The following is a 91,620-nucleotide window of genomic DNA, read 5'->3' on the forward strand; positions in this document are numbered from 1 at the left end:
TGGGTGATGCGCTCCCTGCGTTCTGTATAAAATAAATTTTACAAGTATTTCTTTCTATTGTAAGATATTTATAGATTGACAATTGATGACTTCTGGTACAAAATAAAAACAAATCCAAAAAGGAACATGGCCATGGAGAGTAAAGTTATTCTTATTGTAGATGACGAAGAAATTAATCTCGAGTTTTTTGACATAATGCTTTCTAAACTTGGTTTTAGAGTGGAGAAGGCAAAAGACGGTCAGGAAGCTCTAGAAAAGATTAAAGAAACGATACCGGATCTTGTTCTTCTAGACAACATTATGCCCAAGCTCTCCGGATGGGAGGTTACACGGATTCTCAAGACAGACCCTGATTATGCGGCATATTCTAACATACCTATCGTAATGTTTTCTGCGATGGACGATGTGCGCGATAAGATAGAGGGATTTGAGCTTGGAGTTGAGGACTATATAACCAAGCCCTTTAATTTCTCCGAGGTTCTTTCAAGAATAAATTCTGTGCTAAAACATCAGGAAATGTCGGCACAGCTAATACAGAGGCAGAGACGTCTTGCGGTACTGGAGTCTCTCAATAAATCTTTTTCCTTTTTTGCAAGTCATATAAAAGAACCACTGGAAAAGATAGATTCAAAGATAGATAATATAAATATAGAAGATAAAAACGAGGTTAATGGCTTTCTTGCAGAGGTAAAGGAATTATCCAGGATGATGCTTGCCAGCCTTGAAGGACTGGAAGAAGAAATAGATGAGCTTTCCAGACAGGATAGCAATCTTAAGAATGCAGAGCTTACTTTGGATGAGCTTGAGGCCAAGTATCAGAAGCACTTCAAACTCTGGAAAGAGCGGGAGGCTGTTAAGGAGGAGAGATGATCTCCAAAGAAAAACAGAAGGTGCTTGATTATTTTGCAAAAGGCAGAAACTTCTATAAACTTATGGAGTTTGAAAAAGCCAAAGAAGAATTTGCAAAAGCACTTGCAATAGATCCTGAGGACGGACCTTCCAAGGTTTATTATGCCAGATGTCTTCATTATATAAAAAATCCACCCCCTGATGACTGGGATGGCGTCTTTGTTATGACTACAAAATAACGGGAGAACTTAATACATGCAGACTGTTCTTGCAAATGTGGGGATAGAGCATACGCCCCATAAAATAGGTAGAAACGTATCTGTAAAAGGAAAATTAAAGCTAGAAGAGCCCATATCCATAGAAGGCTTTTTTAAGGGGACTATAAAGAGCACCAGTATTGTGGCAATAGCTGAGTCGGCAGAGGTCACTGCGAATATAGAGGCAGATATCGTGATAGTTGCAGGAAAGCTTGAGGGGGATATACTGGCGGATAACCAGGTTTTTCTGCTTGATACTTGCAGGATGAAAGGTTCCATAAGGACATCAAGAATAAGCATAGCTGACAATGCTGTTTTTGAAGGGGAGTGCCAGATGTTAAGCTCGCCGGAAGAAGTGGATATTTTTTCCTACACAGTAGAGCAGCTGTCCAATAATCTCAAGCGTCTTTAAGATATGAAAGCAACGATAATAATAGTAGGGACCGAGTTAACCCGTGGAAGAATCTCAGATAGCCATGTTTCTTTTATTTCTTCTTCTCTCTTCTCCATTGGTATAGAAACGGAAAAAGCAGTCATAATACCAGATAAACCCGATGTCATAATACGGGAACTTTCTGAATCCTGCAAATCTGCGGATATAATTTTTATATCCGGAGGGCTGGGACCTACCTCTGATGACCATACAAGGGATGTCCTATCGGCTGTATCCGGGAAGAAACTTGTCTTCAGAACGGATTTGTGGGATACCCTGACAGAGAGATATCCTCACCTTGGTAGCAGTATGTCCAATAAAAAGCAGGCCATGCTGCCAGAGGGCTTTACTCCCATAGATAACACCAACGGCACGGCTCCTGGTATATATGGCAGGATAGGGAATGCTATAGTATTTGCACTTCCGGGCCCCCCCGGAGAGCTTATTCCAATGTACAATAATCATGTACTTCCTATGCTCAGAGGCCTCACTTCTGACAGAATATACCCCTCCCATGAAAAGATGTATACATGTTTTCTTATTCCTGAGTCCAGGTTGGAGGATGCTCTGCTGGACTTGGGAATCCCTGGTCTTAGTTGGGCTACCCAAGCCCAGACGGGAAGAGTATTGTTGATTCTCACAGCTTCCTCAAAAAAACCGGTGGAAGATGCCGTTGTTTATCTTAGAAAAAAATTCTTGTCCTATTTTATTTTGGAAGGAAATGTTAATATATACGAACTTTTACTCAATGAGTTAAAAAAACAGAGTCTGCTTATTGCTGCCGCGGAGTCCTGTACCGGAGGAGCTTTTTCTTATGGCCTTACTTCTGTCCCCGGTGCTTCTTCTGCCCTTTGGGGGGCTTTTGTGGTATACAGCAATGAAGCAAAGAGAAAAATCCTCGGAGTGAGTGAAGATATATTTTATTCTTACGGAGCGGTTTCTTCACAATGTGTTTCTGCTATGCTTAAAGGGCTTTTTTCCATAAGCACTGCTTCTGTTGGAATAGCTATATCCGGGATTGCAGGACCTTCTGGAGGAAGTGAGGAGAAGCCTGTAGGGACTGTTTATATTGCCGTAGGCAGAAGAGAATCAGAAGAGCTTGTGGTAAAACTTTCTCTCAGAGGCAGCAGAGAAAAAATAATGCATAGGGCAGCTCTTGTTGCGGCTGTACTTGCTTATACAATAATCAGGTATCCGGACCTTGACATGGGAGGGGTAAAAGAATATATTGAAAATAAATTGGTCTGATTTATTGCTATCCTGCTTTTGGAGATTATCTTTTGATAATTACTTTGCCTTTTTATAGTTATAATATATTAGAAAATTAACTGTAATGATAAAGCCAGTGTGCTTATATTGTCCAATTTGTATGTAGAATATCAATTATATGGAGTTTTTTGATGGCCATATTGCGCAAAAACAAAAAGAATTCTGCAGAGGATTCTAACACTCTGCCCTTGGAACTTGAAGAATCCAAGACCGGCCTCCAGGAAGAAGATAACATCTCGGAGAGTAAAACTATTATTCCTTCTAATTCTGATATCCAACATGAAACATCCGAGGACCAGGGCGATGCCAGCAATGAAACATCTAATGTCCATAGTGCTGAGACGACCGCAGCTTTGGAGAATGGAAAAAAAGAAGAAAAGACTGAGGATAATTCGGAAAAAGTTACAAAGAAAAGAAGCAGAAAAAAACAAGTTGTTGTTGTAAAAAACAATGGCAGCAAATCTGATAAAGAAAAACCCATAGCGGAGACCCTTTTATCCGATATATCGGAGACTGTAGGGGAAGAGGTTTCCGAGCCTTCCTCTGTGCAAGGGGAAGTTGATATAAACAGCCTTGCAGAGTGGATACACAAGCTTGCAAAACCTTACAGACCGTACAGGATGATTATGCCTACGGTTCCGGGAGGGATAACCATCAACGAGGTTGTTCTCCTGGACATGAAAGATTTGCGCAGGCTTGCAGAGCTTTTAGGTATAAAACATGATGAACTTGTTTCTTATAGAAAACAAGAGCTTGTCTATGAGATTCTCAAGAGCTATATGAAAAGTAACGGCTCAATATATGCTTATGGTTCTCTTGAGATTCTCCCAGATGGCTACGGATTTTTACGCTCTCCTCAAAACAATTATCTCAACGGAGCTGACGACATATATATGTCTCCTTCTCAAATAAGACTCTTTAACCTAAAAACAGGAGATACTGTATATGGTCAGATAAGACTACCCAACAAGGAAGGAGAGCGCTATTTTGCCATGCTGAGGGTAGAGAGTGTGAACTTTACAGACCCCTCTGTTGCCCAGCAGCGCATACCGTTTGAAAACCTTACCCCTGTTTATCCTGATTGTAGACTAGAACTGGAAACAAAAAATCCCAGCATATCTATGCGCATGATAAACCTCTTCTGTCCTATAGGTAAGGGACAGCGAGGCCTTATAGTTTCTCCTCCTAGGACAGGTAAGACAATACTCCTGCAGCAGATTGCCAATGCCATAACAGAAAATCATCCGGAAGTTTATCTGATTGTCCTGCTCATAGACGAGCGACCAGAAGAAGTTACGGACATGCAGCGCAATGTAGAGGCAGAAGTAGTTTCTTCTACCTTTGACGAGCAGGCAAAAAATCACGTACAGGTTGCGGAGATGGTGCTTGAGAAATCCAAGCGCCTTGTAGAACACGGCCATGACGTCGTTATCCTCCTAGACTCTATAACCAGACTTGCCAGAGCATATAACCAGACAGTTCCTACATCAGGAAAGATACTCTCCGGTGGTGTGGACTCCAACGCTCTTCACAGACCCAAGCGTTTTTTTGGTGCCGCCCGTAACATAGAAAACGGAGGGAGCCTTACCATTGTAGCCACAGCCCTTATAGACACAGGCAGCAGAATGGATGAGGTTATCTTTGAGGAATTCAAAGGCACAGGCAACATGGAAGTTCATCTTGACAGACGCCTCTCTGATAGACGTATCTTTCCTGCAATAAATATCAAAAAATCAGGCACAAGACGCGAGGACCTGTTGCTTACTCCAGAGGAGATGAGTAAAATGATTCTTCTCAGGAACGTCATAAGTCCGCTTGAAGACGTAGATACTACAGAATTCATTATTGACAAAATGGTAAAAACCAAGAATAATGAAGCATTCTTAAAATCCATGAATACACCACTTGCCACAACAGATGGCATGTAAGAAAGACGGAGTAATATTATGAAACAAGGCATTCATCCGGAATATCGACCTGTTGCATTTAGAGACACTTCTACGGGTACGGTGTTTATCGCTCATTCTACCATTAAAACAAAAGAAACAATCAAGCATGAGGGCAAGGAGTATCCACTCTATGAGTTGGAAATCTCCAGTGCTTCCCATCCCTTTTTTACGGGAACACAGAAGCTTGTTGACACTGCCGGTCGTATTGAGCGCTTTAGAAAAAAGTACAATATCAAAGAATAGCTCTTATTGTATCTTTTTTAGAAGGTCTGTCCCAGACAGACCTTTTTTTATTTTATACCGAACGCGTGATGACGCTTTGCATCATCACGCTGCCTTTGGCAAAAAAGTTTCCCAAATCCACAAGAGACTTACATAGAATATCTAATATATATGGAAGAAAGTTTATTTCTGATAACCTAGATACTCAAAAAGCCCTTTATCAGAATTTACCCACATCCCTGACTCAATCTCATTTTGCCACATGGATGCAATATACTCATCCACCTGTATACGAGAATCCCCCCAGTACCCGTTTCTGTAAGGATGCGCCCACATAGGCTGCTTATTCCAGTCTGCATTGATATAAACAACAGCCTTTATGATATCCCTGTTCCTTTTAATAAAATTGAGAAAAGGGACAAACCATTCTTGCCATATATCTTCCGATGATTTTTTTTCTATGACATCCCCCGGATTATAATGCCTTCCCTTATAATAAACAGGAACAATAGCAGAACGTGTTTTCCCTTCTATATCATAGCCCTGAGGAGTTGCTTCGCAAATCATCACAGGTTTAGCATGAGCCCTGGCAAAGTCAAGAATGGCTTCTCTTTGTCTCTCTGCAATATCAAGAGACACAAGCTCTGGAAAAGCCCTGCTGTTTACTGCAAACACGGAAAATCCGCACCAATCCACATAAGCATCTCCCGGATAATAAGCCTCAAGAAGCTTGTAATAAGAAGAATATCTCTCATAAGTTCCCCAAGGAGAAGCGGCAGCCTGCCAGACCATTGCAAAATTATCCGTTATCTTGGCAAGTCTGTTTCTAGTATATCTAAAAGCTTGTACATAAGATGCAGAATCATAAGCATTCCACGGCCCCTCAAACTCATATCCAAAACGCAAAAAAACAGGCCTGTCTGCTTCTTCTATAAAACGTCCAAGCTCATCCAGTTTTCTATCAAGCTTGCCGGAAACAATATCATCGAGAGCCCCTACCACATAGAGACCAATGACAAGAACGCTGTTTTGATATTTTGATAGAAGTTCCGATGCATTGAGTCTGCCTGCTCCGTAATTCTCGTCATTGTAAAGCCCTCTTAGAGCTGAACTCATAGTAAGAGAAGTATAGAACACCACACCAGCAGGTTCTGGAAACGACCCCTCATTAACATATCCTGCAATGCTGTCGTTATCCTGACCTATTATCAATAATATTCTATCATGACCGGGATGAAATTTTGAGGCTTCATAAGAAGAAAGCGATGAACAAGAAAAAATAACAGAAAAAATAAAAAAAAGCTGGAAAAATCTATCATGTCGTTTTAGCATATAAATAGCACCTCTCATTTTGAAGACATTGATAAAATATAATATAAAAAAGGAGTTTTAAAAAGCAGATAAAAAATATAAAAAAAACTTGCGCGTTTTTTGTTTGCATATTATAATGCACCTGTCTATACAAACAAACAACAGGTTGTGTATACAACCTGAAAATCCCTTAGAGGAGGTAAGGATGAAGCTTACTTTCAAAACAATTATTGCAGCACTTGCGATTCTTCTTATTGCAGGTGTTGTCTTTGCTCAGGGCGGCAAGGATAGTGGCGCAACTCTTACATCAAGTGGTGAGCCGCTTCAGGTCTGGTCATTTACAGATGAGCTCCAGAAGCCACTTGATCACTTTAAAGAGGCTTCCGGAGTGGAGTATGAGTACACAATCGTTCCTCACGAGCAGTACATGACTAAGCTCCGTCAGGTTCTTGCAGCTGGAACCAATGTTCCTGATGTGTTCACAGGTGAGGCTCAGTTTGTAAGAGAGCTTGTTGATGGCGGATTCTGGGACAATCTCTCTGATGCTCCTTATAATGCAGATCTTTCTGACATGTATAAGTATGCTGTCGACCTTGCTCGCGATGAGGACGGTAAGGCTCGCGGTCTTACATGGCAGACAACACCTGGTGCTGTATTCTACAGAAGAAGCCTTGCCAAGAAGTACCTCGGGACAGATGATCCTAACGAAGTAGCTAAGTACTTCAAGGATATGGATACATTCCTCAACACCGCTCGCATGGTTAAGGAGAAAAGCGGCGGCCAGGTTAAGATCATTCCTGGTATTGGCGAGCTCATGTGGATACCTTATGCTGCAAGAAAGCATGCTTTCATAGAGAATGGCAAGTTTATTCTTGACGATGTGTATCTTTCTTACTTTGACCTTGTTAAGACTCTCAGAGATGAAGAACTTACTGCAGAAGCAGGCCAGTGGTCCCCCGCATGGTTTGACGGCATGAAGAAGGACAGCAACATAATGTCTTACTTTGGCTGCACATGGTTCCTCCATTATGTTCTTAAGCCCAATGCTCCTGATTCCAAAGGCGATTGGGGTATGACATCTCCTCCCTCCTTCTACTTCTGGGGTGGTACTTGGCTTGGTATTTATACAAAGAGTAATAATAAGGCTCCTGCATGGGAGTTTATCAAGCACTTTACTCTAGATCCAGAAACCATGACATGGTGGGCAAAAGAGACAGGTGACTTTATCAGCAACAAAACAGTTGTAATGAAGATAAAGGATACTTTCTCTGATCCTTATCTCGCAGGGCAGAACCACTATGAGTACTTTGCAAAGCTCGCTGACAAGGTTGACGGCTCTCTTGTAACTGGTAAGGACCAGGAGATTCTCAACTTCATAGGTCAGGCTGTTGGTGACTACATTGATGGTAACCTCACCAAGGAAGAGGCTATCAAGTCTATCAAGGATAACGTTAAGAATGCTTATCCTGACCTTATAGTAGAATAAGTTTTATGGCGGCTGCTGCTTTCTGCGGCAGTCGCTCTTTTATTATCCCGGGAGGAAGATGTGAGAGAGAGAAGAACGGAGAGGATGGGGTATCTGTTTATATTACCCTTTTTTCTTTTTCTGGTGTTGTTTAGTTTCTATCCGCTTATAAATACGCTTGTTTTGAGTTTTCACAGGTATGACGGCCTTTTGACCTTCAAGCCTGTGGGAATTAAACACTATGCAGGGCTGATTACGGATTCCAAATTTTGGACAGCCTTTATAAGTACTTGGCAGATATGGCTTCCCAATATATTGATGCAGCTGGCACTTGCATTTCTTGTTTCTGTTTTGTTTACGGAGGTTAGACTCAAGGTTAAGGGCGTGGGGTTTTTTAGAGCAGTGTTCTTTTTCCCCAACCTTGTTACAGCGGCATCTATTGCTCTTTTGGTAAATGTTATGCTTGACTGGAAACACGGTGCGTTAAACCAGATGCTCTTTGGCGATAATATAGAAGCATATATAAACTGGTGGAAGGAGCCTGCAAGAGCACAGTTTATAGTCTCTATTATACAAACTTGGCTGTGGTTTGGATATACTGCGATTATTCTCACGACAGGTATACAGGGTATACCTCGTACATATTACGAGGCAGCCTATGTGGATGGAGCAAGTTCATGGCAGATCTTCTGGAAAATAACAATGCCCCTGCTTGCTCCCATAGTTACATACGTTGTTATAACAAGTCTTATAGGGGGAATGCAGATTTTTGATATTCCGTATATATTGCGTGCAGGGTTAAGCGGTGCAACGGGTACTGCTCTTACAACTATGGTTGTTTATCTGTATGATATGGGATTTAGGTTCCATAGAATGGGATATGCGGCTGCAGTTTCTTATATGTTGTTTTTCCTCATCGTTGCATTATCGCTTATATACTTTTTCCTTACACGTGAGAGAAAAAGCGGGGAGAATAAAAAATGACAGTAGATATGGCAATAGATAATAATAAACGCTCTTATATAATTCAGAGAGTCGTAGTATATACCGTTCTTATTGTGTTGGCTATTCTATGTGCAATACCATTTTATCTTATGTTTATTAACTCAACACGTGCCAGTGCGGATATCAACCATGGATTGAGTTTTATACCGGGAACTTATCTCTTAAAGAATTTTAAGAAACTTGTGGAGCTTGGTTCCGGACAGGTTAATGTTTTTAGAGGTTTGCTTAACAGTGCTTTTATAGCCAGTACCAGTACGGTTCTTGGTTTATATGTGGCATCTCTTGCTGCATATGGCTTTGCTTTTTATAACTTTAAAGGTAAGAATGCATTGTTTGCTATAATCCTTGCCGTGCTTATGGTTCCTGTTCAGCTTGGTCTTATAGGATATTTCCAGCTTGCTCAGGTGTATAAGTTGCTTGATACGTATTGGGCACTTATCTTGCCGGCTGGAGCTAATGTGTTCTCGGTATTTTTTCTAAGGCAGTATGCCGGTTCTGTTATAGACTATGAGATGATACAGGCGGCAAGAATAGAGGGTGCGGGCGAGGTTAGGATATTCCATACAATAGGGTTACCTCTTTTAAAATCCGGTATAGCTACAATGGCTATCTTTGCCTTTGTTGGAAACTGGAACAACTATCTTGGGCCTCTTGTTCTTCTTTTCTCAACAGAGAAGTTCCCTATTCCTGTTATAATAGGTCAGCTAAATACAAGCACTTATAAAACAGATTTTGGTGTCCTGTATCTTGCAATTGCTCTCTCTCTTACACCCATTTTAATAATCTTTGTTATTTTTCAGAGATTTATCATAGAGGGTATAAGCCTTGGTGCACTCAAGGAGTAGAGCAGATGCGGAAGATAAAGAATCCTGTTCTCAGAGGATTTCACCCTGATCCGTCCATTGTACGGGTCGGGGATGATTTTTATATAGCTACTTCTACTTTTGAGTGGTTTCCTGGGGTGTGTATTTATCACAGCCGTGATCTTGTAAACTGGAACCTTGTAGCAAGGCCTCTGGATAGTGTAAAAAAGCTCCCACTCGCTGGTATACGTGCATCAGGTGGTGTCTGGGCTCCCTGTCTTAGTCACGATGGCAAAAAATTTTATCTGATATATTCTATAGTAAGAACATGGGCTGGTAGAGGACGTTCTGTAGAAGATCCTAAGGATGTTGATAACTTCCTCATCACTTCTAAGAAAATAGATGGTAAATGGTCTAATCCGGTTTATCTCAATTCCAGTGGTTTTGATCCTTCTCTTTTTCATGATGATGATGGTAGAAAATGGCTTGTAAATATGGAATGGGATGACAGACCTGGCAGGAACCATTTTTCTGGTATTCTTCTGCAGGAATATGATCCTCGCAAAAAAATGCTTGTAGGAAATATCAAGAAGATTTATACGGGAACTGATATCGGACTAACGGAGGGTCCCCATATTTACAAGAGAAATGGTTGGTACTATTTGCTTGTTGCGGAGGGTGGTACTTCTTATGCTCATGCTGTTACTCTTGCACGTTCTCGCAATCTGGAAGGGCCCTATGAGACACATCCTGCTAATCCTATTCTTACAAGTGTTTCTGACAGGGAGGCTTTTAACAGGGCAATAGAAAAAGGGGAAGATTTTCTTTCTTATGTTGTTCCTGGCCTACAGAAGGCAGGTCATGCAAGTATAGCTCCTCTCACCAATAACAAATGGATAATGGCACATCTTTGTGGTAGACCTCTCAAAGATACTCCGTATTGTCCGCTAGGAAGGGAGACTGCCTTACAGCTTTGTGAGTGGAGAGATGATGATTGGCTTTATGTTCTTGATGACAATCACCCTAGGCAAGAGATTGTTCTGGACCTCCCACCTGTGGATAAGAAAGAAGATAGAGAATTCTTTGATAGCTTTGAGAATAGTACTTTGGATAAGGTCTATCAGTTTCCACGCATTCCTCTTGATAAATATGTTTCTCTCAAGGATAGGCCAGGTTTTTTGCGTCTTTATGGTCGAGAGTCAATTGTTTCCGAGTTTGAACAAGTTCTTGTTGCAAGGCGCGTACAGGCTTTTTCCTGGATGGCTGAGACGTGTATAGAGTTTGAGCCGGAAAATCATCAACAAAGAGCAGGTCTCGTAGTAAAATATGATGAGGCAAATCAGTATTATCTAAGAATAACAAGGGAGGATGACGGTAATATTGTTTTGGCTGTTGTAGCTTATGATCATGGTGCTTCGTCTGTTCTCCCTTCTTCCGAGATAGTGCTTTCTTCTTCCAGGGTATATCTTAGAGCTGAGATGAACTATAAGGATATATATTTCAGCTATTCGGAAGACGGATTAAAATGGCAAAGAATAGAGCATTCGTTTGAGTCATGGAAGTTGTCAGACGATTATGTGGAGCCTATGGGATTTACAGGTATGTTTGTAGGTATGGCCTGTCAGGACCTTACAGGCAGGAAAAGATATGCTGATTTTGAATATTTCTTGTACAGAGAATTGGAATAAGCGATATTCTCTTGTTATATTAATGAGCGGGAGAACCAATGGAATCATTATCTGTGCCTAAATATGTACAGATAAAGAATAATCTCATTAAAATTATAGAAGAGGATGGTCTTAAGGAGGGGGATATCCTCCCCTCTGAGACTTTTCTTGCCACAAGCTATGGGGTTAGTAGAGTCACTGTGAGACAGGCTATAGATCTTCTCGTAAGAGAAGGGCTTGTATATAAGATTCAGGGAAAGGGTACCTTCTATAGGGGAAAGCCTAAGAAGTCAAAAGATGCCAGAACCCATCTGATAGGTGTTATTTCTCCCATAACAAGATGGTACATATATCCGCATATCCTTGATGGTATAGAACAGAAGGTTCAGGAGTATAAGTATGGGGTTATGATTGGCAATTCCCGTGGAGATGTGGATAAGGAGTATGCCATTATACAGGATATGATAAGGAAGGGTGTGGAAGGGATTCTTCTGGAGCCTGCTGCAAGTTCTTTTTTTATGACCAGACAGGCGAGGACTCTTCTCCCTTCTCTTAAGATTCCTGTTGTTCTTATTGATTCTTTTTACGAAGAGGCAAGATCTTATCTCTCTATGATAAGTCCAGATGATGTGGAAGGTGGAAAACGTGCTGCAGACTATCTTGTAAAGATGGGACATAAAAAAATAGGGATTCTATATAAGCGTGATGTAATGGCAGGTCGTTTGCGTTATCTTGCATTTAAACAGAGACTTGAGGAACTAGGCTGTCCTCTTGATCCTTCCTGTGTATGGACTTTTTCCAGCGATGAGGGTGTCAACGATGTCGAACCTACAAAGAGGCTTGTTAGAAAGTTCCTTATGATGGATAGCCGGGTACGGCCCACGGCGATGTTCTTTTTTAACGATGAGACAGCTTTGCATGGTTTTCAGATGATAAGAGCAGCGGGCCTTTCTGTTCCCGATGATGTTTCTATTCTTAGTTATGATGATTCTGAGTTTGCAAGATTCTGTGAGGTCCCTCTCACTTCTATTTCTCATCCAAAAGAGGAGCTAGGTCGTCGTGCTGTGGAGGTTCTTGTAGGTATAATAGAAGGGGACATTATGCCTCCCCAGCAGATTCTTTTTGCTCCACATATAGTGGAGAGACATTCTGTTATTTGTCGTTCTTGATTTATTATTTAGCTATATTGCTTTTATATCTTGCTAGAAACAGTTAATTCTTCTTTTGTCTGTTTGTTTAATACAGTTAAATTAAAAAGTTATATCTGTATAGTGCAAAAAGATAGGAGAATTCCAAAGTCCCATCAAAATGATTGTATCCTTGTACCATCTGATAACAATGGTCAGAAATTTAAACCAGTCGAGCACAAAGATATGCCCGACTGGCCTGTTTTAAAGCTGCAATTATCAGCAAATTATGCGTTATAGGCTCCTGATGTGGTATTGCCCCCTTCTCCTGTCCAGTTAGTGTGAAAAAACTGCCCACGGGGTTTGTCTGTTCTCTCATATGTATGAGCTCCAAAGTAGTCGCGTTGTGCTTGGATGAGATTTGCCGGCAGCCTGTTGCTTTTGTAAGAGTCCAAGAAGGAAAGTGCGGATGAAAGTGCGGGTACAGGGATTGCGTGTTGGACTGCAGTTGCTATTACCTCTCTCCATTGGTCTTGTTTTTTTGTTATAAGGTTTGCAAAGTAGGGTGCAAGAAGCATGTTGGGTATGTCAGGACTTTCTTTGTACGCTTCTATGATTGAATCTAAGAAAGAACTTCGTATTATGCATCCCGCACGCCAGAGGGTCGCAATATTTGCAAAGTCCAGCTGCCAGTCGTATGCTTTTGCAGCTTCTCTAAGAAGCATGAACCCTTGTGCGTATGATGTTGCTTTTGCAGCTATTAGTGCTGCTTCCAATGAGTCCAAAAGATGTTGTTTGTCTCCCCTGTAGATTTGTCTATTTGTGCTGAGCTTTGTTGATGCCAATTCTCTTTCTTCTTTAAAAGAAGATATTGCTCTGGCAAATACTGCTTCTACAATCAGACTTACAGGGACGCCTTTATCCAAGGCTTCTATACCTGTCCACTTACCTGTTCCCTTTTGCCCTGCTGCGTCCAATATTTTCTCTACAAGCGGATTCCCATCCGTGTCTTTGTGTCTCAAAATGTCAGCTGTTATTTCTATGAGATACGAGTTCAATATGCCTTTGTTCCATTTCTCAAAAGTATCTGCCATTTCCTCATAAGACAGAGCTAGGATATCTTTCATGATATGATAGGTTTCTGCTATGAGCTGCATGTCGCCGTATTCTATGCCATTGTGTACCATCTTTACGTAGTGGCCTGCGCCGTCATTTCCTACCCAGTTGCAGCACGCTGTTCCGTCAGGAGTTTTTGCTGCTATTTTTGTAAGGATATTTTTTACTTGAGGCCACGCCTGTGGGTTTCCTCCTGGCATAAGAGAAGGGCCTTTTCTTGCTCCTTCTTCTCCTCCTGAAACTCCCATGCCTATAAAAAGTATGGATTTTTTCTCCAGCTCTTTAGTCCTTCTTATTGTATCTTTAAAATATGAGTTTCCTCCGTCTATTATGATATCTCCTTCTTCCAAATGAGGTAAAAGTTTTTCTATAAATATGTCTACTACTTCCCCTGCCTTTACCATGAGGATTATCTTTCTTGGTTTTTCAAGTGAAGCTACAAAGTCTTCTATACTGTATGTTGCCAAAAGATTTTCTCTTTTATTGGCTGGACCTGATATAAATTCTCGTGTTTTGCTATCTGAGCGGTTGTATACGCTTATGGAATATCCTTTGTCATTTATATTGAGAGCAAGATTCTGTCCCATTACTGCTAGGCCTATCAGACCAACATCTGATTTTTGCATTTTTTCCTCCCGTTGATATATGGATTAATAAGATAGAGTATAATCAGATAGCCAGGATAAGCAAAGCCCTTGCATATTTGTTTTTTTCTATAATAGTGGATTGATTGTTGGATGTAGTATGCTAGTTCTTTGTTTTTCTTATATTAAGTAAACTTTTTTATTTTTATATAAAAATAACTTTTTGTTTTATTTCTTTTTTAAATCAAATAATATTTGTGTTTATATAATATAAAAAATAACTTGCGTATTAAGCAAACCAATGTTAATATATTTTAACGATAAAATTATCAGGGAGGAGTTTATGAAAAAGACGATTTTTGTTTTATTGCTTCTTGTTTTCTTTGTTTCGTGTTCCGGTAAAGGTCCGGAGAAGACTGTTCTAAGTTTTACAAGCTGGAGAACTGAGGATATAGAGAGGATGGAAAGAATTCTTTCTGTGTTTAATTCTAAACACAGTGATCTAGAAGTCAAATTTACTCCTATCAAGGATACCGAGTATGATGCTCAGCTTAGGACCTCTCTGGCATCTGGAGTGGGGGCTGATATTATATTTTTGCGCTCTTTTACTAGTGTTGATATGTATAAGAGTGGATATCTGCTTGACCTAAATGATGTCATCCCCGGAATAGAAAACTTCCCAACTGCTGCAAAATCGGCATGGTCATGGGAGAAGTATGTTTATGGTATTCCTTTTGTGGGTGTTACACATGGTGTTTACTATAATAAGGATATTTTTACAAAGTATGGTTTAAATCCTCCGCAAACATGGAATGAGTTTATAAATATTGCAAAAAAACTTAAGGAAAGTGGAGAGCTGGTTTTTGCTCAGGGCACTGTGGATGCCTGGACATTGTATGAGGTTGTATTTAGCGGTTTGGGGCTAATTTCTATGGTGGAGAAGAATCCAGGCAAAAGCTTATAAAAGGAGAAATGCGCTTTACAGACGAAGCTTTTATCAGAGCACTAAAGAAAATATACGAATTGAAAGAGTTTTTTCCTGAGGGGTATCAAGGTATAGATTATGTTGCAATGCAGCAAATGTTTGGAGCAGGTCAGGCAGCTATGTTTATTGGTGGTTCCTGGGAGATTGGTATTTTTACGGATAAGGGTGTTAATTTTGATTGGTTTGCTCCTCCTCTTCCTTCTTCTGATTCTAAACTCCAGTATTGTTTCCATGTTGATGCCGGTATAGGGGGTAATAAGAATTCCAAAAATCTTGAGGCTGCTAAAACATTTATAAGATGGGCTGCTACACCAGAGTTTGCTCAGCTCTTTATGAATGAGCTCCCGGGTTTCTTTGCGTATACCCCGTCAGATGAGCCTTACAAGCTTACCAATTCTGTGGCAAACAAGATGATGGCTGCTGCAAGAGGTTCTGTACCTACTATAAGAACTGTATGGGAGCGTCTTTCCGATGATTATTCTGCAAATGATCTTGTAGGAGAAGCTCTTGTCAGAATGTACAACGGAGAGCTTACTCCAGAGGAAACTGCCAAATATATCCAGGATAAGCTCGATGTTTGGTATCCTCAGATTTTTACAAAATAAATATCATCTCGCGGCATGCATGCTCTGCATGCCGCTTTTTTTAGGAGACTGTGATGCAAAAAAAATGGGTTATACCCTGTTTCCTCTTTCCGGCTTTAATGGTTTATTCTGTTTTTTTTATATTACCTATTATAGGGTCCGTTAGGCTGGCTTTTTTTGATTTTAATGGACTTGAGCCTGTTACGTTTGTAGGCTTTGATAACTTTGTTGCTTTATTTACACGTTCTCCTTATAGCGAACATTTTTGGAATGCCTTTGGAAATAATATTGTTTTTTTCCTTATTGTGACTGTTTTTCAGAATTTTTTTGGTTTTGTTATTGCTGTAATGGTTACGAGAAAGAAATGGGGTGCGAATTTCTTCAGAACCATAAGCTTTTTGCCTACAACAATATCTGTAATAGTCGTGGGATTTTTGTTTAAACTCATGCTCAATCCTCAATGGGGGCTTGTGAATATGATTCTGGAGAGGATCGGACTTATTTCTCAAGGCTTTCCATGGCTGGGTAAGCCGGGTATTGCTCTGTTTATGGTTGCTTTTGCTGTAAGCTGGCAATGGATGGGCGAGTCTGTTATTTTTTATTCCGCAGGGATAGATGGTATCAATCCGGAGCTTTTTGAAGCTGCAAGAATAGATGGGGCGTCATTATGGCATGAAATCAGATATATTCTTTTGCCTGCTGTTGTACCGGTTATTGCTATTGTTACAATTTTGATTTTTGTAGGAGATTTTACTCAGTTTGATATTGTTTATGCCATGACCGGCTCCAAGGGGAATCCTTCCTATTCTACTGATATCTTTGGTTCTCTCTTTTATAGGGTCGCTTTTCAGGTGCCTGCACGTGGAGGTTGGGGGTTTGGTATGGGTGCGGCTGTGTCCACTACTATTTCTTTGATAATCAGTATAGGTGTTTTTCTATGGGTGCTTTTATTTAATAGGGCCGGTAAAAAAAAGCAGGGAGGTGTGGCATGAGGGCGCTTAATGTGTTGCCTTCTCTTGGGAGATTTGTAAATAAAAAAAGAGTTGTTGTTTCTTTCTTTTATTATTCTGCATTGGTTGTATATGCTTTTTTTGTTCTGATACCTATATTGTATATGCTTTTTTCTTCTTTTAAGCCGGAGTCTGAGATTTTTTCCAAGTCCTTCGGTTTACCGAAAAACTGGACTCTTGGTAATTATGAGAGGCTTTTCTCTCGTTCTCATTATGGTTTGTATTTTTTTAATAGTATTCTTTCTGCTTTGGTTTCTCTTTTTCTTATAGCTGTTTTTTCTTCTACTGCTGCCTATGTGCTTGCTAAATATAAGTTTAAATTATCCGGATATGTTTATGCATATTTTTTGATAGGGCTTATATTTCCTTTGCAGCTTGGAACCATTGTTTTGTTAAAGATGATGCTGAGCATAGGGGCTTATGACAGTCTTATTGCTCTGATTCTTGTAAATGTAGCAAGAGGGATACCTCTGGGTATATTTATACTAACTGATTTTATAAGAATGATTCCTGAAGAGCTTAGTAATGCAGCAAGAATAGACGGAGCCAGCGAGAGTGGTATTTTTGTGAGAATTATCTTGCCACTTATACGTCCGGCTCTCGCTTCTGTTTTGCTGGTCAATCTCATTCCTGTCTGGAATGATTTCTGGTTTCCTCTTGTGTTTATAAAGTCCGATTTTATAAAGACTATTCCTCTTGCCACTGCTTTGCTTTTTGGACAGTTTGAGACTAATTATGGTTTTGTTGTAACTGTTCTTGCTGTTGCTTCTCTTCCAGTTATGGTTTTTTATCTGATTGCTTCTAAGAGTTTTGTTAAGAGTATTACGGGAGGGGCTTTAAAAGGATGACAGATAATACACTCCCTTCTTCCTGTGTTCAGCTGGTATGTTTTCCGGATGTAGACTTCTCACTTATAGAGAAAAAACTGGGTCTTGCATTTGAAAATGGTATTGATACTCTTATTGCTTGGCTACCTTATGACTTTTTTGTTTATGGAGAAAGATTAAGAAACATTTGTAACAAGTTGGGTATGATGCTGTACTGGTGGTTTCCTGTTTTGTCCGATAATCCTGTGCATGATACTTCTTCTGGTATTGTTCCGGCTCATGTTTCTTTTTATGAGTCAAGGGGTGATTTTTATTCCAATGAGGAGTTTGTTTTTATATGTCCCAATGATAGCAAAAATATGGCTGCTCTTTTTTCTTATTATGAACGTGTTCTTGAGAGTGGTTTTTTTGACGGGGTTTTTCTGGACAGGATAAGGTTTCCTTCCCCTGCCAATGGGTTTGATATGCTTTTTTCCTGTTTTTGCTCCTATTGTATGAGAAAATATCCTTTTCTTGAGAATTATAAGGAACTGGAGCATCCTGTTATTTCTTTTTTATCTTCTGGGAACAGGGATTATTATGATTTTTTGCTAGTCAATGGCTATGGAGATTGGCTCAAATATAGGTTTTCTTCTATTTATGATGTTGTCTCTACGTTGTCTTTAAAAGCAAAAGAGAGAAATCTTACAGTTGCTCTTGATCTTTTTTCTCCTTCTCTTTCTCTTTTTGTAGGTCAGGATTATAGAAAACTATCTTTTTGTGCGGATTGGATAAAGCCTATGGTCTATATTTCCACACGAGGGCCTGCCACTCTGCCATATGAGCTTGAGTTTTTGATGTGTTCTTCATCTGCAGCTGGTTGCGATAATTCTTTTGTTCTTTCTGATTTGCAAAGACTTTGCGGTATCCTAGCTGTTTATTCAGGCTGTAAAATTTCTGTTCCTTTTTCTGTTTTTACTTCCGAGCTTGTTATGGCTTCTGCTCTGTCTTCTTGTCCTGTATATGCCGGTGTTGAGCTTGTAAGGGTAGATAATCCCAATTTTTCTGTTGACAGGAATCTGGTTGGGGTTTATGCCGATGCCCTCTTGAGTATGGATATGCCTTTTGTTGCAAGTTGGGATTTATTGTCTATTCCAGATGAGTATTTTTTTCTTATGTCAAGAGAAAAAAATAAAGGGTTGCAACTGTAGCTGTTTTGTTTATGCCGGAGGCAGCACGGATCGCTGTTGCGTGCCGTGCGTTCGGTATAAAAAATGCCGGGCATTGCCCGGCTTTGTTTTACATTCCTGTTTGTTCTTTTTCTGTTATTTTTGTTAGTATTGTATCTGCTTTTGTTCCGTAGTCTTCCGGCGAAAGCTCTTTTGCGGTATTAAGGTATTCTTTTGCTTTGTCGTAGTCCTGTGAGGCGTATGCATTGACTCCAAGTGCATAGCTTGTTATGGCTTTGTCCGCGCCTTTTTCCAGTGCTGTTGAGTAGTAATATTCTGCGAGCGAGTAGTCGGACTGTGCATAGGCTGCAAGTCCTAGGTAGTAGTAAGGCGCAAAGTGGTCTGGGTTTAGCTTGGAGGCTTTTACAAAGGTTTCCTGGGCTTCCTTGAGTTTTCCTTCTTTGTAGAGGCTTATTCCGTCTTCCAAGAGGTTTCGGAATGATTTTTTGTTCTTGATATAAGATTTAAAATCCGTTTCCATTTGTTCTGATTTTAGCCAGGCAAAAACTCGCTTTTTGAGTATTGTCTGGTTTTCCTGATATGTTGCATCTGGAGAGAGCACCTTAAATGTATCCCAGAGCGCGCGGTTGTAGTCCTTGTTCCATTCATAGGTGAGGAAGGATACAAATCCCCAGGCCTCCGGATAGTATGTTTCTAGTTTTTGGCTTGCCTCGTCCATCTCCATATCCAGGAGCTCTGAGAGTGGTATAAGCGAATACGTGCTGTTTCCTTCAACAATGTTTTTGAGACTTTCTAGCCACATAAGGTTTTCTTTATAATTTATAGTGCCGTCTTGGGGGCTGTACTCGCTGGCTTCAAAGAACACTGCCATGCCTTCCTGTAGCCAGAGTGGTGGATTGCTGATAAATGCTCTCAGGAACTGGATTGTACCCTGATGCATAAGCTGTCTGTAGAACTCTTCTGTATCTTCTTTCTGATAAGCAACCAATTCTCTTTTGGACGGTGTGGAGTAATGCAGGTAGATGAAACTGTCTCTGGTTGTTCCTGTAAGGCGTTTTATATATGTGTCATAGTCGTCCTGAGAAGTAAAAATACGCACATTGAGGGTTTCTGTCAGGGACTCTGTATCAAATCGGAATGTTTTGTTTGCAAGACTAAAAAGAGCTTCCATAAATGTTGCAATCTTGTTTGCAAAATCTTCGGATATATCTGTTTTTACATAATAATGCGTGCTTGTTGCAGTATACAGTTTGGCAACAGCTTTATTACTTTCTTCCTGTGTATCAGCTGTCTGTGTGTCTGTGCTTGTTGTAGGACTTGTCTCTCCTGTCTGTATCTCTTTGCTTGTTGTAGGAGTATCGGCCTGTGTATCTGGACTTACCTCCTGAGAAAATGCTGATAGAGTCAGCATTAGAGTAATAAGCAGAGCTATATATTTTTTCATGGCATTACTCCTTCTCTATAAATAGTACGGTGCAGACGGTAGGCTGTCAAATCTTTTTCTTTTTATCAGCCTTTTTCCCCCTTATCTTATCGACAATTATGTGCAATTCCTCCACTACTATACCGGTAAATCTTTCTAATTTTTCTACGATATATTGCTGCAATTCGTGCATTGTGGATGCAAGCTCCTTTCCAAAGGGGACGCTCAAAAACAAAGTAATTCTGTATGCTCCTTTTTCTTCCACGATATTGGCTCTGGACAGTTCCAGATCCTCATCGTACTCCGCGAGGCAATGCAGAATCATCTCTGTAATAGCGCTCTCCGATATGGTCACAGTTCCCTTATCCGCAAACTCCGGCCTTACTACACTCTTTTCTATCATCTTTTCCCTTTTAAAAAAGGCAAAACCCTTCTTAAAAAACAATTTTACAGAGTCAGACAGAATCTGCGGATAAGTTCTCTTAATCTCAAGTGCAGGAACAGGTATTACATGCTTGCCATGGGTTTTTCTGTAATGCATCGCAGTCTCTATTTCCTCCTGGGATGCAACATCCTCTATCATTATAAACTTGCTTATTGCAGGAAGCTCCAACCTTCTTGCAATCTTTTCTGCCATCTTTTTTGACGTAGCCAGAATCAAAATCTTGTTAAACTTTTCTGCTCTCAGCGCCTCGACTGCCTGCTTCTTATGAGACTCCTTCTGAAACAGCGCAGTCTTGACAGCTCCTAGATAAGTATTCTCCTTCTTGGCAGACTCACCTGCAATGATATTCTTGCCTTTTATGATAAGCCCGTCATCTACTATGATAGGAATACCGTACTTCTCGGCGACCAGTTTTGCCCTAAAACTCTTTCCTGTCCCGCTTTTACCTATAAGCGCAAAAACCTTAACACCCTTAAACAGCCACTTGATATTGGTAAAAAAAAGCTTCATGTAACTGATTGTATTTTACTTGTCATTTATAGGCAAGCATATAAAACAAAATAGATCGAACGCGCCGTGACGCCTTGCGTCACAGCGCTGCCTCCGGCGGAAGAAAAGTGAATATCTGCGTGCTTTGCCTACTATCTGCCGAAGGCAGGAGACCCTGCGGCATTCTCTGACTGTCTTTCCGGATATGTCGCAGGGACGACGTTCGGTTTTATTAAATTACGAATATTTTAAAGTACTTGTAAAATTATTGAGAGATAGAAGACAAAAAATCGTAAAAAGCCTTTTCCCAGTCCGGTAAAAACTTGTCCAAAATACTGCGGGACTCCGTATGAGGCTGTGCTGTAATTCCCTCTGCAGGTAAGAAAGAGCTGTCTTCCTGAGGTTTTAAAAAAAACGCATGTAAAAACGGTTTAATCTCAAGCCGGCTTCCGTATCTTTTGTCGCCAGCAAGTACGTGTGAGTGCAATGCAGCCTGTACGCGTATCTGATGGGTGAGCCCTGTCTCTATCCTGCATACAACAAGGGACAAATCCTTGCCATTTACAATTGGAGTGACATGGGTTATGGCCTTTTTTCCAGTCTCTTTTTTTCTCACACCCTTAAAGTCCTTCTCCAGATTATCCGTCCATGTTTCTACTTTCTTGGCACAACCCTCCATAAGAGCAAGATAGTACTTGAGAAAGCGTCTTTCTCTCATCATCCGGGTAAACCATCTTGCACCGTCTATGGATGAAGAGAAGACCACGATGCCAGAACTTATCTTGTCTAGCCTGTGAAGAGGAGAAGGAGAAAAGGCAAGAGAATCAGAGAGCTTACCAGATAGATAAGATCTGACACTATCTGTGAGTGAACCTTTCCCATGTGTTGGTATGCCTGGGTGCTTGTTTATTGCAAGAAGATGCCTGTTTTCCATAAGAATATCATCAGGTTTTATTACATATTGTGTTCTGAGGTTTTCTGTTTTTTTCTTTATAGTATCCTTTAGATTCCTTTTGATGCTTATAACATTGCCTGTATGCACCCTTGTATTCTGGGGAACCTTTTTCCCGTCAAGTCGTATATGACCTTTTCTGATAGCAGAATACACAAGAGAAAGAGAGGCATCTTTTAACAGTGTTCTGAGAAGCCTGTCTAGCCTTTTGCCCTCATCATCCTCTCCCGCTGTAAATTCCATAAAAATATCTTTATCCATAGCTTTCCGATGCAGCCCTTTAGCCCATTATATCCTTGACAAATTATGAATCACAGAAGAAACTATCCTCAAACAATAAAAAAAGGTCAATGATGAAAGAAAAGATTTCCGCACTGTTTGTAAGCCCTGTATTTCTTTCTGCTTTTTTCAGCTGGTTTGGTGCCCAGCTGTTAAAAGTTATAATAGATACCTTAAAACGGCGTGCCAGAAAAAAGGAAGATGTAGTCTCCACGCTGTTATGGAAGACAGGAGGAATGCCATCCAGCCATTCCTCACTTGTAACAGCCCTTACAACATCAATAGGTTTTGTAGAAGGTATAACATCTCCACTTTTTATAATGAGCTTTTTCTATGCCGCAATAATAATACGGGATGCCATGGGGGTAAGAAAAGCCGCAGGGCTGCAGGCACAGAAGATAAACGAGATGGGTGAATATCTAAAAAAGAATCATAATATGGACTTCTCTCCTGTAAAGGTTGTACATGGCCATAAAGTAGAAGAAGTAATAGTGGGAATGGTTCTAGGCTTTTTTATTGCTCTTGCCTTCTGTCTGTTATAGTTTTTTGGAGATTTTACTTATGGCAAAAAAAAAGAGCAAAGCATTGTTTTTTGCTATATCGTTTTTTTTACTTCTCTCTGTTTTGCTGCTTCTTTTTGCTGTTGCTATTCCCTCATTTTTTTCTGATGTTTCTTCTAATGTTTGGAAATCCTACCGTGTTTTGGCCTATCGCTATGATACGGATGAAGAAGCTCTGCTAGCTTCTCTAGAAAAACTTGGCTTTACCAATATAATAACTAAAAAAAGGCAAAAAATAGAAATTTCTACTTTTTCTGGGAAAAAAGAATATCCTCTGGACTATATAGAAGAGAAGTTTGACTCGGATGATCCTAGACTGGATGCATATATAAAATGGCTTCCTGACATGTTTTCTGCAAAACAGGGAGATGTAGACTATAAATTGATGTATGTAAATACCAATCTTTCTGTTCCTTCTTTTTTTATAAAGATATATCCTGTATTGAGAAAATACAGAGACAGGGTGATTCTTCCTTTTTTTAACAGAATATCCAGATTGGCAATGGCATTTTTTTATTTTCTGCTATCTCTTCCTCTTATTGTAAGGGCAAAAGGTATAAGGATATGGGCCTTTATAAGCTTGGGACTTTGGACGATTACTATATGGACAGCCGGTTCTTTTGTTTTTTCATTTGCTGTTGTTTTTCTTGTGGGATTTGTTATCTTACTTGACGAGTTAAAACCTTTTATGGAAACAACTATAATGTGGAAAAAGGACAAGAGACTTCTTTTACCTCTCTTGGTTAAAGGCTTTATTCCTGTTTTTATATTGTCAGTTATGCCTTTTGTAAAAGGCATGCTTTTACCATCTATTATCTTGTTGTTTGCTCATGTATTGATTATAGCTCTTATTTTTGTGAGATTGCGTATCAAGAGACTTGCTAGTTCCCACAGAATATTTCTGCCTCTTGGCATAAAAAAGACAGGATTAAAAGATATTTTTGATACAAAATACTCTTCCCCAATAAGTATTTTATTTTTTGCCAGTCTTCTGGGATTTTTTGTTTCCTACATTGATATATCGGGAAACAGTATTGTCATGCCTGTACCTGTTGTCTCTGAAATGATGTGGAATGATGATAATATAAAGCCATATGAACTTTATATTGCACACATGGCTTATCAGGATGGTTTTTTGTATAATTTCCCTTTTAAAGTTCCTAAAGAGGGTGAGAGTATAAGGCTTCCTTTTTATAAAATACAGGGAGCAAACGTAAAGAAAGAAGAAAGAATCATGTTTTCCTATGATGGAGATTGGTTTGACGAGGTCTTGACTGTATCTTTGGATAACATTGCGAGACTTTTTATAGAAAATCCTTCCTGTGCTGTTCAAAAATCTCGTCCCTCTGCTATAATAAGCACAAAAAGTCCCAAGACAGTAGCAATTATTCTATTGCTTCTGCCTTTTTGCTGGAGAAGCATAAAGTCTTATTTGACTTTTGATTTTAGGTATGTTATGAGAGCAGAAGTCGAAAAAGAAAGAAGGCAGGCAGCTGCATGAATATACTTACAAAGAAAAAAAAGGGTGTTGAGTTTATAGATTACAGGAGCAGATTTTGTGATGATGTTCTTACCACAGCTCTTCCAAGGATTGTGGTTCTGCCTCTGGGATACGGAAAGATAAAGCCAGCCAATCCTCTTGTGCATGAGGGTGCTGCTGTAAAAGAGGGGCAGCTTATTGCAAAGCCGGATAATAGAGAGAGTATACCTCTGTTTTCTCCTGTGCCAGGTGTTGTAAAGGATATAAGAAAGATTACCCTGCCTGACGGTGATAAGCAGAGCGCCATAATAATAGAATTGTCCGGGACGTTTAACAGAAAGTCTGCAAGTCCTGATCTTTCTTCTTACATAAACGTTTCTCCAGAAGAATTATGGAAACTCTTATACGCAAGAGGTCTTGCAAGGCATTCTCAACCTGCTCTTCCTCCGTATCTTTTTATGCCGCTTCCGGGTAAGAAGGCTAAGACTCTCATTGTAAGGTGTTTCCCTAACCAGCCATGGGATAATACGGAAAGTATCATCTTCAGAAATATGTATCGTGAGATGATGATTGGGCTTCATGCCCTTGTCAGAACAACTATGCCGCAACGGCTTGTTTTGTTTCTAGAAAAAGATGCGGATTATCAGAATAACAGTGAGAAGATATTTGCAGACAGCAGGGAATGGGGAGTTCCCACAGCGATAATGCCTGCTGATGATTTTTATCCTTCTGCCCATGACTTTATGCTTATAGAAAAGACAGATGGAACTCGTCTTAAGTATGGAGATATCCCCGCCATGATGGGCTATGTGATAGTAGAACCTTCTACTCTGATAGATGTTTATAATATCATTGCTTTTGATAGGCCTGTTCTTGAGCAGCTTGTGAGTGTAGGAGGAGATGCCATAGGGCAGCCTACGGTCTGTAAGATAAAAAAAGGTATGCCTGTTTTTGAACTTGTAAATATTAAGGAGCTTTCTCTTAAGACAGAAGATGTCGATGTCTTCTGGGGAGGTCCTATGACAGGGTATTCTTCTGACTGGCTCGGTTCTCCTGTCCTGCCTGGTATTTCTGCCATAACTGTAAACAAAAGAGTAAGAAAACCCTGTCCTTCTGTGTGTATAAAGTGTGCTTCCTGTAGTGCTGTTTGTCCGCGCAATCTTGAGCCGATGCTCCTCTATGATTTTATAGAGTCTTCTGAGGTGGAAAAAGCATTTAAAGCTGGGCTTGGCTATTGCATAGAGTGCGGATTGTGTTCTTTTGTCTGTCAGTCTTCTCTGCCACTGAGTCCTGTTTTTTCTCAAGCTTTAAAAGAGGTGAATCAGCATGAGTAATGCTTTTTTTAACAGGGGAGGATATGCGGGTACGCGTCATGCAGCTCGTGATTATAAGCTTTTGTTTTCTTTTTTACCTGTTATCCTCATGTCTGTTTTACTAAGAGGTCCTGCAACGCTTGTTGTATGGGCGCTGTCCGGTATGTTTTCTGTCCTTTTGGATTTTTTGCTTTCTGTTCTTGATAGAAGGCAATATTGTTTTTCGCCTTATTCATTGCTTCTTGGATTTTTTATTGCAGCTTATCTTCCTGATGGAGTTTCTTTATATCATCTTTTTGTTGCTATTGGTTTTGCTCATGTTGTTGTACTATGGCCTTTTGGGGGCAGGGGATATGCATGGCTCAATCCTGTTGCTGCAGGGGTTGTTTTTATAATGCTTGCAGTCCCTTCTCTTTTGTCTTCTTTTTCTGCAACTCTCTATTCTCAGTCTGATACTTTGCCTTTTTTTCTTATAAAACAATCGGCCGCTTCCACTCCTGTTATGGCTTCTGTCTCTTTTTCTGCCAGTAGTTTTGATTCTGCCATATCCTCTTATCTCAATGACAGTATTCTTTCTTCTTTTGCAGCTTATATTCCTTCCGGTTATGTTGATCTTTTTCTGGGTAATGTTCCGGGTCCGCTAGCAGCTATTTCTACTGCTCCTGTTATCTTGATAGGAGCATATTTACTGTGGGATTATGTTGTTGATGCTGTGAGTGTGATTTCTTTTCTTGCTGTATATGCCTGTTTTGTCTGGTTTTTTGGCAGCTTTGCAGATACCGGTGTCTTTGCCCAGGGAGATGTTCTTTTTTATCTTTTTTCTACTGATGTTTTCTTTGCTGCATTTTTCTTACTGTCAGACCCCATATCCACTCCTTTTTCTATGCTCTTGTCGCGATTGTGGTCTGCCTTTTTAGGCTTGTTGGCTGCTCTTTTTTCTGTTATGGGTTTTTCTCCTTTTCCTGCTCTGCTTGCCATAGGTGTGGGCTGTGTTTTTGTGCCTCTTACGAATTATATAAAAACACGCTTTGTTCTCTTACAGGGGGCTAAAGATGAAGAAAACTGAGAAGAATCTGGATTTAGCTCTTATTGTACTTTTTTTCCTTGCCGCTTTAGCTCTCATGTTGTCTGCTTTCTGGATTTTAAATCCGTATTTTGCTTCTGATGATTCCGATGCTAAGGCTTTTGACAAGTTTTCTGTTTCTTATATGCCCGGGACAGGAGAGATGCTGGACAGACATATAAGGCTTTATCTGTCTGACTCATCTGCTTATAGGTATGTAGCGGCTGTTTCTATGCGTTGGAATGGTATTCTTAAGGCTTTTTTTGCTTATTCTGATTCTGGTACTCTTGTTTCTGTTTTTATACCGCATAATGGATTTGTTGCTTCAGAGAATCTTTTTCCTTCTGATATTGCCGCTTATATAGAAGGCAAGGAAGATAAAAATGATGTTTACATATCCGCACTCTTTCTCTCACGTGCGAGAACACTGGATATGAGAATAAAAAAACTTCTTACGGATAAGGGGTATCTGAGGTGAAAAAGGTCGGTGTATTAAAAAACAATTCTCTCCTCTCTTTTTCTATGGGTCTTATCCCTGCTCTGGCTTTGACCTCTTATCTGGGGTATGGTCTTCTTCTTGCTCTGAGTGCTTTTCTTATTGTGCTTTTTATCAGCATGATTTTATCTTCTTTTAGAGATTATCTTGAGACGGATTCTATGAGGCTTCCTGTTTTTTTTATAATCTCAGGGACGTTTATTACTCTTGTCGAGCTAGTGTTGGAGGCAGTTTTCCCTTCTCTTTTGGCTGTATTTGGTCCTTATCTTGCTATTCTTGTTGTCGGTTCCCTTGTTTGGGGTTATGCTGTTCCTTATTCTTTTGCTCATAGGCCTAAGCGTACTTTTTTTATGGCTCTTAGACTTGGTGCAGGTTATGGTCTTGCTGTTGTGTTTATTTCTTTTATACGGGATATTATGGGGCATGGGAGCATCTCGTTTTATCCTTTTTCTGAGATGGTTGTGGAGTTGGGAGCTGCCAGAGACTACAGGTTGATTGTTTTTTCTGTGGCACCGGGAGCTTTTTTTGTCCTTGCTTTTGTTTCTGCTTTGTTTAGAAAGTTCTTTGAGAAGAGGGGGGAAGAATGAGTTTTTTTATTTTCTCTGTTTTCTATAATCCTGTTTTTTATTTTTTTCTTGGGGCTTCTCTTGTTATTTTTGCTCCTTCTTCCATAAGGGATGCGTTAAAGCTTGGTTTTTTTACTATGGTTCTTCTTTTTTTTGCCGGTTCTTTCCAATTTGTTATGGAGACTTTTTGGCTGGATGTTACCGGTATGCTGGCTTTTCGCCTGATTGTTTTTTTTGTGGGTTTTTCTGTTATTCTTCTTGCTGCTTTTTATCTTGGAAAGAGTTTTTTTCCAAAATTAATGGAATGTTTTTATGATTTTATACGTGATGGCAGCATTATTAGTCTTGTTTTGGGTCTTGTTTTTATCATAATGGATCAGAGGATGTCTTTTTTACAGTCTGTTTTTGCTTTTTTTTCTGCAGGTATTGGTTTTCTTATAGCTTTACTTGCTTTTGTTGGGATTTCTAATTCTATCCGTGATAAGGTTGTCCCGACTTCTATGCAGGGGCTTCCTGTAAGGATTTTGAGTGCCGGGCTTGTTTCTATGTTTTTTATGGCAGTAGGGGAAGCTTTTTTATATAATTTTTAGCCTGCAAAAAGGGCGCGGCAGGCTCTGCATTGCTGAGCCGTTCGGTTGTAATATAATTCCTCATAGGCTTACTTGACTAAGATATTTCTACGTTGCATAATGCTTTTTAATATTTCCCACATAAGGAGTGCATGCTGTGCCTTGCGGAAGAAAAAGAAAAAGAAAGAAGATTGCAAAGCATAAAAGAAAGAAAAAATTAAGGAAGAATCGTCACAAGAAGAGAAAGCACTAGTCTTTATAGGGCAGGGATTGCCCGGTTTTTGTTGTCCGTTGTGTTTTGTGGTGACGGATTTCCTTGCGGATTTTAACCGGTTCCTTGCCCTCTATTTTTTGTCTGGATATCTATGGTTTTGTTTTTGTCTTAATATTCTTTGATTTTTATTGACTTGTGTCATATTGTAGGTATATTCTTTTTAACACCTTATACTTTCATGGATGTTGCTGTGGATAATGTCACTTATAATGGATTTGATGATATGCTTGTTAAAAATGAGCTTCCCTCTGAAAAGTCACCTTTCTGTTCTTATCTTGAGCGTATAAACGAGCCTGGCGATATAAAAAATCTTTCCTTTAGAGAGCTTGCTTTGCTTGCAGATGAGATACGAGAGTTTATTCTGGATACTGTGAGCCGTACTGGGGGGCATCTTGCTTCCAATCTGGGTGCCGTGGAGCTTACACTTGCTTTGCACTATGTTTTTGACAGTCCGCGGGATGCTATTATCTGGGATGTTGGACACCAGTGTTATACTCATAAGCTTATAACTGGAAGAAGAGAACGTTTTGCTACTCTCCGTCAAAAAGGGGGGCTTAGTGGTTTCCCTCGTCCAGAGGAGAGTCCGCACGATATTGTAGAGACCGGACATGCTTCTACTTCTATCTCCAGTGGTCTTGGACTCCTCGTGGGGAGAGAGATTCTTGATATAAAGGGACATGTGATTGCTGTTATAGGAGATGGTGCTTTAACCGGTGGTCTCGCTTTGGAGGCTCTCAACCATGCCGGTCATCTAAAAAAGAATCTCATTATTATCCTCAATGACAATGATATGTCCATAAGTCCCAATGTGGGTGCAATCTCTTATTATATAAGCAGACTTTCAACTTCTTCTTCTTATCAGGGGGTAAGGGACAGGATAGACAGTCTTATCAAGTCCATTCCTCATTATGGTGATTCTGCTTTAAAGCTGGTTGAGAGGTTTAAAGCCGCTGTAAAATCTGTTGTATATGAAGAGAACTTATTTTCTCATCTTGGTTTTGAGTATGTAGGTCCTGTCGACGGGCATGATATAGAAAGGCTTGTTTCCAATTTTTTGCGTGTCAAAGAACTGTCTAAGCCTGTTGTAGTGCATGTAAAGACCCAAAAAGGCAAAGGCTATCATCATTCTGAGAGCAATCCCACTTCCTACCACGGGGTTGGACCTTTTTCCATAGAGACAGGTTCTTCCGGCTCATCTTCTGCTTCTCCGTCTTTTACTTCTGCATTTTCTGCTTCTCTCATAAAATATGCTGAAGTAGATAATAAGATAACTGCCATAACCGCAGCAATGGAAACCGGTACGGGGCTTTCTTCTTTTAAAGAGCGTTTTCCCGATCGTTTTTTTGATGTGGGCATTGCCGAGCAGCATGCCTTGACCTTTGCCTCAGGACTTGCAAGAGCAGGGCTCAAGCCGGTTGTTGCTATATATGCCACTTTTCTACAGCGGGCTTTGGACCAGCTTATACATGACATAGCGCTTCCGGGGCTTCCTGTTGTACTTGCTGTGGATAGAGCAGGTCTTGTTCCTGGTGACGGAGATACTCATCAGGGAATATATGACCTTGCCATGCTGAGGGCTGTCCCTTCTCTTAGTGTCCTTATGCCCTCTACTTCCTGTGAGATGAACATGATGCTGGGATGGGCACTTTCTGCAGACAGCCCTGTGGTAATACGTTATCCTAAGGACACTTGCCTGTCGGAAGATGGTGCTTTTATATCTCCTCTTGAGAAAGGCCGAGGAATATTTGTAAGAAAAACAGGCAGTGCAGATAGACTTATAATAGGCTATGGCGGACATATCCGTGAGTGCATCAAAGCCGCAGAACTTGCGGAAAAGCAGGGTATCAAGTGTGATGTGTACAGCCTCAGGTTCTTAAAGCCCCTTGATATTGATTATCTATCTGCAGTATGTAAGCCATATAAAAAAATAATCATAGCAGAAGACATAGCTGCCTCAGGTGGAGTGGGCAGTCTGATAAAATCCGAGCTCGCAGATACTACTGATGCGGTCATAACTTTGAGAGCAGTATCCGACGAGTTTCCTCAGCATGCAACGCGTGAAGAACTCTTGGCTTCCTACGGACTTGATGCAAAAAGCCTTGTAAAGCTTATATAAAAATAATCTGAACGTACAGACTCGCTATCTCTCGTCCGTACTGCCTCCGGCGGTAGGAAATTATAGTTTGGTGTGAGAAAAAAGTTTGGTGATTAAAAATCCGATTTATACGGGTTGTAGAGTTTGTATTCTTGTTTTATATCATGTTGTCTTTTTTTTTGCTCATATAATATATAGTGTGACTAAAGCATATGTCGTTGATATTTTGTTTTTCTGCCAGAGGCAGCGATATGCCGCTATGCGGCATATCGCGTTCGGGCTAAGATGTGATTTTTCTTGAGCTGAGCAGGTGCCATTTTTGGTTGACAGGGTATTGTTTTATCAGTACCATATAATCAACCCATGGCCGAATAAGAGGAGGAATTATGGAGAATAAGAATAAGTTTCTTTCTATATATCAATATATGTATATGGCAAGAGAGATTGACCGCCTGGAAGAGGATTATACCAAGCGGGGTGAGGCTTTTTTTACGGTCTCTGGTGCAGGGCATGAGGCTTCTGCAGTTCTTGCGGATTTTTTTACGCCTTCCGACTGGCTACATTGTCACTATAGGGATAAGGCTCTGATGCTTGCCAGGGGGCTGGAGCCGGTACAGTTTTTTCATTCTCTTTTTACTAATAAGGATTCTCATTCTGCCGGCAGACAGATGAGTGCCCATATAAGTGATCCTGAGCTTAAGATTTTGAGTATCGTAGGACCGGTAGGTAATTCTGCTCTGCAGGCTGCAGGTGTTGCCAAGGCTGTTAAGGATAAGCCCGATAAGCCGGTTGTCCTTTGTTCTCTTGGTGATGGGATGACTCAGCAGGGGGATGTTCTGGAGGCTATTGCCCAGGCTGTGCGTGACGAGCTTCCTGTTTTGTTTTTTATAGAAGATAATAAATATGCTATTTCTACAAAGACTCGGGGCAAGACTTTCTATGACAGACCGGATGGCAAGGCATCTGAGTTTTACGGGATTCCTATAGATTATGTCGATGGTACGGATGCGGTAAAAGCTTATGAGTCGCTTAAGCCTGTTGTGGATGGTATGAGGGGTGATAGAAAACCTAGGATTGTTGTTTTTGAGGTAGAGAGGTTGTGCAATCATACCAATGCGGATGATGAGAGCATATACCGCCCGGAAGAAGAGAGAAAGCAAGTAAGGGAAGCTGCTGATCCTATAAAGAAACTGAGAGCTTTTCTTATATCCGAGGGGGTAAAAGAGGATGAGCTTGCGTCTTTGGAAAAGGGGATAACGGAGAGGCTGGAGGCTATGGCAGCTGAGTCTCAGCTTGTTCCTGATCCGGAGCCTATCCATACGGCCAAGAAAGCTTTGCCCGAGAGGCTCACTAATCCTGCAATAGAGAATGAGGCTCCTGAGCTTACTGAGAATGAGCTTAGGGTTATGAGGGATGCCATACGGGATACTCTTGCAGCTAGGATGGCAGAAAACTCAGATGTGTTTCTATTCGGTGAAGATTTGGAGGATCCCAAGGGTGATGTCTTTGGTGTTACCAGAGGGCTTACCCAAAAGTTTCCCGGACAGGTGCAGAACTCTCCGCTTGCTGAGGCAAGTATTGTTGGCGTAAGCATAGGTATGGCTCTTGCTGGCAAGAGACCTGTTGCTTTTTTGCAGTTTGCAGACTTCCTGCCCATTGCCTTTAACGAGCTTATTTCTGAGCTTGGCAGTATGTGGTGGAGGACTGACGGCGGCTGGGAATGTCCTGTAATCGTTATGGTTTCCTGTGGCGGTTATAAGCCTGGTCTAGGTCCTTTCCATGCAAGTACTTTTGATGGCGTTGCTGCCCATATACCAGGTGTGGATGTGTTTATGCCTTCCACTGCAGCAGATGCAGCCGGTCTTCTTAATAGTGCTTTTGAGTCTGGAAGGCCTACTATATTTTTCTATCCAAAGAACCTTCTCAATAGCAGAGATTTTGCTACAAAGAAGGATGTTTCCCGACATCTTGTGCCTATAGGTAAGGCTGCTGTGAGAAGAAGAGGTGATGATATTACATTTGTATCTTGGGGAAATAATATTGTTCATTGTCTTGTTGCGGCAGAGACACTTTCTCATAATGGTGTAGAGTCAGAGGTTATAGACCTGAGAAGCCTTTTCCCCTGGGATAAAGAGACCGTAATAGAGTCTGTAAGGAAGACAGGCAGGCTCATCGTTGTACATGAGGATACTCATACTGCAGGGCTTGGTGCTGAGGTCTTAGCTACGGTTGCCGAAGAATTGGGAGAAGCCATAGATATGGCACGTGTTACAAGGCCGGATACCTATGTGCCTTGTAATTTTCCTTCTCAACTTGAGGTTCTTCCTTCTTATAAGCGCGTTTTGGAGACTGCAGTTAAGATGCTCGGTGGTTCGGTAAGTTGGCAGAAACCGCCCAAGGCGGAAGCTGGATACTACTATCTGGAGGCTGTAGGTTCCAGCCCTTCTGATGAGCGTGTTACTGTTATTGACTGGAAGATAAAAGAAGGTGATGAGATAAAGGCAGGTGATATCGTAGCCGAGGGAGAGGCTGATAAGGCTGTTATAGAGATAAGGGCATCCGTGTCTGGTACTGTGGAGAAAATCATGGCACCTGAGGGAGAGAGTGTTGCTGTAGGTTCTCCTATAGCAAGGATTAAGCTTCCCAAAGGTGCGGCTGCAAAGGCCAAGCCTATCACCCAGGAAGATCCTGGCAAGCCGGTTATAGAAGGGCTGGGCTCTGTCAAGAAAAAGACAAAGGTTGCATCAGATACTAAAGATGCCTACACAAAGAATTCGCTCCCATTTATCGTGGACGTTGCAGTACGTCTTGGTTCTCGTGTTGTTGATAACCAAGAAATGTCCAAGATGTGTCCCACATGGTCCCCTGATGACATAGTTAGAAGAACGGGTATCAAAGAACGCAGATGGGCTGCAGATGGTGAGGATATCGTCAGTTTGTCTGTGGATGCCATAAAAAGCCTCTTTGCCAAAACCGGCGTGGGCATAGAGGACATAGATGAGATAATCTGTGCCACAACAACAGCTCCTCATAACAGCCCAGCACTTGCAACCCTAATACAATATGAGCTCTCCAAGGACAAAAACGGAATAACCTGTCCCGCTTATGATATCAATGCGGCATGTTCCGGTTATCTGTATGCTCTTAGGATAGCCTATGACCACATACAGACAAATCCGGATGCTAGGATTTTGGTGGTGACTGCGGATGTTCTTTCTAGACGCGTTGACCCTGCTGATCCCTCAACTGCCCCTGTCTTTGCGGATGGAGCCAGTGCAAGCCTTGTTGCAGGCCCTGCAAGCGGACTCAAACCACGTGCAAGCCTCTACAGACCTGTGATGTCGGCAGAGGGTGAGGATGGTAGCATCCTTAGAATCCCTTATACGGAGCCAATATTTATGGATGGACCGGCTGTATATCAGCGCGCAGTAAAGTCACTTATCCACGTCCTAAGGCGAGCTCTAGAAGAAAATGGTCTAAGCCTTGATGATATGGACCTCATGGTTCCCCATCAGGCAAACCAGCGTATAATAGATGCCGTAAGAAAGAGGATTAAACTCCCTGAGGAAAAGGTCTACAGCATAATCGACACTATGGGTAATACATCTGCGACAACCATCCCCGTGTGTCTTGAGAAGATCTTTGCTGACTCTGTAGAACCTGGCAAGATTCTTGGCCTTACAACCTTTGGTGCGGGCTTTACCTTTGCAGGCGGAGTCTTAAAGCTTGTCTGATATATTTTCAAGAATGTTCTGCCGCCCCCAAGGGGCGGTTTTTTTATACCGAACGGCAGAATGCGCGCTATAACAGGCAGAGCAAAAATAAAAAGCGCGCTTCTGCCTGCCTCCGGCATAATATTAAAATAGACTTTCTGGGAAGGGATGCATATGCGCCGCAAGCAGGAGGGGCTGCGCCTTCTTTCTTATCTTACATAAATGGCGCAGATCCGACGCTAAGTATTATTGTTAATTCTTTTTTTTCTATATAGATTATTGATATATCTTTTTACGGAGGTTTTATGTCGCTTTCTGCTGGTGATAGGTTTGCTGGTTTTATTGTAAAATCGGTTGATTTTATAGAGGAGCTTTCTGCTAGGGGAATTCTGTGCGTGCATGAGCGCACCGGGGCACAGGTTTATCATGTTAATACCGACGACAGAGAAAATCTTTTTTGCTTTTCTTTTAAAACATTGCCTGATAATAACAAGGGAATCCCTCATATCCTTGAACATTCTGTTTTGTGCGGTTCTGAGGCTTTTCCTGTCAAGGACCCCTTTGCCTTTCTTATGAGAAGCAGCCTTTCTACTTTTCTCAATGCCATGACTTATCCTGACAGGACATTGTACCCTGCAGGAAGTGTGGTGGAAGAGGATTATTTTAATCTCATGCGCGTTTATGGCGATGCTGTGTTTTTTCCTCTTCTCAAACGTGAGGCATTTTTGCAGGAGGGACACAGACTGGAACTTTCTGACAACGGTCTTCATCGTGTAGGTGTTGTTTACAACGAGATGAAAGGGGTGTTCTCTGATCCTGAGGCACTTTCTGCAGACCTTTCATTCAGGGGGCTCTTTCCTGACTGTAATCTTGGTTTTGAGAGCGGAGGCGTACCGGAGGCCATAGCCGACTTGTCTTACCAGGAATTTATGGATTTCTATCGCAAGAATTATAACCCTGCTGCATGCAAGATTGTCCTTTATGGAAACATAGCAACGGAGAAACAGCTTGAGTTCCTTGACAGGGAGTTCCTTAGTAGGATGGAGGGGAAAGAGCTGTCTTGTGAGATTCTTATACAGCCTGAGTGGTCAGAGCCAAGACGAAGGGAGGAGTTCTACGGTGCTGATAAGGATGCTGAGGAGGATGAGGATTTTATTGTATCTGTTAACTGGAAAACAGCTCCTCTCTCTGACAGAGAAAGCGTTGTTGCGCTTGAGGTCTTGAGTGAGATTTTGCTTGGTACGGATGCGGCTCCTCTTAGAAAAGCACTTCTTGAGTCTGGTTTGGGTGAGGATGTTGCTCCTTCTACCGGCTATGAAAATGAGCTTTTTTACAGCATTTTCTCTGCAGGTCTAAAGGGTGTTTCTGAGTGCGATGTAAACAGGGTAGAAGATCTTGTTTTGGATTGTCTTTCATCTCTTGCTGAGAAAGGAATCCCATCCGAGAATATAGAGGCTGCTTTTAGAAAGATGGACTTTAGGTACAGAGAACTTTATGGAAAACGCAATGCAGGTCTAGTCTATATAAGACGTATAGTGCGCGGCTGGATATATGATGTACCTCCTGCTTTTCTACTGGATTTTTTGCCTGTATTTGATAGGATAAGAAAGATAGCTTCTTCTGATTCTTCGTTTTTTCCCAAGCTTATAAAAAAGTGGCTTCTTGATAACAGACACAGGCTTACTCTTATAATGCGCCCTAGACCCGGTATGTTTGAAGAGGAAGAAAAAAGGGAGCAGGAGCAGCTGGATAAGCTATTTTCTTCCATGTCAGAGAAACAGTTGGATGAGATAAGGCAGGATTCTGAGCTTGTCAGCAAGTTCCAATCTGCTGATGACAGGGATATTGCTGCTAAGTGTATTCCTGTTCTTGAGTTAGAAGCTCTACCCAAGACGGTTGAGAAAATAGAACAAGAGCATATTGTATTGTCCGGGATACCTGTGTATTTACAGCCTATAGAGAGCAATGGTGTTGTGTATGTGGATATTATTTTTTCCCTGGACGCCTTGTCCGATAAGGAGCTTTATTTTATCCCGCTTCTTGTTGACATGCTTGAGGGAACAAGCACTCCGGAGATGACATACGATCAGGTAGCAATAAAAATGGATATGCTCACGGGAGGCCTTTCTGTCAATGAGGATGCAAGCACAACAGTAGATAATAAGACTGTAAGCAGCATAATAATAAGGGTAAAGATGCTGGAGACGATGGTGGATGAGTCCGTACCTTTTATCACTTCCTATCTTTCTTCTGCAGATGTGTCGGACAGAGAGAGGCTTAGGATGGTTCTGGGAGAATGCCGACAAGATTTTGTGTCTTCTATTGTTTCTTCTGGTAATTCTTTTATGACTCTCAGGTCGGAGGCTGCCTTTTCCTCTGCAATGGCTATGGAAGAAAGATGGAAGGGAGTGGCGCAGTTTTTCTTTCTGGACACTCTCAGCAGAGGGATTTTCCCCAAGAATTTTGATGAGCTTTTATGGTCTCCTGTATATGAAAACAATATAATCGGAAGGGACTTTAATGTTATTTCTAATGAAGTGGGGGCTATGCTTGTTGGCTTAAAGAATCGTTTTATGTGCAGAGAAAATGTTATTTTGTCTGTTACTGGTAAGGGGAAGGGTGCTGATAAGGTTGCAAGGCTTATTTCGGACTGGGCTTCTTCTCTTCCGTCTTCTGCTTCTTCTCCTGCAGTCCGTTCTGCATTATCTCTTCCTCTTTCTCAGGGCTTTGTTGCTCCTAGTAAGGTATCCTATGTTGCTGCTGTCATGCCTGCTCCCAGGCTTGGTGATATCGGTTTCTCCGAGCTTGCTGTTGCTGCACAGGCTTTAAAATCCGGTCTTCTATGGGAACGCATAAGAATGAAAGGTGGTGCCTACGGTGCATCTGCTGGTATTTCTGCTCTGGAAGGGACTTGGAGTTTTTCTTCTTATCGAGATCCTAATTCGCTCAAGACTGTGATGGCCTATGAGGAGATTCTACAGGATCTTGCAAAGGGTGTTGTAGGACAAAAAGAGATAGAGCAGGCTATACGCGGGCTTATCGGAAAGGAGATAGCTCCGCAGTCTCCGTCTGCCAGGGGGTACACTGCTTTGCGACGTGCTGTTTTGGGAATAACTGATGATATGAGACAGAAGCATAGGGATTCTGTGCTTTCCTGTTCTGCAGAAAAGGTAAGAAAGGCGGCAGAGATTCTTGTTGATAATTGGCAGTCAAGAAAGATATCTGTTCTTGGCGATGATGCGCGTATAGAAGAGATTGCAAAGGCAGGTTGGGCTTTTAAGAGGATTGATATAAGGCTATAGGAGTTTTTGTGGAAAACTTGTGGATATTGTGGAAAAATTCTTAATTTTATAGTGAATTCAATAGGGAAAAACTTGTGGAAAACTTGCAAAGAATAGGTTTAAAATGTTTTAAGTATTTGTTTTATAAATAATTATATCTGCAGCTGTGTTTTTCACAGCTGCTTTTTTTTGTGGATTTTTTTTAAAAAAAATACTTTGTTTTTTCCACAGTTAATATGCTGTGGAAAAAGGGGTTATTAGTTTTTCTTTGTTTTGTTTGTTCTTCTGGGATATCTTTTGTTATTCTTTCTGCCACAGGCAGGAGTCCCTGCGCCTTACTGTCTTTTTTCTTATTATTGCGCTGGGACGACGTTCGGTTTTTTTAATGTTTTGTTTACAAAAGTGGGTTATGGCTTTACAATTATTTATATAATTGATATTGGAGGATGTGATATGAAAAGTGTAAAAGGTACAAAAACAGAGAAGAATCTTCTTGCTGCTTTTGCAGGAGAGTCCCAGGCAAGGAATAGATATACATACTTTGCAAAGCAGGCAAGAAAAGAGGGGTATGTACAGATAGCAAATATTTTTGAAGAGACTGCAGAGCAGGAGAAGGTGCATGCAAAAAGGTTTTTCTCTTTTCTGGAGGGTGGAGAGGTTGAGATTACTGCAGCTTATCCTGCTGGTAGGATTGGCTCCACTGAGGAAAATCTAAAAGAGGCTGCTGAGGGTGAGAATATGGAGTGGTCTTCTCTCTATCCCGAGTTTGCAAAGGTTGCAAGGGAAGAGGGGTTTGAAGGGATTGCCATTCTTTTTGAGAATGTGAGTGTTGCAGAAAAGCAGCATGAGAAGCGTTATAGGGCTTTGCTTGAGAATGTCAAGAATGGCAAGGTCTTTAAGAAAGATAAAAAGGTTGTATGGCGTTGTATACACTGTGGTTATATCGTAGAGGCAGAGGAGGCGCCTGCCAATTGTCCTGCTTGTGCTCATCCTCAGGCCTACTTTGAGGTGCTAGGGGAAAATTGGTAAGATGAAGCTGCTGCAATATGCGGCAGCTTTTTTTTGCTGGCCCTCTAGCCAAAAATGTTATTTCCGATTATTTTAATAATAATTATAGGGAGGACTTATGATTTCTGAAAGGCTTTTAAAAGAACTTAATGTGCAGATAAGAGAAGAGCTTGCTTCTTATTATCTTTATCTTTCCATGTCTTCTTATTTTGCAGATAAGAATCTCAATGGCTTTGCCGGTTGGATGTACAATCAGGCGCAGGAAGAGATGGCTCATGCCATGAAAATCTATGGTTTTATCATAGAGAGAGGCGGCAGAGCAATATTTGACGCTCTGGATAGGCCTAAGTCAGATTGGACGGATGTGAAGGCTGTCTTTGAGGATACTCTAAAGCATGAGCAGTATATTACGGGCAGGATTAACAAGTTGGTCTCTATTGCCAGAGAAGAAAATGATTATGCTACGGAGATTTTTCTCCAGTGGTTTGTTACTGAGCAGATAGAAGAAGAGGCCAATGCGGAAGATATACTCAATAAAATTTCTCTTCTTGCAAATAGCCCCCAGGCGTTGTATCTTTTAGACAAGGAACTGGGAGCCCGCGGAAGTCTTCCGCTTGCTTCTGGACAGGGTGCCGTTGGCAGCCAGCAATAAAAAACAGGAGAATGTTATGAAGAAATATGTATGTGATGTATGCGGATACATCTATGATCCGGCAGAAGGCGATCCGGATAATGGTGTGGATGCTGGGACAGCTTTTGAAGATATTCCCGATGATTGGGTATGTCCCATGTGTGGTGCACCCAAGGACGATTTTTCTGTTCTTGAGGACTAATAGTAGCAGGGTGTTCCGTACTGGGAACACCCTTTTTATTTATATCAAGACTGTGTAGTGTTTTTTATGGCAAAGTGATTTATTGGATTCTTGCCTCTTTTGGGAAAATGTCTGATATGAGAACGGATATGATTTTTGTTACAATGTAATCCGGATAAAACTGTCTTTGGTGGTTAAATCTTATTTGTTTGAGTGATAATTTTAGACAGCTTTTGTCTTGTTCAGATTATAATTTTTATTGTGACTGAGTTTTTCCTCAGTCAGATTATAGGGACTTGGCTTATATTTAAGGTCTTTGTTTATACCATATTTATGGAATGAATCTTATATATTTGTGTATGATATCTGAGTGGCATATTATCAGAAGATAAAATCTGCCTAAAATATCTCAACATCTTTTTTCTATGTGTTGTTAGTATTTCTATTTTTATGTATTATTCTTTTTTTAAAATTGTTTAAAAAGTCCGGATATCCCGTGCAGGAGAGAATGTGAGAGATAATAAGATAAGCCTCAGAAGTCTTACTCTGCCTATTTTGGTGGAAACTTTGCTCAGAACAACTTTGTCTTCTGTTGATACTTTTATGCTCGGCCGTTTTGCAGACCAAGCTGCGGGTGCAGTAGGTGCCATACAGCAGTTTATGTTTTTTACTCTGGTCGTTTACACAGTTGGAGCTACGGGAACGAGCATTATTGTGTCTCAATATCTTGGTGCTGGCAGAAAGCATACGGCAGCCGAGGTTTCTCTTGTTGCGATACTCTTTAATCTTGGTATTGGTGTTTTTCTTAGTATCGTAATGAGGCTTGCAATGCCATATATTCTTGATAGTCTTAAACTTGAATATATTGTGAGAACCTATGCAGAACAATATGTACGGGTATATTTTACCTTTTCGTTTTTTCAGGCTGTCAGTGTGGTTTTATCAGCTATTTTACGCAGTCATGGATACAGCAAACTCCCCATGTATGTAAACATGGGTGCCAACCTGTTAAACATAATCGGCAACTATATTTTTCTGTTTGGTCCGGGAGGACTTCCTGTGCTGGGGGTAACAGGAGTGGCGATATCTACTGTTAGCAGTCAGTTTTTGGGTGTTGCTGCTATGCTTGTTATGATTTTTAAGCATAAAGATATATCCCTATTTAAGGATAAAGCTATAAAACTAAGATTTACTTATGCAAAAGATATAGTAAAGATAGGAGCTCCCAGTGCAGGGGAAACTCTTTCTTACAATCTTGCACAGGTAGCCATATTGTATATGATAGCTCCAATGGGCACTATAGCACTTACAAGTTATACGTATTCTGTCATATTATCCAGATTTGCCTATATTATTGCTCTGTCTCTAGGAGGAGCCAGTCAGATATTGGTGGGACATAAGGTAGGCAAGGGAGATAATGACGATGCATTTATGGAAGTTATAAAAGCAACAGCCATAGGCATGATGAGCGGCTTTTTTGTAATGAGCTTGATGGCAGTATTCAGGTACAAAGTGGTTGGTTTGCTCACTTCTAATCAAGACATAATAGAGCTGACAGCAAAAATTTTGCTTATATCAGTGATATATGAGACAGGAAGACCTATGAACCTCATAGTAATATCCGGTTTAAAAGGGGCTGGAGATGTATTATTTCCTGTCATGGCAGGTATTATTATGATGTGGGGCATATCTGTTACCGGAGCATGGTTTTTTGGTGTCCATATTGCCATGGGCCTTGTAGGCATATGGATAGGCAGAATGCTTGACGAATGGCTGAGGGGCATTGTCATGCTCATAAGATGGTTTTCTCGCGCCTGGCATGGAAAAAGCGTAGTCAGAGAAGAAATCAGTGCATAGGCAAAAGACCTATGCGCCCTACATATCCAGTTATAGGCTTATGCCCAGAAACTCCGGCAGAGAAGAAGCAAAATCCCTTATTTCGTCTCTTACTTTTCTGTATACACTTAAAATTTCTTCTTCATCCTCCATGTCCCGTGTAAGATACGGCGGATCGTCAAAGCCCTTATGCAGAACCTTTACCTTGGCTGGGAAATACGGACAATTTTCCCTTGCATTGGAACACACCGTAATCACATAATCAAAATCCCTGACAGGAAGCTCATCAACAGTATTGCTGGCATGATTATCTATAGGCACACCGGCCTCGGACATGACCCGCACAGCGTAAGGATTTAGCCCATGTTTCTCTATACCGGCGGAATAAACATCCACCTTATCTGCATAAAAATGCCTTATCCATCCCTCCGCCATTTGACTGCGGCAGGAATTACCGGTACACAAGACAAGAATTCTAATCTTCTCCACGTCATTCCTCCGAATTTATAAGTAAAAAACTAATATAAATTAGCAATATTCAACAATAATATTATATGAAAAATATGTAAAGTCCGAACGGCAGAAGACGCACAATATATGGCTATCCTTGATAAGCATTGCGTCTTCTGCCTGCCTGCGGCAAAAAAAAAGCCACATCTTTACGATGTGGCATAATCTTAAGCTTTATGGGCCCAGTAGGACTTGAACCTACGACCCGCTGATTATGAGTCAGCTGCTCTAACCAACTGAGCTATGGGCCCTTATGTGCATAGAGCATGCCCAAAATTGACTCTTTTGTCAATACCCAGATAGCAATTTTTGCACATAGATGTGTGATCTAAGGCATAGTTGCATCTATACTTTATGGTATGGCTTAGTATCCTTTTCTGCAGTATCCCAGGATACCGGTAATTTGTTGACAATCGATAAAAAAAAGACTATTCTTTACTAAACTGATAAGAAAAACAGGAGAAAGACAATGAATGCAAAACAATTATCACCGGGAATATGGCATTTGGCCGCAAACATATCCAAGGACAATCTTTTTGAAGGATTGTGGCCAATACCGCACGGTGTTTCTCTTAACTCATACATAGTAGAAGGTGCGGATATAGCTCTGATAGACCTTGTGAGGGAGTGGGAAGATGCTCCCAAGCAGCTTGAAACACAGTTAAAAGAACTGGGCCTGGAGTTTAACCGCATAAAATACCTTATTCTCAACCACCTTGAGCCGGACCACACAGGTTGGCTTGCCAATTTTAAAAAACGCAATCCTCACATAGAAATTGTAACAACCAAGAAAGGTGCTGACCTTGTAAGAGAGTTTTATTTTATAGAAGACAACATACGTGTCGTAAAGACAGGCGATAAAATAGACCTTGGGGACGGCAAAACACTTGAGTTCTATGAGGTTCCCAATGTCCATTGGCCGGAGACTATGGTGACCTATGAGCCTGCAAGTGGAACACTGTTTTCCTGTGATGCATTTGGTTCTTATGGCTCTTTGACAGAAAAATCCTGCGACTGCGAACTCAGCGAGAAAGAACACGAGTTTTACGAGTTTGAAAGTCTGCGATATTATGCCAACATAGTTGCAAGCTTTTCCACCTTTGTTGAGCGCGCAATCAAAGCCCTGTCTGACCTTGAGATAAAAACAATCTGTCCGTCCCACGGCATAGTCTGGACAGACCGTCCTCAGGACATAGTGGAGCGTTATGCACGCTATGCCTCCTACTACAAAGGTCCCTGCGAGCCTGAGATAACACTCATATGGGGTTCAATGTACGACAACACAGCCTATGCAACCGATGCGGTTCGCGACGTACTTCTTGAAAGTGGCATCACCTTTCATGAATACCGCGTACCAGAGCAGGATATCTCTCATATCCTTGCCCATGCATGGAAATCCCAGGGGCTCATACTTGGTATGCCCACTTACGAATACCACATGTTTCCACCCATGGCACACGTCATAGACATGATGGGACGCAAGCATGTAAAAGGCAGAAAAGTCTTCTGGTACGGCTCCTTTGGCTGGTCAGGCGGCGCAGAAAAAGAGCTCAACAGCCTCATAGAGCAGCATAAACTCGGGTGGGATATAACAGGCAAGGCTGACTTTAGAGGGCGACCAACAGAAGAAGATATTGAGAAAATAAAGCAGGGAGTGCGCGATTTTATAAAGACAGTAATGGAAAGTGCCAAGAAATAATATTTACTTTATATCGAACGCCGAGCCCGCAAGCGAGCTCGGCTGCCTCCGGGATAGTATAGAATGGACAGCCTTTAGATGCTGCCTGTTTTTTTATTCGCCCGCAGGCAGGCTTACCCGCATTTTTGTTGTTGTTTGCTGTGCATAATGTGGGTAAGCCGTTTGGTATAAAAGAAATATTAAAAATCCGCATTGCCCGGTGTTCTGGGAAATGGAATAACATCTCGGATATTCTGCATTCCGGTCACGTACTGAACCATACGATCAAAACCCAGACCAAACCCGGCATGGGGTGTGCTGCCGTATTTTCTAAGCTCCAAATACCACCAGTAGTTGTCTGCATCCATGCCAAGCTCCTTTATGCGCGCAAGGAGTTTATCGTAATCATCCTCTCTCTGGCTGCCGCCTATTATTTCTCCCAGCCTCGGAACAAGAACATCCATGGCTCGCACTGTTTTACCATCCGGATTCTGCTTCATGTAGAAGGCTTTTATGTCGCGTGGGTAGTCTGTAACTATCACGGGACCTCCTACAAGCTCCTCTGCAAGATATCGCTCGTGTTCTGTCTGAATATCCATACCCCAGTGAGGCTCGTACTCAAACTTCTTACCGGCATTTTCCAGCTTGCTTATAGCTTCTGTGTAGGTTATGTGCTCAAAAGATGCATTAGCCACTTTTTCTAGTTGCTCTATTATTCCACGTGATATCCACTGGTCAAAGAAGGCCATATCTCTGTGGTTTTTATCCAGGGCTGCCCTAAGGAGTGCCTTGATAAAATCCTCTGCAAGCTGCATATCGCCTTCTAGTTCGCAGAATGCCATCTCCGGCTCAACCATCCAAAACTCGGAAAGATGTCGCGTAGTATTGGAGTTCTCCGCTCTAAAAGTAGGACCGAATGTATAAACTCTACCAAAGGCTTGTGCATATATCTCCGCCTCAAGCTGTCCGCTTACAGTAAGGTATGCAGGCTTTCCGAAAAACTCGGGATTTTCCGCACCTTCTGCCTCTGCACTTACTCTAAACATAGCGCCTGCACCTTCTGCATCGCTTGTTGTTATTATGGGGCTGTGCACATACATAAAACCGCGCTCATTAAAAAAACTGTGTATTTCCTGGGCCAGTGTGTTTCTTACCCTCATCACTGCACCGAAGGTGTTGGTTCTGGGTCTTAGGTGTGCTATCTGCCTCAGAAATTCAAAGCTATGTCGCTTTTTTTGCAGGGGATAATCCTCAGGAGATTCTCCTATGAGGATTATTTCTTTTGCCTGTAGCTCTATGGGTTGCTTTCCTCCAGGAGATTCTGCAAGTATTCCTGCTGCCCTTAGTGAAGCACCTGTGCGCAGTCCTTGTGGAAGTTGTGATATTACTGCTCTATCTACAACTACTTGCAGCGAATCAAAGCAAGAGCCGTCGTTGAGCTCTATAAAGGCTACTTGTTTTGACTCTCTTACCGAGCGTACCCAGCCATAGACTGTTATTGATTGTCCCTCCGGACTCATAGAAAAAATGTCCGAAATTCTTTTTTGTTCCTGTTTCATAGCTAGTTTTTTAGCACTATTTTTGTAAAATTAGAAGATATGCTCTGCCGGTTTTGTGCTATTTCTTGTAAACTTAGTGTTTTTATGATTACAGGCTTTTGTTTTTTGTGTAGGTGATAAAGACTTTTAATTGTATGCAGTTTTCTTAGGCTTTGCAGTATTGTATGTTTTCTTTTTGCCGTGTTTTGACCTTTTTGCATATTTTGTGTAGTGTTTTAGAGTTGCGGAGGATGTTTTGTCTGATAAAGATATTTCTTTTATGCACAGAGCTCTTAGCCTTGCATCAAGGGCGATGGGGATGACGAGCCCCAATCCCATGGTAGGGGCTGTTGTTGTAAAGGATGGCCGGATTGTTGGAGAGGGTTTTCACAGACGAGCTGGGCTGCCTCATGCAGAGGTGGAAGCTTTGCTTGAAGCGGGGAATGCAGCAAGGGGTGCTACTGTATATGTCACCCTTGAGCCTTGCTGCCATTATGGTAAAACTCCCCCTTGTACGTCTGCGCTGATAGATGCCGGAGTAAAAAGGGTTGTTGTTGCCGCAAGGGATCCCAATCCCAAGGTGGCAGGTAGGGGGATAAAGATTCTAAGGGAAGCCGGTATTGATGTGAGAACAGGGGTGCTAGAAAAGGAGTCCAGATGGCTCAATAGGGGGTTTATGTCTAGGATGGAGAGGGGGAGACCCTGGGTTATGGCAAAGATTGCTATGGGCTTGGACGGTAGGATTGCTCTGCCTGATGGTTCTTCCCGGTGGATAACAGGAGAGGATGCTCGTCATGAGGTCATGCGGCTGAGGGCTTGGTATGATGTTGTGCTTACTGGGGCGGGTACTGTTATTGCCGATGATCCGCAGCTTACAGTAAGACTTCCTGCTCATGAGAGACAGCCTTTGCGTGTGGTGCTTGACGGTATGGGTAGGCTTGATGCTGGTTACAGGGTTGCAGAATCCGGTACAATTGTTTTCTCAGGTAAGGTTGCAGATAAAGCCAATATAGCTGCTCTTAAGAATAAGGGTGTGGAGTGTATTTTTTATGAAGGAGAGAGGATACCGCCTTCTTTTGTCCTCAACACTCTTCTTGAAAAGGGTGTTAATACTGTTATGATTGAGGCGGGACAGGGTGTTATTTCTTCTTTTGCTGGTGAGGACTTGATAGACGAGCTTGTTGTCTTTGTCGCGCCCAGAGTTCTGGGGAAGGGGCTCTCATGGATAGATGTCAGACTGGATAATCCTCTTTCTTCTGTGCCTGCCTGGCGTCTTCTTGATAACAGGACTGTTGGTGAGGATGTTATGCTGCACTATGTAAAGAGAGCATACGGAGAGTAGGGGTGCCTTGTTATAAAGATATCAGCTTTGTTACTGACTTGGTACCTTGTTGATAGGACAATAGCTAGCGTTTATTTTTGTGCCATGTAGAGGATAGCAAAGCTTTCCTCTGTTGCCGGTGTCTGTTTATAGTCTGAGTATGTTTCTATATGGGTAAAGCTGTTTTTGCGCAAAAGTTGTATGATTTCTTTTTGCTTGAGTGGGATAAGTGTTGTTTTTTCTGTGTATGTTTTACCTTCTGTTGTCAGTTCTATTATGAATTCTGTGCTGTTATTTTTTTGTCTTTTATATCTTCTTGTCATTTTTATGTTGTCTGTGTTTATCACAGGAAGTTCTGTTATATTGTTTTTTTCTAGTCTGTCGTAATTTAATACCTGTATGAGGAAATATCCGGATTTTTTTAATATCTTGCCTGCTTTTTTAAAAAATAGGCTTATTTCTTCTGTGTCCTTTAAGTGTGGAAGGGTGTTACCCATGCATAGTATTGCATCTATCATATTGCTATCAAAGTGTTTATCGATATCAAGCATGCTGCCATGCAAAAATGTGCAGTTTATTTTTTTCTCTTCTGCTTTTTTGTATGCTGTTTCTATCATCTCTTGGCTAAGGTCTATTCCTGTTGTTTTATGTCCTTTTTCTGCCAGAGCGATACAGAGGTCTCCTGTTGCACATCCTGTGTCCAGTATATGTGAGTTGGGAGATAAAAACCTCTCTACAAAGTTTATTCTGTCTTTGTCAGGAGGAAATATTGAGCTGTAGTGCTCTGCTATTATGTCATACAGATTACCAGTCAAGAAGTCTCCTTTCTCCTTCCAGAGCTCTTATTTCTGTTACGTCTTGTGATACTTCTATGACTCCCTGATATTCTCCTTTATCGTCATAGATGGGGAAATATCTTATATGTATGAATTTGTCGTTTATTGTCAGCCAGAACTCTGCTATGTCTTTTTCTTTCTTTTTAAAGCTTTCTACTATTCTGTTTACTATGTGTACGCTCTTGGGTGGATGGCAGTTTTGTACGTCTCTCCCTATTATGGATGGGCTTCTGGGGAATATCCTTTCTCTTCCTTCCGAGTAATACAGTACTTTGTCGTTTTTATCTACAAAGGTTACGTCTATAGGAAGGTTTTTTAACATCAGGTTTATCTGCTCTGTGGTCAGTTTCCCTGTATCAAGGTTATGTACTCCTGTCTGTGTTTTTTCTTCTGTTTTTTTATGCTGTATGTTTTCTTCTATGGGGTGTTTTTGTTTGCTTCTTGCTATGTTTATGTCCCAGAGGTTGCCCGGCTTTACCCATGCATATCCTATCAGTGGTTCTTCTCTTTTTATGTCTATCCAATCCTGGTCTGTTAGCTTTCTCAGAGATGTGGGGTATAGTATTTTTTCTTCCATAAAAATCATGTTTTTTATTGCTGATATGAGTTCTGATATGCTGTTTTTTATGAGTTTTGTGTCTTTTCCTTCTACTGCTGTTTTTGCTTTTTTTAGCATGGCTCTTATCTCATCATGTTTGCCCCACATAACCTTGGATGGGCCTGTAAAGCCTGTTTTTTCCAGTCTGGGAAAGAGTTGGTTCTCTTTTCTTGTAAAGTGAAGTTCTATTAGTGATATCTTTTCCAGTTCTTTTTTTAGTTCTGATAGGTTTTCCTGTGAAGTAGTTTTTTTTGTAAGTTTTTTGAGCCGTTTTAGTATTGTTTTTGCTTCTTTATTTTCCTGTTTGTATGTGTGCACAGGGTGTCCAGGCATTTTTTTGGGGCTTTTGTATTTTTTTAGGCTTGCGTCAAATACTGCTACATGTACATCGCATAAGCGTTGCACTTCTTCTACTGGAAAGCCTTCCTGTATGAGTGCGTTTTCCATTGCTGATATTTCCTCGGGGCTTACGTTTTTTATGAGTTTTTCAAAGTCTTTTTTTACTTGTTCTACGGGTTTGCCGTCATGCAGGGATTTTATTATTTCTTTTAGTTTTGCTTGTTTATAACTGTCATTTTGCAGAAATTCGCTCATTGTTTCTCCTTGTTTTTGTGTTTGTCAATAATATTATAAATATAGTAAGGTATTTTTTTAAAGTCCATTGTTTTTTTATTGCTCGCTTCTTCTTGTCGTGTTTTGCATCTGTTGTTTTGCTGTGTTATAATTGTTTTGCCGTGTTATGAGGCGGGATGTTTGCTTTTTATGTGCCGCAGGCAGGATTGCCCGCGTTCTTTTTTCTTTTATTTGGCGCGGGCAATCCGTTCGGTATTAAAAAGGGGTTTTTATGAGGGGGCTTTTTGTTTTTCTTCTTTTTGTGCTGGTTGCAGGTTTTTCTTTTTTTGTTGTTTTTTTGATTGTGGATTCTGTTTATGCGTCTGTGGAGAGAGATTTTGTTGTTCCTGTGGCTACTTTTTCTTCTGTGCTTTCTGATGATGATGCTGCTGTGCTGAGGGGGATTGTAAAGGGGTTTTCTTTTTTGCAGAGACAGAGGTTTGCGGATGCGGTAAGGTTTGGGCTCGGTTTTGTGCTTTTTGAGTTTTTTCTTGTAATTGCTGGGGTTATGGTGTATGTGAGGAGGGTCAGGCGGCCTATCAGAGCGCTTGCGGGGCTTATGGAGGGTTTTGTGCGTGATGGTGCAGGGGCTCTTTCTCATGTTAGGGGTGGTCAGGATGTTTCTTATCTTGTGAGGGCTTATGAGGGGTTCTTGCGGAGGCTGGATGAATATGAGTCTGTTGTGGGTGATCTGTCGCGTTTTAGGGGCTGGAAGGAGATTTCTAGGGTTATTGTTCATGAGGTTCGTAATGTTTTGTCGCCTGTAAGAATGGTTGTTGAGCATGCTGTTTCTACTGGGGTTTTTCCTGCGGAGAGGGGTGTGTTTGTTTTGAGAAAGCTGGGTGAGGTTGACGGGCTTCTTGATAGGTTTCGCAGGATTTCTCATCTGCCGGAGGCTTGTGTGGAGTCCGTAAAGCTTTCTGATGTTGTAAGGGATGTGGTTTGCGAGTTTTTTTCTGTTGCTGTGGATTGTCCTGAGTCCTGTGTTGCTATGGCTGATAGCTTGCTTCTTGCTGAGGTTATAAGGAATTTGCTTAAGAATGTGCGTGATATGGGAGAGGATGTTGAGTGCGGTGTTGTTTGTTACTGTGAGGGGGATTATTGTGTTGTTTGTGTGTGGGATAGGGGGAGTGGGGTTGAGCCTGATGTGCTTGATAAGATATGGTCGCCCGGGTTTTCTACAAAGACCGGGGGGCTTGGTATTGGTCTTCCTCTTGTAAAGTCGCTTGTTGCAGAGATGGGTGGGTGGGTTGAGTGTGAGTCACAGCCGGGAGAAGGTTTTGTGGTTCGTGTTTTCCTAAAAAGGGGGATTTGAGATGAAGGTGCTTGTTGTGGATGATGAGCGTGATATACGGGATGCTTTTTCTATGGTGCTGTCGGATTGCGAGGTAATAGGGGCTGCATCTTTGTCCGAGGCTGTTTCTGTTATGACTGAGGACTCTGTTGATGTTGCTTTTATAGATTTGCGTCTGAGGGCTGAGAGCGGGCTTGATGTCCTTTCTATAGTAAAGGAGCGATTTCCTTCTGTGTGCTGTGTTATGATTTCTGCTCATGCATCTGTAGGGGAGGCTGTGGAGGCTGTGCGTATGGGTGCGCTTGATTTTCTGGAGAAGCCTCTTTCTTTTGATAGAATCAGGTTGATTGTGGATAGGGTTTCCGAGCATGTGTTTGCGAGCAGGGTTTTGTCAGGTGAGATGGAGAGGTATGAGCTTGTGGGGAGTTCTCCTGCCATGCAACGGTTGCGTGCTGTTGTTTCTAGGGTGGCAGATGTGGATGTGCCTGTTCTTATAACGGGCGAGAGTGGTACTGGTAAGGAGCATGTTGCGCATAGGTTGCATCTTGAGAGCAGGAGGGCACGGGGGCCTCTTGTGTGTGTCAATTGTGCTGCGATTCCGGAGGAGTTGTTTGAGAGTGAGCTTTTTGGCCATGAGAGAGGAGCTTTTACTGGCGCGGATAGGCGGAGGCCGGGGCGGATTGAGGAGGCAAGGGGCGGGACGCTTTTCCTTGATGAGGTGGGGGAGCTTCCTTTGTCTCAGCAGGCTAAGCTTTTGCGTGTTCTTGAGTCAGGTGATTTTTATCCAGTGGGTGCATCTTCTCCGCGCAGCTGCAATGTGCGGTTTGTTTTTGCTACCAACAGGGATTTGTACGGGGAGGTGGAGCGGGGGGCTTTTAGGGAAGATTTGTGGTACAGGATTTCTACTGTGCTTATCGATGTGCCTCCGTTGAGGGAGCGTAGAGAGGATATAAGGGGTCTTGCTATGCTTTTTTTTCGACGGGTGTGTGGGGAGTTGGGGCGGTCTGTTTTGCCGGATGATTCTGCGTTTGCTGTGCTTGAGGGGCTTTCTTACAGGGGGAATGTGAGGGAGTTACAGCAGCTTGTGTGGCGCTGTGTTCTATCCTGTAGTGGGCCGGTGGTGGATGCGGATTGTGTGCGTCGTGTGCTGAGTAGTGCTGGTAGTGCTGGTAGTGCTGGTAGTGCTGGTAGTGCTGGTAGTGCTGGTAGTGCTGGTAGTGCTGGTAGTGCTGGTAGTGCTGGTAGTGCTGGCGGGCGGTGGAGAGAGCTTTTTGAGAAACAAAGGAGCCTTAGGGATGCTCGGTGTGATTTTGAGAGAGAATATATCATGTATCATGTTGAGCGATGTGGTGGCAATGTGTCTGCTGCTGCACGTGCTATGAGTATGATTCCTGCAAATCTTCTCAGGCGGATGAAAGAGTTGGGACTTAAATGAGGATTACTGCTCATGGGAAATAGGCAGGAAAGACTCATGCTTGACGATCTTTCCTGTCCTGGTGAGGGATATCTGAGTGTTTTATTTGAGAGGCTGCGAGGAAAGCATTGCTTCTTGTCTGCTATGATAAAGGGTTTTGCCGATATGTGTTATGATTTTTCTATTTTCTCCATTTTCTCCATTTTTGTTTGTGTTTTGTGATATATCATGATATATTTCTCCTATGCGCGTCTTAGGTGTTATTTCCTTTTTGTTGGGACTTTGTTTTTTTTCTTATGGTCTTGATATTTCCTTTTCTTACGATTATTTGGTCATTTCTACTATCGCAAGGGAGCAGGTTTTCTGCGATTATAATGGCAGTGAGCATCTTTTGAGCGAGCTTGTATGGACTGGAGGGGATATTGGCCTCGCAGGTCTTTCTTCTGAATTCGTTTTTTCCAATATAGTTTTATCCGTTGATACTGCTTTTTCTATCAAAGATTTTGGCAGTAGCTATATGGAAGATTATGATTTTCTTAATCTTGGTTATGATTATGCGACTCATTATTCTGTGCATGATGTGATTCAGGATTTGTACTTTGAGATTGTTGGTCTTGTGGGATGGGATTTCTCTCTTGGTGATGCACACGTTGTGCCTTCTATAGGTTGGTTTTATCTTCACAGGAAGTGGAGTGCTTATGATGGATATGCTATTTATCCTGTAAGTCCCGGAGAACCGTATGATCCCTCTTCTGGTACCGGAAGTGCCTATCCCTATTATACTGGCAGTGGAACAAAAACGTCTTTATCCGGCCTTGTTATAGACTATGAGCAGGAGTTTATGAGTCCTGTCTTTGCTCTTTCTTTTTCTTCCGGAAGGTTATCTATTTTTTCTTTTTCTATTGAGCCTTATATTGGTATCTATCCTATTTTGTATACTCTGGACAACCACTATCTCAGAGATATTGTTTTTTTGGATAGGATGTTTGGCGGACTTCTCACAGGCGGAGATATTCGTGTTGATATTTTTTTGCTGGATTTTCTTTCTTTTTATGGTGGATATAGGTTAAGATATATTGAGATGGTGCATGGTTCTAGCAGTTTTAAAGAAAGCGGAGTGTGGTATACTGCAATCAATGGGGGAAGCGGGATGGTTTCTTTTTCTGATGGTTTTTTTGTGGGGCTTGAGATTAATTTTTGATTTTTTAGGGGTTTTTTATGAGTGATGTTATCTATACACTTCCCGAGCTGATAAGGCGTTCTTCCGAGCGTTTTTCGGATAGGATTCTTTACAGGCTATATGATGATGGAGAAATCAAAGAGTCTTTTTCTTATGGAGAGGTCTATGAGAAGATAAGAGCTATGGCAGGACTTCTTACTTCTCTTGGTGTAAAGCCTGGTGATAAGGTCATGCTTATATCTGAGAACAGGCCTGCATGGCCTGTTGCTTATTTTGCTATTTCGTTTATAGGTGCAGTAATTGTACCTGTTCTGATAGACTTTACAGCTTCTCAGGTTAAAACTGTTTTTGAGCATGCAGAGTGTGCAGCCGTATGTACCAGTGAAAAGCTTCTCAATAAACTGGCTGATGCGGGGGTAGAGTCCGACTTTATTCTGATAGACAGGTTTATGCATGATGATGCCTGTGTTATAAGAAGCAAAAATCTTGTGTCGGTTCCTTATGAGTTGTTGGACCCTGCTGATGTCAAAGAAGATGACCTTGCGGCTATTCTCTATACCTCTGGTACGACAGGTAGAAGCAAAGGTGTTATGCTCAGCCATAAGAACCTTGCCTTGCAGGCTTATGAATGCCGTTCTGTTTTTAAGGTTGGTCCTAGAGACAGGCTTTTTTCTGTTTTGCCTCTTGCTCATACTTACGAGTGCACCATAGGAATGCTTTTCCCTACTGCTTATGGTTGTTCTATCACATATATATCCAGACCGCCTACGGCTTCTGTTCTTATACCCGCGCTTAGCGAGGTGAGACCCACTGTTATGCTTTCTGTTCCTCTTATAATAGAAAAAATTTACAATACAAAGATAAAACCTCAGCTTGTGGACCATCCTCTATATAAATTTAAGCTCACAAGACCTCTTGCCCTTTGGGTTGCAGGCAAGAAGCTTCTTGCAACATTTGGTGGGGCTTTACGCTTTTTTGGTATTGGCGGGGCCCCTCTTGCCCCTGATACGGAGGATTTCCTCAAGTCATCTGGTTTCCCTTATGCTATAGGCTACGGGCTTACTGAGACTGCGCCTCTTATAGCCGGTTCTAACCCGCGCAATACTGTACGGGGTGCCATAGGCCCTATTTTTAAAAATGTGCGGCTTAGAATAGTTGATGCCAACGGTAATATAGTTGCTGGCGAGGGTGTAAAATCAGGCAGCTATAATGCAGAGGGAGAGATACAGGTAAAAAGCCCTTATGTCATGATGGGTTATTACAAGCAGCCTGAGCTTACACGCAGTGTGTTTACAGAGGACGGATGGTTTAAGACAGGTGATATAGGACTTCTTGACAGGCGGGGAAGATTGTTTATAAAAGGAAGGCTTAAATCTCTTATCCTTGGTCCTGGGGGTGAGAATATCTATCCTGAGGAGATAGAGTTTTTGCTTAATCTTTCTGATTTTGTAGAAGAATCTCTTGTTTATCAAGATGAGGCTGGGCAGCTTGTGGCTCTTGTTGTGCTCTCTGAGCAGGCTAAAAACCTGTTGGCTGCTGCCGGAGACGGAGTTGATGAGGCTATGCATAGCATAAGCTCCGGGGTAAATAACCTTACCCGTGCTGCTGAAGACTTTGCAGAGAAGCTCAAGAAGGAAGTCAATTCCAGACTTGCAGCCTTTTCCAGAATCAGCAGGATAAAGCTTGATGACAAGCCGCTTGAGAAGACTGCAACCCACAAGGTAAAACGCTTTTTGTATACAGACAAGAATAACGACGATAAAAAATCCGGTTAAAAAATATTTTTTGATACCGAACGCATAGGACGCTTGTGCGTCCTATGCTGCCTCCGGCACTGATTCTTGTCATGATTTATTTTACGCAGTCATTGCCAAAGGCAGGCAGAAGTGCGCTTATTATTGTTTTTTCCCTATATGTCGCGCTTCTGCCGTTCGGTATAAAATATTATTTTTATTGAGATATCTGGTATCAGCTTAAGGTTTGGGGCAGGCGTTTTACTTTTTTTATTTTTGCTACTTCTATCGTCAGAGGGTGTGCGCCAGACGGGTTTTTTACCAGCAGAAGATGTTTGTTGTTCTCTTTTGTGAGTTTTATGGGTCTTGTTTTTATGTTAATTGTACCCGTGGGGCTTGTGATTTCCAACTCTAGTTTTTCTGTGCCGCTTTTTAGCGATTCTTCTATGAGGCGGATTTTTGCCTGGTAGTCCAGTCCGTCTGCTTCCAGTATATCCTGCACGCTGTTGGCATCTGTCATCTGTGCTGAAAAAAGGATAAAGCCGGATTCTATTTTTGCAAGTATGTTCTTTTTTGTTTCCTGAGGGATGTCTTTTTTCTCCAGTTCTTGTATGAGTTCTTTTTTGCGTTTGCTATTCCCACATGGGGGGATTTCTGTTTTTATGTTTATCGCCGGTATCTCGATATCTGTTTCTAACCTTGTGTCTTTTTGTTCTTGATCGCTTTCTGTTGGTAATACTATTTCTATTCCGGCTTGGCTTAGCAGGTTCTGCCATTCTTCTGCGCGGTCTTTTTTTATGAGCAATATGTTTTCTGTAAGTTCTTCTCTTATGCAGTGTTTGTATCCGGGTAGTTTTTTTACAAGTTGTGCGTATTGTGGCTGAAGTATGGCTATAATGCCTTCTATATGGCGTATTCTTTCTGCTTCTTCCTGCCAGAGTTCCAGTGTTCTTGATAAGCTGTGCGGTAGTGCTGCGGATGATGTTACCATTAGCCTTAACGGAATTTCTCCCGGCTCTATACCGGCTTCCACTATGTTTTTGTAGCTTTTTTTGCTTATTGTATAGTGACTTACAATGTCATGTTTTTCCAGATCTGCGGTACAGGCAGGTATCAGTATGTCTTCCAATTTTGCATGGGGATATATGTTTATCCTGCCGGTTTGTTCTATTATCATCTGAGGTGCAGCAGAAGAAGGAACTTCTGCCTGGGTTATTGTGTAGACTGTATCTTTTTTATGGAGAATTCCCCAGAGTATGAGTGTTTCTTCTATTGTATCCCCATACTTTTCTGCAAGCTCACCCAAAGAAAATAGGATTGCTCTGTTTATGTTTCTTTTTGTGTAGTTTTTTCCACTGATAAGGATATGGTTAAGAAGAAGGATGGCTTTTGCCAGCTTCTGTATATCTTCCTTTTCTGCTATCGATGCCGCTGCAAAAAGAGAAAGTCGTTGAGATTGTGATATCTGTGATAGATTGTCAGCTTTTTTTAAGAGTGTCTTTTTGTCTTTTTCCGTGCAGATATCGAGCTTTGTCAGGGCTTGTGTAATAGCGATTAGTCTTTGAGGATTTTCTGTAAAATCTGCTATTTTCTCCGCTATTTCTTCCTGTTTTTTTGCCTTTATTTCTCCTTTTACCGTTATTATTGTCGGGTCCTTTATAAGTATGGAGAAAAAAGCCGATATAAGTGCAGGTGTGCACCATGTAACAGGCGTATTTCCGGGCCATGTTCCCTCCTCTGGAGGGAAAGCATAACTCACAGAGATTGCTTTTTCTGTAAGCATATTTTTGAGTGCCGGGGTAAAGAGTAGTCTTCCTTCCTTGTCGGGGAATATCAGGAGCCTGTCGTACAATTGACGGATTTTTATATCCGCATCTTCTATGCCGTCCCGTGATAGAAAATCTGTCAGTTCTTTTTCTGCCGGTTTCTTACTCAGTGCAATGATAGACAGCACTTGCCTGTCTTCCGCGCTAAGAAGGTCTTCTATTGCTTTCTGAGTCTCGGCTGTGCTGAGATATTTTTCCAGCTTTTCTATAAACCTGGGTTTATGATACGGTGTTTCTATTCTACCCAGATAGTTTCTTATTATGTTGAGAAATGCTTTGTCAGGCAGCCCCAGAAGATAATCTACCCATTCTGCTCTATCTCTTCTTCTGTCCATACTTCTATATTGTATTTGTACCCCTGTTCTGTAAGGAATCTCTGTCTGTTAAGGCCAAACTCTTCTTCTACTGTATCACGTGTTATTATACTGTAGAAGTAGGCATTATGTTCTTTGGGTCTAAGTATACGTCCCAATCTTTGAGCTTCTTCTTGCCTTGAGCCAAAGCTTCCTGATATCTGTATTGCAACAGCTGCATCCGGAAGGTCTATGGAAAAATTAGCTACCTTGGATACTATGAGTGTTTTTATTTTTCCTTCTTTGAATTGATTGTATATTTCTTCTCGTTTTTTATTGGGTGTTTTCCCTGTTATTATGGGTATGGATAGTTCTTTTGCCAGTTTTTCTAGCTGTTCTACATATTGTCCTATTATGAGAGCCGGGAGACCTCTATGCCTTTTTACAAGTATTTCTGCTATTTTGTTTTTTAGACTGTTTGTGCTTGCTATCTTAAACTTTTTTCTCCTGTCTGCTGTTATATACTCCATCCGGTCATTATCAGGAAGAGGGATACGAATTTCGTAGCATAAGGCGCTTGCTATCCAGCCTTTTTCTTCTACTTGTTTCCAGGGAATATCGTAGCGTTTGGGACCTACTAGAGCAAATAGATGGTGTTCTTTGCCGTCTTCTCTGACCAGTGTGGCTGTAAGTCCGCATCTTCTTTTTGCCTGGAGTTCTGCGGTTATTTTAAATACCGGTGCGGGCAGAAGGTGTACTTCGTCGTATATGATAAGTCCCCAGTTGTGTTTGATAAAAAGGTCAAAGTGAGGATAAAAATCAACATCTGGATCAGGTCTCCATGTGAGGATATTATAGGTTGCAACTGTAACAGGCTTGATAGTCTTTTTTTCTCCCGTGTACTCTCCTATCATGTTTGGGCTTATGTTTGTTTTTTCCAATATCTCATCTATCCATTGATGTGCTGCTGCTATATTGGGTGTGAGAATCAGAGTGTGTGTCTTGTAGTGTGCCATTACTGCAATTCCTACTATGGTCTTTCCCGAGCCACATGGCATTACTATTGTTCCGTACCCTGTACCAGGTGTATCATCTCCCGTAAAGGCCTTTACTGCATCTTTCTGATATGCTCTGAGTGAGAACCTTTTTTCGCCTTGAAGGTTTTCCTGAAGGCTAATATCCAGTCTGTCCCCCTGTTTTAAAGGAACCTTGTCGGACACAGGATAATCAAGATCTATAAGTGCCTGTTTTACCGTTCCCCTGTGCAGCATGTTGAGATAGAGGATGTCTTCTTTTTCTTCCAGTTCCTGATATGAGAGCATAAGATATTTTTTGAGGCTGCGATATGAGAGTATCTCTCTTTTGCTCAACGGTGGTTTTATCTTAAGACAAAGTGTATCTTCCCTTGCTGTTGGGAGAAGGACGACAGAATCCGCTCTGTCTATGGTATGCCGTATAAAGTCAAGGAGGGACTGAGGCACCGGATATTTGGAGAATTTATTGAGAGTTAATCCTATATCCTCATAGGAAATACCGGCAGAAGCTGCGTTCCACAGAGATAATGGGCTTATCCTGTATGTATGCATATAGTCAGGAGAGCTTATAAGCTCAGAAAATGCGGATATCTTTGCTCTGGCTTCTTCTGCAAAAGGGTTGGCTATTTCCAGAAGTAGTGTGCCGTCACTTTGTGCTATAACGGGTCCGTTTATGTCCATTGTATTAAGTAAGGTATACATAAGGAGCTCTTTTTGCAAGTAAAGCATGTGAGACGATGTTTGTATTTAATGAAAGGTTTTTATATAAAAAAGATGTAGTTGATAAAGAATACGATATGATATGCCTTGGAGCGATGTTTCTAGCGAAACATCCAAGAAAACGGTTTGTATGTATATGTTTTATCAGTGAAAACAATAGTTTTCCTGTGATAGATACTTTTTGTTCTTTATTACTTGGGTATTGGTTTATGATTTTTTCTATTTCTTTCTGTGTTATCGGTATACAGAAATCAAGTTTTATGTATTCTGCTATCGTATATGAGCTTATTGGTATGTAAAACATATATGTTGGTTTGTTTTTGTAATCATTTTAACTCTTTATTTTTGTAATATAAGGAAATATATTTTTTTTATTTTTTGTTGACAGCTTCAAAGGGCACGTGTTACTATTTTTCAAACACCATTATGGTGTGCAGCCTGTATGGCTGCAAAGAAAATTTTCAGGAGGGATGTTATGAAGAAAACCCTATTGACTCTCCTTATGTTTGCACTGGTGGCAGGTTTTGCTTTTGCAAGCGCCAGCCAGGAGACCGGAGGAGGAAAAAAGGTAACTATCGATGTTCTTGCGTACGGCGATAATGCCAATCCGGAAGGACAGAACTGGATCCGCATAGTAGAAGCTTTTATGAATGAGAACCCCAACGTAGATGTTAAGTATGAGCTTCTCTATGATGAGGCCTACCATCAGAAGGTTACGGCTCGTCTTGCTTCTGGCGATGTGCCTGATATGGCATATATGGGAGCTGATGCACGCTGGGGTAAACCCTGGCAGGAAGCAGGTCAGCAGGTTGACCACAGACCTTTTCTTGATGCTAACTATTATGATTTGAGCCTTATTCCCCCGATGGGACCCAATGGTGAGGTGTACTATGTACCTCTTGGGACATCCAACATAACAACAGTTCTTTATATGAATAAGAAGCTTGTAGAATCTCTTGGATTCTCTGCTCCCAAGACGTACGAGGATATTGTTGCTATGGTTCCTGCTGCAAAGAAAAAAGGTCTCACAGTTCTTGAGATAGCCGGTGGTACAGGCTGGGTATGGGGTTCCTGCTTTATGTCCGGTGTTGTTGCAAGAATAACAGGTGATCCACACTGGGTGAGCAAGGCTGTTAAGGGCGAGAAGAAGTTTACTGACCCTGATTTTGTTGCTTCTCTTGCTATAATAAAGAAGATGGTTGATGACGGTGTTATCGACAAGAAATCTCTTCTTGTTGACTACGGCGGAGCTCTTACCAACTTTAACAATGGCAAGTCCCTCTTTATGATAGACGGACAGTGGAGAGCAGGAAGCATAGATCCTACACTTGCAGAGGACACAATTCTTCTTCCTCTACCCAAGCTTCCTGGACAGAAACCAGGTATGGATGATTCTGTTGCTGCTGCTATATCCATTGGATATGGTCTTACCAAGAAAGGTTCAGAGGATGCTGCAGTAAGAAATGCTGGTGTTAAGTTCCTTGAGTATTTTAACAGTGTTCCTGAGGTTACAATTCGTCTTCAGGATGGTGCTATTGTTGCTCCTGTTCTCAAGAACTTCCCTGTTCCTGAGGACCTGCCTACAATCAGCAAGCGCAAAATAGAGCTTGCTAACAGGGCAAAAATCGTAACAGATGTTATAGATGCCTATCTTGCAGGTGCAGCCAACGAGACACTCAATGCAGGAATGCAGAAGATCGTAGGTGGAGAAATAACTCCAGAACAGCTTGCAAAGCAGGTGGAAGAGCTTGCTCGCCAGTAATATGGCCGGTATCAAGATACGCAATTGAGAGTTTTAAGGAGGGGGCATCGCCCCCTCCTTTTGGAGGAGGAAAGTAGATGACAGAGAGATTAAAGAAGAACCTTGTTTCTTTTTGGGTGATGGTAGGGCCGGCCTTGCTTGTGTATACCTTTATACTTGCCTATCCTGTTCTTTATTCCATAGGACTCAGCTTTACGGATTATAATCCCAATATGGGTAACACTGGTAAATGGATGGGCTTGTCCTTATATGCAAAAATGTTTAAGGATCCTCTTTTCTGGCATGCTTTTAAGAACAATATGATAGTTGTTCTCGTATCAGTTTTTGGCCAGATTCCACTGGGATTTGTTCTTGCTTATATACTTTTTAGAAGAATGGTTAGAGCAAGGAACTTTTTTCAGGCTGTTGTTTTTATGCCACAGTTTCTTTCTACAATAGTTATCGGAATTTTGTGGAAGCGTCTTTTTGAGGCCGATGGAGCTGTTGCCACATTCTTGCAATGGCTTACACAGAATCCCGATGCCCAGTTTGACCTTATGTTAAGAGCGGATACTGTTATGTATCCCATTGGCTTTGTCTTGATATGGATGTATACGGGATTTTATATGATAGTTTTTCTTGCCAACCTTCAGAAGCTAGATGTACAGCTTGTGGAAGCAGCCAAGATAGATGGAGCTACGGAGGCACAGATATTTGCAAGAATTATTATGCCTCTTTTATCTGGTACTATACTTGTATCAGCTATACTTGCTATAGCAGGTTCTCTCAAGGGCTTTGACCTTATCTTTGCCATGACGGACAGGGGACTGACAAGGCAAAATGCTATGGTTTTGCCCATATATATGTACCAGGTGGCTTTTAATAACTACAATGACCCGTTGCGCTTTTCTTATGGAGCAGCCATTGCAAATACCGTTGTTCTTATCAGTGTAGGACTCATAATGTTTGCCAACTGGATCTCCAGTAAGTTTGATACAGGAGCTGATATATGATAGAACAATTGACAGTTGTAGAAGGCCAGGCCAGATGGCAGGATAAGGTCGCCAATGTAGTTGGCAAAACGGTTTCTTATATAGTATTTATTACTTGGGCATTGCTCACATTGCTTCCTATAGTATGGATGGGATATTCTTCTTTTAAATCCAACGAGGAGCTTAACCGCAGTGTATTTGCTCTTCCCCATGATATGTTTGATAATGCACATGACGAGTACAAGGTGCTCAAGCATGGTCCTGGCATAAGATATCCCAAGGATCTCAAAGTACCAAAAGAGCAGACAATAGTGATAGAGTCTACAACAATAGCTCCGGGCAGAAGATATATGGTATTTTTTCTTGACAAAAAAGATCTTCCGCCTGCATTGGCAAACTTAAAACCCGGTGATAAGTTGACTGTGGATCAGCTTCCCAAAAAGTATCAAACTCATATACATTGGAAGACGGTCTGGTTTAACTATGAGTCTGCAATAACCTACGGAAAACTGGGGCTTAAGTTTATTAACAGCATAATATATACGGCAGGTTCCACTCTGCTTATTGTGCTCCTGAGTCTCATGGTGGGATTTGCTCTAGGTAAACTCCCATTTCCCAAGCTTTCTGCAGTCATCGGAGGATTTTTTGGTCTTGGTTACCTGTTGAGCATACCTTCAATAATAATCCCTCTGTTTCTTATGATGTCCAGTGTAGGACTTGTGGATACTCACATAGGAATAATCATTGTTTATGTAGCCTTTGGACTTCCTCTGGGCGTCATGCTTGCTTCTCAGTTTATCAAGGGATTACCAGACAGCCTTGTGGAGTCTGCATACATAGACGGTGCTAGTCTTATGCGCATGTTTTTTAGCATCATTGTTCCCATGGCAAGACCCGTTGCAATAACAATAGGAATTATAAACGGACTTGGCATATGGAATGAGTTCCTTCTTGTCCTTGTTCTTGCAAGTTCCGAGGCAACAAAATCACTACCTGTGGGAGTCTTCTCCTTCTCAAGCCTCACAAGTACCCAGCTTGGCTGGCAAATGGCAGCTCTTGTAATAGCCGCACTTCCCGTAATTATTGTTTATGCTATATTTAACAGGAGAATAGCAGAAGGTGTTGTTGCAGGTGCCGTAAAAGGCTGAAAAATATAAACCGAACGGAGCCATGACAAGCATGGCTCCTTTTTAATAGGAGAAAAAATGAAGCCGCCCTCTTATATAAGAGTAAAAGAGCTTATTACGAATGAAGAAAGCAAAACTTTTTCTGATGAGTTTATTTTTACGCTAAAACAATATTCTATTGGAGACAGCCTTCCTCCTTCTATAAGTGCAATCAAGGACGAGACACTGCCTGAGGAGGGGTATATTCTTGATACCAGAGGAGAATCAATACTTATAAAATACAAAGATAGTAGAGGACTCCTGTGGGCTGTAAAGACGTTATATCTTCTTACAGACATAAAGAACAACAGCATCCCTTCTGTTTTTATCAAAGATTGGCCGGATGTCTCCAGAAGGGCATTTATGCTTGATATCAGCAGGGATAAGGTTCCCAGCCTTTCCACTGTGTTTGAGATGATAGATATTTTATCACTTCTTAAGTTTAACGAGATACAGTTGTATATAGAACACACTTTTGCATACAGAGGGCATGAGGTAGTATGGAAAAATGCCTCCCCCTATACCCCTGCAGATATAATGAGATTGCAGCAGTATGCGGCTGCCAGAGGGATAGAACTTGTACCCAACCAAAACTCGCTGGGGCATATGGAGAGATGGCTCAAGCATAATAAATACAGGCATCTAGCGGAGAAACCGGATGGATTTACTGATCCTTGGGGGGTTTTCAGGGCAGATCCTTCTACGTTATGCCCTACGGATACTGATTCTCTTGTGCTTGTAAAAGACTTGTATTCGCAGCTTTTGCCTTTATTTTCCTCTCCTTTATGTAATGTGGGAGGTGATGAGCCTTTTGAGTTTGGAAGTGGAAGAAGTAAGGCAGAGTGTGATAAGAGGGGGAAGTCGTCTGTTTATCTGGATTATATTCTCAAGCTCAGAGATATTGCCGCATCTTATGGCAAAAGAATACAAGTCTGGGGGGATTTTATTCTTGAGCATAACGAAATTTTGGATAAACTTCCTCATGATGTTATTGTTGCAGACTGGTGGTACGATGCTGGTTATAAGTTTTCCGAGCATGCGCAATCTTTTAGAGAGCGTGATATTCCTTTTTATCTGTGCGTTGGGACTTCTTCCTGGCTTTCTCTTGGAGGGCGATGGGAAAACGCACGGCAGAATATCCTTGAGGCTATAGAGGCCGCAAGGCAAAGCTCTCCGCTGGGACTTATGATTACGGACTGGGGGGACCAGGGGCATTTTCAGCAGCTTGCAGTGTCCATGCCCATGCTTGCCTTGTTTGGAATTGCTGCATGGGATAATTCTGTAACAGATGATGTCGCACTATGGGAAAATGCAGGGCTTGATTTTACAGCTTCTCACATCTACGGTGATACAGAACTTTCTGTAGCTGCATATAAGCTTGCAAATCTTCCTATTATAAAGGAAGCCGGATGGCATAATACAAGCCCTCTTGCTGTCATACTGATAGACCATTTTTATCCTTATTATAGATCTTCTTATTCTCAGTTTAGAAACAGAAGTTTTTCTCCTGAGAAAGATATTATAGCAGAAGCAAGGGAATCTGCTGTTTCTGCTTCTCCATCCCTTTGGAAGGACGAGCTTCTTTTTACCTGCGATATTCTTGATTTTGCCTCAGATTATGCGGAGGCTTTTCTTGCAACACCTGATTTTAAGGCTTCTCAGATTGAGCCATCTGTTTCTTCTGAGCTTTTCACACGTCTTGAGCGGCTTGTTTTTGACTATGAGACAAGGTGGCTTATGAGAAACCGTATGGGCGGACTTGTCGATAGTGTAGGAAAGCTTAAGGGGATTTTTGATCTCCTTGTCAGATAGGCGGGGCATTGCCCCGCTTTTTTAGTCTTGTCTTTTTTTCTGCATGGATGCATTATTGTACAGGGGTTTTATGAGTATCGAATATTTGAGAAAGCCGGAATGGCTTAAGATAGATCTTGGCTTGTCGGATGATCTCAAGCTTGTAAAAAAAGAACTCAGGGATAAGGGGCTGAGTACGGTATGTGAAGAGGCTCGCTGTCCAAACCTGCATGAGTGCTGGGGCAAATTTAGGACAGCTACGTTTCTTCTCCTGGGGGATGTGTGTACTCGTTTGTGTAAGTTTTGCTCTGTAAAACATGGTCGTCCTTCTGCTGTAGATAAAAACGAGCCAACAAGGGTTGCGGATGCTGTAAAACGATTGGGAATTAGGCATGTTGTTCTTACAATGGTTACGAGAGATGATCTTGTCGATGGTGGAGCTTCTATTGTAGCGGGTACTGTCAGAGCTGTGAGGGGTGTGGATGAGTCCATAACAACTGAGGTTCTTGTATCTGATTTTAGGGGCAACAGTGAGGCTCTTTCTATTCTTGCTGAGTCTGAGCCTGATATTGTGAGTCATAATATTGAGACAGTAAGAGCTCTGACTCCAAAAGTGCGCTCTGGCTTTTCTTATGATGCTTCTCTTGAGTTCTTAAAAAAGGCTGGGGAGGCCATTTCTTCTTATGGTGGTATTCTTAAGTCCAGTCTTATGCTGGGGCTCGGAGAAACAGAAGAGGATGTACGTGAGTCTTTGATGGATCTCAGGCACTGCGGCGTAAGGATTGTAAATATAGGGCAGTATTTGCAGCCTTCCAAGGAGCAGATATCTGTTGTGCGTTATGTTAGGCCCGAGGAGTTTTATTCTTATAAGGAATATGCTCTTTCTATTGGTTTTGATGTCTGCAATTCTGGTCCTCTTGTCAGGTCAAGCTATCATGCTGAGGACAGTGCAGGTCTTATAGGTTCTAGGTAGCTTCTTGCCGCAGGCAGGCAGAAGGTGCTTTCTTCTGTGTTTTCCAAGGTTTTTAGCGCCTTCTGCCGTTCGGTATAAATTTTTTTTTATTAAATGCTGACAAAATTGATAATGTTTGATAATATCCTATCGATATTATTTGATTTTTTTATTGTTTTGGATAATTCTTTTTAGTATATCCGGAAAGGGAGGCGTTGTGATTAAAGCGCTGTTTACAAAACAGAAGCCTATGCGCAGGGTGCTTCTTGCACTTTTGCCTGTGTTGTTATGGGCTCTTTATTTTTACGGGATACGGCTGCTTCTTCTGGGGTTGGTTGTTTTTCCCGTTGGGATTTTGGTCGAGTTTGTCATGGAGAAGAGGCGAGGACGCAAGGTCAGCGAGGCTGTTCTTGTGACCTGTCTGTTGTATCTTCTGTCTCTGCCCCCGGCTGTTCCTCTGTGGATTGCGGGAGTTGGTATTGCTTTTGGTGTGTTTATGGCCAAAGAGGTTTATGGCGGATTTGGCCGCAATGTGTTTAATCCTGCTATTGCGGGCAGGCTTTTTGTGTATATTACATTCCCCAATTTTATGACGCGCTCATGGATGGTGCCAGGGGGCTGGGGGCTTTCTCCAGATGCTCTGACGGCGGCTACTCCGCTTGATGCCATAAGACAGGGACTTGCTCCGCCGCTGTGGGATATGGTGAGTGGTATTCATCCTGGTAGTATGGGTGAGAGCGCTATTGTGCTCATTGTTCTTGCAGGGCTTTATCTTGCTTTTACCAATACGGCAAGCTGGAGGACAATGGTTTCTGTTCTTGTAGGTGCTGCAGGGCTTTCTTTTTTGCTCAATTTGATTGGCGTTTCTTCTGTTGCATCTCCTGTGTATACTCTTTTGTCCGGTAGTTTGCTTTTTGTGGCTGTTTTTATGGCAACTGATCCTGTTACTGCGCCCAACAGCAAGAAAGCGCACTGGGTTTATGGTCTTATTATTGGTTTTGTTGTTGTTCTCATAAGGTCGTTTTCTCTTTTCTCAGAGGGGACAAGCTTTGCCATACTACTTGCCAATACTGCTGCGCCTCTCTTGGATGAGCTTTTGCCCGCGGCAAAAAAGAAGACTGCTTCCGGGGGTAAAAAATGAACAGGGATTCTGTTGTTTATGTTGTTATTTTTGCTTTTCTTATTGCTTTTGTTTTTGTGGGAGTTTTGAGTGCTGCCTACATTGGAACAAAGACTATCGTGGATGACAACAGGGAGTTTGCCTTTTATAGTGCGCTTCTTTCTTCTCTTGGGCTGGATGTATCGGATAAAGCTTCTGTTGAGTCTGCTTTTTCCTCGGTGGAGGTTGCTGGATATGAGGGGCAGGATATATACAGGCTAAAAAACGCTGATAATGGTTACAACTATGCCATTGTTGTATCCGGGCCAGGATTGTGGGGTACTGTCTCCATTGTGCTTGCTGTGAGCGAAGATCTTAGCCGTATAAGAGGCCTTTCTATACTGGATCAGAACGAGACTCCCGGGCTGGGTGGTAGAATCACTGAGAATTGGTTTCTTGCTCAGTTTAAAGGCGAGTCTGTTTCTACTTCTGGTATAGATGTTGTGCAGACTGGTGGAAGCGGAGATGCGGATCGTTCTAACAGTAAGGTGGACGGTATAACAGGTGCTACGCGCACAAGCGATGCTATGGAAGCGATAGTCAATAAGGGGCTTAAGACCCTGAGAGAGGCGGTTTCTTCTCTCTCAGATTCTGATTTTGTATCTGCTGCGGGGAGGTAAGTATGGGGATGAAAGATATTTTCAAAGAAAATACATGGAGTAATAATCCTATTTTTATTCAGATCTTGGGTATATGTTCCACTCTTGCTGTTACCAACAAGCTTACCAATACTCTTATTATGACTATTGGTGTTATGGCTGTTACTGCCTTTTCCAGCCTTACGGTATCTGCTCTTAAGTCTCTTATCCCTCATAAGGTGAGGATGATAACTCAGACTCTTATAATTGCTTTTTATGTTATTCTTGTGGACATACTGCTTAAGGCATGGTTTCCCGAGGTCAGCAAAAGTCTGGGGCCATATGTGGGACTTATCATAACCAACTGTATTATCATGGGAAGAGCGGAGGCCTTTGCACAGAGCAATACTCCTCTGCTTTCTTTCTGGGATGGGCTGACATCTGGTTTGGGGTATATGTGGGTACTTATGAGTATAGCCTTTATAAGAGAGCTGTTGGGATTTGGCACTCTTTTTGATGTACGGGTTCTTCCGGAGGGCTTTGTTCCCTGGACAATAATGGTTATGGCTCCCAGTGCTTTTTTTATACTTGCAATGGTTTTATGGATTGCCAAGACTTTTATGAATAAGGAGGCCGCATGAGCCCTGATATAACGCCTATCGCCCTGTTTGTGGCGTCTATTTTTACCAGCAATATTCTGCTTGCTAATTTCCTTGGGATGTGTTCTTTTATTTCTATATCCAAGGACATGACATCCGCAAGCGGACTGGGACTTGCTGTTACCGTGGTTCTCACTATAACAAGTGCAATCAACTATCTTGTCTTACAATATGTTCTTATTCCATTGGATATAGTTTATTTGAGGTTTATCGTATTTATCATAGTCATTGCTGCTGTTGTTCAGATGCTGGAGATGATAATAGACAGGATTTCTCCTGCGCTGTATATGGCTCTGGGAATATTTTTGCCTCTCATTACTGTAAACTGTGCAATCCTGGGCGTTGCTCTGTTTATTGAGATAAGACATTACACTTTTATACAGTCTGTTGTTTATGGGCTTGGCTCCGGGCTCGGATGGTGGCTTGCCATAGTTTTGCTTTCTGCTATACGCAAAAAAATAGAAAAAGCTCCTGTACCCGCAGGGCTTAAGGGACCTGGAATCACGCTTATAACAATAGGTTTTATGGCCATGGCTTTTATAGGTTTTTCCGGCATGGTAGCCGTACAGTAGGAGGACTTCGATGCTTGATTTTTTTATACCCGCTATTGCCGTGGGAGGCATAACAGCATTTCTTGCGCTTCTCATTTCTCTTACTGACAGAATAGTAAATAACTACGGAGATGTTGAGATAGATATCAATAACGGCAAAAAAAAGCTTATAGCCAAGGGAGGTTCTCCTTTGCTTGCCACTCTGTCAAGAGAAGGCATATTTGTGCCCTCTGCCTGCGGAGGAAGAGGAAGCTGTGGCGCCTGCAAAGTAAAGGTCTTATCCGATGTGGGACAGCATCTTCCAACCGAAATTCCTTATCTTACGCCGGAAGAAATAGCAGAAAACATGCGGCTATCCTGCCAGATTAAGGTAAAACAGCCAATATCCATAGAAATTCCCGAGGAACTGTTTCTTGTAAGACGACTTACAACAACTGTAGAATCCATAAAAGATCTTACACATGATATCAAAGAGGTGCGTTTTAAGCTCCCAGAGGGGACAAATATGCCATTTAAGCCCGGGCAGTATGTGCAGCTTGTTGTCCCTCCTTATGGGAAAATCAAAGAAAGTACCCAGCGAGCTTATTCTATATCATCGGTTCCAACGGAAGAAGGCGTAGTAGAACTCCTTATAAGGCTTGTGCCTGGTGGAATTGCTACGACCTATGTACATGAGCATCTTAAAGAGGGCGATTCCATAGACATTGTAGGACCTTTTGGTGATTTTTATCTCAGAGACACGGATGCCATAATGCTCTGTGTTGCAGGTGGAAGTGGCATGGCTCCTATCAAGTCCATTCTCATGGATATGTATAACAGAGGAGCTACGGACAGAGATGTGTGGTTTTTCTTTGGTGCCCGTACTCAGAAAGATCTTTTTTATGTCGACATGTGGAAGGAACTTGAGAAAAAGTGGCCGCGCTTTAAGTTTGTGCCTGCACTATCAGAAGAACCTGATTATGAGGGAGAAACAGGTCTCATAACAGAAGTGCTTGCAAAATACATACAAGAAAAAATACCAGCCGAAGCATCCAAAGAAGGCTATCTATGTGGCAGCCCCGGAATGCTCAACGCATGTATCAATGTGATGAGATCCTTTGATATACCGGAAGAAAAAATATACTTTGACAAGTTTGCCTAGGGGAGGAAAACATGAAAAACAACCCTTTATACAAGAAAGCCTACGCCAACATGCAACCCGGGGTTATAACAGCAGATGGTTTTCTTGGCGACGATACGCGAAGTCTTGCGGACATAATAGAAGCAGACGAGGAAGCCTTTGCAGCACTTGGCCTTGAGTTTGAAGAAGTTGCGCAAAAACTAAGACAGCTTCAGACAGAAGGATTAAGAGGACTTGGAGAACCTGTTACAGTAGAAGGCAAATGGCTGGTACGTGTTGACGACGCTCGTGGTCGACTCCCCTCACCATTTGAAGACGGGATATTTAGAAAAGTAAACACAGAAGTTCTCAACAAAAAAAACAATACAAGAATAGTATTTACGGATCTGAGTCTCCATCTAATGGAGAAATACCACTTTCTAGAAGGTAAAGGTTCTCCCTTCCGTCTGGAGCCGGCCGATATAAAAGCCGTTTTATATGATACAGAAGAATAAAACAGTCCTAATATTATAAAAAATATGATACCGAACGCGCAGCCCGAAAAAGCGGGCTGCGCTGCCTGCGGCAAAATCTAATAGCTCTCATATAGTTTTTTTGACATCCTCTTAAGACAATATTATATTTTATCTCATGAAAAGCAAAGAAATCTTATCAGAAATAGAACAAAGAAGAGCCTATAGAGCTCTGGCGGAAAAGCCTATAGAGCAGGATGTGCTTGATAGACTTCTCTCTGCGGCAGTTCTTGCACCCTCGTGCATGAATAAGCAGCCTTGGCGATTTTTACTTGTTACAGAGGATGCTGAGAGAGAAAAGGTCGCGGACAGCCTTACTAGAGGAAACTACTGGGCAAAAAAGGCACCAGCCTATGTTCTTGTGATTACTTCTCTGGAACTTGACTGCAAGCTGCCACGCAACAGAGAATATGCACTCTTTGATACAGGAATGGCGGTCATGAATCTTCTTCTGCAAGCAACAAAAGAAGGTCTTTATGCACACCCCATGGCAGGTTTTGATGCGGATAAACTTGCAGAGAGTATGGGAATTTTTGATGAGTTTATCCTTGTTACAGTCATAGCCCTTGGATGGCCTGGGAGCACTGAAAGTCTTGGAGAGCAGCACCTTACAATGGAAAGTGCTCCCCGTGACAGAAAACCCATAGAATCGGTTGTTTTTAAAAACAAGTGGGATAACGATAAAGCAAAAAAAGTACAATAAGCATTATGCGTCGATAAGAAGAATCTGTACATCGCAGACATTGGTATTGGTGGGGCCTGTTATAAGCAGAGCCCCTGCTTTTTGTAAAGCATAGTAAGAATTGTTATCATACAGCATGGAGCTCATCAAAGTATATTCTTTCTTTATAAAATCTACGACATTCCTGTCTATTATGCCTCCTGCTGCATCCGTTGGACCGTCATTACCGTCAGTTGCTCCAGACAGAAAAGCAAAATCCCTATATATCTCTTTTTCTGCTAGACTGATGGCAAAGGAGAGCGCTATCTCCTGATTTCTGCCACCCTTGCCCCTGCCTCTTATGGTTACAGTACTCTCTCCACCTGCAATAAAACACACAGGCTTATCAAATGCCTTATCCTTGTTATAGCCCAATGCAAGTGATGCAAAGAAAAGCCCAAGCTGTGAGGCCTCTCCTGCAATGCTGTCCGTAAGAAGCATAACCTCATACCCCAGATGGATGGCCTCTTTCTTTGCAGCGAGCAATGCCCTTAGATTATTGCCTATAATCATGCTTTTCCCATTTTTAAAGCACTCATCTTCCCCAGATGGGGTATCCTTTATGTCTCCCCGGCTTCCCGCCTCAAGAAGTTTTACAACGGATACGGGAAGAGAATTTCTGATAGAATATTTATCCACAATGTCAAGAGCATCCTGCCAGCTGCTTTCATCAGGTACTGTAGGTCCTGATGCTATGGAAGAAATAGGGTCTCCTATAACATCCGACAGTATAAGGCTTACAAACCTGGCAGGGTACACAGCCTGTGCAAGTCTTCCGCCCTTGATTGCAGACAGATGTTTTCTTATGCAATTTATCTCGTCTATTCTGGCACCGCATGCAAGAAGTGTCGAGGTTGTGGCCTTGATATCCTCAAGACCAAGAGAAACATACTCCGTGCTCAAAGGGAGTGCCAGCAAGCTGGATGCACCGCCGGATATGAGAAAAATGACAAGTGTATCCTCCGATGCCTTCTCAGCAAGCTCTATAACAGCCCTTGCTGCTTCTTGGCTTTTGTTATCTGGTATTGGATGTGCAGCCTCAATTACTCTCAAGTCTTTAATCGGCATAAGATGGTCGTATTTGGTCACGACGATGGCCTCTGTCAGTCTGTCTGACAGAACCTCTCCTGCCGCCTTTGCCATGGGGCAGGCTGCCTTACCGACTGCAACAAGAAACACACGTTCATACTCAGACAGATCTACACGCAGGTTATCCCCTATGCCTGAGAATACAAGCTCATTGTTCTCTCTGAGCAATGACTCCTTGACAAGCGAGTAGGGGTTTACAGCTTCCACAGCTCTATCAAAAATTTTTAGGGCATTCTCTCTATGTTTCATAGCAAGATTATAAGACAAAACAGGGCAGATATCAAATCGGGTTTTATGGCTTTCCTTTATACCGAACGCTGTAAGCCGTGCAGTGTTGTGTAAAAACTATTAAGGCACGGCTTGCAGCTGCCTGCGGCGCATAAAATGCAAACATACCGATGCTTTGCTGTATTTTGCCGGAGGCAGGAGGGGGCGCGCCTTTCTCTATTGTTTTCTTTGTGCGGCGCGGTCCCGACGTTCGGTATAATGTATTGGAATTTCTCTTATGATTTACCCTATATGTGTTTTGTGTTATTATTTTATTAGTACGGAGGCTGTTTTGTTTACAGGTCTTGTAAGAGAAGTTGGTATTGTAAGGTCCATAAGAAAAACGGGTGACTCATATAAGATTGCAGTATCCGCTGTGGGGATTTTCTCCGAGCTTGCTATAGGAGATAGTGTTGCGGTAAATGGCGCTTGTCTTACTGTTACTGCTCTTGATAATGGTGTTTTTACAGCTGATATTAGCTATGAGACTGCCAGAAGAACTACTCTTGGAGAGCTTAGAGCCGGAGATTATGTCAATCTGGAACCTGCTCTAAGGCTGACAGACAGACTTGGAGGGCATATCGTCTCCGGTCATGTTGATGGGGTGGGTGTGCTAGAAAAAAAGCAGATAAGGGATGATTCGGTTTATCTTGCTTTTTCTGCACCTTCCGCGCTCTTGAGATATATAGTTGAGAAAGGTTCTGTTTGTGTTGATGGTATAAGTCTTACCGTTGCAGATAGGCTTGCTGCGGGATTTTCTGTTGTGGTTATCCCTCACACCCTGTCCGAGACAACTCTCAAAAATTGTGCTCCCGGCAGGAAGGTCAATCTAGAGTGCGATATTATTGCCAAATATGTAGAGGCTCTTATGCCCTCCGGCAGAGGATCTGGTCTTACGATTGAGAGACTTAGGGAGCTAGGATTCTAGTTTCTGTAGGAGCTTCTTTTGTGTGCAAATGGTAAAAATTTCGTGTGGCAGGGCTTCTTTTTTTGCTTGTATTGGAATAAATGCATCTATTTATTATATTAAATCTATCAATACAAAGAGGTATATATGAGCAAAAATATTTTTAATACTATAGAGGATGCTCTTGATGATATAAGAAAGGGGAAAGCTGTTGTTGTAGTGGATGATGAGAATAGGGAGAATGAGGGCGATGTCATTGTTGCTGCGGAGAAGGTAAGTCCTGAGGCTATCAATTTTATGGCAAAGGAAGCCAGAGGACTCATCTGTGTTGCTCTTACGGAGGAAAGAACAAAGGAGCTTGAGCTTTTGCCCATGACTGCTCAAAATACAGATAGAATGAGTACGGCCTTTACCGTATCTGTGGATGCCATAGAGACCGGAACGGGAATATCCGCATATGACAGGGCTACAACAGTAAAAAGACTTATAGATGATAAGGCCGGTCCTTCCGATTTCCGCCGGCCGGGGCATATTTTTCCTCTCAGAGCACGTAGTGGAGGAGTCTTGCGTAGAGCGGGTCATACAGAGGCAGCTGTGGATCTTGCCAGACTTGCAGGGCTTAAGCCTGCGGGAGTCATCTGTGAGGTGATGAAGGATGACGGCACAATGGCAAGGCTTCCTGATTTGCTTGAGTACTGTAAGAAGCATGGGCTTAAGATAATAAGCATAGCTCAGCTCATAGAATATAGAAGAAAGAAAGAACGGCTTGTAAGAAAGGATGCAGAGGCAGATTTGCCTACAAAGTTTGGCCATTTTAAGGCTGTGTCTTTTACCGAGGTGCTTACGGGAGAAACGCATCTTGCCATAGTAAAGGGAGATGTCGCAGGGAAAAAAGATGTGCTTGTCAGAGTACATTCTGAGTGCCTTACGGGAGATGCTTTGGGATCGCTTCGTTGTGACTGTGGTCCTCAGCTTGCTTATGCTCTTGAGAAAATAGAGCAGGAAGGACTGGGGGTTGTGGTCTACATGCGTCAGGAGGGCAGAGGCATAGGACTTGCCAATAAGATAAAAGCTTACGCTCTGCAGGACGGTGGCTGTGATACTGTACAGGCTAATATTGCGCTAGGTTTCCCTGATGATATGCGTGATTATGGTATTGGTGCACAAATCCTTGTAGAACTAGGGCTCAGCAGTATACGACTTATGACTAATAATCCCAAGAAGCTTGTAGGACTCTCTGGCTACGGTCTTAGTATAACAGCAAGGGAACCAGTAGAGATAAAACCCAACCCAAAAAATGAGTTCTATCTTGCGACCAAGAAGGAAAAAATGGGACATATGCTTGACAGCGTGGGAAAAGATAATAAACATAATAAAAAGAAAGAAACGGAGGAATAAATGAACAATATAATAGAAGGCAAACTGATAGGAAAAGGACTCAAAATAGCAATAGTTGCAAGCAGGTTTAATGAGTTTATAACAGGAAAGCTGATAGATGGAGCTATGGATGCACTTCTAAGGCATGAGGTTGCTGACAATGACATAGACACTGTATGGGTGCCCGGTTCTTACGAAATACCGCTTGTTGCAAAAAAACTTGCTGCAGGAAGTAAATACGATGCCATTATCTGTCTAGGAGCAGTCATCCGCGGTGCTACGCCACATTTTGACTATGTGTCGGCAGAAGTTGCAAAGGGTATAGCCCACGTCAGCCTTGAGACCGGCAAGCCGGTTATTTTTGGCGTACTTACGACTGATACGATAGAGCAGGCGATAGAGAGAGCCGGAACAAAAGCAGGAAACAAAGGTTGGGATGCAGCTATAAGCGCAATAGAAATGGCAAACCTTCTTAGACAAATATAAAATATATTTTACCGAACGGGCTGCCGTCTTAAGACGAGCAGCCCTTTTTTATGAAGATACCGCAAAATAGAAATTGTAGCTCTTACACACTGTAGAAAATCTTCTAAAAATAGCAATAATTTTTTGTGATTATCTTAGATCTATAATAAAATCATGTAAAGCAATGGTATATATATAATGTCATTATGGAAAGAAAGTTAATAATTTTTTACTTTTTTCTTGACAGGGGGAAAATACGTGCTATACTGAATTGTATACAGAATTTATTATTCTGTATACTATAATTCCATGAGGAGGTCTTTATGAAGAGATCCTTACTAACAGCTCTAATTCTTCTTCTGGTGGCTGGGTTTGCCATTGCACAGCCAGACCAGGAGTATCCTGCACGCGACATAACGGACATAGTGGTCTGGGGTGCAGGTGGCGGTACAGACACATGTAACCGTGTAATTATGGCAGAACTGTCAAAAGCACTTGGTGTCAACATCAATGTTATCAACAAAACCGGTGGTGTTGCTGGTTCTGCTGGTATGCTAGAAGCTTATTCAAAGCCAGCAGATGGGTATACTCTTGTTGGTCTTTCTGAGTCCTGCGTTACAGCAGCAGTACAGGGTGGCTGGGACAAGAGAATGAATGTCTGGGACTTCTTTATTGTAGGAGGTTCTCCTGATGTAGTATCTGTCAATGCTAATGCTCCTTATAACACACTTGAAGAACTCATAGATGCTGCCAAGGCAAACCCCGGGAGCATAAAAGCAGGTGCAAGTGGTGCAGGTTCTATCCATCACCTCAATCTCCTTGCTCTTATGAAAGGTACAGGTGCAGAGTTTAATTTTATTCCTTATCCCGGCTCAGCTCCGTCTCAAAACGCAGCACTCTCCGGTGAGGTTACAGTTATAGTAACAAGCGTTGCAGAGCAGGCTCAGCTTATCCGCGGCGGGAAGTTTAAACCACTTGCTGTTCTTGTGCCGGATGATTTTCCTGTAGGAGACAAAATCATACCTAGCGCTCTAAAGAAGTATCCTGAGCTCAACAAATATCTTCCCCTCATGCAGGCAATAGGGTTTGCAATAAGAAAGGATGCTCCGGAGAACGTCAAAGCTACTCTAAGAGCTGCCTTTAATGAGGCTATGAAGAGTGCTTCTGTAAAGAAGTTTGCGGAAGAGAACTTCTACATTCTCTCCGGGCTTTCCGGAGAAGAAGCCGGGAAGGTTTTTGACAATCTTGAGTCCAATTTTGCATGGACATTGTGGGACCTTGGCGCTGCAAAAGTAGATCCTGCAAGCCTTGGTATACCCAAGCCATAAGTTTGTCGGTACATTAAGGGGAGATTTGTCTCCCCTTAAATTTATTTGCAGAAACCGGCAGGCACATGGACAAATTATACTGAGAGGATTTTATGAAAGACAAAGAACAACTTAGGAAGTCGGATTTTTGGGTAAGCTTTTTTATCCTGTTTTTTGGAATATGGATTATAGCAGAAGCCCTAAAGATGCCGCTTACGGATTCTTATGCAGGTGTACAGAATGCTTGGTATGTATCTCCAGCTTTGTTTCCGCTCATTATAGGAAGCTTATTGATTCTGCTGGCTATACTCCTATTCTTTCTTGCCCTCAAAGAAGGAGGAGCAAAAGGATTGTTGGAGCGTATCCAGTCTGTTCCTTCAAGGATAAACAAACTTCTGGATGAGAAAAACATAAGGCTCTATGCTATTTTGTTGGCCTTTACCTCCTTTGTTTATCTTGATATTCCCAGGATAGATTTTTTTCTGAGCATATTGCTCTTTTTGGGTTTTTTTCTTACTTCGTTTTATTTTGACAATGTTCCATTACTTAAGCGTTTTCTTGTTTTTTATTTTATAGAAAATTTTATACTGCTGGTATTATTTATAACGCCAGTTGCAGATATCCTTAAGTCTCTTTTCCTTTATTCTATGGATGTGATAGCTCTTATTATGTTTGTCGCTTACATGGTTTATGTAAGAAAGAGCATATCCAATGATCAGGAACTCAGACAAAAATACAGGCAGGTTATGCTTATTTCGTGGCTTGTTCCTCTTATTATTGTTCCTATATTTCGGTATGCGCTTCTTGTCCAGTTTCCGGTGGAAGGCGGAATAGTGGGAATAATGCATCTGGTATACTACTCTATATGGTGAGGTGTTTATGAATCTCGGTGAATTGTTTTCTTTGTTTTTTTCCAATCTGGGACACATGTTGATAGATCCGGGGACATGGCTTCTATTGGCGGCTACCGTACTTATGGGTATAATATTCGGTGCTTTGCCGGGGCTTACTGCAACACTTGGTGTCGCCTTGCTTACTACAGTGACATATGGTATGGATACAGCTCATGCCATGGTTGCCTTACTTGGTATTTATGTGGGTGCAGTCTATGGCGGGTCATATTCTTCTATACTTGTTAATATACCAGGTACTGCAGCAGCTGCAGCAACAGCAATGGACGGATATCCTCTTGCCTGCAAGGGAGAAGGAGGAAGAGCTCTTGGCCTTACTACTACTGCTTCTGCGATAGGAACTGCTATAGGTATGATATTTGTAATAGCCCTTTCTCCGGTTATTGCAGCATTAGCTCTACAGTTTACATCCTGGGAGTTTTTTCTTCTTGCTTTCTTTGGCATTTTGATAAGTGGTACTCTTACTACTCCGGATGTTCCTCTTAAAGGATGGATAGCAGGTTTAATAGGCATGTTTATGGCAACAATAGGCAGAGACCTGTTGCAGACCTATCCACGTTTTACATTTGGTGTTCCTGACCTAGAGACAGGTCTTGATCTTGTCCCAGTGCTTATAGGTGCCTTTGGCATACCTCAGATTATACAGGTGCTCAGAGATAAGTTTCAGCCTCAGGAGATAAAAAAGTTTCAGCGGGTTTTTCCTGAGTGGAAGACTATATCCAAGCATTTTCCGGATATTTTGCGCTCTTCCCTCATAGGAGTGGGTATAGGCTCTGTACCCGGAATAGGAGAAGATATTGCAGGCTGGGTATCATATGGAACAGCCAAGAACAGCTCAAAGCATCCTGAGACCTTTGGCAAAGGCGAGGTTGCAGCTGTAATTTCCACAGAAACAGCTAATAACTCCTGTATAGGTGGTGCCCTTATACCTCTTCTCAACTTGGGGATTCCCGGCAGTCCTCCTGCTGCAATGCTCCTGGGAGCGCTTATGCTTCATAATATAGCTCCTGGGCCAATGCTTATGATAGATCACCCGGAGTTTGTGCCTCAGGTAGCAGCTATTTTGCTCTTTGCTTCTTTTATGATGTGGTTACTGGGTATAAATCTTGCAAAGTGGGTCGTAAAAATACTGGAAGTTCCTCCTCAACTTTTTATGCCAATAGTCGGTGTACTCTGTGTAGTAGGGTCATATGCTCTTGGCATGAGGGTGTTTAACCTCTTTCTCATGGTCCCCGTAGGTCTTATTGCATATTTTTTGACAGAGAGAGGCTATCCTATTGCTCCCCTTGTAATAGGAGTCATACTTGGTGGTATGGCTGATTCCAACCTGAGACGCGGGCTTATGGTTTCTCAGGGGTCTTTTCTCCCCATGTTTACACGTCCTGTAGCACTTATCCTTGTAATAGCTTCTGTTCTGCTTGTTTTGAGCCAGACAAAATTGTGGAAGAATTTTTGGTCAATTGTGTTAAAGAAGAAGGAAAAGAAAGCAGCATAAAGAATATGTAGCTAAAAATGTATAAAGAAGGGCAGGTAATAACCTGCCCTTTGTTTTTATAGTGACTATGGTATTATTCTTGTGAGATCGAGTTTATATGACTTTTGGAATCTTCCAAGTGGAATGCCATAAGCTCTTCTGCCTTTTTTTCATCACCAGTTTTTATTGCATTTACAATATCTACATGTTCTTTATAGCTTTGCTCCAGAGGCTTTAATATTCCCTTTACATTACAAATGAGTATGACATTGGATGATGCAACCATGGAGTGCAAAAAGGAATTCCCGCTTGCTTCCATTATGGCAAGGTGAAACTGATAATCTGTTTCTCTGTATGCAGTACTGTTTTTTTCTTTTATTGCCTTGTCAAAACTCTTGAGATATGTTTCCAGGATTTTTATGTGTTCTTTATCAGCATTTTTTGCTGCTTCTTTTGCTCCCAAGGTCTCGAGTCTTATTCTTATGTTATATAGATTTATAAGTTCTTTTGTGCTGTATTTTTTTACAAAAGCACCCCTTCGTGGGATTGTTTCTATAAGACCCTCCTGCTCTAGCTTAGATAGAGCGGACAGGAGGGGAGTACGAGATACTCCAAGCTGTTGTGCAATCTCCTCTTGCACAATCTTCTGGCCGGGATGCAATACATCCTGCACTATCATGGTTTTTACTGCATTGTAAACCTGCATAGTAAGATGCTGATACTCTATTTTAAACATATAATCCTCCTGTCCTGATATTACAACATAACAATTTTGTATTAAAAAAACAAGTATTGTTTGACAAATGTAAAATATTGTGTTATAAATATTGTATACAGTGTTCAAAAGAGGTTTTTATATGTGGGGTGTGTCTCCTGCCTATTTTATATCCAGATTTTCATCCGCCTTTACTCCCGATGATATGGCTTCTGTTATGCCTGATATTGCTTCATCTGGCTATGATGCATGTGAGATAGAAATATTTTATCCCAACAGGCTTGATGAGTGGACCTCTTTTACAAGCAAAATGCTTAGTAGTTCTGCTAGACTTGCGGGAATTAAGATATCCTGTTTTGCTGCACATTTTTTGCTCAACGCGTTTTCTTCTAATGATACACTTATGTCTGATTATGGGATAGCAGAGTTTGACAGAGTCTCTGAGATTGCATCTGAGCTTGGTACTGACTGCATTATTGTTCCTATCCCTGCTTTCTCTTCCGCGATAGAAGAGCATACAAAATCCAGATTTATAACCAAGCTGGAATCGATGCTTTCTATTGCTGCAAGACACAAAAAATATCTTGCACTGGAAATTATGCCTGACAGCCTTCTATCCTGCATGGATGATATGAGCAGACTGTTTTCCATACTGGATGACAGTCATCTTGGTCTCAACCTGGATACAGGACATTTTAATGCAATGGGCATTCCTCCCCATCTTGTTGCAGACAGTTTTTCCCATAAAATTTTTGCCACACATCTTTGCGACAATGATTCTTTAGAAAATCTGTCTCTTGTCCCCGGAGATGGAAACATAAACTGGACAACCCTTATGGATATCCTCACAAAGCAATGTGCTCCGGTTTCTATGGATATAGAGATAATATGTCCACCTGAGGATGTCACAGAAAAATACAGAAATGCATTGCTCTTTTTGAGCAACAAAGAATACAAGGAGTAAATCATGGCAAAACATGCAGTAATTACATCTTTTCTGGGACAAACCAAAGATAGGTTTCATGTTTATAACGAGCCCAGAAATCTGGAAGAAAAGTTTAAGATGGTAGCAGAGATAGAGGGACTTACAGGTGTTGAGGTCGTATACCCATACGAAGTTCCATCGGCTTCCGAAACCCGTGCTCTTCTTGACAAGTACGGCATAGAAATTGCAGCTGTCAACGTCAATGTAAAAGCAGAGCCTGAGTTTAGAAACGGCGGGCTCACATCTCCTGATAAAGCCGTGCGAGACAAAGCTGTAAGCTTTATAAAAGAGGCCAAAGATTTTGCAGAAGAAGTGGGTGCGAACAAGGTAACATGCTGTCCCCTGGGTGATGGCTATGAGTTTAGCTTTCAGGCGGATTATAGCAAGTCATGGGCTCATCTTGTGGAGACCTTTGGAGAGGCAGGAAGCTACAAGCGGGAGATACCTCTCTTTATAGAATATAAGCCAAGCGAAACACGAGGTGCCTGCTTTGTTGATACTGCTTCTAAAGCCGTTGTTCTTCTCAACCACATAGGCATAAAGGACATGGGAGTTACCATAGACTTTGGACACTCCATGTACGGCAAAAAAAATCCTGCAGAGGATCTTTGCCTTGTGGCAAGCTCCGGTTATCCGTTTTATATTCATATCAATGACAACGATGCTCTCTGGGATTGGGACTATTTTGTAGGCACCAAGCATTTTATGGAATATGTGGAGTTTTTGTACTATCTCAAAAAGCTTGGCTATAATGATTTTTTTACCTCCGACACATCTCCAACCCGTTGGGACATAAAAGGAACCTTTGAGGTAAACACTCGTCTTACCAACAAAATATGGAGCAGGCTGGACGAGCTAATAAAAGAAGGTTTGGAAAATCATGTTGGTGCCGAGGACTTTCTTGCCTCCTGGAAGTTTTTTGAATCCGCATTGTTTAACCTATAGGCTTTCTCCTCCCTCCTTGCTGCGGGCAGCCATGTGCTGCCCCTTTTTTATACCGAACGCAGGGGCCGCCTTAGCGTCCCCTGCTTATTAGCTTGCATTTGTCTCTAGCCCCATATAACTTGAAAATGAATAAAAACCTGTTATCTGTATAGATTGAGAATATTTAGGAGATTTTTATGAAAAAACCATTTTATCTTCTTTATTACTATTCTCCTTACTATCCTGTTCTCTACAGGTTGTGCTACCTTCTTTGTGAAGAATATAGTGAAATAGCGTATCCTCCCTGTTTGCAGCATATAACGACCCGGCTGGTAGATATTCTATACAGCTATACTCCGCTGCTCTGCTCAATAGAGAGGAAGAAAACCCTTCTACTCTTCTTCTTAATTTTAAAATAAAAGATGAGTTTTTTATTGGAAGACCCATTCCTAAGCGTTTATTTCTTCTAGCTCAAAGAAATAACAATGATTATATGTTGATAAAATATTGGAATCATGGTGAAATAGAACTGGGAGATGGTGAGTTTACTTATGCTAACAATGGATATCTAAAAAAAGGGATAATTATATGTTGTTTATCAGCGGAAATGCATACAAGCATAAAAATCCAACTGATATAAAAGTACTGGGAGGCGTATTCTTCTCTTCTGAAAACATGTCCGCAGCAAAAGCATATAATATATAACACTACTATTATTGGGGTGAAAATAACTATCTAAAAAAGGTTAATTATTTTCATACTTATGAACAAGATTTTAAAGATGTTTTTATAAGGTTTTATAAGCCTCTACCCATCTCCCTACAGAAAATCAGATACTATCACTCTACTTTCCTGATTTCCTATCTGGCCTCTCTATTACTGGAAGAGATGTCGGACCAAAACCAGGACATTTGGGATGGACTCTTAATTCAAAATCCGTAATAAGTGAAAATTGACGATATTCACCATCTATGCTATTTAAATATCAAACACTTTTTTAGGAGGTTTTTATGAAAAAACTACTTTATTTGCTTTTCTCTATTTTTACCCTAGTCATCCTCTTTTCAGGATGCGTTTCTATGTCCGCAGGCACAGAAAAAAATGAAATAGCTGTATCTCCTTTGCTGGCAGAATATAACGACCCAGCTGGTAGATATTCTATACAAATATACTCCGCTGCTTTGCTCAATAAAGAGAAAGAAGCCCCTTCTGTTCTTCTTATTAATCTTAATATAAAAGATGAGTCTTTTATTGGAAGACCCAGGCCTAGAGGTTTATTTTTTCTAACTCAAAAAAATAACGATGATTATATTTTGGTAAAATATTGGAATACTTGTAAAATAGAACTGGGAGATGGTGAATTTACTTTTCCTGACAATGGATATCTAGAAAAAGGGAATAATTATATGTTGTTTGTCAGCGGAAGAACATACAAGCATAAAAATCCAATTGATATAAAAGTACTGGGTGGCGTATTCTTCTCTTCTGAAAACATACCTGCAGTAAACGCATATAATATAAAATACTACTATTATTTGGGTGAAAATAACTATCTGAAAAAAACCGATTTTTTTAATGTTTATGAACAAGATTTTAAAGATGTTTTTATAAGGTTTTATAAGCCTCTACCTAGTCTTTCTGCATACGAACTTAATAAAAAAGGACTTCCTTACTATAAAGGACAGGTACCTGTAACACTTTCAAGAAAAAATATAAACCATCTTTTTCTTTTGAGCTCATTTATCACGTATAAATATACTGCAGAACCATATACCGGCACGGTCTCCTTGCCTGACTTTGTATACCAAGCAAGCGAAAATGAAAAACCTATAATCCTAGGTGAGCCTATACATAAGAAAGTAGAAAAAAGAGCATACGAAATAGAGGTTACTTTGACTCCTTTTGCTTTCCCAGAAAATAAAACTGGTGTTTGGAACGGCTTTATTTCCACTTTCCGCTTTCTCAATATCGACGCAGATGAATTTATATTAGATAAAAAGCTTGATAGTGATTTTGGTGTCTCCTTTAACATGGTTGTACCATATCTGCATGTAAAATACAAAAACTCTAAGGGAAATACTTTCTCGGGCGTTCTTTACCCCAGACCAGTGTCATCTCACACAGAAGGTCCTATCGATATAAAAGCAATAACTCAAAGAGATATTATTTATTTTGCCAATGCTATAAATAGCCCACTTCCTACTCTTAGCCTGGAAAAAGACAATACATATACTGTTATATACACAAATGAAGATTTTGGTGTAGACCCGATAAACTCCCATCTCCCTACAGAAAACCAGATATTATCACTCTACTTTCCTGATTTTCTATCTGGCCCCTCTATTACCGGAGGAAATGTCGGACCAAAACCAGGACATTTTGGATGGACTCTTAATTCAAAATCCGTAATAAGTAATATTTACTTTAATTTCTCTCCATACTTTGATGTAAACATTAAATACTGATACAAAGGTGGCCACCTGGCCACCTTTTTTACACAAGGAGTTTTTTATGCTTTATAGAGTAATGTGGACATTTAACAGAGGACTTTATGAATCTTGGTATAGAGTAGGCGATATCAAAGATGATGATAAAATAAGAACGGTCCCTCTACCTTTGTTTGAAAAAGAAAAAATAGAATGGGAGAAAAAAGGAAAAACAGTAGAACCAGCAGGACTGTGGATATACGAATGGGAAGTAAAAACCATAAAAGAAGAATATAGAGATGAATACGTGGATAGATGGATTGGCTTTAGATACTGGAGACCTGAAATAGGAAAATTTGAACTCGCAATATCAGACGATACTAATCCTATTATGCTCGTTGGCAGTATGATAGATGTATTAGAAAAAACAGGAAGAAAATACCTTTCTGCTGAAAGAGAAATGAAATCATGGTGGTATGCTTCTATGACAGGTAAATATGAAGAATTCGAAGATGCTTAATGTAAAGAAATACTCCTGGGGGGAGCGTGGCGGGCTCCCCTATCCTCACGGCTTAAAAGCTCCTTATATAAAAAGTTCTTTTTCAGATTACGCTTGAAATAATAGCTTGCAGACTTGTTTTGATTAGTAAAATTATTTTAGGGTTTATTACATACGACATTATGTTACAACCTGTGATTATAACAATAAGGCTGGTATATATATAGCTATTGGCAAGTGTAAATAGCATGAGAAGATACTGTAAAACACACATAAACACAGAAAAGCCTTATTTTGTTATGCACCGCAGGCAGGAAAAAGGTGCGCTGTTTCCTGCTTTGTATAGCAAGAAGTAGTGCGCCTTTTTCCGTTCGGTATATTTTTATTTTTTTAGTTTGAAGAAGGATAGCTCGTCTATGGCCCGCTTTATTATATCCTGAGTGTGCAGGTTTTGCTCGCGGAGTTTGTCCTGGATTCCTGCGATTTGTTTGGATTGTTCTTCTACGGTGCTCATAGCTTGGCTGAGTTTGTGAGAAAGGTCTGTAAGTGCTGTTGTTGACTCAAGTATCTGTTTGTTTCCTTGTGCCATTTCTTTGGATGCGTTATTGACTTCTATTGCTACGTCCTTCATCTCTCGGAGTGCCTGCAGAATCTGTACGCTTCCTGCTCTCTGTTCTTGCAGAGCAGCTTCTATTTCTTGGATATTCTGCGATACGTCCTGTATGTCGTGTTCTATTGTGGAAAAAAGAGAATGTGTGCTGCCTGACAGTTTTACCAGATTGCCTATGTACTCGGATGTGCCTTTGAGTGTTTCTCTTATGCCTTTTGAATGCTGGGCTGTTTCTGTGGCCAGTTTTCTTATCTCATCCGCAACAACCGCAAAGCCTTTTCCGTGTTCTCCTGCGTGTGCAGCTTCTATTGCTGCATTCATGGCAAGGATGTTGGTCTCAGATGCTATTCTGGATATTATTCTGTTGGTTTCTTCCAGCTGTTTGGAGTTCTCTCCTATGGTTTGAGATAGCTGTACAAGTGAGTCCAGCCCTTTTTGACCTTCTAGTGAGGATGTGGTAAGTGCCTCAAAGTTTTCTCTCAATGTCTTTGATATGTTTGCTATGGATTCTATGTTTGCTATCAGTTCTTCTATGGATGCGGATGACTCCTCTATGCTTGTTGTCTGGTTTTGTATTGCCTGCGCAAGGGAGTCTATGCTGCGTGTTGTTTCTTGTACTGTAGATGCGTTTTGCTCTGTGTTTGCTCGTAGTTCTTGAATCTCTGTGTTAACTCCGTCTATTGAGCCTGTTATGGTATTGATAGAACTTGTGGTGTCTTCTATTGCTGTATTGAGGTCTTCTGCTGCACCTGAGAGCCTTCCCATGCTTTCCTGGATGCCTGTTATTGTCAGTCTAAGCTGCCCAATAAAGTTATTAAAAAGCCTCAGCATGGCTGCAAGCTCATCGTCTCCGTGTATATCCTCAAGAGGAAAGAGTTTGCCTTCACTGGCTATCTTGAGTCCCTGTTGCAGTGTTATAAGGCGTTTTATGACTATGTTTCTTATAAGATAGATAAGGATTACCGATTGAAGAAGTATTGCTATAATACCACCTATGCTGGCCAGAATGATAAGCGAGCTTATGGCTCCTGTTATTTCTTTACCGGGTATTTCTCCGATTACAGCCCATGGGAGGTCATATCGCTCTATCCATGAGTATGCATATATGTCTGTTTCTCTCCCGTCTTTTGTCATAAAGTTTCCGGAAGGCGGGTCTTTCTGTTTGTTGTTTATTATGGTAGAAAAGTATCCTGTTGCTGCTTTTTTGCCTGCCATGTCTCTGTTGTGATGCGCAAGAATTATCCCATCTTCTGTTGCTATAAATGTGTATCCACTTATGCCAAGAACTATATCCGACATATATGTTTCATAGAACTTTTGTATATTTAGAGCAACTGCAAGGTATCCTCTTGTAGAAGGAGATTCTATTGGTATTGCTATTATTGCAGCAGGAAATCCTCCTATTGTTGGGTATATATTGAGTAGGATGGCATCCGTATTTTTACTATTTTTTGTTATATATGCTGTATCTATTGCATCCGGTGCTCCTGTGCCTACGTTTGTTATAAGTCTGCCTCCTGTATCGTATGCCATGACAGAAGAGTAGAGTACTGGTTCTTCTTCTGCTATTTCTTCCAATATATCTTTTATTTCTGCAGTAGAGCCATTTACAAATGCTTCTATTACTTCTGGATTTTCCTTTTCTTCTCTTAGCTGGAGTTTTACGGCTTTTATCCACATTCCGGATATGTGGGTTGCTGTCTTTACTATGTTTTGCGCATCCTGTGACTGCATTGCTATTGACTGACTGCTAAAGCGCGAAAAGAATATAAAAAGACTGCCTCCCAGGAAAATAATTATAATAAGGATAAGATATACAAGCAGTTTTCTGGATAGTGTACTTCTGCTTAAGTCAATATTTTTCATGTTCTCCCTCTCAATGTGTTCGTTTTTATTATAAGACAGAAAAGTTTTTTTTTCTACAGGAAATATTTTTTTATTGACAGATAATGTATATTATGTTATAAATATTGTATACAATATACAGCATATTAAATGCTGAATAATTATTGCCGGAGGAAATATGAATGACATAGAAGATAAGATTTCCTTTCTTAAGGAAAAGGCAAAAGAGATGCGCTTTCACATACTTAGCATGATTTACAAGGCTCAGTCCGGGCATCCGGGAGGTTCTCTATCTGCTACGGATATTGTTACCGCATTGTACTTTGATGTTCTCAATATAAGACCGGATGCTCCAGATTGGCCGGATCGTGACAGGTTTGTTCTGTCCAAGGGACATGCTTGTCCAGTATGGTATGCTGCTCTTGCTCTACGTGGATATTTTCCCCTGCATGTACTTGATACTCTCAGACAGCTGGAAAGTCCTCTCCAGGGTCATCCTGTGCAGAAGAAGTGCCCGGGCATTGATGCAACAACCGGCTCACTGGGGATAGGTTTTCCCCAGGCTGTGGGGATGGCAATAGAGGGAAAACTTATTGATAAGAAAGATTATTCTGTTTTTTGTGTGCTTGGCGACGGAGAACTTCAGGAAGGCAGTGTGTGGGAGGCTTGCAATGCTGCGCATAAGTACGGGCTTGATAATCTTGTGGCTATAGTGGATAAAAATGGGCTCCAAAACGACGGTTTTACCCGTGATGTTATGCCAATGGAGCCTATAGAAGAAAAATTCCGTGCTTTTGGCTGGCATGTGATGGAGATAGATGGGCATAAAATGGAAGAGATTCTCCCTGCACTTTATGAGGCACGGGCGTATAGAGGTAAGCCCGTATGTATTATTGCCAGGACTGTCAAAGGTCGTGGTGTAAGCTTTATGGAAAATATACGAGGCTGGCATGGTAAGCCTCCTTCTACTGAGGAGTATCAACAGGCAATCCAAGAGATAAAGGAAGGTTTAAAATGAGACTTGAGAAAGCATCTGTTCCGACAAGAAGAGCCTTCTCCGAAAGGCTTGTAGAATACGGTGAGATTAATAAAGATTTTGTGGTTTTTGAATCCGATATAGGATATTCTACCTATTCTTATCTTTTTGGCGAGAAATATCCTGCTAGGTACTTTAACTTTGGCATTGCAGAGGTGTCTACAATGGCTGCTGCCGCGGGTGTTGCAACAAGCGGCAGGACTGTGGTTGTAAGTGGGTATGGGGTTTTCCTTACCATGCGTGCTCTGGAAGTTGTACGCTCATTTATTTGTTATCCCAATCTCAATGTTAAGATTTTGTCTTCTCATGGAGGAGTCACTGCGGCAATTGATGGTGTTACACATCAGGCCACGGAAGACGTCGCTTTTATGAGCACTATTCCCAATATGAAGGTGCTTGCTCCCTGTGATCCTGTTTCTGCTTCTGCAATGGTAGACCTTGCAATAAGCACTCCTGGGCCTGTTTTTACAAGGCTTATGAGAGACGCTCTTTTTGAGGTGTATTCTGATAATACTGGATTTAAGATTGGCGGTTCCAATGTGCTGCGAGAAGGAAGCGACGTTACAATAGCGGCTTACGCAGATATGGTTTTTCAGGCTCTTGAGGCTGCAGACAGGTTGCAAGCGCAGGGGATATCTGCAGAGGTTATTGATATGTATTCTGTAAAGCCTTTTGACGAGGATTCCTTAAGACTCTCTATAGAAAAAACCGGTGCTCTTCTTGTGGTGGAAAATCATCAGAAAAGAAACGGGTTGGGGTACATGATTTCTAACTGGTTGATTAAGCAAAGGAAAAATATTCTTTTTGATAACATAGGGCTTGATGATACCTTTGCAGAAAGTGGTAAGTATCAGCTTGTTATACATAAATATGGACTGGATGCTGATGCCATAGAGGAAAGAACAAAAAAGCTTCTAAAGGATAAGGAGTAAGGTATGAGTAAAAAATGGAAAGTATATGTAACAAGACAGATTCCTCATGCAGGTATAGAGCTGCTTCAAAAAGAATGCGTGGTTCTTGTCAATCCATATGACAGGCCTCTTACAAGGGAAGAACTACTTGAGAATATCAAGGATGCTGACGGTGTACTCTGTCTTCTTACGGATAAGATTGATGTAGAGGTCTTTGACACGGCAAAAAAGGCAAAGGGTTTTGCCAACTATGCAGTGGGTTATGACAACATGGATGTAGAAGAGGCTACAAAACGTGGTATCCCTCTTTCCAATACTCCCGGAGTTCTTACCGATGCCACTGCCGACATGGCTTGGGCCCTTCTATTTGCTGTTGCAAGAAGAATTGTTGAGGCTGATAAGTTTTTAAGAAGCGGTTCATGGGGTGGCTGGGGGCCTATGCAGTTTTTGGGTGCGGATATACAGGGTAAGACTCTGGGAATAGTTGGGGCAGGACGCATAGGTACTGCTATGGCTCTAAAGTCAAGAGGATTTGATATGCAGGTTTTGTATCATGACGAGCATAAGAATGAGGTAATGGAAGAAAAACTTGGTGCAAAGCAGGTGGATATGGATACTCTTCTTAAAGAATCTGATTTTATAAGTATACATGCACCTCTTCTTCCTTCTACAAGGCATATGTTTGATATGCAAGCTTTTAAGAAAATGAAGAATAGTGCATATCTTATAAATACTGCAAGAGGTCCTCTCATCAATGAGAGTGAGCTGGCAACAGCTTTAAAGTCAGGCCTTATTGCAGGAGCAGGGCTTGATGTATACGAGTTTGAACCCAAAGTTACAGAAGATTTATTGTCTCTTAACAATGTTGTCCTCTGTCCTCACATAGCCTCCGCAACAACAACTGCAAGAACCAACATGGCGTTAATAGCTGCAAGGAACCTCCTCGCCATGTTAAAGGGCGAAAAAGCTCCGCAGTGTATCAATCCAAAGGTCTATGGGGACAATTAATTTTTTTTGAGGCCGGGTATTCCCCCTCCTGGCCTCTTTTTTTACGGAGTATTGTTATGCAGCGCAAAAAATATATTATGCATCTTAAAGATATTGCTGCAGCAGGTGTACGGGCTGTATATCCTGATAGGCTTGTAGAAAGCAGCCTTTCTTTTGACGGACGTTATATAAAAATAGGTAATCATAAAGAAAAGCGCATCTATGATACAAAAAAATACAAAAAGATATATCTTTTTGCCGCGGGTAAGGCGGCAGCAAGTATGGCAAAAACTGCAGAGAGGATACTATCTGGAAACATAACAGAAGGGCTAGTTGTTACCAAGTACGGACACAGCGAAAAACTTGGCATTTGTAATATCATAGAAGCTGGACACCCTGTCCCGGATGAAAACAGTTTTAAAGCAGGGAAAATGGCTCTTGATATGGCAAGAAAGGCTGATGAAGAATGTCTCTTTATAAGCCTCATATCTGGAGGAGCATCCAGTCTGCTATGTGTCCCATATTTTGATGAAGAGGGGAGAACTATCAGTCTTGAAGATAAAAAAAAGGTTACTGATCTTCTTCTCTTCTGCGGGGCCGATATAGAAGAAATAAATACAGTCAGAAAACATCTCTCTATGATAAAGGGCGGCCGTCTTGCCAAGGAAATATATCCTGCAACAGGTGTACATCTTGTTCTCTCCGATGTCGTTGGGGATAGGATGGATATGATAGCTTCTGGGCCTACGGTTCCAGATAGCACAAACTTTTCTGATGTTCTTGCTGTAGTAAAAAAATACAATCTCACAGAAAAAATACCTGACTCGGTAGCAAGTCTCATAAATGCCGGCATATATGGCACAGTAAAAAAAGATACAGATGAAAATGCTTTTTATTTTTTAAGGAATTTCACAATAATAATTGGAAATAACAACATAGCTCTTGAAAAAGCAGAAAGTAAGGCAAAAGAATTGGGCTATAACACACTTATTCTATCTTCGTCTATAGAGGGAGAAGCAAGGGAAATAGCAAAAGTGTACCTAGCCATAGCAGAAGAAATTGTAAAATATGCAAGACCTGTCATGCCTCCGTGCTGCATACTTGTGGGAGGAGAACCTACTGTGAGGATAGAAGGAACTGGAAAAGGCGGAAGGAACCAGGAACTTGCACTTGCTTTTCTGGCAAACATGAAAAAATCCACATTGCCGGATGACAAAGCCTTTTTTTTATCTGCAGCAACTGATGGCAATGACGGTCCTACCAATGCGGCGGGAGCCTTTGCTAGCTCAGATATTCTTAAAAAAGCCTGCTCAAAAGGTCTCAATCCCTCTGCGTATCTTGCTAATAACGATTCTTATAACTTTTTCTTACATCTTGATGCCCTGTATAAAACAGGCCCCACCAATACCAATGTCTGTGACCTTCACATACTCATAGTCCTCTAAAGGAGGTATTTATGTATATAAGAACCAAGTTTGCCATGATTCTCTTTATACTCATTATAGGGGTTTCTGTCGTATTGACTGTGTTTTATATACAAAGCAAGCAGACAGAAGAAATATCCGTAACAACTACAAAAGCTCTATTTGCAATAAAAGCAGTGGAAAAACTGGTTTATGATTTATCACAACTGGCTACAACCTCTAATAAAGACATCATCTTTGCAAGTTATAGCAAAGACAGCAAGAAAGCCGAGCAGTTGTTTAACGAGATAAAAAATAATAAAACCCTGTATTCTATGCGGGAAAACAGTGAGATAGGAGCTTTTTTTTATGTGATGTTGGATAACTGGAAAAGAGTACCACAGCTCATGGCAGAAGTAGAAGAAAAATACGCAGCATATAGAAAAAGTGCAAAACTCAGCCTTACTATCCCGTTCTCGGAAGCAGCACAAAATCAAAATTATAAATCAGAGGTATTTGACACATATTCTTCTATACTTCGACTTTCTTCATATCTTAGGGACAAAGTAATATACAACTCTGATATCATAAGAGAAGAATTGCGCAAAAACATGCAGAATACAATAAAATCTGGAACCATGATATCCTTTGCTGTAGCTGTTGCAAGCTCTCTACTTGTTATTATCCTTATAATGATTTTGAGCAACAGAGTTGTTTCTAGGCTAAAAGATTTTGGTAACTATGCTGACAGCCTTTCTATCGGAGATTTCTCATACCATATGGATATAAAGACCCATGATGAGTTTGCAGAACTATCTTTTAAATTTAATCATCTTGTTATAGGTCTCAGAAAAAATATAGATGCTGTCCTTGATTTTACAAGAACAGTGGGATTGAAATTGCAAGAAGAACTTGATATCAACCAGCTTTATTCTATAATAGCCACATCTCTTCACAAGAATACACATGCCTCGGCGAGTGCAGTATGCATAGTACAAGGCAGCTATCTGATTCCCGTCGCAATAGACGGTCTTTTCCCCGCACCATTTCTTGCAGAAGAAGTCACAGTAGAAGGGGATTATATTGATGACCCGTTTTTGCTTTTTCATATAGCAAAGATACCGCTTAGTCATCCTCTTTTCTCACGAGCACTATCAGGAGAAGAAGTTTTCATAAAAGAAGAAAAAACTTTTAATGGAGAGAAAATAAGCTCTCTTGCAATCTTTCCTCTAAAAATATCACGTAGAGTCCTTGGCGTTATATGCACGGTGACAGATGCGTCAACGCCACCACTTACAGACCTTGACGTAGTGCATCTTAAAACCTTTACCGATTATACGGCCGTGACCTTGGATAATTATACCAAGTACCAGCAGATTCTTGTACAACAGAAGATAAAACAAGACATGCTTGTTGCCAAAGAAATACAACAAGAACTTCTACCTCCGGGATATGTAAAGACTTCCTCTTGTACCATATGTACGCTTTACAGACCCCTATGGGAAATAAGCGGAGACTACTTTGACATAATCACTCTCAGAGACAAAAGCACTCTGGTGATTCTCTGCGATGTGGCAGGAAAAGGCATATCGGCCTCTCTGGTTATGGTAATGATACGTACTATTCTGCGACTTGTCGCCAGCAGCAGTAAAACACCTGCAGAAATC

At 41.5% G+C, this 91,620-nt stretch carries 80 protein-coding genes and 1 tRNA gene; 65 read left to right on the forward strand and 16 right to left on the reverse strand.

All coding sequences use genetic code 11. The features are described from left to right. The first annotated feature begins 132 nt into the window (after nucleotides 1-132). From WKV44_03495 to WKV44_03520, 6 genes are all read left to right on the forward strand, one after another. Entirely contained in the window at nucleotides 133-870 is a 738-nt protein-coding gene (locus WKV44_03495; GenBank protein ID MEM5947602.1) for a response regulator, read from the forward strand. Then, nucleotides 867-1,088: a hypothetical protein gene (locus WKV44_03500; GenBank protein ID MEM5947603.1), complete on the forward strand. Its 222-nt coding sequence runs from the start codon at nucleotides 867-869 to the stop codon at nucleotides 1,086-1,088. Before WKV44_03495 ends, WKV44_03500 begins: the two co-directional genes overlap by 4 nt. A 16-nt stretch (nucleotides 1,089-1,104) precedes the next feature. Continuing rightward, nucleotides 1,105-1,518 (forward strand): polymer-forming cytoskeletal protein, encoded by a 414-nt coding sequence (locus tag WKV44_03505; protein ID MEM5947604.1) that lies wholly within the window; start codon nucleotides 1,105-1,107, stop codon nucleotides 1,516-1,518. Nucleotides 1,519-1,521: 3 nt separating this feature from the next. Beyond that, nucleotides 1,522-2,787, forward strand: a complete 1,266-nt coding sequence (locus WKV44_03510; protein MEM5947605.1) for a nicotinamide-nucleotide amidohydrolase family protein — start codon at nucleotides 1,522-1,524, stop codon at nucleotides 2,785-2,787. Nucleotides 2,788-2,939: 152 nt separating this feature from the next. Further along, nucleotides 2,940-4,736 (forward strand): transcription termination factor Rho, encoded by a 1,797-nt coding sequence (gene rho, locus WKV44_03515; protein ID MEM5947606.1) that lies wholly within the window; start codon nucleotides 2,940-2,942, stop codon nucleotides 4,734-4,736. A gap of 18 nt (nucleotides 4,737-4,754) precedes the next feature. Further along, complete coding sequence (locus WKV44_03520) at nucleotides 4,755-5,000, forward strand: type B 50S ribosomal protein L31 (protein ID MEM5947607.1); 246 nt, start codon at nucleotides 4,755-4,757, stop codon at nucleotides 4,998-5,000. A 162-nt stretch (nucleotides 5,001-5,162) separates the two neighbouring features. Here the strand turns inward: WKV44_03520 and WKV44_03525 are convergent, their stop codons facing one another. Next, nucleotides 5,163-6,311 (reverse strand): glycosyl hydrolase, encoded by a 1,149-nt coding sequence (locus WKV44_03525; protein MEM5947608.1) that lies wholly within the window; start codon nucleotides 6,309-6,311, stop codon nucleotides 5,163-5,165. Between the two features lie 184 nt (nucleotides 6,312-6,495). Between WKV44_03525 and WKV44_03530 the strand changes: the two genes are divergently transcribed. Genes WKV44_03530 through WKV44_03550 form a run of 5 tightly spaced genes read left to right on the forward strand, consistent with a single transcriptional unit; the run spans nucleotide 6,496 to nucleotide 12,399 of the window. Beyond that, on the forward strand, nucleotides 6,496-7,776 hold the full coding sequence (locus WKV44_03530) for an extracellular solute-binding protein (protein MEM5947609.1): 1,281 nt from the start codon (nucleotides 6,496-6,498) through the stop codon (nucleotides 7,774-7,776). Nucleotides 7,777-7,836: 60 nt separating this feature from the next. Further along, nucleotides 7,837-8,739 (forward strand): sugar ABC transporter permease, encoded by a 903-nt coding sequence (locus WKV44_03535; GenBank protein ID MEM5947610.1) that lies wholly within the window; start codon nucleotides 7,837-7,839, stop codon nucleotides 8,737-8,739. After that, nucleotides 8,736-9,605 (forward strand): carbohydrate ABC transporter permease, encoded by an 870-nt coding sequence (locus tag WKV44_03540; protein ID MEM5947611.1) that lies wholly within the window; start codon nucleotides 8,736-8,738, stop codon nucleotides 9,603-9,605. Before WKV44_03535 ends, WKV44_03540 begins: the two co-directional genes overlap by 4 nt. Nucleotides 9,606-9,610: 5 nt before the next feature. Next, complete coding sequence (locus WKV44_03545; GenBank protein MEM5947612.1) at nucleotides 9,611-11,251, forward strand: glycoside hydrolase family 43 protein; 1,641 nt, start codon at nucleotides 9,611-9,613, stop codon at nucleotides 11,249-11,251. A 38-nt stretch (nucleotides 11,252-11,289) separates the two neighbouring features. Further along, nucleotides 11,290-12,399, forward strand: coding sequence for a GntR family transcriptional regulator (locus WKV44_03550; GenBank protein MEM5947613.1), 1,110 nt, complete (start codon nucleotides 11,290-11,292; stop codon nucleotides 12,397-12,399). A gap of 245 nt (nucleotides 12,400-12,644) precedes the next feature. Here the strand turns inward: WKV44_03550 and gnd are convergent, their stop codons facing one another. Next, the gene (gene gnd / locus WKV44_03555; protein MEM5947614.1) at nucleotides 12,645-14,099 is read right to left on the reverse strand and encodes a decarboxylating NADP(+)-dependent phosphogluconate dehydrogenase; all 1,455 of its coding nucleotides are present in this window, start codon (nucleotides 14,097-14,099) and stop codon (nucleotides 12,645-12,647) included. A 301-nt stretch (nucleotides 14,100-14,400) separates the two neighbouring features. Here gnd and WKV44_03560 point away from each other — a divergent pair, with 301 nt between their 5' ends. Genes WKV44_03560 through WKV44_03580 form a run of 5 tightly spaced genes read left to right on the forward strand, consistent with a single transcriptional unit; the run spans nucleotide 14,401 to nucleotide 18,653 of the window. Next, nucleotides 14,401-15,021 (forward strand): extracellular solute-binding protein, encoded by a 621-nt coding sequence (locus tag WKV44_03560; protein MEM5947615.1) that lies wholly within the window; start codon nucleotides 14,401-14,403, stop codon nucleotides 15,019-15,021. A gap of 8 nt (nucleotides 15,022-15,029) precedes the next feature. Continuing rightward, complete coding sequence (locus tag WKV44_03565) at nucleotides 15,030-15,647, forward strand: extracellular solute-binding protein (GenBank protein ID MEM5947616.1); 618 nt, start codon at nucleotides 15,030-15,032, stop codon at nucleotides 15,645-15,647. Between the two features lie 53 nt (nucleotides 15,648-15,700). Beyond that, nucleotides 15,701-16,618: a sugar ABC transporter permease gene (locus WKV44_03570; protein ID MEM5947617.1), complete on the forward strand. Its 918-nt coding sequence runs from the start codon at nucleotides 15,701-15,703 to the stop codon at nucleotides 16,616-16,618. Continuing rightward, entirely contained in the window at nucleotides 16,615-17,484 is an 870-nt protein-coding gene (locus WKV44_03575; GenBank protein ID MEM5947618.1) for a carbohydrate ABC transporter permease, read from the forward strand. Before WKV44_03570 ends, WKV44_03575 begins: the two co-directional genes overlap by 4 nt. Next, nucleotides 17,481-18,653, forward strand: coding sequence for a hypothetical protein (locus tag WKV44_03580; GenBank protein ID MEM5947619.1), 1,173 nt, complete (start codon nucleotides 17,481-17,483; stop codon nucleotides 18,651-18,653). The genes WKV44_03575 and WKV44_03580 overlap by 4 nt, the downstream gene beginning before the upstream one ends. 88 nt (nucleotides 18,654-18,741) lie before the next feature. Here WKV44_03580 and WKV44_03585 read toward each other — a convergent pair whose 3' ends face one another. The 3 genes from WKV44_03585 to WKV44_03595 all read right to left on the reverse strand — a co-directional run bounded on the left by WKV44_03585 (nucleotide 18,742) and on the right by WKV44_03595 (nucleotide 22,202). After that, nucleotides 18,742-20,076 carry a tetratricopeptide repeat protein gene (locus WKV44_03585; GenBank protein ID MEM5947620.1) on the reverse strand — a complete coding sequence of 445 codons (1,335 nt, stop codon included), beginning with the start codon at nucleotides 20,074-20,076 and terminating at the stop codon, nucleotides 18,742-18,744. 46 nt (nucleotides 20,077-20,122) lie between these two features. Further along, the gene (locus WKV44_03590) at nucleotides 20,123-21,010 is read right to left on the reverse strand and encodes a hypothetical protein (protein MEM5947621.1); all 888 of its coding nucleotides are present in this window, start codon (nucleotides 21,008-21,010) and stop codon (nucleotides 20,123-20,125) included. Nucleotides 21,011-21,254: 244 nt separating this feature from the next. Then, entirely contained in the window at nucleotides 21,255-22,202 is a 948-nt protein-coding gene (locus tag WKV44_03595) for an RluA family pseudouridine synthase (GenBank protein ID MEM5947622.1), read from the reverse strand. 89 nt (nucleotides 22,203-22,291) lie between these two features. Here WKV44_03595 and WKV44_03600 point away from each other — a divergent pair, with 89 nt between their 5' ends. From WKV44_03600 to WKV44_03665, 14 genes are all read left to right on the forward strand, one after another. Next, nucleotides 22,292-22,762 carry a divergent PAP2 family protein gene (locus WKV44_03600; protein MEM5947623.1) on the forward strand — a complete coding sequence of 157 codons (471 nt, stop codon included), beginning with the start codon at nucleotides 22,292-22,294 and terminating at the stop codon, nucleotides 22,760-22,762. A gap of 19 nt (nucleotides 22,763-22,781) precedes the next feature. Next, the gene (locus WKV44_03605) at nucleotides 22,782-24,281 is read left to right on the forward strand and encodes a hypothetical protein (GenBank protein MEM5947624.1); all 1,500 of its coding nucleotides are present in this window, start codon (nucleotides 22,782-22,784) and stop codon (nucleotides 24,279-24,281) included. Further along, nucleotides 24,278-25,594 carry a hypothetical protein gene (locus tag WKV44_03610; protein ID MEM5947625.1) on the forward strand — a complete coding sequence of 439 codons (1,317 nt, stop codon included), beginning with the start codon at nucleotides 24,278-24,280 and terminating at the stop codon, nucleotides 25,592-25,594. The genes WKV44_03605 and WKV44_03610 overlap by 4 nt, the downstream gene beginning before the upstream one ends. Next, nucleotides 25,587-26,639: an RnfABCDGE type electron transport complex subunit D gene (locus tag WKV44_03615; protein MEM5947626.1), complete on the forward strand. Its 1,053-nt coding sequence runs from the start codon at nucleotides 25,587-25,589 to the stop codon at nucleotides 26,637-26,639. The genes WKV44_03610 and WKV44_03615 overlap by 8 nt, the downstream gene beginning before the upstream one ends. Then, nucleotides 26,626-27,114 carry a hypothetical protein gene (locus WKV44_03620; GenBank protein MEM5947627.1) on the forward strand — a complete coding sequence of 163 codons (489 nt, stop codon included), beginning with the start codon at nucleotides 26,626-26,628 and terminating at the stop codon, nucleotides 27,112-27,114. The genes WKV44_03615 and WKV44_03620 overlap by 14 nt, the downstream gene beginning before the upstream one ends. Further along, the gene (locus WKV44_03625; protein ID MEM5947628.1) at nucleotides 27,111-27,719 is read left to right on the forward strand and encodes an Rnf-Nqr domain containing protein; all 609 of its coding nucleotides are present in this window, start codon (nucleotides 27,111-27,113) and stop codon (nucleotides 27,717-27,719) included. The genes WKV44_03620 and WKV44_03625 overlap by 4 nt, the downstream gene beginning before the upstream one ends. Next, nucleotides 27,716-28,288, forward strand: a complete 573-nt coding sequence (locus tag WKV44_03630) for an Rnf-Nqr domain containing protein (GenBank protein ID MEM5947629.1) — start codon at nucleotides 27,716-27,718, stop codon at nucleotides 28,286-28,288. The genes WKV44_03625 and WKV44_03630 overlap by 4 nt, the downstream gene beginning before the upstream one ends. A gap of 431 nt (nucleotides 28,289-28,719) precedes the next feature. Further along, the gene (gene dxs, locus WKV44_03635; protein ID MEM5947630.1) at nucleotides 28,720-30,657 is read left to right on the forward strand and encodes a 1-deoxy-D-xylulose-5-phosphate synthase; all 1,938 of its coding nucleotides are present in this window, start codon (nucleotides 28,720-28,722) and stop codon (nucleotides 30,655-30,657) included. 365 nt (nucleotides 30,658-31,022) lie between these two features. Then, nucleotides 31,023-34,370 carry a beta-ketoacyl-ACP synthase 3 gene (locus tag WKV44_03640; GenBank protein MEM5947631.1) on the forward strand — a complete coding sequence of 1,116 codons (3,348 nt, stop codon included), beginning with the start codon at nucleotides 31,023-31,025 and terminating at the stop codon, nucleotides 34,368-34,370. Nucleotides 34,371-34,654: 284 nt separating this feature from the next. Further along, entirely contained in the window at nucleotides 34,655-37,651 is a 2,997-nt protein-coding gene (locus WKV44_03645; protein MEM5947632.1) for an insulinase family protein, read from the forward strand. Nucleotides 37,652-38,083: 432 nt separating this feature from the next. Next, nucleotides 38,084-38,659 (forward strand): rubrerythrin, encoded by a 576-nt coding sequence (gene rbr, locus WKV44_03650; protein ID MEM5947633.1) that lies wholly within the window; start codon nucleotides 38,084-38,086, stop codon nucleotides 38,657-38,659. A 97-nt stretch (nucleotides 38,660-38,756) separates the two neighbouring features. After that, the gene (locus WKV44_03655; protein ID MEM5947634.1) at nucleotides 38,757-39,290 is read left to right on the forward strand and encodes a ferritin; all 534 of its coding nucleotides are present in this window, start codon (nucleotides 38,757-38,759) and stop codon (nucleotides 39,288-39,290) included. A 16-nt stretch (nucleotides 39,291-39,306) separates the two neighbouring features. Next, a complete protein-coding gene (gene rd / locus WKV44_03660) occupies nucleotides 39,307-39,471 on the forward strand; it encodes a rubredoxin (protein ID MEM5947635.1) in 165 nt (54 codons plus the stop codon). 489 nt (nucleotides 39,472-39,960) lie between these two features. Continuing rightward, nucleotides 39,961-41,307, forward strand: a complete 1,347-nt coding sequence (locus WKV44_03665) for an MATE family efflux transporter (GenBank protein ID MEM5947636.1) — start codon at nucleotides 39,961-39,963, stop codon at nucleotides 41,305-41,307. 30 nt (nucleotides 41,308-41,337) lie between these two features. Here WKV44_03665 and WKV44_03670 read toward each other — a convergent pair whose 3' ends face one another. Together WKV44_03670 and WKV44_03675 are read right to left on the reverse strand one after the other, a co-directional pair. Continuing rightward, nucleotides 41,338-41,775, reverse strand: a complete 438-nt coding sequence (locus WKV44_03670; protein MEM5947637.1) for an arsenate reductase ArsC — start codon at nucleotides 41,773-41,775, stop codon at nucleotides 41,338-41,340. 198 nt (nucleotides 41,776-41,973) lie between these two features. Next, a tRNA-Ile gene (locus WKV44_03675) sits at nucleotides 41,974-42,047 on the reverse strand. A 218-nt stretch (nucleotides 42,048-42,265) separates the two neighbouring features. Here WKV44_03675 and WKV44_03680 point away from each other — a divergent pair. Continuing rightward, the gene (locus tag WKV44_03680; protein MEM5947638.1) at nucleotides 42,266-43,495 is read left to right on the forward strand and encodes an FprA family A-type flavoprotein; all 1,230 of its coding nucleotides are present in this window, start codon (nucleotides 42,266-42,268) and stop codon (nucleotides 43,493-43,495) included. Nucleotides 43,496-43,674: 179 nt separating this feature from the next. On the opposite strand, the gene asnS is transcribed toward WKV44_03680, so the two are convergent. Then, entirely contained in the window at nucleotides 43,675-45,033 is a 1,359-nt protein-coding gene (gene asnS / locus WKV44_03685) for an asparagine--tRNA ligase (protein MEM5947639.1), read from the reverse strand. Nucleotides 45,034-45,268: 235 nt separating this feature from the next. Here asnS and ribD point away from each other — a divergent pair, with 235 nt between their 5' ends. Then, nucleotides 45,269-46,354 (forward strand): bifunctional diaminohydroxyphosphoribosylaminopyrimidine deaminase/5-amino-6-(5-phosphoribosylamino)uracil reductase RibD, encoded by a 1,086-nt coding sequence (gene ribD, locus WKV44_03690; GenBank protein MEM5947640.1) that lies wholly within the window; start codon nucleotides 45,269-45,271, stop codon nucleotides 46,352-46,354. Nucleotides 46,355-46,425: 71 nt separating this feature from the next. Here the strand turns inward: ribD and WKV44_03695 are convergent, their stop codons facing one another. Both WKV44_03695 and WKV44_03700 read right to left on the reverse strand, forming a co-directional pair. Next, the gene (locus WKV44_03695; GenBank protein ID MEM5947641.1) at nucleotides 46,426-47,148 is read right to left on the reverse strand and encodes a class I SAM-dependent methyltransferase; all 723 of its coding nucleotides are present in this window, start codon (nucleotides 47,146-47,148) and stop codon (nucleotides 46,426-46,428) included. Next, nucleotides 47,138-48,361: a DUF438 domain-containing protein gene (locus tag WKV44_03700; GenBank protein ID MEM5947642.1), complete on the reverse strand. Its 1,224-nt coding sequence runs from the start codon at nucleotides 48,359-48,361 to the stop codon at nucleotides 47,138-47,140. The genes WKV44_03695 and WKV44_03700 overlap by 11 nt, the downstream gene beginning before the upstream one ends. Before the next feature lie 250 nt (nucleotides 48,362-48,611). Between WKV44_03700 and WKV44_03705 the strand changes: the two genes are divergently transcribed. From WKV44_03705 to WKV44_03725, 5 genes are read left to right on the forward strand one after another with little or no spacing between them, the layout of a single operon-like run. Next, complete coding sequence (locus tag WKV44_03705) at nucleotides 48,612-49,694, forward strand: HAMP domain-containing sensor histidine kinase (GenBank protein MEM5947643.1); 1,083 nt, start codon at nucleotides 48,612-48,614, stop codon at nucleotides 49,692-49,694. A gap of 1 nt (nucleotide 49,695) precedes the next feature. Further along, nucleotides 49,696-51,108: a sigma-54 dependent transcriptional regulator gene (locus WKV44_03710; GenBank protein MEM5947644.1), complete on the forward strand. Its 1,413-nt coding sequence runs from the start codon at nucleotides 49,696-49,698 to the stop codon at nucleotides 51,106-51,108. Between the two features lie 12 nt (nucleotides 51,109-51,120). Continuing rightward, nucleotides 51,121-51,309, forward strand: coding sequence for a hypothetical protein (locus WKV44_03715; GenBank protein MEM5947645.1), 189 nt, complete (start codon nucleotides 51,121-51,123; stop codon nucleotides 51,307-51,309). Nucleotides 51,310-51,331: 22 nt separating this feature from the next. Continuing rightward, nucleotides 51,332-52,288 (forward strand): omptin family outer membrane protease, encoded by a 957-nt coding sequence (locus tag WKV44_03720; protein MEM5947646.1) that lies wholly within the window; start codon nucleotides 51,332-51,334, stop codon nucleotides 52,286-52,288. 17 nt (nucleotides 52,289-52,305) lie between these two features. Continuing rightward, on the forward strand, nucleotides 52,306-54,042 hold the full coding sequence (locus WKV44_03725; GenBank protein ID MEM5947647.1) for an AMP-binding protein: 1,737 nt from the start codon (nucleotides 52,306-52,308) through the stop codon (nucleotides 54,040-54,042). 193 nt (nucleotides 54,043-54,235) lie between these two features. Here the strand turns inward: WKV44_03725 and WKV44_03730 are convergent, their stop codons facing one another. Together WKV44_03730 and WKV44_03735 are read right to left on the reverse strand one after the other, a co-directional pair. Beyond that, nucleotides 54,236-56,161: a hypothetical protein gene (locus tag WKV44_03730; protein MEM5947648.1), complete on the reverse strand. Its 1,926-nt coding sequence runs from the start codon at nucleotides 56,159-56,161 to the stop codon at nucleotides 54,236-54,238. After that, nucleotides 56,128-57,855 carry a DNA repair helicase XPB gene (locus WKV44_03735; GenBank protein MEM5947649.1) on the reverse strand — a complete coding sequence of 576 codons (1,728 nt, stop codon included), beginning with the start codon at nucleotides 57,853-57,855 and terminating at the stop codon, nucleotides 56,128-56,130. Before WKV44_03735 ends, WKV44_03730 begins: the two co-directional genes overlap by 34 nt. Before the next feature lie 185 nt (nucleotides 57,856-58,040). Between WKV44_03735 and WKV44_03740 the strand changes: the two genes are divergently transcribed. The 13 genes from WKV44_03740 (at nucleotide 58,041) to WKV44_03800 (ending at nucleotide 69,797) form a co-directional block, all read left to right on the forward strand. After that, a complete protein-coding gene (locus WKV44_03740; protein ID MEM5947650.1) occupies nucleotides 58,041-58,172 on the forward strand; it encodes a hypothetical protein in 132 nt (43 codons plus the stop codon). 176 nt (nucleotides 58,173-58,348) lie between these two features. Then, nucleotides 58,349-59,635 carry an extracellular solute-binding protein gene (locus tag WKV44_03745; protein ID MEM5947651.1) on the forward strand — a complete coding sequence of 429 codons (1,287 nt, stop codon included), beginning with the start codon at nucleotides 58,349-58,351 and terminating at the stop codon, nucleotides 59,633-59,635. Nucleotides 59,636-59,712: 77 nt separating this feature from the next. Next, complete coding sequence (locus WKV44_03750; protein MEM5947652.1) at nucleotides 59,713-60,627, forward strand: sugar ABC transporter permease; 915 nt, start codon at nucleotides 59,713-59,715, stop codon at nucleotides 60,625-60,627. Continuing rightward, nucleotides 60,624-61,754 (forward strand): carbohydrate ABC transporter permease, encoded by a 1,131-nt coding sequence (locus WKV44_03755; protein MEM5947653.1) that lies wholly within the window; start codon nucleotides 60,624-60,626, stop codon nucleotides 61,752-61,754. Before WKV44_03750 ends, WKV44_03755 begins: the two co-directional genes overlap by 4 nt. A gap of 57 nt (nucleotides 61,755-61,811) precedes the next feature. Beyond that, complete coding sequence (locus WKV44_03760) at nucleotides 61,812-63,584, forward strand: family 20 glycosylhydrolase (protein ID MEM5947654.1); 1,773 nt, start codon at nucleotides 61,812-61,814, stop codon at nucleotides 63,582-63,584. A 70-nt stretch (nucleotides 63,585-63,654) separates the two neighbouring features. Continuing rightward, a complete protein-coding gene (gene lipA / locus WKV44_03765; protein ID MEM5947655.1) occupies nucleotides 63,655-64,536 on the forward strand; it encodes a lipoyl synthase in 882 nt (293 codons plus the stop codon). Nucleotides 64,537-64,732: 196 nt separating this feature from the next. Next, nucleotides 64,733-65,656, forward strand: a complete 924-nt coding sequence (locus WKV44_03770; GenBank protein MEM5947656.1) for an RnfABCDGE type electron transport complex subunit D — start codon at nucleotides 64,733-64,735, stop codon at nucleotides 65,654-65,656. Then, on the forward strand, nucleotides 65,653-66,294 hold the full coding sequence (locus WKV44_03775) for an FMN-binding protein (GenBank protein ID MEM5947657.1): 642 nt from the start codon (nucleotides 65,653-65,655) through the stop codon (nucleotides 66,292-66,294). The genes WKV44_03770 and WKV44_03775 overlap by 4 nt, the downstream gene beginning before the upstream one ends. A 2-nt stretch (nucleotides 66,295-66,296) precedes the next feature. Beyond that, complete coding sequence (locus tag WKV44_03780; protein ID MEM5947658.1) at nucleotides 66,297-66,893, forward strand: NADH:ubiquinone reductase (Na(+)-transporting) subunit D; 597 nt, start codon at nucleotides 66,297-66,299, stop codon at nucleotides 66,891-66,893. Further along, nucleotides 66,890-67,483, forward strand: coding sequence for an Rnf-Nqr domain containing protein (locus tag WKV44_03785; protein ID MEM5947659.1), 594 nt, complete (start codon nucleotides 66,890-66,892; stop codon nucleotides 67,481-67,483). The genes WKV44_03780 and WKV44_03785 overlap by 4 nt, the downstream gene beginning before the upstream one ends. Before the next feature lie 10 nt (nucleotides 67,484-67,493). Next, nucleotides 67,494-68,603, forward strand: a complete 1,110-nt coding sequence (locus WKV44_03790) for a 2Fe-2S iron-sulfur cluster binding domain-containing protein (protein MEM5947660.1) — start codon at nucleotides 67,494-67,496, stop codon at nucleotides 68,601-68,603. A gap of 11 nt (nucleotides 68,604-68,614) precedes the next feature. Then, on the forward strand, nucleotides 68,615-69,076 hold the full coding sequence (locus tag WKV44_03795; protein MEM5947661.1) for a hypothetical protein: 462 nt from the start codon (nucleotides 68,615-68,617) through the stop codon (nucleotides 69,074-69,076). A 136-nt stretch (nucleotides 69,077-69,212) separates the two neighbouring features. Further along, the gene (locus tag WKV44_03800) at nucleotides 69,213-69,797 is read left to right on the forward strand and encodes a nitroreductase family protein (protein MEM5947662.1); all 585 of its coding nucleotides are present in this window, start codon (nucleotides 69,213-69,215) and stop codon (nucleotides 69,795-69,797) included. Between the two features lie 3 nt (nucleotides 69,798-69,800). On the opposite strand, the gene WKV44_03805 is transcribed toward WKV44_03800, so the two are convergent. After that, nucleotides 69,801-71,153 (reverse strand): glycerate kinase, encoded by a 1,353-nt coding sequence (locus tag WKV44_03805; protein MEM5947663.1) that lies wholly within the window; start codon nucleotides 71,151-71,153, stop codon nucleotides 69,801-69,803. Between the two features lie 256 nt (nucleotides 71,154-71,409). Here WKV44_03805 and WKV44_03810 point away from each other — a divergent pair, with 256 nt between their 5' ends. The 6 genes from WKV44_03810 (at nucleotide 71,410) to WKV44_03835 (ending at nucleotide 77,633) form a co-directional block, all read left to right on the forward strand. Beyond that, complete coding sequence (locus WKV44_03810) at nucleotides 71,410-72,099, forward strand: riboflavin synthase (GenBank protein ID MEM5947664.1); 690 nt, start codon at nucleotides 71,410-71,412, stop codon at nucleotides 72,097-72,099. 126 nt (nucleotides 72,100-72,225) lie between these two features. Continuing rightward, nucleotides 72,226-73,476: a bifunctional 3,4-dihydroxy-2-butanone-4-phosphate synthase/GTP cyclohydrolase II gene (locus WKV44_03815; GenBank protein MEM5947665.1), complete on the forward strand. Its 1,251-nt coding sequence runs from the start codon at nucleotides 72,226-72,228 to the stop codon at nucleotides 73,474-73,476. Then, entirely contained in the window at nucleotides 73,477-73,941 is a 465-nt protein-coding gene (gene ribE / locus WKV44_03820; protein MEM5947666.1) for a 6,7-dimethyl-8-ribityllumazine synthase, read from the forward strand. It abuts the gene before it with no gap. 302 nt (nucleotides 73,942-74,243) lie between these two features. Beyond that, nucleotides 74,244-75,248 (forward strand): tripartite tricarboxylate transporter substrate binding protein, encoded by a 1,005-nt coding sequence (locus WKV44_03825; GenBank protein ID MEM5947667.1) that lies wholly within the window; start codon nucleotides 74,244-74,246, stop codon nucleotides 75,246-75,248. 92 nt (nucleotides 75,249-75,340) lie between these two features. Next, nucleotides 75,341-76,099, forward strand: a complete 759-nt coding sequence (locus WKV44_03830) for a hypothetical protein (GenBank protein MEM5947668.1) — start codon at nucleotides 75,341-75,343, stop codon at nucleotides 76,097-76,099. Nucleotides 76,100-76,106: 7 nt separating this feature from the next. Further along, nucleotides 76,107-77,633 (forward strand): tripartite tricarboxylate transporter permease, encoded by a 1,527-nt coding sequence (locus tag WKV44_03835; GenBank protein MEM5947669.1) that lies wholly within the window; start codon nucleotides 76,107-76,109, stop codon nucleotides 77,631-77,633. A 73-nt stretch (nucleotides 77,634-77,706) separates the two neighbouring features. Here the strand turns inward: WKV44_03835 and WKV44_03840 are convergent, their stop codons facing one another. After that, entirely contained in the window at nucleotides 77,707-78,348 is a 642-nt protein-coding gene (locus WKV44_03840; GenBank protein MEM5947670.1) for a GntR family transcriptional regulator, read from the reverse strand. Between the two features lie 121 nt (nucleotides 78,349-78,469). Here WKV44_03840 and WKV44_03845 point away from each other — a divergent pair, with 121 nt between their 5' ends. Next, complete coding sequence (locus tag WKV44_03845; GenBank protein MEM5947671.1) at nucleotides 78,470-79,291, forward strand: sugar phosphate isomerase/epimerase family protein; 822 nt, start codon at nucleotides 78,470-78,472, stop codon at nucleotides 79,289-79,291. 3 nt (nucleotides 79,292-79,294) lie between these two features. Then, on the forward strand, nucleotides 79,295-80,257 hold the full coding sequence (locus tag WKV44_03850; protein MEM5947672.1) for a sugar phosphate isomerase/epimerase family protein: 963 nt from the start codon (nucleotides 79,295-79,297) through the stop codon (nucleotides 80,255-80,257). Between the two features lie 174 nt (nucleotides 80,258-80,431). Here WKV44_03850 and WKV44_03855 read toward each other — a convergent pair whose 3' ends face one another. Continuing rightward, nucleotides 80,432-80,683, reverse strand: a complete 252-nt coding sequence (locus WKV44_03855) for a hypothetical protein (protein ID MEM5947673.1) — start codon at nucleotides 80,681-80,683, stop codon at nucleotides 80,432-80,434. Nucleotides 80,684-81,417: 734 nt separating this feature from the next. On the opposite strand from WKV44_03855, the gene WKV44_03860 reads away from it, so the two are divergent. Together WKV44_03860 and WKV44_03865 are read left to right on the forward strand one after the other, a co-directional pair. Further along, complete coding sequence (locus WKV44_03860; protein MEM5947674.1) at nucleotides 81,418-82,701, forward strand: hypothetical protein; 1,284 nt, start codon at nucleotides 81,418-81,420, stop codon at nucleotides 82,699-82,701. Between the two features lie 46 nt (nucleotides 82,702-82,747). After that, on the forward strand, nucleotides 82,748-83,182 hold the full coding sequence (locus tag WKV44_03865; GenBank protein MEM5947675.1) for a hypothetical protein: 435 nt from the start codon (nucleotides 82,748-82,750) through the stop codon (nucleotides 83,180-83,182). 361 nt (nucleotides 83,183-83,543) lie between these two features. On the opposite strand, the gene WKV44_03870 is transcribed toward WKV44_03865, so the two are convergent. Further along, a complete protein-coding gene (locus WKV44_03870; protein MEM5947676.1) occupies nucleotides 83,544-85,637 on the reverse strand; it encodes a methyl-accepting chemotaxis protein in 2,094 nt (697 codons plus the stop codon). A 157-nt stretch (nucleotides 85,638-85,794) separates the two neighbouring features. Here WKV44_03870 and WKV44_03875 point away from each other — a divergent pair, with 157 nt between their 5' ends. The 5 genes from WKV44_03875 to WKV44_03895 form a co-directional block, all read left to right on the forward strand. Beyond that, on the forward strand, nucleotides 85,795-86,634 hold the full coding sequence (locus tag WKV44_03875; GenBank protein ID MEM5947677.1) for a transketolase: 840 nt from the start codon (nucleotides 85,795-85,797) through the stop codon (nucleotides 86,632-86,634). After that, entirely contained in the window at nucleotides 86,631-87,584 is a 954-nt protein-coding gene (locus tag WKV44_03880; protein ID MEM5947678.1) for a transketolase C-terminal domain-containing protein, read from the forward strand. The genes WKV44_03875 and WKV44_03880 overlap by 4 nt, the downstream gene beginning before the upstream one ends. 3 nt (nucleotides 87,585-87,587) lie before the next feature. After that, nucleotides 87,588-88,571 (forward strand): D-glycerate dehydrogenase, encoded by a 984-nt coding sequence (locus tag WKV44_03885; protein ID MEM5947679.1) that lies wholly within the window; start codon nucleotides 87,588-87,590, stop codon nucleotides 88,569-88,571. A gap of 56 nt (nucleotides 88,572-88,627) precedes the next feature. Then, a complete protein-coding gene (locus WKV44_03890) occupies nucleotides 88,628-89,995 on the forward strand; it encodes a glycerate kinase (GenBank protein ID MEM5947680.1) in 1,368 nt (455 codons plus the stop codon). Between the two features lie 11 nt (nucleotides 89,996-90,006). Further along, nucleotides 90,007-91,620: SpoIIE family protein phosphatase (locus tag WKV44_03895; protein ID MEM5947681.1), on the forward strand; the 1,614-nt coding region annotated here is incomplete at its 3' end.

The organism is Spirochaetia bacterium 38H-sp (genome assembly GCA_039023545.1).
Lineage (GTDB): Bacteria > Spirochaetota > Spirochaetia > Winmispirales > Winmispiraceae > Rarispira > Rarispira pelagica.

Excerpts from the sequence above, each read along its gene's own strand:
- WKV44_03495 (MEM5947602.1), top strand. The coding sequence starts at position 133 with ATGGAGAGTAAAGTTATTCTTATTGTAGATGACGAAGAAATTAATCTC.
- WKV44_03500 (MEM5947603.1), top strand. The coding sequence starts at position 867 with ATGATCTCCAAAGAAAAACAGAAGGTGCTTGATTATTTTGCAAAAGGC.
- WKV44_03505 (MEM5947604.1), top strand. The coding sequence starts at position 1,105 with ATGCAGACTGTTCTTGCAAATGTGGGGATAGAGCATACGCCCCATAAA.
- WKV44_03510 (MEM5947605.1), top strand. The coding sequence starts at position 1,522 with ATGAAAGCAACGATAATAATAGTAGGGACCGAGTTAACCCGTGGAAGA.
- rho (MEM5947606.1), top strand. The coding sequence starts at position 2,940 with ATGGCCATATTGCGCAAAAACAAAAAGAATTCTGCAGAGGATTCTAAC.
- WKV44_03520 (MEM5947607.1), top strand. The coding sequence starts at position 4,755 with ATGAAACAAGGCATTCATCCGGAATATCGACCTGTTGCATTTAGAGAC.
- WKV44_03525 (MEM5947608.1), bottom strand. The coding sequence starts at position 6,311 with ATGCTAAAACGACATGATAGATTTTTCCAGCTTTTTTTTATTTTTTCT.
- WKV44_03530 (MEM5947609.1), top strand. The coding sequence starts at position 6,496 with ATGAAGCTTACTTTCAAAACAATTATTGCAGCACTTGCGATTCTTCTT.
- WKV44_03540 (MEM5947611.1), top strand. The coding sequence starts at position 8,736 with ATGACAGTAGATATGGCAATAGATAATAATAAACGCTCTTATATAATT.
- WKV44_03545 (MEM5947612.1), top strand. The coding sequence starts at position 9,611 with ATGCGGAAGATAAAGAATCCTGTTCTCAGAGGATTTCACCCTGATCCG.
- WKV44_03550 (MEM5947613.1), top strand. The coding sequence starts at position 11,290 with ATGGAATCATTATCTGTGCCTAAATATGTACAGATAAAGAATAATCTC.
- gnd (MEM5947614.1), bottom strand. The coding sequence starts at position 14,099 with ATGCAAAAATCAGATGTTGGTCTGATAGGCCTAGCAGTAATGGGACAG.
- WKV44_03560 (MEM5947615.1), top strand. The coding sequence starts at position 14,401 with ATGAAAAAGACGATTTTTGTTTTATTGCTTCTTGTTTTCTTTGTTTCG.
- WKV44_03565 (MEM5947616.1), top strand. The coding sequence starts at position 15,030 with ATGCGCTTTACAGACGAAGCTTTTATCAGAGCACTAAAGAAAATATAC.
- WKV44_03570 (MEM5947617.1), top strand. The coding sequence starts at position 15,701 with ATGCAAAAAAAATGGGTTATACCCTGTTTCCTCTTTCCGGCTTTAATG.
- WKV44_03575 (MEM5947618.1), top strand. The coding sequence starts at position 16,615 with ATGAGGGCGCTTAATGTGTTGCCTTCTCTTGGGAGATTTGTAAATAAA.
- WKV44_03580 (MEM5947619.1), top strand. The coding sequence starts at position 17,481 with ATGACAGATAATACACTCCCTTCTTCCTGTGTTCAGCTGGTATGTTTT.
- WKV44_03585 (MEM5947620.1), bottom strand. The coding sequence starts at position 20,076 with ATGAAAAAATATATAGCTCTGCTTATTACTCTAATGCTGACTCTATCA.
- WKV44_03590 (MEM5947621.1), bottom strand. The coding sequence starts at position 21,010 with ATGAAGCTTTTTTTTACCAATATCAAGTGGCTGTTTAAGGGTGTTAAG.
- WKV44_03595 (MEM5947622.1), bottom strand. The coding sequence starts at position 22,202 with ATGGATAAAGATATTTTTATGGAATTTACAGCGGGAGAGGATGATGAG.
- WKV44_03600 (MEM5947623.1), top strand. The coding sequence starts at position 22,292 with ATGATGAAAGAAAAGATTTCCGCACTGTTTGTAAGCCCTGTATTTCTT.
- WKV44_03605 (MEM5947624.1), top strand. The coding sequence starts at position 22,782 with ATGGCAAAAAAAAAGAGCAAAGCATTGTTTTTTGCTATATCGTTTTTT.
- WKV44_03610 (MEM5947625.1), top strand. The coding sequence starts at position 24,278 with ATGAATATACTTACAAAGAAAAAAAAGGGTGTTGAGTTTATAGATTAC.
- WKV44_03615 (MEM5947626.1), top strand. The coding sequence starts at position 25,587 with ATGAGTAATGCTTTTTTTAACAGGGGAGGATATGCGGGTACGCGTCAT.
- WKV44_03620 (MEM5947627.1), top strand. The coding sequence starts at position 26,626 with ATGAAGAAAACTGAGAAGAATCTGGATTTAGCTCTTATTGTACTTTTT.
- WKV44_03630 (MEM5947629.1), top strand. The coding sequence starts at position 27,716 with ATGAGTTTTTTTATTTTCTCTGTTTTCTATAATCCTGTTTTTTATTTT.
- dxs (MEM5947630.1), top strand. The coding sequence starts at position 28,720 with ATGGATGTTGCTGTGGATAATGTCACTTATAATGGATTTGATGATATG.
- WKV44_03640 (MEM5947631.1), top strand. The coding sequence starts at position 31,023 with ATGGAGAATAAGAATAAGTTTCTTTCTATATATCAATATATGTATATG.
- WKV44_03645 (MEM5947632.1), top strand. The coding sequence starts at position 34,655 with ATGTCGCTTTCTGCTGGTGATAGGTTTGCTGGTTTTATTGTAAAATCG.
- rbr (MEM5947633.1), top strand. The coding sequence starts at position 38,084 with ATGAAAAGTGTAAAAGGTACAAAAACAGAGAAGAATCTTCTTGCTGCT.
- WKV44_03655 (MEM5947634.1), top strand. The coding sequence starts at position 38,757 with ATGATTTCTGAAAGGCTTTTAAAAGAACTTAATGTGCAGATAAGAGAA.
- rd (MEM5947635.1), top strand. The coding sequence starts at position 39,307 with ATGAAGAAATATGTATGTGATGTATGCGGATACATCTATGATCCGGCA.
- WKV44_03680 (MEM5947638.1), top strand. The coding sequence starts at position 42,266 with ATGAATGCAAAACAATTATCACCGGGAATATGGCATTTGGCCGCAAAC.
- asnS (MEM5947639.1), bottom strand. The coding sequence starts at position 45,033 with ATGAAACAGGAACAAAAAAGAATTTCGGACATTTTTTCTATGAGTCCG.
- WKV44_03700 (MEM5947642.1), bottom strand. The coding sequence starts at position 48,361 with ATGAGCGAATTTCTGCAAAATGACAGTTATAAACAAGCAAAACTAAAA.
- WKV44_03705 (MEM5947643.1), top strand. The coding sequence starts at position 48,612 with ATGAGGGGGCTTTTTGTTTTTCTTCTTTTTGTGCTGGTTGCAGGTTTT.
- WKV44_03710 (MEM5947644.1), top strand. The coding sequence starts at position 49,696 with ATGAAGGTGCTTGTTGTGGATGATGAGCGTGATATACGGGATGCTTTT.
- WKV44_03715 (MEM5947645.1), top strand. The coding sequence starts at position 51,121 with ATGGGAAATAGGCAGGAAAGACTCATGCTTGACGATCTTTCCTGTCCT.
- WKV44_03720 (MEM5947646.1), top strand. The coding sequence starts at position 51,332 with ATGCGCGTCTTAGGTGTTATTTCCTTTTTGTTGGGACTTTGTTTTTTT.
- WKV44_03725 (MEM5947647.1), top strand. The coding sequence starts at position 52,306 with ATGAGTGATGTTATCTATACACTTCCCGAGCTGATAAGGCGTTCTTCC.
- WKV44_03730 (MEM5947648.1), bottom strand. The coding sequence starts at position 56,161 with ATGGACAGAAGAAGAGATAGAGCAGAATGGGTAGATTATCTTCTGGGG.
- WKV44_03735 (MEM5947649.1), bottom strand. The coding sequence starts at position 57,855 with ATGTATACCTTACTTAATACAATGGACATAAACGGACCCGTTATAGCA.
- WKV44_03745 (MEM5947651.1), top strand. The coding sequence starts at position 58,349 with ATGAAGAAAACCCTATTGACTCTCCTTATGTTTGCACTGGTGGCAGGT.
- WKV44_03750 (MEM5947652.1), top strand. The coding sequence starts at position 59,713 with ATGACAGAGAGATTAAAGAAGAACCTTGTTTCTTTTTGGGTGATGGTA.
- WKV44_03755 (MEM5947653.1), top strand. The coding sequence starts at position 60,624 with ATGATAGAACAATTGACAGTTGTAGAAGGCCAGGCCAGATGGCAGGAT.
- WKV44_03760 (MEM5947654.1), top strand. The coding sequence starts at position 61,812 with ATGAAGCCGCCCTCTTATATAAGAGTAAAAGAGCTTATTACGAATGAA.
- lipA (MEM5947655.1), top strand. The coding sequence starts at position 63,655 with ATGAGTATCGAATATTTGAGAAAGCCGGAATGGCTTAAGATAGATCTT.
- WKV44_03775 (MEM5947657.1), top strand. The coding sequence starts at position 65,653 with ATGAACAGGGATTCTGTTGTTTATGTTGTTATTTTTGCTTTTCTTATT.
- WKV44_03780 (MEM5947658.1), top strand. The coding sequence starts at position 66,297 with ATGGGGATGAAAGATATTTTCAAAGAAAATACATGGAGTAATAATCCT.
- WKV44_03785 (MEM5947659.1), top strand. The coding sequence starts at position 66,890 with ATGAGCCCTGATATAACGCCTATCGCCCTGTTTGTGGCGTCTATTTTT.
- WKV44_03790 (MEM5947660.1), top strand. The coding sequence starts at position 67,494 with ATGCTTGATTTTTTTATACCCGCTATTGCCGTGGGAGGCATAACAGCA.
- WKV44_03795 (MEM5947661.1), top strand. The coding sequence starts at position 68,615 with ATGAAAAACAACCCTTTATACAAGAAAGCCTACGCCAACATGCAACCC.
- WKV44_03800 (MEM5947662.1), top strand. The coding sequence starts at position 69,213 with ATGAAAAGCAAAGAAATCTTATCAGAAATAGAACAAAGAAGAGCCTAT.
- WKV44_03805 (MEM5947663.1), bottom strand. The coding sequence starts at position 71,153 with ATGAAACATAGAGAGAATGCCCTAAAAATTTTTGATAGAGCTGTGGAA.
- WKV44_03810 (MEM5947664.1), top strand. The coding sequence starts at position 71,410 with ATGATTTACCCTATATGTGTTTTGTGTTATTATTTTATTAGTACGGAG.
- WKV44_03815 (MEM5947665.1), top strand. The coding sequence starts at position 72,226 with ATGAGCAAAAATATTTTTAATACTATAGAGGATGCTCTTGATGATATA.
- ribE (MEM5947666.1), top strand. The coding sequence starts at position 73,477 with ATGAACAATATAATAGAAGGCAAACTGATAGGAAAAGGACTCAAAATA.
- WKV44_03825 (MEM5947667.1), top strand. The coding sequence starts at position 74,244 with ATGAAGAGATCCTTACTAACAGCTCTAATTCTTCTTCTGGTGGCTGGG.
- WKV44_03830 (MEM5947668.1), top strand. The coding sequence starts at position 75,341 with ATGAAAGACAAAGAACAACTTAGGAAGTCGGATTTTTGGGTAAGCTTT.
- WKV44_03835 (MEM5947669.1), top strand. The coding sequence starts at position 76,107 with ATGAATCTCGGTGAATTGTTTTCTTTGTTTTTTTCCAATCTGGGACAC.
- WKV44_03840 (MEM5947670.1), bottom strand. The coding sequence starts at position 78,348 with ATGTTTAAAATAGAGTATCAGCATCTTACTATGCAGGTTTACAATGCA.
- WKV44_03845 (MEM5947671.1), top strand. The coding sequence starts at position 78,470 with ATGTGGGGTGTGTCTCCTGCCTATTTTATATCCAGATTTTCATCCGCC.
- WKV44_03850 (MEM5947672.1), top strand. The coding sequence starts at position 79,295 with ATGGCAAAACATGCAGTAATTACATCTTTTCTGGGACAAACCAAAGAT.
- WKV44_03855 (MEM5947673.1), bottom strand. The coding sequence starts at position 80,683 with ATGGGTCTTCCAATAAAAAACTCATCTTTTATTTTAAAATTAAGAAGA.
- WKV44_03865 (MEM5947675.1), top strand. The coding sequence starts at position 82,748 with ATGCTTTATAGAGTAATGTGGACATTTAACAGAGGACTTTATGAATCT.
- WKV44_03870 (MEM5947676.1), bottom strand. The coding sequence starts at position 85,637 with ATGAAAAATATTGACTTAAGCAGAAGTACACTATCCAGAAAACTGCTT.
- WKV44_03875 (MEM5947677.1), top strand. The coding sequence starts at position 85,795 with ATGAATGACATAGAAGATAAGATTTCCTTTCTTAAGGAAAAGGCAAAA.
- WKV44_03880 (MEM5947678.1), top strand. The coding sequence starts at position 86,631 with ATGAGACTTGAGAAAGCATCTGTTCCGACAAGAAGAGCCTTCTCCGAA.
- WKV44_03885 (MEM5947679.1), top strand. The coding sequence starts at position 87,588 with ATGAGTAAAAAATGGAAAGTATATGTAACAAGACAGATTCCTCATGCA.
- WKV44_03890 (MEM5947680.1), top strand. The coding sequence starts at position 88,628 with ATGCAGCGCAAAAAATATATTATGCATCTTAAAGATATTGCTGCAGCA.